Consider the following 115,343-nt stretch of genomic DNA (forward strand, 5'->3'; position numbering starts at 1 on the left):
CCCTCCCCGGCCGTTTGCTCGTCCGACCCTCCCGCAAGCGGGAAGGTGTTATCCAGATGTTTAAACCCAAAGACTCGTGTTTGCCTGCTTAGCAACCAACCGAAGACGCGCTCTCGCGAGCCTGGTTGCTTTGTGCGAGCTGGTGAACGAACTGCATCTTTTCGATCACCGGTGGCGTAAATACCTCGGGCACCAAGTCGAGCAAACCGATGTCACGGTTGAGTTCATTGGCCATCACACCAATCCGTCGATAACGAACGATGAGCGCATCGAAGTCGGTTAAGTCGACATCGCCATCGGATTGAAAGTGATCGAACGTTCGCGCGATGGCAACCATGTCGAGATACGCGTTGAAGGTCTCGGCGAAATCTTCCCACGGATGCATGGTGCTGTATTCACTAACAAAGTTTTGTTGCCAGTCAGCCGGTGCGCCACGTTGGTAGTAAGCATCGCGTGCGTCGACGTAGCTCGGATCACGTTCGTCCCCGAACTGGTCACGAAACGCGTCTATGCAATTTGGTAACACACACTTTTGCCAAAAGTAGTGCCCCAGTTCGTGACGGAAGTGTCCGACAAGTGTTCGATGAGGTTCGCCAAATTGCACTCGTGTTCGCTCGCGGTGCACGCTGTCTGCCTCATTAAGATCCAATGTGATCACGCCATCGGCATGCCCGGTGGAAACGGGTTGCTTTTCCGGCGACTTGAAATCAAAAATCAATGCAGGCTCAAGGTCATCGACCAATGGCAATCCGATGCGATCGATGTCGTACAGGACGCGGTGCTTTGCCCGTTCGACCAAACGCCATTTTTGAAGGTGCCCTTCGATCGATAGGTCGGGGATCACTCGGTTAAGGTCACAGTAACGGCACAATGGTTTTTCATCGGAGGACGAATCTGCCAATACCGAACCATTGCAAACCCCATGTTCGGTCCGGTTATGACAGGGCACCAACGAGGCGTTGCAAGTCATGCATCTGTGTTGATCGTCAACCGCGGTGATCATCGCACACGAACCACATCGACAAACGGAACGACCACATCCGACGCACTGGTCACTATGGAAAAAAAGATCCGCCCCACAAACGCAACGAAACGTCTTCATCGCAATTCCTTTTTAAACTTTGTCTATAACGTGACTGTCCGCCCCGAAAGAATGGGAGCGGAATTCGCCAGCGGTCCGATCGGTCGTTCAAAATCGCGGAAAGCCTATTGGCCGTCTGCGAAGGTGTCGAGTCGAAGGTCTCGGCGACGATCAGAACGGCTTTCTCCGCTTTTCAAAATTGGACGCCGTACCTGAGCGGCGAGGTGGCTCTGTAGCAATTGTTGTGCCAAGTCGTAGCGAGCTGACTCCCTTTTTGACCCGGTCGATTCGTTAAGATGGCCGCTTAGAAAGACGGCCGCTTAGATGCCTCCTATCGAGTTGCTGTGGCCGATTGAGTGATCATTGCACCGTGAGTTTAACGTCAAATTCCCGATGGTTGGGGCAAACGCATCGGAAGATACGATTGTCTGTGACCGGAGTATCTTCGCTGCCGCTATCGCCGTGGCTCGTTCAGTACGATGGCGGCGATCCTGGGGCGGTTCGCAACCGACCACGGGTTCCGATCGTGGGAAGACAATTCGATGAAGGATGGGTTCATACGTCCTGTGGCAAAGAGGTCGCTCTTCTGGCGAAGGCGGGCAATGGGGGAGGGTGTGTTTCGGTTGGCTGTGACAAAAATAACGTTTTGTCTGTCATGTCAATTGGGCCGATCGCGGAGTAACCTGCGTCGCATCCGAACCTCGATGTTCGGTTCAGCATCGACCTTCGCGTTCCGTATGACCGACCGCCATGTTTGAGAACGATTCTCCTCGCAGTTCGAAACTCTGGCCTTGGGTCATTGGTGCCCTCGCCGTGCTTAGCCTAATCGGGTTGATTGTGACCAGCTGGATTTGGGCCGACTTTGGACGCGAGCAAGAAATCGTCAGCAAGATCACTCAACATCTTCCCAACAGCGATCTACCCGATGCAAAAGAACTCGCCGGCGAGCTACGGCTACAGTCTCGGTTGACGGCGCTGCTGATTCTAAATTTGTTCGTATCGGCGATCACACTGGCGCTGTTTGTTCGATCTTACTGGGTCAACATGCGGCAGTTGCGCAGCGTGCAAGTGCTGGCAACGGACATCCTGGCGAGTCTCGATCAGGCGGTGATCACGGTCGATTGCGGCGGAAAGATTCTAAGTGTGAATCCACGGGGAATTACCCTGCTGGGTTCGCAATTGCAGTCGGCGGACAAAACGCTCGCGAAACTTCATCCGCCCTACGATGCCCTCGACGAACTTCGCCGCAAAGTGCTGGCAACCCAGGAACCGATTCGAGAACACGAAGCGATTTTTGAAACTGGCAATCAAACGCTTTTTCTACGAACCGGTTGCAGTTTATTGCACGATCATCAAGACAATCAGATCGGTGTGGTCATCCACATCTTGGATGTTACTGAAAAGGCGTTAATCGAGCGACGGTTACGTCGCATGGAACGGTACATGGGCCTTGGGTCGCTGGCGGCGGGGCTTCAGCACGAGATCAAGAATCCGCTCGCCGCGTTGTCATTGCATGTCCAGTTGCTCGCCGAGTCACTCGAAGAACGCGAAACGGACGACAGCGGTGAGGAGGAATCGATCCAGGAAAGCCTCGATGTATTGCGGACCGAAGTTCGCCGGGTGACCAATGTATTGGAGAGCTTTCGTGAATTCGCATCCGTTGCGGAACTCCATCGTGTCGACGTCGATCTTGTCGAGACGGTTCACACGGTGGTGCGATTGACCGATCCTCAGGCGGCAGAAAGAGGCATCAAGATCCGCGTCCTCTCTTCGCGTGCACCGGTGGTGGTTTCGATCGATCAAGACCGCTTTGGGCAAGTCCTCCTGAACCTACTGTTGAACGCGTTCACGTCAATGAATCAAGGTGGCGAGGTGATCTTGGAAGTGGTCGAGCAACGAGACCGAACGACGATCCGGATCGCTGATCAAGGCTGTGGGATTCCGAAAGAGTTTCAGGACAAAGTCTTTGACCCCTATTTCACGACGCGTAGTGACGGAACCGGGATGGGGCTGGCGATTTCCGAGAAGATTGTCCGCCAACATGGGGGGAGGTTGGAATTCGAATCCGGAAGTGCCGGTACAACCTTCAGTATCGTGATCCCGAAGGACGCTTGATCGGTCGATTCGTCGCAACCGGTCCACGAATCCGGGCCAGTCGGCCCGCTTTTGATTGACAGTTGAGGGGGAACGCCCTAATCTGCTTTGGATCAAAGCGATACCGCTTTTCTACTCTTCTTGATCAAGTCATGGTCCGAGTATTTCACCTCCTGTTCGTCGTTTGCATTGCGACGGCTGTGTTGCAGACACAGTCGGTCCAGGCGAGCTGCGGTGATTGGCTCGACCACTCGGGAATCGTTCATTCGCGTTTGGGGGCTTCAGACGAACGCCCCATTGAATTCCCCAGCCCTGCGGATCTTCCGGCAAAGCCTTGCGATGGGCCGAGCTGTCACGGTGTGCCGTTGTCGCCAATGGCCGTTTCGATGACAGATTCGATCACCGTTCGAGACTACGAAACCGTTGCCGCAGTGCGACGAGATGATCATGGATTCCGCTGGCAGCGGCATGTGTTCTTCTACGACGAATTGCAGCTCGTGATTCCCGCCCATGCCGAGCGAATCGAACGTCCGCCACGTTCCTAGCGGAGTGTCTCGATTTGGTCTTGGGGTAGCAGTGTTCGCGAGAGCGTAAGAAATCATCGCTTCGTTGCGGCGGCCCCCCCCCAATCACAGATTAAGTGAGACCAGCGACTCCCCGCTTCGCACTGCTAGGTCTCTAGCATGGGATGCCAGTGCTTCGTTCCAGTTCATTCCAGGATTAGCCGAATGGCGTTAGCCACGGTTTCCGAGTAATAACCGGGGCGAACGCCCGTCGGGAATCGCCGATTTACTCTGCGTCGTTCGCTTTTTGTCATCGACCGCGAACTTGCAAAGCGTCGCAGAAGGCGTTGGTACTTCGTTTCAGAGAAACCGTAGGTGTGATTCATCAGCCGATGGGCATTCGTCCCGATCGCTGACGCACAACCGAGGTGAATCCTTCATTCAATTTGGAACGCAGTACTGCAAGCTGCCGAGAGTGACCGACTATTGCCGCCGGCTGATCACACAGGTCTGCCATGACTCGCCGACTTGATGGCCGAGTTTGCTTACTGCAATCGATCGCATCGTTAGGAACCACACCTCCATGACTACCGCTGCCGCCGAAGACGGCTCTAAGCCCGCCCCAAGGAAAAAGAAAAAGTACGTTCGCGCCGTCGGGCCGAAGCTGCGCAAGCTGCTGTACTTCATTTTCATTCTGTTCGCTTTGTTATTCGCCAACTCTGGTTACCTAGGGTTGATCACGTTTCTCGAATGGTTCACCGGCAAGACCTATCAGGACTTTTACTATCAATACATGTTCCTGGGGCATTTGTTCCTTGGATTCATCTTGATCTTGCCGGTGATCATTTTTGGCGTCATCCACCTTTGGAACTCGAAAGACCGGCGGAACCGACGCGCGGTACGCATTGGCTACGCGCTGTTCGTGATCAGTCTGCTGTTGCTGATCACCGGGATTTTATTGGTTCGGATTGCGGGGTTTGATCTCCGGCAACCGTTGGCGCGTCAAACGGTGTACTGGTTGCACGTTGCCTCACCGCTGCTATTGGTCTGGCTATATTGGCTTCATCGTTTGGCCGGTCCGCGAATCAAATGGAAGATCGGGATGCGTTTTGCCGGGGTGGCCGGTGCGGCGATCGCCTCGTTGGTGATCATGCAACTACAAGATCCGCGTGAATGGAATTCGATCGGTCCGGAATCGGGCGTGAAGTATTTCGAGCCCTCACTTGCCAGGACTTCGACTGGTGACTTCATCCCGGCAGACTCATTGATGAATGACGAGTACTGTCTGAAGTGCCATGCGGATATTCACAAGGATTGGAGCGACAGCGTTCACCGCTTTAGTTCCTTTAACAATCCGCCGTACTTTGCCAGTGTTAGTGAAACTCGCGAAGTCTCATTGAAACGTGACGGCAATGTCCAGGCATCGCGTTGGTGTGCAGGCTGTCATGACCCGGTGCCGTTCTTTTCCGGTGCGTTCGACGACCCGGAATTTGACATGCTCGATCACAAGACCGCCAAGGCGGGCATCACCTGTACGGTCTGTCATGCGATTACCCACGTCAACAGCGTCCGTGGGAATGCGGACTACACCATCGAAGAACCGTTGCACTATCCGTTTGCCAGTAGTGACAACCCGATCCTTCAGTGGGTCAACAACCAACTCGTCAAAGCAAAACCAACGTTTCATAAAAAGACGTTCATGAAACCGTTTCACAAAACGGCTGAATTTTGTTCGACGTGCCACAAAGTCCATTTGCCCGAAGCGCTCAACAAGTACAAAGAATTTCTACGCGGGCAGAACCATTATGATCCGTATCTATTCAGTGGAGTCTCTGGTCACGGGGCACGTAGTTTCTATTATCCCCCCAAAGCCGTCGACAATTGCAGCAAGTGTCACATGCCACTGGTCAAGTCGGACGACTTCGGGGCACAGATGTTTGACGATGCGACCGAGTTAAGCGTTCACAATCACCTGTTCCCGAGTGCGAACACGGGGATCGCTTGGCTGCGAGAGCGGGAGGACATTATCAAGGCTCACCAAGACTATTTGAAAGACACCATGCGTGTCGATATTTTCGGGATCCGGGAAGGCGGCGAAATCGATGGCAAGCTTGTCGCGCCGCTTCGCCCTCAGGTGCCGGAGTTGGTACCGGGCGAAAAGTACTTGCTGGAAACGGTGATTCGGACGTTGAAACTCGGCCACCTATTCACACAAGGCACCGTTGATTCGAATGAGGTCTGGCTCGATGTCACCGTGACTAGCGGAGACCGGGTGATCGGACGCAGCGGTGCGATGAATCCTGACAAGGCGAACGAGGTCGATCCTTGGTCACACTTTGTCAACGTATTCATGCTGGACAAAGATGGGAATCGGATCGATCGACGGAATCCGCAAAACATCTTCACCCCGCTGTACAACCACCAAATCCCACCGGGGGCCGGCCAGACGGTGCACTATGGGATCACGATTCCCGAAGACATCGACAGTCCGGTCACCGTCGAGTTAAAGCTGCAGTACCGAAAGTTTGATTCGCAGTACATGGATTTTGTCGCCAAGCAAAACGAACGTTTCGGAACCATCATTCGTGGCCACGAACCCGGCAAGGACTATATCAATGAGATGCCAGTCACGACGCTGGCTGTCGATTCGGTGACGTTCCCTGTCAAAGGCATCGAACAAATGGTTACCAATGAGGATCGTGACATCCCCGTTTGGCAACGTTGGAATGACTATGGGATTGGGTTGCTGCTCAAAGGCAAAGCCGAACTTCGACAAGCGGAAGAAGCGTTTAGCGAAGTCGAAGAACTTGGACGTTACGACGGGCCGATGAACTTAGCACGCGTATTCAATACCGAAGGTCGTCTCGATGATGCGGTCGATGCGCTCAAGCGAGCTGACAAATTTGGCGATACCGAAGGTTTTCCACGGTGGACGTACGCTTGGCTTTCCGGTTCGATCCAATCTCAGCAAGGCTACCTCGACAATGCCGAGCAAAGTTTGCGTAGCGTACTCGAAGACAGTAATGAAGAAATGCGAGAACGCGGCTTCGATTTCAGTTTGGATATCGAGGTGATCAATCTACTCGGTCGAACTCTGTTCGATTTAGGCAACGTTCGAGATCGTCAAGGGCGCGAGGACGAGAGTCGAGCTTACTTTGACAAAGCGATTGTTCGCTTCAAGAAGACACTGGAAATCGACCCCGAGAATGTGACCGCACATCACAACTTGCAATTGTTGTATGAAAAGATCGGCGACCGCGAGAATGCTGCCGAACATCGACGTTTGCACTTGCGTTACAAACCTGACGACAACGCAAAAGGGCGCGCGGTCCGATTGGCACGGCAAAAGTACCCCGCCGCCAATCATGCCGCCGAAGACGTCGTCATTTACTCGCTGCAGCGAGAAGAAGCCTTGAAGGAGACCGATGAGTCGAAAGCGATCGAAACGAAAACGGAGGCATCCGATGTCAACTAAAAAACAACCCGAATCGGATCATCTCTCGATCGACGAAGAGTCGCGTGACGACGCCGTGATCGGCAAGGCGTTTCGTGTTTCCTTCGCGGTAATCGCGGCGCTGGTCATTGTCGGTGGAACCGTGTTCGCCCTTTCGCGGCGGCGACCACCCCCGCCGCCGGTCAAAGAGACCGAGCTTGCCGAAGTCAAAACGCGTGAGCGACCGACCGTTCAGATGCCTCGAACTCCATTTTCCGATATCACCGCAAACGTCGGTATCGATTTTGTTCACAACAACGGTGCCACCGGAGCCAAATTATTGCCCGAAACGATGGGGGGTGGGGTAGCCGCATTTGACTACGACAACGACGGCGACCAAGACTTGCTATTTGTAAATTCCAGCGATTGGCCTTGGGACGAAACCAGCGACCGTCAAGCGACGTCGGCACTGTTCCGCAACGACGGCGGTTCGTTCACGAATGTCTCTGCGGACGCAGGACTTGATCTAAGCGATTACGCAATGGGCGTCGCGGTCGGCGATTTTGATAATGACTCTTGGGTCGACGTCTTCATCACCAGCCTCGGCAAGAACCATCTTTATCGCAACCTTGGGAACGGCAGTTTCGAAGAGATCACCGAATCAGCCGGTGTCGCCGGAGATGAGGATCGTTGGAGTAGCAGTGCCGGCTGGTTCGACTACGACAACGATGGTGACTTAGACCTGTTCGTTTGCAACTATTTGGAATGGAGTCGCGAATACGACCAATCGCAGAATTTTCAGTTGATCGGGGGTGGGCGAGCGTATGGTCGCCCACAGAATTTCCAAGGTACCTTTCCCTACTTGTATCGCAATGAAGGTGACGGGAAGTTCACCGACGTTTCGGAGAGTGCAGGTATCCAGATCCGCAACCCGGCGACCGGGGTGCCGCTGTCAAAGTCACTCGGGTTGGCGTTCTGCGATTTCAATCAAGACGGCGCGCTCGATGTGGTCATTGCGAACGACACCGTTCAAAACCTTCTGCTGCAAAACGACGGCAAAGGCAGTTTTACCGACATCGGGGCACTAAGTGGCATCGCGTTCGATTCCAGCGGGAACGCGCGTGGTGCGATGGGAATTGACATCGCTTCGTTCCGTGGCCCCAAGGCTCTCGCGGTTGCGATCGGAAACTTTTCTAATGAGATGACCGCCCTGTATGTTGCCAAAACCGGCACGATGCAGTTTTACGACGAAGCCGTCAGTACGGGATTGGGGCCGACGACTCGGCTGTTGCTTACTTTTGGTCTTTTCTACTTTGATTACGACCTTGACGGCCGGTCGGATTTGTTTTGTGCCAACGGTCACCTGGAAGAGGACATCAATCGGGTGCAACCGAGCCAACACTATGAACAACCGCCGCAATTGTTCTGGAATGCCGGACCACAATCGGACACCGAATTTGTCGCGGTCGGTGCGGAATTGGTCGGCAAAGACCTACTCAAACCGATGGTCGGCCGGGGAACGGCGTATGCAGATTTCGACAACGATGGTGACTTAGACATCGTCGTGACCGCAAGTGGCCGAAAACCGCGTTTGCTTCGCAACGATCAGCAGATCGATCATCATTGGTTGCGAATCAAACTGGTTGGCGATGGTGTCGAATGCAATCGCGATGCGATCGGGTCTTGGGTCGAACTCAACGTCGGCAATCGAACACTTCGCCAGCAAGTGATGCCGACGCGAAGTTACTTATCCCAAGTCGAACTGCCGGTCACCTTTGGCCTCGGGGCGGCGACTTCGGTCGATCAAGTCACCATCGTTTGGGCCGACGGCTATCGCCAAACGATCGACGACCTCGAAGTCGACAAAGCCCATACGATCGAGCGTCAATAGCGATCGTTAGACCTTACCAAGTCGAATGCCCAGCGGCAGCGAATCACCAAACACTGCGGATTGCTCTTCGCGTCCGAGTTGACCTCCTTGACGAAGGAGCGTGACGAAGTGCGGATCGCTTTCGCGCGAGACCAGATAGTCGGCCGCCGCTTCACGCGATTCGGCTGACAGGTCTCGGTAGCGGTCACCGGTGAACCGCCCCACTTGGGCGAGCGTGAGAGGCACTTCGTTTTCCGCGAGGTCCATCTCGATCAGGCGAGTGATCCAGTTTTCGGCCTTCGCGGTCGGAACGGTCGAATTAAGCGGCCCGTAGGCTGGCTGCCGTGAACCGATTCGACCGATCGCCCAAAGCAACCCCGATCGCAATCGTTCGTTCTTTTTCTTGCCCAATTCGACGAGGGCGATATCGCCAAGTTCGACTTTTTCGGCCACTTTAAGCCGTTCCAGTGAAGCGATTAAACGCCAAAATTCGTTGGCTTCGTGTGGTTCGATTCGGCGTGATTTGCTACGCAGGTTCGCTAGCATCGGCGCCGCCAGTTGTTCTTGTTGTCCGGCGGTCAGCCCACCGGCGATCCGCCGCCACAGGATCATCGATTCCGTTCGTGATTGTGAAGCCGGGAAGGCCAGCTTGCCATGCAGTTTTTTCCATGTCGATTGGACTCGCCAATCATCGACGGCGACGCCATAGCCAGGACGTAAGCAAAATCCGCTCATGTTCAACCAACGGGCTTCGTGAGCGGGGGATTGTCGTCGACCGTCGTCATGGTCGAGCAGGAATTGCCAAAGCTCGCGAATCAATGTCGGTGGCCAATGGTCACGTCCGGTGCCGATGATCGATTCGAGCTGTTTGATGATCTCGCGTGGCTTAATGGTCGGGTTGTTTCCGAAGGTATCTTTAATCGCTTGGGTGCAGGCCTCGACGGTTTCGACATCGATGACACCGGCGATTTCGCCCTCGCCGGAATGACTTTGGCGATCGGTCTCTAAGGTACTGCGAATATCAAACTCCAACTTCCATCGTTTGCCGCGTCCGGATTGATCGGCGTCGACACAGTACATACCGACCGTGCCAATTTCGCTTAGTTCCGATTCGATGAAGACCTCCAACAGCGAGTCAACACGACTTCGTCCCCGAACCAGCGCGGTGCAGATCGGTGGCAACGCAGTCATTTCCGATTCATCGATTGGGATCAACTCACCGGCTCGATCGGCCAGGCGAGTGCTACTGACCCACAGGGGAAACTGTACCGGCTGACCGATTTGTAGTTGCAGCGGATGATCGTCGGCACGAAATTGTTGGCCCGCCTCGGCATTACCGGGAATTAAACACAGGGCTTTGGGCGGATGATCACTGACTTGCATGTAGTAGGACCGCCCCAGGTTTGCGGCGATGCGGACACCTTCGCCGCGTCGCACCATCGCATAGTAAGCGGCACCGTGGGCGACAGCCAAATCCAATCGAGGTGATGCCAACACGGTCGGACGCCACTGGTCAAGATCGTCAGCATCGGTCGCAAACCAATGTTGCAGCAAATCGACGATGCGCGTTTGGATCGCACCGGCACTCATCACGCCACCGTTAAAGAGCACTAAATCCGGGCGATCGGCGGATTCTTGATCGTCGTCGTCCAAACCACTGCGGCGGTGCTCGGATAAGAATTCTGCGAGGTGCTTTGTAATCGCCGGGTCGGATGCGTACGGTAACCCAAATTCTTGAAACCCGCTTTGTCCGGCGAGCGGTCGATCGGCTAGCTTGGCATTCGGAAAGAAACCATCCAGCAGGACGGCATCGACTTCTTCGCGAGTCAATTCAACTTGGATGGCTCCGGCAAGCAACTTCGCGCCTTCGGCGGCAACACTCAGTGTCATCGACTTGGGACGTTGTTGAGCCAACATCGTTTCTTTGACCGCCCGGGCCGATTGGACCATTCGGTCCCACTGCGTCGACGAGAGCGTCGTTTCGGGGTTCTGTTTGGTAAACGTTTGCTCGGCTAACTTGGCGACCGCCAAGTCCATGTTGTCTCCACCAAGAATTAGGTGTCGACCGACGGCGACCCGGTGAAACTGAACTTGGTCGGCGGATTCACCCGCTGGCTGGACTCGGATCAACGTCAAGTCTGTCGTCCCGCCACCGATATCGCAAACCAAGATCAACTGACCGGGACGAACCATGTCCGCCCATTCGTTTCGATGCCGATCGATCCAGGCATAGAAGGCTGCTTGCGGTTCTTCGATCAAATAGACGCGTCGCAAACCGGCGAGCTTGGCCGCTTGAATCGTCAGTTCACGCGCGACTTCGTCAAACGATGCCGGTAGCGTGATCACGATATCCTGGTCCTTAAGCGGATCATCGGGATGGTCGTGGTCCCAGGCATGACGCAAGTGTTTTAGGTACTCCGCCGAAGCTTCCAGGGGCGACATGCGTTGTACGTCGGGATCGCCATGCCAGGGAAGAAAGTCGGCACTACGATCGACACCGTCATGCGAAAGCCAACTCTTCGCCGAACTGATGCGGCGTCCCGGATGACGCGCCCCGGCTTCACGAGCGAGGACACCCACACAACCGGGAGTCGATTTTTTTGACTGACGCTGCTCGCTCGACCACGGCAGTCCCGAATCGAGCGCCGACGATTCCGATGCCGTCAGTTGGTAGTGAAACGAAGGCAGCGTTTCGCGTCGTTCGATTTGACCTAAGTCGACCCATTGAGGGATCGTAAACGTTTCGACCTGCCAATCGGACTGGTCGGTATCAACAAAACAGAACGCACAATTTGTAGTGCCTAGATCGATCCCGACGACGTATCGCGATTTTACTGAATCGGGATCTTGGTGGTCCTGTTGCGTGTCGTTAGATCGATCGGGAGACGCTGGCATGAATAAACGATGGTGAAACGGATGAACCGAAATCCGTTCGTGGAAACGTCTTTCGTTGCTATGTTTTCGAGATTAGCCGCATAGGGTTTGCCACGGCTGAGCTGATTCACTGGGGCTAACGGCCGTCGGCTGATGGATCTTTGGGTTCACGCACGTTGAATTCCATCTTCCACTGTTCGTCGGTTCGCGTCGAATGGCACCAGAGTTCGAACATTCCAAGCTCTGTCACCCGACTAACAAAACGCACCGGAACGAAGGGATCTTTGGTGCCTTCGTCACTGGATTGCCGAGGTAGCGTCAGTTCGATCGGTTCGCTCTCGACCAACTCATCGGGCAGCCAGCGATCGAGCTGCGCCCCAACGGCGTCATCGCCACGCTTCGCCGAAGCGAAGAATCGGAATCTGGCGGGGGTTCCGACGATCAAGCCGACTTCGTTGCCGGGGACTTCCGATTCGGTCCCTTCTTCCATTCCCTGGGGAGCGACACAGAGCGCCCGAAGTGGTCGCGGGGCTCCGGGAATCGCCAGTCCTGCCGTTTCGATTCCGATGTAGTACGACTTTGCGGTACCGCCACGGATCCGAATTCCGCCGGTCTGCTTCGTCCAACCATAATACGCGGCGCCCAACGCGACGGCTGAATCCAGTTCCTCGTGACCACCCAACACTTTCGGTTCGCTCGAACACCAGTCACTGATCGATTCTCGCATGCGATCCCGTAGGGCTTCGCCGCGGAACACTCCCCCATTGAACAACAGGTGCGTCGGCCCGATGAAATCTTCGGTGGGGACGTCGCCACCGGCGTTTGGCTGAGCCTGGCGAATTGTTTCCGCTTGATCAGACAAGAACGCGGCGACTTGTTTAGTAATCGCGGGGTCGGCTTCGTAGGGCAGGCCAATGTCCTGAAACCCGGATGCCGCGTTTCGCTCCGGTCGGACATCTGACCTGCACTTCGGAAAGAAGCCTTCGACGATGACTTCACGGGTACGGTCGGCGGTCAGGGGTGTCGAAATCGTTCCGCCAATCAACGAACTTCCTCGGCCGAGAACGGAGATCGTTTTTTCGTTCGGGCCGTCGCTTGCGAGCAAGCTTTCTTTGGCTTCACGACACGCGTGCCAAAGTGAAACGCTTTGCCAAGGATCTAGCGAATGACCTTGTTCTTGAAGATCGGTGGCGACTTGATGCGCGAGAGCCAAGTCCATATTGTCACCGCCGAGCAGCAGGTGATTGCCGACCGCCAGACGTTGAAGGCTGAGTTCGCCGCCCTCTTCCTGAACCGCGACAAGCGTCAAGTCTGTCGTGCCGCCGCCGACATCAACAACCAGTAGCAAGTCGCCGGCGGTCAGTTCACCACGCCAAGTTTCTGATTGTGAAGCGAGCCAGCTATAGACGGCCGCTTGCGGTTCTTCCAGTAGTACGAAGTCGTCAGGTAAGCCGGCTTCGATCGCCGCCTGGCGGGTCAATTCGCGTGCCGCGGGGTCAAATGAAGCGGGGACCGTCAGCACGACTTGTTGATGTTTCAGCGGGGCGTCGGCGTGACTTTCGTTCCAAGCGGCGACCAGATGTGCCAGAAATTTCTGTGTGCAATCGAACGCCGATACCTTGGGGACTTCCGGCGGTGATTGCCATGGCAAAACCGGTTCGGTTCGTCCGATACTTCCATGGCATAGCCAACTCTTGGCGGCGACGACGACACGTTGTGGGTTCTCGGCCGCTTGTTGTCGCGCGTACACTCCCGCGATTCCGCTCGCCGGGTCAGAGGTCAGTGAGTGCTGGAGTGAATCGATTTCGCCGCCTCGCGGGAGATACAAAAACGAAGGCAGCGCCGATCGCGTTTCGACTTGCCCCGGGCCGACCAATTGAGGGATCGGCAGGAGTTGCAACTCGGGCGGCGGTTGTTGCTTTGCCGAAGCATTATCCTGCGGGAGTTCGGAAAAGGCGACGACGGAGTTCGTCGTGCCGAGGTCGATTCCAACACAAAAGCGGGGAGCCATCGATATGTCTTTGTGGATCAAAAAGTTTGGGGCGGATTGGCCTGCCGGCGGCGACGCGATCTAGGAGCGTGGCGCGGTCAATTGCGCTGCACTTGTGCCGGTGCGATGATGTTTGCATCCGCATCGGCGCCGGACCAACTCGGCAATTCAACCTTGCTTGCTTGCCATCCGTGGTGAACCAGTTTGGCAGAGTCAGCCTCGCCTTCGCCGATCCATTGGTAACGCATCGGGGAGGGGGAAGGCCCGACCGTCACCGTTTCTCCTTCGCCCGCTTCGACCAGCGGTTTGATTCCCAGCAGACGGTCGAGGACGCCGGCGCACTGTTTCAAACACGGGCGGGCGGCGGCACCAACCTGGGCATCGGCGTACTGATCTAAATCTTCGTGAATCAGATCGACAAGTCGTGCTTCGCGTTGCAGTGCGGCGAGCAACGTTAGCGCCGAATCCCGTTTCGGGGGCGGTTGGACGACCGGCTGAGGCGACGATTCGGGTTGCTTGGGGGCATCAATCGCCTTGACGTTCGTTCCCTGCATCGCCGCTTGGATCGCATTTGACTTGTCTTTGTTGCCGATTGCGGCAAAAAACGCTTTTAATGCAACTGAAAAGCTCATCAAGTTGTCCAGGGTTTAACGTCACAAAATGTCTTTTGTCAAAGCGTTGGCGATCGGAGTCAGCCCGTCAAGAGGCGAAACCGTAGCGGTCGGCAACGACGAACGGTGGGAGGGCACCGAGATACAATGGTGCTGTGTTTAGCGGATTGTACGATTCACGATTGATTCCCCGGGCCCGGGTTCTATGAAAACTCCCTCTGTCGTCCTCGCGTCTCTGGCGTTGCTGCTGGCCGCGTTTGTCCCCGATGTTACCGCCCAGGTCGTCTCGCCGATCAAGCTTGGTCGAGGCGTCAACTTTGGAAACATGCTCGAAGCCCCACACGAAGGGGCATGGGGACTGAAGGCCGACGTGGGTTGGTTCAAGAAGGTCAAGGAAGCCGGATTCGATCATGTACGACTGCCGATCAGTTGGGGCTATCACACCGAGAAGTCGCCTCCCTTCAAAATCGAAGAACGCTTTTTTAGCCGAGTCGAAACGTTAGCCAATGCGTGTCTGCGGGCTGATCTGAAATTGTTGATCAACTGCCACCACGATCCCAGCTTGAACGAAGAACCGCTCGCCGACCGAGACCGCTTTTTGGCGATGTGGCATCAAATCTCGGATCGGTTCGCAGATCTGCCCAACGAATCGGTTGCCTTCGAGTTGTTGAACGAGCCACACGGAAAACTCGGCCAAACGCCGGCAACTTGGGATGCCATGGTGGTCGATGCGATCCGCGTGGTACGGCGAACCAACCCACACCGAACGATTGTGATCGGTCCGGTCGACTATAATGCGATCGGTTCACTTCACAAGCTGACGTTGCCGAACGATCCCTTGATCGTCGTCACGGTTCACTACTATCTGCCGTTTGATTTTACACATCAGGGGGCGTCTTGGGTGTCGCCGATGAAGCCGACCGGCGTGGCCTGGGTTCCGGAAAGTTTGATGATCGCCGGCGGTTGGAAAAACGAATCCTGGAATACCAAGATCGAAGGCAGCGAATCGGGGTTGTCGGTGGACTATGAAGCTGGTTGGGCAGGCGTCAAGCTGCGCGCGTCCTCAGATGTGAACGTACCACAAGCGTTTGTAATTCACACCGATCGGTCGATCAAACTAAGGCTCGCGCTCGTCCCCGCCAAACGGTCCTCGGACGACGGTGATGATCCGGAACCGATCTTCGCGAAGGTCATCAAAACCGAAGCGGGGAAGCCAATTCGCGTCGCGCTACCGCAGAGCCTGCCCGGCCAATCGTTTACTACGATCTACCTACAAAGCCAATCAGACCAGCCGACCGCGCCGTTTCGCATCGCCGCCTTGGAGTTGGTTTATGATGGTCGCTCGCAAAGTTTGCTGAGCACGGCTGCCGAGGCGATTCACCATGATTTATCGCGAGCCGCGAACTGGGGAAAACAGTACAAGCGGCGAATTTATCTCGGTGAGTTCGGGGCGTACCAAGCGGGCGACTTGCGATCTCGCGTACGCTGGACCGCGAGCGTTCGTGAGGCCGCAGAATCCCTTGATCTTGACTGGTGTTATTGGGAACTCGCGGCCGGTTTTGGCATCTTCGATCCACAGACAGAAACGTTTCACAAGCCACTCGTCGAGGCTTTAATTCCCTAGGGCTTTGTTCCAGTTCGGTTTTAGAAATTGCCGCATAGCGTACGCCATGGTTTCCGTGAAACTACCGGGGCATGGCGTCATGCGGTGATTGTAAAGAACGAGCTTAAACAACGCACTCAATCCTACCTATTTATCCCCCTACCTGATTAACTGCGTGATGAATCTCTATCTCCGTTCGCAATTGGCGTTTGTCGTGATTGCCATGTTTGGCTTTGCGTTTGACGCCACCGCCGAAGTTCGCTTACCTGGGTTCTTCGGTGATCACATGGTGCTCCAACAAGAAAAGCCGATCCGCATTTGGGGATGGGCCGATCCATCGGAAACCGTCAACGTAACACTGCTCGATTCCTCGGGAACCTTGCCCGATCGTTCGTCGACCGCGACGGCTGATCAATCCGGTTCCTGGAGCGTTGAGCTTGATGCGTTGACTGCGAGCACCAAACCATTAACGCTGACGGTCGCCGCAACGAATCGCATCGAAATCAACGACGTGTTGGTGGGCGAGGTCTGGTTGTGCTCGGGGCAATCCAACATGGAATGGGCCGTTCGGTCGAGCAGCAATGCCGAGCAAGAGATTGCCGCCGCAGATTTCCCGTTGATACGGCACATCAAGTTTGCCCGTCGTCCGTCGAACGATCCACTCGACGATGTTGGTGGTGACTGGCAAACATGCTCACCCGACACGGTCGGTGGTTTCACCGCCTGCGGTTACTTCATGGCTCGGCGCCTGCACGACGAGCTCGACGTGCCGATCGGATTGATCAACTCGTCGTGGGGCGGAACGCGAGTCGAACCGTGGACGCCACCGATCGGTTTCCAACAAGTCGAAGCTCTCGAGGACTTGTATCGGAGCGTTCTCGCAAAGACTCCGGGAACAGACCGATACAAGGAATTGTTGAGCCGGCATCTCGAATCGACGAAGACTTGGCTCGCTAAAGCAGAATCGAGTTTACAAGCGGGGGAACGGGTGACGGCCAGCCCTTCGTTTCCAAATGCTTTGAAGCCGTACACGAGCCACCAGGATCCGACGATGCTCTACAACGGTATGATCCATGCCATCGTCGGCTACCCGATTCGTGGTGCGATCTGGTATCAGGGCGAATCGAATCACAACGAGGGAATGCTGTATTTCGAGAAGAAAAAGGCGTTAATCAACGGATGGCGTGAGCTTTGGAATCAAGGTGATTTTCCGTTCTACTTCGTTCAGATCGCCCCGTACCAATACGGCAACGAAGACAGCACGATCTTGCCGCGATTCTGGGAAGCTCAAGCCGCGGTTCAGTCGCTGCCCAATATCGGAATGGTTGTCATCAACGACATCGCAACGCTAAACGATATCCATCCGCCGAACAAACAGGACGTCGGAGAGCGACTGGCGTTGTGGGCGCTCAAGCATGACTATGGGAAATCAGAGGTCGTCGCGGCAAGTCCTTCGATGAAATCGATGACGATCGAAGGTGATCAAGTAATCATCGAGTTTGAAAATACCGGCGGAACGCTGAAGACACGCGATGGTCAGCCACCGTCTCATTTTGAATTGATTGGCAACGATTCCTATGGCTTTCAAGACGCTACAGCCACGATCGATGGCAATCGTGTTTCGCTTCGTTCCGCTAGCGTTTCTAAGCCGACCGCGTTTCGGTTCGCATGGCACAAACTTGCCGAACCAAACTTGACCGGCGCAACCGGCCTACCCGTCGGTGCATTTCGTGGCGGTGAAGTTCCCGAATTTCCGACCACGGCGGCGATCGAACGTGAGTTCACATTGGTCTATGACTTGAACCTTAAAACGCTTGGTCGCTCGATCAGCTATGACGTCGACAAAAGTGACCAAGTCGGAACTTTCGACCGAGTCGGTTATTTGGTCGAACTGACACCGAGTGAAGGCGAAGGGCAAAAGGTCTTTGTCGCAATGGATGCGTTTACCGATCAAGCCAAACTGCTGGGCGTCCCAACGATCGACTCGGGGGCCGTGTTTCAACAGTCGGTCAGTAATCTGGACGTCTTTTCCAACCAATCGTCGATCACCGGCGGACGCTCGATCGCGACGGGAAACATCGAATTTTGGCCAAGCAACTATGGCCAACGAAACCGGAGTGGTGTCACCGGGGCGTCTAATACAGCGTACGACTTTGGTGACGACCCGGGACCTCCGAACGATGGTTATGGATCGATGCAAGTTCATAATCCGGGTGCGAAACAAACGATCTTCGCGGTCAACAATTGGAAGTCCGGAAAGAATGCGGATCTTGGCATTGGCAATCGCGATGCCGAACACTCCGATTGGACATTCAGCTCCAACGCGTCGAGCTACGCCAAGGCACGACTGCGGGTCTATGTTCGTCCCCGATCAGACGCGGCCGAGTGATCGACCGTTTTAGTCCGGCCGGTCGTCATCCGGCCAGATGTCATTAAATTTTCGCGTTATCGACGCTATTCCAAAAAGATTTTTCGGCAATCGGATAAAGTGAACCTGCTATTTGTGGCAGTCTACTTGTCCATCATCTATATCTAGCTTGCCCCGCGCGGCAATTTCGCTGCGTGGTTTCCGCGACACGTATTTGAGACAAGTAATGGTGCAAAAAAGTTTCTCTCTAGCGCTCGTTGCCGCGTTTGCCTCTCTCACCGTCTACATGCCTGTTCTGGCCGCCGAAGAAAGCGACGAGCCTAAGTACACGATCAAGCAGGTGATGAAGGAAGCGTTCAAGGGACCGCTGGTAAAGAAAGTCGTTGCCGGTGACGCTTCTGATGAAGAAGTCAAGAAGCTTCATGAGATGATGGTTGCGATGACCAAGAATACACCCAAAAAGGGTGACGAAGAAAGCTGGAAAAAGCTGACGACGGCGCTTGTCAAAGCGGCCGAGGCAGTCAAAGAAGATAAAGAAGACGGTGTGGCGATGCTTAAGAAAGCAAGTAACTGCAAAGCATGCCACAGCGAGCACAAGTAGTCTTTGCTAAACAGCGATTTCTTCGTCATTTTCATTTCGGCGCTCGCGTATCGATTCGACACGCGAGCGTTTTTTTGTTTGTTCTTTGCTTGGGTAGGCACTGATTTGATTAGCGGTGATAATCGGCGGTTATGACTAAAATCAACTCTCAATCCGTCATCGATTTTCATCGCCGTCTCGGCTCCACGCCGTCGGGCGACTCCACGACGTTTTGCGTGTGGGCCCCGCACGCTTCGCAGGTCACGATCGACATTGTCGGCGGTCCCACCGGTGTCAGGATGCGGCGGCGTGAAAGCGGATACCACGATGCCGAGGTGGCCGGCGTTGTCGCGGGAGCAAGATATTTCTACCGTGTCGACGGTGGCGACCGACGTCCGGATCCGGCGTCACGGTTTCAGCCCGAGGGCGTTCACGGCCCCAGTGAAGTGATCGACAGCGAGTATCGATGGACCGATCAAAACTGGAAGGGCGTACGGCGGGATGACTTGGTGATCTATGAAGCGCACACCGGCGCGTTCACCGAAGGCGGGACATTTCAATCTGCGATCGATCGCCTGCCGGAGTTGGTCGATCTCGGTGTGACAGCGATCGAGTGGATGCCGGTCGCGGCATCTGCGGGCCGGTGGAATTGGGGGTACGACGGAGTCAACTTCTTTGCGCCTACCGAAGCGTACGGAACGCCCGATGACTTTCGGCGGTTTGTCGATGCAGCGCACGGGGCCGGTTTAGCCGTCCTGTTAGATGTGGTCTACAATCATGTCGGCCCGGAAGGCAACTACCTGAACGAATTCGCCCCGTATTTTTCCAAACGCCATCATACGGTTTGGGGGGAAGCCCCGAACTTTGATGATCCCGAATTTGGTGACGAAGTTCGGCGTTACTTTATCGCCAATTCCATCTATTGGCTGGACGAGTTCCATCTCGATGGACTGCGAGTCGATGCGATTCACTGCATGATGGACGATCGCGAACCACACGTCGTATCGGAGATGGCCCGCGCCGTGGGGCAGTGGTCACAAGCGACAGGCCGTCCGGCGTTGTTGATCGCCGAATCCAATGTGTACGATCCGGACATGCTGGTCGAACAAAGCGACGGTGGTTTGGGCTTTGATGCGATGTGGTGTGACGATTTCTTGCACAGCACCTTCTCCGTGTTGCGTCCCGAAGAGCAACTGACCAATCGTGAATATCGCCCGCAGAGCGACTTGGCCCAAACGCTGCAGTTCGGATATGTCTACGAAGGGACGATGCGGGATCAACCCGAGCGTCGAACGCTTGACAAGCGTGTGGAAACACACGGCATGGTGTACTCGATCCAAAACCATGACTTCATAGGGAACCATCCACTGGGCGAACGACTGCATCGTCTGACATCACACGATGCTCATCGAGCCGCGGTGGCGCTGATGACGTTGTCTCCAGCGATCCCGATGTTCTTCATGGGGGAAGAGTTTGCTTGTGAAGCACCGTTCTGTTTCTTTGTCGATTTCGGCGACGATCACCTGCGGCAAGCGGTCGTCGAAGGTCGCCGAAGAGAATACCCTCAGCATGATTGGGATGCGGGCGTTCTTCCGACCGATGAAGCCGCGTTCACAAGGGCCAAGATCGGTCGCCGAGAAGACGGTCATACCGAGACGTTAAACTGGTACAAGCAGGTAATTCGTTTGCGACGACAGTTTCGCGACTCGGGTTTACTGGTCGACGACTGTCTGGAAGTCGACGTCGATCAAGAACGACAATGTTTCGTTCTTCGTTATCGCAACGCGGCCCAGATTCTGACCGTCGCGGTTCGTCTTTGCAGTGGCGCGATTGACAATGCAATTGCATTTGACGTTGATGGAGACGTGATCGCCAATTCCAAAGGCGGCGATTTTGGCGGCACGCTCGCGCCCAACCAAGCGGTGGTGGTTTTGAAAACGCTCGCCGCGGGCGGTATCGCCGACGACGCATGAAATAGCTAGCCTTAGGCCGGCGGTTCTGAATGGACCGTATTGGCGCTATCCACCGTTGCGTTTCAGTCACGGGGGCAAATACTTGTCGGCCGATCGGTCCGACCCACGTTTCTTATTGGGCCATCGCAATCATGGCTACACTTGCACTTTTTGAACAAGCGCTAGCAGTTCCTGATCGACCACCATTGGGGATTCGGTATCGGGGTTGAGGTACAACCCATGCTCCGGCGGCATGTATTCCAGTAGGGTTTCGCCACCAAGGATGTAACCGCCGATCTCCTCGTCTTCTTCGTATTGATCTCGTCGCAGATCAATGAAGTTGCGGGCGGCCTCATCGCTGGTGAACGCCACCAGCAGATCCATGCCGTCGACTTCGGTGCTGAAGACATTCGCCGCGCCGTCTTCTTCGGAATCGTCCTCATCGTCTGCCACAGCCAACAGAACAAACTCGGCCTGGGCCATCATTTGCCGGACGAGCGCCGCGTCGCGTTTTTCGACGGCATCGACAAATTGGGATTCAAACGACTCGGACATCGGAGTCCTCGGAAAGTTCATTGGAGTGATGGAATAAAATGCGGGCCGGTCGGCGCCATATGCCGCACTTCCGACTCATCGGCAGTTTACAGCAAGTTGCAGTATCTGATGCGGCGTCCCCCCCTACAAGTGCTCGGCCGAGCCAATTTACTTGTGACCGGATAGAAATCGTGTAGCCTATCGGTCGGCTAGCTCTGATTCGACGGTCGCCCGATTCGGCCTTCGTTTGGTACTAATGAGTCCCTCCGCCCCGCTATCGCCCGTTCGCTATCCGGCCCACTCGTCTTCCAGGCGATCGCTAGCTAGCGGTGCGTTAGCGATCCCACCGCCCAGCCCTTCTACATCAACGGTTACCTCGGTATGACACTGCGTCGTCAGCGTTCGCCTCGGCGAATTTCACTCGGCCGTTCGTTCTTGGCCCTCTCAGCCCTCGGCATGTTTCTTTCGCCGCCGGTAATCTTCGCGGCGGACTCGAGCGGTTGGTCAACGAAGCGAATTCATCAGAGTTTCCATGCCGAGGGAGCATCGCGGGGGGACATCGATGGTGATGGGATCGCCGATATAGTGGCCGGTCCGCTGTGGTTTCGCGGACCTGATTTCGATCAACACTTCGAACTCGCACCGCCTCGCGAATTCCCGGTCGAAGTTTATAGCGATCAATTTTTTAGTCACGTCGTCGATGTCAACAACGACGGCGCAAACGATGTCCTCGTGGTCGGCTTTCCCGGTCAAGCGGCGCGTCTGTATCTCAACCCCGGACCCGGAAAGTTGGTCGATGGCTCGGGGGACACGCATTGGCAGATGAGCGAGATCACCGGCGGCGTTGATAACGAGTCGCCTGCGTTCTGCGAAGTGGTCCCCGGGGGACTTCCTGAAATCGTTTGTGGCAACCAAGGTCGTTATGGTTTTTTCCAAGCCGGTGACGACGCGACACAGCCTTGGACGTTCCACGCGGTGACGCGTCCCGGTGCTTGCGGAGGTCGCTTCGCACATGGACTCGGCGCCGGTGATGTCGACGGGGACGGCCATGTCGATTTACTTGACAAGGTCTACTGGTGGAAAAATCCCGGTACCCAAAAATCCGGCACGCAAAAATCCACTGACCCTAAAGGCGACCAGCCCTGGCAGCGGCAAATTTGGAATACCGACCGACTCGGCGGAGGCGGTGCGCAGATCTGTGTTGTCGACGTCGACGGAGACAATGATGCCGACTTGGTCACATCACTAAACGCGCACGGTTGGGGGCTTGCTTGGTTCGAGCAAACCGAACCGGGGCAGTTTGAATATCACAACATCATGGGGCAAGCTTCGACCGAAAACGATTATGGCGTCGCGTTCAGTCAGTTGCACGTCGTCGCCATGGCGGATATCGATGGTGACGGACGTCAAGACATTGTGACCGGAAAACGCTGGATGGCCCATCGCGGTAAAGACGCCGGCGGATTGCAAGAACCGGTTCTGTACTGGTTCCAAAATGTCAAAACCGACTCGGGAATCGAATTCGTTCCCCGCATGATCGATCATGATTCCGGCGTCGGTACGGATGTCTTGGTCGCAGACCTGAATGACGATCAGCGTCCGGACATCGTCTCGTGTAGCAAACGCGGGTTAGCGATTCATACGCAAGTCGACTCGGTGACTGCGTTCGTCCCTGAAAAATGGAATCTTCAAGAAGGACGCGATCAGTCCAAGTATGCCGATGGCTACACGCCGAAAGAGGCGGCCGAGAACATGATGGTTCCCGACGGCTTCGAAGTCGATTTGATCGCGGCCGAACCAGAACTTACCCAGCCCATCGCGATGTGTTTCGACGCGAAAGGCCGACTGTGGGTGATCGAAGGGCATACCTATCCGACCAAGGCGCCCAAAGGTCAAGGCCGCGATCGCGTGGTTGTGTTTTCAGATCAAGACGCCGACGGGTCATTTGAAACTAAGGACACGTTTATCGAAGGCATTAACCTTGCCAGTGGAATCGAAGTCGGGTTCGGTGGTGTTTGGATCGGTGCCGCGCCAGAGCTGCTTTTTATCCCAGATGCCGATCACGACTTGGTCCCCGACGGCGAACCACAGGTCCTACTTGATGGCTGGGGCTATCATGATACCCATGAAACGCTGAACAGTTTTACTTGGGGACCGGACGGATGGCTGTATGGGTGCCACGGTGTGTTCACTCACAGCAACGTCGGTAAACCCGGTGCTACGGATGACCAGCGGCAAAGGCTCAATGCCGGCGTTTGGCGCTATCACCCTACGCGACATCAGTTCGAAGTCTTCGCCCATGGGACCAGTAACCCTTGGGGTGTCGACTACAACGACGAAGGCGATTGGTTTGTCACCGCCTGTGTGATCCCGCATTTGTTCCACATGATCCAAGGGGCACGGTATCAACGCCAAGCCGGGAATCATTTCAACAGCTTTACCTACGACGATATCAAGACGATTGCCGATCACGCGCACTACACCGGCAGCATCGCCAGTCATGCGTTTTGGGGCGATAACAAACGTACCAAGCCGTCGGCCCCGATCGGCACATCGCTGCTCGGCGGAGGCCACGCGCATTGTGGGTTGGCGATTTACAACGGCGGGGTATTCCCGTCGCATTACAACGGCAAATTGTTGTTTCACAATCTGCACGGACACCGTCTCGTTCAAGAATCAGTGGATCGTAACGGCAGTGGTTACATCGGCCGCCATCGTCCGGATTTTGCCCTTGCCAAAGATCATTTAGAAATCGGCGTGGGCGTGATGGTCGGCCCCGATGGAGCAATTTACACGTCGGATTGGCATGACGTTCAAACCTGCCACAACCGAACCGACGAAGTGTGGGACCGCACCGATGGTCGGCTGTTTCGAATCCGCTATGGCGCGGTGCGACCAATCGAGATTGACCTGTGGGCGGCGTCGGACGAATTCCTGGTCGATGCACTCGTTAGTGACAATGGATTTATCGCCCGTCAAGCGATGCGGGTCCTGCAAGAGCGCGCCGCCGCAGGAACTCTGAATGCCGACCACGTCGCAAAGAAACTGCGGCGCGCGTTTTCCATCGCCTCATCACGCCGAGACCGATTGCGAGTCCTTTGGGCGACGCACGCCGCCGGTGTCCTAGGCGAAACTGATCTGCGTCAGATGATGACGCATAGCGACGAATATGTTCGCGGTTGGGCGGTCCATTTTGCCGGCGAAACATATCAAACCAAAGGCACCGCATCAGAATCCAGTTTCAAGTTCGATGCCGAAATCATTCAAGATTCCAGTGTGATCGTGCGGCGCTATCTCGCGAGTATCCTCGAACGTCTGCCCAATGATCGGCGTTGGGATATCGTCGAGACATTGGCTAAGTCCGCGATCGATGCTCATGATCACAATTTGCCGTTGATGGTTTGGTACGGTCTGGAACCGTTGATCGAAGATGATCCCGCACGGGCGCTAACGATCGCAAAGTCCAGCCCACTTCCCAATCTGGCGAGATTTGCGATCCGCCGGATGACGACCACACCTCAAGGTCGCGACGCGCTCGTTGATCGCTTGGCAAAAGATAACAAGCAAGGTGACCAACTGGTGGTGTTGGAGGAACTTAACGCTGCCGCCGAAAGCCGCGCGGGATTCAAAATGCCACAAGGTTGGCCCGATGCCTTCAAAAACTTGGTCAAGTCAGACTCGCCACGTGTCGGTGAACTCGCCTTGTCATTTGCGATGCGAGTCGGCGATGCGAGCGTGTTCCCACGCTTCCGTGCGATCCTCTCCGACCGGTCAGTTGCAGCCGAGAAACGTCTCGAAGCCCTCGCGTCACTGCGGACCGCCAAAGATCGTGATTTGCCGGCGACACTGTTGTCGCTGCTGGACGACCCCGCGGTCAACGAAAAGGTCGTCGCCGCGCTCGCAGATTTTGACACCGAATCGATTCCGGCAAAGCTGCTCGAAGCTCTGCCTCAACTGTCCGAGTCGGCGAAGGTATCCGCCTACAGTACCCTCGTCTCGCGACCTCGATCGGCAACGCAATTCGTCGCCGCGATGGAATCAGGCGAGGTCGATCCTGCGACCATCCCGGCGTTTATCATTCGCCAGGCAATCTCGCTTGGCGATCAATCGATCAATCAACGACTTGAGAAAACTTGGGGAAAGATTGCCCAGTCGAGTGAAGAGATGGAAGCGGAGTACAGCAAATATCGTGCAATGCTAAAGCCTGCCGCGATCGCATCGGCGAGTGCGTCACGCGGACGTGTACTTTACGAAGCCAATTGCGGAAAGTGTCACAAGCTGTTTGGGGTCGGTGGTGACATCGGTCCGGACATCACGGGAGCCAACCGCAGCAAACTCGACTACCTGCTCGAAAACATTCTCGAACCGAATGCCTTGATCGGTAAAGCCTATCAAGTGCAAAACTTCTTGCTTGGTGATGGCCGTGTGGTCAGTGGCGTCGTCAAATCAGAGAACGACGATGCCGTCACCGTTCAAACGGCAACCGAGGTCGTTATCATTTCGCAAGACGACATTGAACAGGACAAGCTGTCAAACGTATCGCTAATGCCATCGGGGCAACTGCAGCCGATGACGCCGGGACAAGTCCGCGATTTGTTCAAGTACCTCATGTCACCGACCCAGGTTGGCTTGCCCGGCGCAATGGACGCGTCATCGCGTGTCGTCGGCCCGGCCGGCAGCATTGTGATCGAAGGCGAGATGCTTTCCGATACCGAAGTCACCGCCGGCAGCACTCGGCCGCAGCCGATGAGCGGATTTGGAAAGGACTGGTCCGGAAACGAGCAGCTTTGGTGGACCGGCGGCAAAGTCGGGGCGACGTTGACGACGGAGTTGCCATTGGCAACCGAAGGCAGCTTCGACATCGAATTGCGTCTAACGAAGGCAAAGGATTATGCAATCATCAAGGCAGAATTGACCGACTCGAAAGGCAAGAAGGCCATCAAGGAAATCGACCTGTATTCACCCAACGTCAGTTTGGCGGAATCGGTGCGTTGGAAAAGTGTCGTGATCGACGGAAAAAATCCGGCAAAATTGCGACTGACGATTTCCGGGGCAAACGCCAAGGCGATCCGTTCGTATATGTGCGGCATTGACTACATCATGGCGTCTCCCCAGTAGCGCTGGCAATCGCGGCGTTGGTGACTGTGGCAGTATCGGCTGCTCCAGGTAACGCCGTAGGAATACCAAGCGGGGGGGCGGCCGAAACCGATCGTTGGGATCGTGATCCGAAAAAATCGTGGCCAACGTGCGGATTCGACTCGCCGATGACGCTTGCTAAGATGACGGGCACGTGGAAGCGAAACATTGCTTCCACGGCTCTTCATTTTTTTCCATTCGTCGCGGGTTCCGAGAAGGAGCTTTTGTACGTCATCATTTCACCTCCGCGACGGGACATTTCCTTCGTTTTTGCAGAGGATTGATTCTGTGATCGCAGAAAAAACAGTCCAAATCACTTCCGATCGGCCAACCAGGACGGGCGACACGGACACCGATCGGCCAAGCATGGCGGTCCAGACTCCTGAAACCAGCCCGTCGGAGGCTGAATGGCTGGAGTCCTTGGCCGCCGACATTCGCCGTGATGCGAAAGATCAGGCGCTGTTCTATCTGGTCCGTAGCAATACCGGGTACGACGGCGAATAAAGTCGCTTGCCCGAAAAACCAAACGCAAAACGCAATCGAGTCCACCGGCTCGGTTGCGTTTTTTTGTGCTTCATCGACTCATTGAGTCGGCGGTTGTTTTCTTGTCACTAAACAGATGTCACCCCACGGAGGCAGGCGATCGCTTTAAAAAATTTTCTTAGGACGCCCCAAGAACGGGAATTTCGAGCCGAACAACTGGGTGAATCGAGCCATGACACCCTCGGCTCCTGTCCTACGACACATTTGGGGAACCCAATTCATGTTGAAAAAAGCCATCGTCGCCGGCGGCGCCGTCGCACTGTTGTCCAGTTTGGCAGTCGGTGTACCGCTGGCAAGCTACACGAAGTGTGGCGTGAGTTACTTGAAGGAATCAGCCAGTGAAGCGGTACCACTGGAGTGGAAGATCAAGCAAGCACGGCAGATGATTGCCGACTTGAAACCCGAGATCACCAAAAATGCGAAACGAATCGCGACCGAAAAAATTGAAGTTGTGCGATTGCAAAAAGAGTTTGAAGAAACACAAACGAAGCTTGTCAAAGCTCAGTCGGACATTGAACGCTTGACCGACGATTTGCGAGGCGGCGACCAACACTTTGTCTACGCCGGACGAAGCTATTCGTCTAACCAAGTGAAGGAAGATCTTAAGAATCGATTCAAACGATTTAAAACTCGCCGCGCGACTGCGGACAAACTGCAGCAGATGCTTTCCGCTCGCGAGTCTTCGCTGGCGTCCGCCGAAACTCGGATGGAGGAAATGCTGAACGCGAAGCGGCAATTGGAAGTTGAAATCGAGAACTTGCAGGCTCGCGTCGGGGCATTGCGTGTCGCCCAGACGGCGAGTGACTTGAACTTGGATGACAGTCACCTATCGCAAACGCGTCGGTTGCTGGACGAAATTGCGACCGATATTGACGTCAAAGAAGAAACCATGCGAGTCGATGTCGAGTACTTCGGTGGGATCGACTTGGATGAGCCCAGTGACGAGCACTTGCTCGATGACATCGCGACCTACTTCGGTGACCAAGAACAGTCGTCGGAACTGGTTTCGATCCAAGTCGACTGATCCGCCCTTTGCGTCTCCCTTCCCAATAGTACTTGATGAATTCAATGATCCGTCCGACCGAGTCTTCACCGCGAACCGACGCTTGGCGTCTATGGATTGATCGCTGCGGTGGATACGCCGTGTTCGCGGCGGATCAATTGACGATCGGCGGCGTTCGCCAGCAGGGGAACTCGGCCGAGGTCGCGGTACAAACGGATTGGCGGCGAATCGAAGGGACATTGATCCGCCACGGCGGAGATTACTTCTGGGGGCCGGTACCCGAATCACGGGCACCGGCGGCGGCAAACGCGACGGGCGATGCTTCACGAACGCCATTGGGAGTGGGGCGACAATTGTTGGCCGATGGAAGCCGGTTGCCGATTGATGGCGCCGCATCGCTGCGGATTCGAAAACCGTCGGTATTGTCCGCGTCAGCCGTGCTGGAACTCGACCCGCCGCATCGGTTTGCAGACCACGTGGACCAGATCTTGATTGCCGAAAAGACGTTGCTGATTGGGCCGACGGCTGCCAACCACATCCGCTGTGCCAGCTTGGACGTTTCGGCGGTCTTGGTGATCCGCGACGGGATGTGGAAGGCGAAGCTGAACCGAACAAGCGAACCATCGCGTTTTCTCGCGTCGGAAACGCCGCGCGAATTAGTGGACCTGATTCCTGGCCGGCGTGTCTCGCTCGGGCCTTTGGACATGATGTTGGAAGAAGTATGAACTCGCTCGCACCAGAACCTCGTACAGATTCCTGCGGTCCGCGCCACGCGAAAGGACGCAGCGTTCCGGGATATCCGGCTTCGGAAACTCAGTCGGCGAAACTGTCCGGGGACGGCCCGGGGCGTCGCGAAAAGTGCTGTTTTCGAAAAATGAACCTGTTTGAGGCTGTTTTTGGGTCTCTTAAACCGAACAAAAGTCCGCTCGTTCAGATCGGATCGGCGCAGAGTTCAAAGCAAACGCGTGACGGCGGCGCGATCAACGATAAAATGGAGCTCGCCGAAACTTCGGCAGGGCAAGCGGCGGGAACGTTCCCCCCGAGAGTCACTGCCGGGAAATCGGCCACCAGCTCTTCCAGCGCATCGAAATCTATGTCCTTCACGTTTCCACCGGGTGCACAACCGCTTTCGCCGTATACCATTCGGCGCGGGGTCGGTGTCGGCGGATTCGGTGAAGTCTACTTTGCCGTCAGCGAGGCTGGCAAAGAGGTTGCGCTCAAGCGAATTCAACGTAACCTGGAAGTCGAGTTGCGAGGGGTGTCGCAATGTCTAAATCTAAAGCACCCCAATTTAGTTTCCTTATATGACATCTGCCGCGACGGTGACGGTGGCTCTTGGGTAGTGATGGAATATGTCGCGGGGAACAATCTCCGCGAAGTACTCGATCAAAACCCGGCTGGCTTGCCCGAATCAGACGCACGTCAATGGTTTGCGGGGATCGCCGCCGGGGTTTCGCACTTGCATGGCGCCGGGCTCGTCCACCGCGATCTCAAGCCGGGCAATGTTTTTGACGACCTGGGAATCGTCAAGGTCGGCGACTACGGCCTCAGCAAATACATCAGCGCGTCTCAACGCGGCGGACATACCGAAAGTGTGGGCACGTTCCACTACATGGCACCCGAAATTGGACGTGGGCAATACGGGCGAGAGATCGATATTTATGCGCTCGGAATCATCTTGTATGAGTTATTGACCGGACGAGTCCCCTTTGACGGTGAAAGTTGTCACGAGATCATCGTCAAGCACCTGACGGCGCTGCCAGATCTTTCCGCAGTGGCGTCGCCTTATCGTGAAGTCATCGCCTCGGCTTTGGACAAAGACCCCACCAAACGGCCCGCGACGGTTGCCGATCTGATTCGTCCACTTGAAATCGGTGCGCCCAGCGCTGCCGTTCTACCCGGCCTTCACCCCAATCAAGTCAACGGCGTGGATACCGCGAAGACAACCGCTCAAACGAAGGGGGCAGTCAAAGCCAAGTCTCAGCTTCACGAGCCGGTTGCCACAGTCGCCGCCACATCTGTCACAAGGCCTCCTTACGAGCGGCCCGGTGAAGAACCGTTGCTCCGTGCGATCCGCAAAACAACGTACGACTTAGGGCTGTGGTGGCAGTCACTCGAGCAATCGCCTCGTTCACGGTTTTGGATCGGAGCATTTGTAGCGTTCATCCTGTTTGTCAACACCAGTTGGTTGTTACCGGTGTTGTCCGTCCTTGCGGCGATTTATGTTCCGTACTACATCATCCGCCAGATGGTGCTGCACACCAACGAGCAGCCCAGTTATGCACGTGCCCATCAGCTCGCGTCGCTTTCGGCAAAGCCCAAACGACCAAAAAGCAAGCATGAATGGAAGACCGAGGTTCGCAATACGTTGCGTGCGAAGCACAACCTCGTGCGTTTGGCGGAGTTGAATACGTCTTGGTTGGCATCGTCTTTGACGGTGCTTGCGATGGCTGTCGTCGCTGGGGTCATTGGCCTTCGCAGTGGGGACGTGACAGCGATCGAACTCGCCCCGTTCTTTTGGATGGCTTTGGTCGTCCTCGTCGGGGCCCAAGGCATTTTATTGTTGGGCAAGTTATGGGAACGCGACGAAGGCGAAGGCCTACCACGCCGCTTGGTGCTCGCCGGGATCGGGGCACTGGTCGGTTGGTGGGCGTATTCACTGACCGATTTCTTTTTGTTGTCCACGATGCCGGCGCAAAGCGATTGGCTACAAGGTGACCTTCCTCAAGCGCTTTATCATGAAAACGGAACCGTCCGGGCATCCGGGATGATGGCGCACTTTGCGTTGTTGTTCGGGGGCATCCGATGGTGGAAAACCGTTGATCCTTTGCGCCGCACGCGTCTAAGTTTATGGGCCGTCGCGGTCACCTGCGTTGCCGCCTGGGGCGTCCATCAATTGCTGCCCATCCCGCAGCCGATCGGATTATTGGTCGCAGGAGGTTTGGCGATTGCCACGCAGATGTCCGCCCCATGGATCAACCCGCGTTCCTACGAAACCGAAATCGCACGTTTCTCAGATCGGCAAACCGGCCGCCGGAAACGTGACACTCGGGCCAATGACTCGCTTGCCATGGAGGTGAATTCATGAGGCAGTTATTTCCCGCCATGACCGCAGTCGCCGTTGTCGCCTTGGTCGCGAGTGTCGGCTATGCGGAAGTGGTTCAAGCCGACAAAGCGGAAGGAACGTTGGCGATCACCGAAACACCGAGCACACCGACTGAGGACACCGAAACACCGGGTGCAGGAAACGAGGTGAAAGCGAACCTAGACGAAGAAAAAGAAACCGCGCGAAAGTCTGGCGTAAACGATTCGCAAGATGAATCCGACGGCAAACACAGCAGTTCGTCGCCCTTGTCAGTGGCCCCGATGACCCACGTGACGTATCCCGACGATTGGCCGCAGTGGGCCGACGCCGAACCGAGCCTTTCCGGTAGCGTTCATACTTGGCCGGTCAGCACCGGGGGCTGTAAATCAATCGAACAGTGCGAAGAGAAACTGGTCGCGCTGCTGCGTGCCAATGTCGCACTTTACATCAAAGAATCGACCGGCTGGATCTCCGACGGCTCGTTCCTAAGTGACCAATGGATCGACGACGAACTGATCGTTCGACGTTACGTGGGCAAGATTGTCAAGGGCGACGAAGAGCTTCACGAAATTGCGGTCGAACTGGAGTTTGACAGCGAAGTTCGGGCGAAAATTAAGCGGGCGATGAATAACGATCAACTGGAAGATCGGCTCCGTGCGAGTAGCGGATTGTTTGTCATTGCCCTGATAGGGCTATGTTGCAGCGGTGGTTTGCTGGGCGTGATCAGCCGCCGGTTCGCGTAGCGCGACTCCGCCCGCGTCGACCTGTGGTGACGCTAGGAATTCTATAAATCAACGCGTTCAAACGTGGGGTGGGATGGTGACGATCGATCTGTGACCTACAATGAGGCGTTGACGCCCGCGAGCTGGTCCGGTTGAAGAGACGTACGCGAATCAATCCACTGACCACCACCGAAGTAGAAATGATGACAGACGATTCCGCCCCGGTTTACACGGCCGCCGATGTCGGTGCCGACAGCATCCTTCTTGTCGACGATACCGTGATCTTGCGGGATCGGTTGGCGATGGCCATGCGGCAACGCGGTTTTCTGGTGCAAACCGCGGGAAGTTATGACGAAGCAGTCGAAGTGTTCCATCACTCGCCAACCGACTTGGCCGTGTTGGATCTGCGAATGCCCGGACGGTCCGGATTGGATTTGTTGCGAAAATTGCTGCAGCTGAGTCCAAACACACGCATTATCATGCTTAGCGGATTCGGCAGTATCCCCGCCTCGATTGACGCCGTTCGAGCCGGTGCGGTGAATTTTTTGAGCAAACCTGCTGATGCAGACGACATTCTGGCCGCAATTACGCGGGGCGATGATCCCACCGTCCCGACCGGTGAAGTCAGTTTCCCGGCTCCTTCGTTGGCACGAAACGAATGGGAGCACATTCATCGCGTGCTCTCAGACTGCGGGGGAAACATTAGTGAAGCGGCACGTCGTTTAGGCATTCACCGTCGCTCGCTGCAGCGGAAACTTCGTAAACGGGCTCCAGAAGATCCGGCTAGCCCCGAGGTAATCGAAAACGACCCGACGGCACAGTAGGCTGTAGAATCAGTGGCGTTGATGCAGACCTTCGGTAGCTATCGAGACGCACCCGCCGTCGGTTGCCAATCGATCGGTCATGATGGCTTAATGTGTGGCTAGGGCCAATGTTTGGAAGTGGCTCATAATCCGACCGGTGTTGGCTGCGGTTAATTCACCGAAACCGTGGCCGACGCCATTCGACTGCTCCTAGTTTCATCGCTTGACGAAACATCAAGATCATTCGCTAAGGCTGACCGGAGTGTGATCACGTTGATCGATCAAGGCTCGAAGTTGATCGACTGCGATCCCTTCTTCACCGAGGATCAACAGCTCGGGGCGTTGGATTTCTTTCGAACGCTTGCGTTGTAGCCAGCTTTGTAATAACTGCAGTGCTTTGAGTTGGCGTTCGTCCGAGGTGCTTGACGTTACCACGTCGAAGGTAAAGTCTGCCCCTCCCGGCAACGATTGAATCGAGCGTCGCGCGATCAATCGAATTGCTTCGTAGTCATCGTCGACAAGGGCGGTCAAGAATGGCAATTGCCACTCGTTACCCGAAGCGATCTGGGCATGTTCCCAACCCATATGCCAAGCGGCAATCGCCCGCTGGCCGGCGTCCGAACGCGTCAGCCAAATGATCGAAGCGGCGATCGATGATTCGACCGGGTCAAGCGTTGGTGGTTCGATGTCGTACCACTGATCTAAGTGATCGGCCGACCAGGCTAACGTTTGGTCGAGGTGGCACAAATTGCAGGCGTTGGGACGTTTCGCGGCATGGTCTTTCCCAACATCGGGGCTGCTGATTTGGTGGCTACGAATCGCTTTCAACAATCCGTACGTCGTGTGGGGCATGTGGCAATTATAGCAATTCGAACCAACCGATTCGGGGGCATGGTGAGTGTGCGTTGTTCCGTATTGCTGCGAGTCATGACACTGCGTGCATGCATCGTTGGCCAACGCTTTTTCGCTCAGTTGATCGTTGGCCCATTCCTTGATGGGACGCGTGTCGGACGCGTCTTGATGAAGATCGTGGCACGACAGGCAAGTCATTTCGCCGTTGAGGTAGCAAGGTGAATCGATCAAACCATTGTATTCACGGCCACTGACACGGATCATTCCGTCTGGATAGTACGTTTCGTTGAGTAGGGTATCCAAGTCGGGATAGTTCAGTGTCTTTCGTGTTCGTTCGAATTCGGGTGAATCGCGATGCCACACGCTATGCGTTTCGGTTAGATCTTTGCCGGGCCGGTATTGGTGTCCGTGTTCTTGAAACTGTAAGTCCATTCGTTTGGGATCGATGACCGAGTGGCACTGGCCACAGACTTGACCCGACCGAACTTTCGAAAGGTTGGCCGGGTTGACGATCGGATCCTTAGCGAGACGATTTGCCGATCCTTCATCTTCGAGCGATCGAGACGGTTGAGCGTGAAAGGCAAGGTGGTCGGCGCCGGGGCCGTGGCAAGCCTCGCACGAAATCCCGAATTCGCCGACATGTGTGTCCCATTGTCCGGAAGCAAGACGTCGCCCCTTTCGCTGTGTCGAATGGCACCCGCTACAGACATCGTTCCAGCGGCCCATTTCGAATGACGAATCGATTCCCGGTGGCACCAAGAACGCAGATTGCCGGGGAATCCATTCTCCCGTTTCGTTTAGGTGGATCAATGGGAACATGCCAACCAAGCGTTGTTCGCCGGTCGCGAACCAATAGACTTGCATGTGATGCGAGCCTGTGGTCATTACGACCGGTGCATCGATCAGCTTGCTTGGGTCTTCAGGGTCCGTTGTTACGACCGAACACACCCCGTCTTTCATCTGCATCTTGTACTGATGTCCAAGGTTGGTGATCGACACATCATCGAAGTCACCTAGCACGATCTCGGGATCGGCGACTTGAGTCATCGTGCTGTGATACGACGCTGCCCAAGTCGCATGATTGTTGGGGTGGCAGTCGACGCACGCGTCAGAACCCACGAACCCGTCTGTCGGAACTTCGATCGGTCGGAACACTTCCAGTTTGGCTAGCGTGACGTCCGGTGTATCGTCACTTGGTTGTTCCCCGGCACTGGCAGGCGGCACGGTCGTTCTCGCAGCGTTTGGCCGAGGCGACACGGTTTGATCGGGCGACGAATTCGAGCGTTCGCCTTGCCGTATCGTTTCGCTACTCCTCAATTCGCCGACCTTCGATGGGGCACTCTCTGGCGGATCAGATAAACTTTGCTCGGCGATCGGATTCACCTCACGCGGCATCAAGACGGCAAGGGCGGCAAGGCAGAGCACAGAGGCAGAGAGAAACATGACTCCACTGCGGAATCGAATTCCTAAAAAAACGCATACTGCCACGGCGAGGATCGCGATCGCAATGAACCAAGTTGCCATGGGAATGTTGACCTCGATGCAAATGATTCGAAGAAAAGGAGAGGTTTGACGAGGAGCGGGAGTTGATCTTGGTGGCCGCGATCGATGTGACCTCTTGAGGTTGTCCTCAAGATATCCTGTTCACCGCGGCCACAGTTCCGACTGGTTCTCAATGACCAGCATTCGCTGGGAGGGAGCAATGTTCGTAAACACTTGCCGTTGTCCGCTCGGCCAATCAACGACCAATTTGTCGATGACGTCCGCTTGGTGGATGCCGATGTGAATGACCGCTTCATTTTTACCAAGGTAACCATCGCCGGTCTGAGCCCAAGCAACGTGCCGCTTTCGACCGGCGGTCAATTCTATTCTGGTTCCGATCGCGTCACGTTCCGACTTCGTCCCGATCAACTCAAGCATGATCGCTTGTCCGGTTGACTCGGTTTGGTTTTCGAGCAAGACGAAATCATCCACTAAATCAGTGATGGCAAGATCTAACCGACCGTCTTGATTGTGATCAAGGGTGACGACGCATCGACCGAGATGTTCTGCTTGGAAATAGTCATCGGATCCCTCGACGTCGATCGGATGGAAATGATTGTCCCGCCGCGCCAATATTTGGGTGGGCATTCGGAATGGTTTTCCTTTTTGGCGAAGGTCTTCGATGTGTCCATTGGCAATCACAAGGTCAAGACTACCGTTGTGGTCGTAATCGAATGCTTGGGTGCCAAAGCCCACCATCGGAACGGTTGCTTGGTCGAGCCCGAAGGCGATCGCCTGGTCGACAAACAACTCGTTGTCTTGTTGTAGATATAGATTCGAGCATTCGCCATTGAAATTTGTGATGTGCAAGTCGACGTGTCCGTTGCCATCGAAATCTGCGGCAGCGACTCCCATGCACGCCATCGGTTTGCCCCCGGTGCCAAAAGCGACGCCGCGTTGCACGGCAATCTCCGACCAAGTCGGATTTTGATCACTTGAATTCAGTTTCCACAAATGGTTTGGGTTTTGATCGTTGGCAACAAACACTTCGTTGGTTCGATCACCGTCCAGGTCCGTGATCAAAAGCCCTAAGCCGGTGCTGGCATCGGCCTCTGGGCGGCCCAGGGTCTGACGCTTCACCGTTCCATCGGATTGATGGACGCAGACTTTGGCGTTAGCAGGGCGAAAATGTTTTGGGCCGGGAAGCTTGATGGGCTCGCCAGAGGGATGATATTGAATTTCGTTGAAGACCGATGGGTCGTCGACATACTCGACTTCGCAAAGATCTGGCAACCCGTCGCCTGTTAGATCGGCGATTCCGATAGCCATGGTTACACTCGCTTGGTTCCAGTTTTCGGGTAACCTTGCGTCGTCAATCTCACGAAATGTTCCGTCGCCTTGATTGACCAAGATCCGATTGGTGCCGACGTTGCCAACGACAAGATCGATCATTCCGTCTTGGTTCCAGTCCCCAGCGGTGACGCCATGGGTGTATTGATTGTCCTCGCAATGCGCCGTCTTGCTGACCTCGATGAAGGACTGGTTACCGACGACAGTTTGGTCGTAAAGGTTTCGATACAACGAGTTCGAATGCAGGCTGACTCCGTGCGGCGGATCGCTACCGGCTTGGCCGAGATACAAATCGACTTTTCCGTCAAGGTCATAGTCCAGCGCCGCGACACCACTTCCGAGTGCTTCGAAAAGACGGAACTCCTTTTCGATCCGTTCGGGCCGATTGAAGTGTCGCATCGTGATGCCAGACCGTTTGGCGATATCGACAAACCTTGGCCGAAGCGGTATCGGATGGCTTGTTGGATTCCTTGACACCCTCGTTTCAGCAGGATCAGATTGGCGAGTCAACTCTCGGAGTCGCCGCTCTAACAGCTTCAGATCGACCGTGGCTGCAATCGTTTCCAGGGGAGGTAAGCTCCAATGGTTCGGATGACGCAACAACTGTTGTTTGTGTTTGGCCAAGACCGCGAGTTGGCGTGCTGTCGGCGCCGTCGCCTGAATCACGGTTTCTTGCCAAGCGATTGCTTCGACCGGTCGTCCAAGCGTCTTCATGACTCGTCCCATCTCGCGAGCGAGGTAGGGATTGGGGGGGCCACCGGATCCCATTTTGTAGGCCAATGCCTGGGACTCGTTAATCGACTTTTGATAGTCGCGAAGTTGATCTGCTTTGGTTTGTTTCTGCTGGGTGGTCAGGGCTTGGGTGAGCGCGGTTGCCGCTTCCATGGAGCCGGGCTCGCGACGCAACGCCTCGTAAAAGCAGCCGACAGAAGAAGGATCGTTTTGCTGTTCAAGCAAGCTTCCGATCGCGAGCCAGTAAGCGGGGTATCGCCGGAGTGACTGCGATGGTTCGGATGCCCATTGCCGAAGTGCATCGAAATCTTGGTTGAGCACCAGCAAGTAACCTTGCATCGCGACGGCAGCGGGGTGGCGTCGCTTCGTGAGTAGTTCGCTACGTTCAAGAACTAGTCTAGCTTCTCTGACATCGCCATTGGCTCGGAGGGCCGCGACAACATTGAGCACGCCGTTTTGTTTGACCGTTTGCGGGTCATCGATGTTGGGCTTTTCGCTGAATTGAACCCAAGTCAGCATCGGGTTGACCAGCGCGATCAGTTCGCGAAGCGTAAGTATCGATCGAGCAGCTAAGTAGCGCAACTGTTCGTTGGCGTCGAAACGAAATCCTTGTTCGTTAAGCATCCCGGCATACAATCGCCGTGCGACCAGATGGTCCGGGGCGCGTTTGACCGCGTCGGCTAACGTCTCGATCGCTTCCAGCGGCTCGGTGGAAAACAAAAGTTCTGCTGCCTGCATTCGAAATGCGATTTCATTGGAATCGTTGTCAGAAAGCTCATTTTTTGTGGCTTCGTCGGCAGCCATTGTGAGAAGGATCTCGGCGGCTTCCTTGAATTTGGATTGCCGTACGTTGATCCGAACAAGCAATTGGCGTGCTTGTTGGTGATCCGGCTGACGCAGCATCAATTGCCGAACCACTTGCTCTGCGGCCTCCAAGTCTCCACGCTCAAACGCTTGTTCGGCGGATTTGATTGGGGCAGCATCAGTTTGGGTGGCAACGTTTGCTTGGGTGGCAGCATTCGGGGCGGGCGAAGACGCAAAATTGTCTTGGGAATCGCGTCCACATCCACCAAGTGCAATAGGTAGCAGGACAGCGAAATAGCTGATGCAACGTAAGGCGAGTCGCATGTTGTTCTCTTAAAACAAAAAACCCTGCGTGCCGGTATCGACACGCAGGGCATCCTAATCGATATCTGGGCGTACCCGAGATTACTGGTTCAACGCTTCTTCAACAACTTCGTTGCTGGCACGAGTTCCCAAAGCACCCCACAAACCATAGGGGCTCTTCGAACCTGGCGACGAACCTGGGTAAGCCGCATTGGTTCCGCCGTGGTTTTGAACCACGGGGTGACGTGGGTCACCGGCTTCGACCGAATCGGTCATGAAGATCACCGCACCATCGCCCATCAGGACGTGTGCCCCACCTTGGTGACGGCTACTTGGCGGTTCAACACCGGTGTCGAAGTCGCCGCCGCCGCCCATACAAACCTCGCGGTTTGGAGGCAGGATGGTGGTGATACTGGTGTAAACGGGAACCGAGTCACACCAGCGGTAACCACGTTTCCAGTTGTTATTGCGTAGACCCGGATTGGTGTTTCCGACCGATTCGTCCCAGAAGCGTGGTCGTTCGGGATCGATCAAGCCAGCGTCCGCACAAGCACTTGGGCCGGCAGCACCATCGCGCCCGTGAATCGTGTTCCAACCGATTCCATAGTACGGATCGGTACGGATGTCGCGGTCACCAAGGCTGTTGGCGATCTCGCCGGCAGCGATCGTGTTGGACAAGCCGTCAAGGACGTCACGGAACTTCATGTAACGGCGGTTGTAAAAGAACCCGCGGTTACTGGCATTCGCACTGTTGATGTGACCCTGGTTCCAGGTGCCGCCTTGCCAGCGCCAGAACCCGTGGTTCACCCAGTCAGTCGAATCACCAATGTTTGCGGCGTAATTCGTACGCGCCATTCCCGGAGGCGGGATGCTTGGATCAGAAGGGCAACGAAGCGTTGGAATTTGAGTCATCCAAGGTTCGTAGTTGGTTGCCCAGGGACGCGGCCCGTTGGCGGAGAAGTCCAACGTACCGTCGCCGTCGCGGTCGTATGCCGAACGGATCTTGTCCCACAAGCCTTGTTGCTCCATGAACGACGTCAGCGGCACCAACCAGCTCAATCGGCGGCGGTTGTTGTCGGTGAAGTCAGTTCCGCCCGGATTACCGTTGCTGGTTTCGTGGAATGTACCGCCAGCTTGGGCCGGTAGGTTCTTAAATGCGGAATGATAATTGTGCAATGCCAAGCCAATTTGCTTGAAATTATTGCTGCAGCTCATGCGACGAGCCGCTTCGCGAGCAGCCTGAACGGCGGGTAGCAACAACCCCACCAGGATGCCAATGATCGCGATCACGACCAGCAGCTCCACAAGCGTGAAACCGGCGGTCTGTTTGCGTGTTCCCTTCATACACAGAACTCCAAAAGACGAGATGAAAAAGTGCGAGGGCAAATAACCCTCCCTACACATCATCCTATCGAAATTTCGTGGCACGTTAACGACAACTGAGCATTAGAAACTTGAAAAATGTGCAAAAACATGAGAACCCGCTCTTAGGGGTGGTGTTCGGCGGTTCAGCGAAGCAGCTTGCGTCCGTGCGAAAGCGACACCGTTTGTGTTTGATCTGACATTTCACGAAAAAACCCACCAGCATGGGGGTGCTGGTGGGTTGGTGATTGGATCGACGGAATTATCGCTCGATCGGTCTGCTTCGCCGGATGGTTGACCCACAGGACGGCGAATGCAACTGCGCTCTTTTTTGGAGAGCTTAGTTTTGCGAAGCGTCGTCAGCGTTTTCGCCGTACGATTCTTGCTCGTACGCTTCTTCAGCGGCCGCGTCCATTTCTGGGTCCTGCGGGACAACGTTGGTTTCGTTACCGCCGCATCCTGCGATAGCGAGGGGTGCGAGCATGACGGCCAAGGCAAAAACGAACTTCAGTTTGGACATTTAAGTCTCCAAGAAATCAAAAACAGTGATACCGAAGGATTTAGCAGAACACATCAAACATGACGATGCAATGTGGCATCCGGTTTTCGCAATCCTGCAAACCCGTGAAGTTTTAGGAACAATTACAATGAACTCAAGGCGCGCCGCTGACACCGATCCGTCGTGTTAGCTCCCTTCCTTCCAGCGTTGTCTTGATGTGACGCGTTCCGCATTTCCATCGTGTGTACCGCTTCGGCATCTTCGCTATCCCGCCAGACTCTCTCGATGAACTTCGCACTCATGTCTTCTGCTAAGCGAGCGTTGCAATCGTCCATTCGATCGACGCGGCCAATCTTGTTTGTGCTTGCGTTTGTATGGTTCGCCCCGTCGGCGACCGCGGATGAGATGCTTCGCTTCAACCGAGACGTTCGTCCGATCTTGACCGACAAGTGCTTTGCCTGTCATGGGCCCGATGCGCAAACCGTCGAAGGCGGGTTGCGATTGGACCTTCGTGAACAAGCGGTCGAAGACTCAGGAGCGATCGTCCCCGGCGATGCCGAAGCCAGTGAAGTCATCGCGCGCGTGTTCGCCGAAGATGCCGACTTGATCATGCCGCCGCCGAACTCGCACAAAAAACTGACCAACGCGGAAAAGAAAGTTCTCGCCCGCTGGATCAATGAAGGTGCGATCTATGAGCAGCATTGGGCGTTCGAACCGATGCGCCCCGATGCGCTTGATCGCGCGGAGTCAGTGACGATGGCGATCGATACGACGATTGATTCGAAGCTAGCTGAACTGAAGCTTTCCCCCGCCGAAACTGCCGATCCGGTGACATTGATTCGGAGGTTGTCGTTCGACCTTAACGGACTTCCTCCCAATCAAACCGATGTCGAATCGTTTGTCCGTGACCCCAGCAAAGCCAACTATGTTCGCTTGGTTGACCAGTACCTTAATTCGCCACGGTTCGGCGAACGAATGGCCGTCTACTGGCTTGATTTGGTCAGGTACGCGGACACGGTCGGCTATCACGGGGATCAAAATGTCTCGCAGTCTCCGTATCGCGATTATGTGATCCGGTCGTTCAATTCCAACAAGCCCTACGATCAATTCGTTCGCGAACAACTCGCCGGCGATCTGATTCCCGACCAGGATCTTCAGACCCTTGTCGCGTCAGGCTACAACCGACTGAACCAGACGACCGAAGAAGGCGGATCGCAGGCAAAAGAGTACTTGGCGATTTACTTTGCCGACCGTGTTCGTAATGTGTCGCAAGTGTTTTTGGGGGCAACGATGGGCTGCGCCCAGTGTCATGATCACAAGTACGATCCGTACACGACGCGTGACTTTTATTCGCTCGGCGCGTTCTTTGCCGACCTTGATGAACGCGGCGTTTACTCAGCCCGCAGCCGACCGCCAATGATTCCGGTTCCGACCGCCGAACAACAATCACAGATCGAAGCGATCGATCTGAAAATCGAGTCGCTACGGAAACAAACGGAACCACTGCGTCAGGAATTGTTACGGCGTTTTGCGGAATGGGAGGAAAACGAACTCGCGAACCTCGATCAGCCACGTTTGCAAACGACGTCGTTGGTCGACGAAGCCGAGCCAACCGGGGCGCGTTTGAGCGGCGAATGGAAGTTCATCGAACCGGACTTTCCGCCGCATTCGGGAAAGTTCGTTCGTCGCCAAGCGTCCGACGGGCTAACGCAACACTTTTTCGAGAAATTGCCCCAGCCCGTCGACGTTGAAACCGGAACACGATTTTTTTCTTGGGTGTACTTGGATCCCAAGTCTCCGCCCGATGCGATCATGTTGCAGATCAATGACGGCGACTGGAATCAACGCAAAGTTTGGGGCAGTGACGCGATCAGCTACGGTCGTCAGACCCAAAGCAATAATGCGTATCGCCGTGCCGGCGGATTACCCGAAATCGGAACCTGGGTACGGTTGGAGGTTGACGCCGACGAAGTCGGTTTGAAAGCGGGGGACAAGGTGAACGGTATCGCTTTCAGTCAGTTTGGCGGCAACGTTTATTGGGATGAAGCCGGCGTCGAGATAGACATGCGTCGTTCGGAGGCCTTTCGAGAAGCCATCGAGACCCCGGCCTCTGAGCGTCACCCAGATCAAACGAAGCAATTGCACGACACGTTTGTCGCCCAGACCGAACCGATGCAGGCTCATCTTCGTTCGATCGATCAACTTCAATCCTCGCTCGAAGCGATTCGCAAGCAGGCTCCGCAAACCGTGATCTCCAAAGCGGTCGATCCGCGTCCGATTCGCGTGCTTCCCCGAGGAAATTGGATGGACGATTCGGGGGAACTGGTGACGCCGGCGATCCCCGAATTCTTGGGACGTCTTGAGATCGGTGATCGACGTGCGACTCGATTGGACTTAGCCGACTGGATTTGTGATCCCAACAATCCACTGACGGCGCGGACGATGGCCAACCGGGTTTGGAAACTGTTGTTCGGTCGAGGGATCTGCCAAAGCGTCGATGACCTCGGCGGGCAAGGGACTTATCCGTCTTACCCGGACCTACTGGATGCGTTGGCGATCGACTTTGTGAGATCGGGATGGGACGTGAAACAGTTGATACGATCGGTTGTCTTGTCCGATGCTTATCAGCGTCGTTCGACCCCGACACCCCAACAACTCGCGGACGATCCGTATAACGAATGGTTTGCCCGTCAGGGGCGGTTCGGTTTGGATGCCGAGATGGTTCGCGACACCGCGTTGTGGATTAGTGGATTGTTGGTCGAGCAAGTCGGCGGTGAAAGCGTGCGGCCTTATCAACCGGCCGGCTATTACGCCCAGCTTAATTTTCCACGCCGTCAGTACGTCGCCGATCAAGGCGACGCTCAATACCGCCGTGGGCTTTACACCCATTGGCAACGCACGTTTTTGCACCCGATGATGAAGGCGTTCGATGCGCCCAGTCGTGAAGAATGCACGGCATCGCGTGCCAGATCAAACACGCCGCTGCAAGCGCTCGTTTTGCTGAACGATCCGACCTTCGTCGAAGCCGCGCGAGTGTTCGCCGAACGAATCATGCGCGAGGGTGGCGAAAACACCGAGGCGAAGATCGAGTGGGCGTATCAAATTGCGCTCTCCCGACCGATAGACGAGGCGATCGCCATGACGCTTCGGCAGCTTTTTCAATCACATCTCGCTCATTACCAACGCGATCATGGCGCAGCGATCGCGCTCCTATCCCAAGGTAACGCGGCGGCGGATCCTAATTTAAATGCAGCCGAAGTTGCCGCTTGGGCCAGCGTCGCACGCGTCTTGTTGAATCTCAACGAATCGATCACACGTTATTAATTCCATGCAAAATTCCGATCCATTTACATTGGCGCGGCGAACGTTCTTACGGCGGACCGGGATCGGTTCGGTAGCGTTTGCGAACCTGCTCTCACGTAGCGGGCTTGCCGATTTCGATCCTCGTCGTTCGTCTCATCATTCCCCCAAGGTTAAACGCGTCATCCACCTTTGTATGGCTGGTGGCCCAAGCCATTTGGAGACATTCGACTACAAGCCGGAGCTAGCGCGACTTGACGGGAAACCGATGCCGGAATCGGTCACCGCCGGACAACCGATCGCTCAGCTACAAGGGCGAGAGTTGAAAATCATGGGGCCACAGCATGGCTTTTCCCCGCGTGGCGAAAGCGGATTGATGATCTCCGACGTGTTGCCACACATCGGTGGTTTGGCCGATCAAATGTGTGTGATCAAATCCATGCACACCGAACAGATCAATCATGACCCGGCACACACGTTTTTTAACACCGGGACCGCGATCAGCGGGCGCCCGTCGATGGGCGCGTGGGTGCTATATGGACTCGGCGCCGAGACAGAAGACCTGCCCGGATTCATCGTGTTGACCAGCGAAGGCGGCGGCCAGAGTCAACCGATTAGTTCCCGGCAATGGCATTCGGGGTTCCTCCCCAGTCGGTTTCAAGGCGTACAGATGCATGCCAGCGGTAGTCCCGTGCACTATGTCCAAAACCCAGCCGGCGTCGATCGGTCGCGACAACGCGAGATCATCGACGCGGTTGCCTCCATCAACGCTCGTCGCAACGCGGATCTTCGTGATCCCGAAATCACGACGCGTCTGGCGGCTTACGAAATGGCTTTCCGAATGCAGGCGTCGGTCCCCGAATTGACCGACATGTCCGACGAAACCCAAGCCACGATCGATCGTTACGGGTGTGTACCCGGAGATGGTTCGTTCGCGAGTAACTGTTTGTTGGCTCGCCGCTTGGCCGAACGTGGCGTTCGGTTTATTCAGCTTTATCACCGCGGATGGGATCATCACGGCGGCGTCAAGAAAGGCGTTGAAACCACTTCGCGGCTGGTCGACCAAGCGACCGCGGCATTGGTTCTCGATTTAAAACAACGCGGTATGTTGGATGACACGCTCATCATCTGGGGCGGTGAATTTGGTCGAACCCCGATGGCTCAAGGGACCGGCCGCGATCATCACATCAAAGGCTTTTCCATGTGGATGGCCGGTGGTGGCGTGCGACCTGGATTTACCCATGGGGCGACCGACGAATTCGGATACAACGCTGTCGAAGACAAGGTGCATGTGCGTGACTTTCATGCCACCATGCTCCATTTATTGGGCATCGATCACAACCGATTGACTTATAAATTCCAAGGTTTGGATTTTCGTCTGACCGGTGTGGAAGAAGCGCACGTCGTCAAAGATGTACTTGCGTAGGAAGCGAGACCGCGATGTCCGGTGAAGCGAAAGACGGGAACCGTTCGGGCATCTCGCGATTAACGACGGTAATTCAACGTGTAATACGCTTCGGTGTGCAACAGCGATTGACCTTGCTGGTTTCGAACTCCTTTGCTGACCAATTCATGAACGTGTCCACGTTGCAGGCCATCGATGACCAGTTTCACGCGTCGGCGGTCATCTGAAACCGTGGCTGATTGGATCGTTGGTTTGGTGTGGTCGATTTCAGGGCTACCGTACTGGGAACGGTACTCGTACGTGTATGTTTCCAATGAATAGCTGGCGGGATCGCTTGCCGTTTTCTCGTCGACCGGCTCGGTAAATTCAAGTTCAAACCCATCGGCTTGCAATCGCATCGCAAGGATCTCGAACGGCGTTTTCCCCGTCCAATCCAGCCGTTCGATCGCAAAGTTGCGACTGCCGACGCTGCCCCAACCGCGGTTAGTTCCGCCGACGAACAATGCGCCCGTTTCGGTCATCTCAACGCCGACATTTCCGGATGCAAAGCCTGACCGAAATGGGAAGCAAACGCCCTGAACCTTTCCGTCGAACTCATCCAAATAGACACGCATGATCGTGCTGGCGGATTGATCGGCGACAAACAGTTGATTTTCGAATGGACCGAATTTGCCTGCGGTCGTATCACATGCGATTCCCGACGCACTCTTGCCCATCTTGCCGTAGGGAAACATGACGGTCGGAGGTTCCAGTTCTTTGATCCGTTCCATCTCCGTCACGATGCGCGAACCGCTTTGGGGTTCGGTCGGTTTCGGCCCCATCACGGACTGCGCTTGTTCATACCAACGGAATCCGCCCGGGTGACCGACGAAGCGATTTTCGATCAGCGGCTTCATCGAACAGGTCCCATTCCAGGGGCCTTGATTATCGGTGTAGTACAGGCGTCCCTTCGCATCGGCACCGATTCCGCCCGGCGATCGAACTCCGCTCGCAAAGGGAATGGTTTCGCCGTCGGAGGTGACTTTGACGGCCCAGCCACGGTACAGCACGTCGCTGTTGAACGATCCGGTCAAACACAATGTCACGATCAGGTTGCCATCGGCGTCAGGTTTGGACCCAAAAGCGTATTCGTGATAGTCAGCTGAGACACCCCATCCATCGGCGACCGTTTCAAATGTCTCGGCGGCACCGTCGCCATCGAAGTCTTGCATCCGAGTCACTTCGCAGCGCTGAGTCGCATAGAGCCATCCGTCGCGATACCCCAGGCTAAGCGGTTCGTGCAGGCCGCGCGTGTAGATCGAAAACTGTTCGGCGGAAACACGATCGGCCAACGGGCGATCGATTAAGAAAATGTCACCGCGTCGGCTACACACGGCTAGCTTGCCGTCCGGCATCATTTGGAATCCGCAAGCTTCGATGACTTCACCAAGCGGGGGCTCGAAAGTCGTGATCTTGTAGTAGTCGGATTCTTGAGGTGCGTTGGGGGGCGCCTGCGCCATCACCAGGCTCGCGATAAGGCAGAGGGCGAGCGATAGTCCGCTTCGAAAATCATTCGATGTGGAAGCAATCATGGTTGCGATCAGATGCAAAGGTAAAGTGGAAAAAAGTCGGGCGGGCAGAGTCGATGCGAACGCTTATTGTTTCAACATCTACCAACGAATCACCTCGGTGACTTCGACATCACGCTTGGCTGGTAGCAGAACACGCAGTTCGTTCTTTCCGTCAACAGAAACCAATTCGGCTTTGGTGTCGAGTTTGAGATGCACCGCTCCGAATTGGAAGCCAGAGTCTGACAGTTTGACATCACCGCGATCGGCGACCCGCCAGACGAGAGATTCTGGGGTGGCGTCATCGTTCCAGCGTACCTTGATCGTGCGGATCAGCGATGATTCACTGAGCGGCTGAACATGATCTTCAATCATTGCTCCGCCGATCAGGTACCGGAACGTAGGTTGGCCTGCGGCGTTCAATCGATAGCCTTTGAAGCGATACCCCTGGGCGCGACCGTCTTCGGACGGCCATCGGAGATTGACCGAATCGCCGATTACGATTGGCGTCCGCGTTTCCAGTGGCGTGACACCGTTTCCGATCGGTGTGGTGCGTCCTTGACCGCGGCCGTTCCAGTGACGCGATGCGTCGATAAAATCGCCTCGCCAGAGCGTATTGAGTCCGAACCGTTCGGCATCCCAGATCAGGTTGATTCCTTCGGGGTAACCGACGGCGATACCACGACCGGAGACGCCTTCGAAGAAGTTCCGATAGATGCGAGGTTTTTCCGTGGCGGTCAATAGGATCGAGCCGGCCCGAAGGCCCAGTGGTTCTTGTGCCGAGTCGCCGGCATTGAGATACGACCAAATTGCACCGATCTGCTGATCTGCGTCACCGTCGTAAAGCTTTGTAAACGTACTGCGTCCATCGGGGAAACTGTTCGGCATCCGTGTTCCGGGACGGTATTTGATCGGATCGAGCAGGTAGCGATGGAACCAATCCGACCGCAGTCGTTTCGCCATGGAGCGGAGATCGATCACGCCGATCCCGCCGCCTTTCTCGCCGCCGTAAGCATGGCATTTGATGCAGGATAGCCCCGTCGCGCCGACCAAGCTTTGCCCATCATGGATCACCTCTTCCGATAGGTCCGTCGCCAGATCGCCGGCATTGATCCGATCGAGTTTGACGAACGAGTCGGCCAGATGACCGAGCACGTCTTTGCCGAAGCCGGGCATTCGTGTCAGCATGTAAGGTCGCTCGTTCGCACCCTCGGCGATCGTACGATGAAGGTAGTCGTCGCGCAACTTATCCCCGACACCATCGAGTGGCGGTGGCATCCGGCTTTCCCATCCCATTTCGATGGTCGTCGTTTGGAAGGCCGTGTCTCGGGTGGCATCCGGGCCGCCAAGTCCGTTTCGTGTGTGGCAGGCGTAGCAGTTCATTCCTGCCATAGCGAGATGCACTTCGTCGGCCTGAGATACTTTGGGAAGTGTTCCACCGTTGGCCTGACGTCGTTCGATCGCCGCGGCGATCGCAACACGTTGTCGGTCGCCCAACGAGTAATCGACAGCGGGGGCACGAACTTGATCGGCAAGGCATCCTCGGTCGGTGTTGACGTCCGCCAACTCGGGAGCCTTGGTGTTGGATGTCACCTCCGCACCCAACGCGTGTGCGTCGAACGAGTGGCAGGCGGCACAGCCGGCCGTCTGAAACAACACGCGTCCTTTGGTGACCAATGATCGTTCGGGTTGGAAGTCGCTTTCGAGCAAAGTATCGGGAAGCTGTTCTCCCGAGTCGAGCATTTCTTCGAGACGCACTCTGCCGGCCAACGGGTCACGGATATGAACTGAAAGTTCGCCCCCACCGCCCCCGTTGAAGAACTCGATCCGAATGGGGTGAACGCCAGCTCTGAGTGAAAACTTGGCTTGCTTCGTCGTCGCAGGATGGATCCCATCGTTAAGGATTTCTTGACCACCGATGACAAGTCGCGAGCCGTCATCGCTGGTCAGAGAAAACTCGTACTCGCCGTCAGCGGGAACACGGAGATTGGCTTCGTAAACAATCCCGATGTTATTCTCACTCAGTGCTTTTTGGTCATCCCAGCGAGTCACGGTGGTGACCGATTCTGGTTGGAGTGATTTGAAATCAGGAAGCTTGTTCCACTTTCCGCGATAGAAACTGCGCCGCAGCTTCACCGTGAATTTTCGTTCGGTTACCTTTCGGGTCAGGTAGGCGGCGATACTGTAAGCGTCCGCTTTAGATCCCACCAAGGCAGGCATTCGGGCGCCTTTGCGGATCTCGTGTGGATTGCCAAGGAATCGGGCCAGGGCGTCGACGGTGTACTTAGCGGCGAGGTCGCCGAGTGGCACGGTGATGTTTGCCGCCGTCTTGCGGCCGTCGAACGCTTCGTGACAAGCGACACAACCGACCGCATGATAAAGTTCCTTACCGATCGCGACTTGCGATTTCCGAGAGGGGCGGTCGTTCCATTCGGTGCGATCGGACTCGAGCAACAAAAAGCTGGCGATCGCGGATGCGTTGTCGTTGCGTTGCGATGGCGAGGCTCCTGGCCAAGGATCCGGCATCGTTGTTCCACGTTTGGTTTGATGCGGATCGATCACCATGGACAGCAAGGCGTCCGGTCGCATTCGACTGGCCACGTTTGAAAGGTCAGGACCGCGTTTGGTTGGCAGGGGACCTTCATCGGCGCTGTGGCATGCGGTGCAGCCAAGACTGCTGATCAGCATCTCGCCGCCGAGGGCATTGGGATCGGGATTACCGGCGGTAAAGAACCGTTCGAAGCCGGGAACGATCGGTCGTTTTGCCTCACGAACGGGATCACGTGGCACGATCCAAATGTTCCGAAAGCGGACCTCGTCGCCGTGATCTTGCAGATAGATCGGACCCGGCGTTGGACCTTCGGGAAGTTTCGACGCACGGGTGGCCGAGCTGACGGCAACATCATTTTGCACCACCACGCCGTTTAGACGAACGGTCATCCGCGCATCGGCGACCTTTCGTTTTCCATCGTAGCGGGCAGCGGTGAAGTCGACGTCGTAGGTTTGCCAACTCATCGGCGGCAGGCAGGCGTTGACCTCGGGGGCTTTGATTCCATAGATCCCGCCGGTTTCGTTGTCCTTGCCTGCGAGTCCAAAGGAATCAAGGATTTGTGTCTCGTAGCGGCCTTGGTGATAGACGCCGCTATTACCACGAGCCTGGCCCGACTTCGTCGGCATCCACGGCGTACGGAATTCGAGGTGCAAACGGTAGTCGGAGAAGGTCGCGACCGTTTGGGTGCCTTGTTGAAGATGCCCACCGTCATCGCGTTGGCCGTTCTTCCAATTGGACAGGGATTGTTCTGATCCGTCGAATAACACCTGGGCACCGCGGGGCGGCTGTGCACCGAGTGTCGGTGATTTTCGTTCGACGCGGCGTAGTCCGAGTGAATCGGCTAGGTCGGCAACCGTGTCTTCGTCGCCATCGAGTTCTCGTGGTGGTTCCAATGCCGCGAATCGTTTTTCGATCGGCGCCTCGAACACCGTGATTTCGAACTCACCATCGCCGATTGCGACGACCTGCATACTGCGTTGCTCACCGCTGTATTCGCCTTGTACCGCAAAGTCAGGGTCGTCAATCGTTGCGGCCTGCAGAACTTCAGAAGCCACTCCACCAAAAACCAGCGAGAGCACCGCCATCATGGCAGTTCGCCGAAACCAGAACGCCGAATACATAAAAGTCTAATCCCGTCGCGAAAAATCTCAGTTCTGTTGAACGGGGCACAGCATACACAACGGCAACGGCGATCGTGTGCATGCCCCCCGCAGATTTAGGCGTCTTAGTGTTGGTACGGAACGATTTCTCGACCGTCAATCGATGCTTGCGCACGATGGACCCCAAGGTCAAGGCTGTAATCGATCAGCGTGACCCGACCGTCAGAAAACGCGACGTTCCAACCGGACGCGTGCGTGGACCCAAAGTCGTGGCATTCGAGACAGTTTCCATGGGAGTCCATCGCCGGGGAACGCGCCGCATAACGCACGTAAGAGTGCGAAGAGATCGGGACGTCATGGTAGCCGGCGATCGGCGAGCGGTCACCGAAGCCATCGCCCGTGATTAGTTTCCCCAGGTCCATCGCCTTTTCGCCGACAAGATAGGTTTGTGAAAGTCCGTCAAGAATGGCATTCATTCGTGTCCGACGTCCGAGGACCCAAACCCCATCGCGTGTGATCTTGATCGCCGGTGCTTCGTTTGAATTGGGTGAGGCGTCTTCGTCGATCACCGCCGCGCCGCCATTCATCGCGTAGTCTGTTCGCGCACCAAATTCACCGTATCGTTCGCGGTAGGGAGGAAGCAGCGGGTACGCTTCGGCGTCGCGCCGGGTCGGGCAATGCAAGGTCGAAACGCTCGCTTGCACCAAACGTTGGACCCGATCATTGGGTGCGATAGAAAACGAACGGGCGAATCCTTGGATCGATCGCGCGAGTGGTTGCTGTTCGAGAAACAGCATCGACTGGGTGATCCAGGTTCCACCTCCGATCGGACGCTGAGTTCGATTGGTCAGCTGTCGAATCAGGAATCCGTTATGCTCGCCGCCGTAGCCGGGCAACTGTTTGAACGCTGATTCGTAGTTGTGGCAAGCAAGAGCGATCTGCTTTAGGCGGTTTTGGCACTGCAGTAGGCGCGCGGCTTCGCGTGCCGCTTGCACCGCCGGAAGCAGCAAGCTGACCAGGATGCCGATAATCGCAATGACCACCAACAGTTCGACGAGTGTGAACGCCGATCGACGCGGGCAATTCTTCATGATCCGATCCAAAACCATTTTGTCTGAAAAGACCGGTGCCGCTGTGCACTGCGGCTGCGACGCAGTCGCATCACAAGCGTGAATCGTCGCGATGGTTTGGATCGTGTTTTAAGATCGCCTTCCTTCCGAGAAGGCAGCCCAGAAGACTTGGGGAGACCGTCCTTAACCGGGCTAAACCGAATTCAATTCTGAATCCGGCCGCTCTCGTCGGCCGAGGGCAACGACGCGAATCGTTGGATTGAGTCGGACCCCTTCGCCAGCAGGGAGGTGAACTTCCGATGTTAAAACACTTTCTTACCAGCTCGATCGCACCGGTAAACGGATCCAGTTGTCGTCTCTTGAAGAAACTTGGTTATAGGGGATCTTCAGCGTGAAGTCCAAAATTTCAACGTGTCTGCCAACTGTTCGGCGTCCAGTGATTCATGGGCGAGAAGTTCGTCGGCGATCGCGGCGATGGCGGCCCAGCACTGGTCTCGCCAGATCTGATCGTGAAGGACCGTGAGGGCCCCGGTTAAGAACGCGGCGCGTTGGGCCGGATTTGGAAAGAGGCGGCGACCAAGCCTTTCGGCCAGAACCCAGTCGTATTGCCACGTCGGGTTTTCAGCCGGATGCATGATTTCCTGCGTGTAAATCATCTCGGCGACCGGTCCGGCAAGGACGGTCAGGATTTCACGTTCGGTTTGCTCGTTGGCTTTCGGATCCACACGCCCCCAGTTGACATGACAGTCACCAAATCGTTCGGGGAGCCAATCGTCGGCTTCCGCGTAGAGTCCGACCGATTCGATTGTCCCGCCGAGCAGGAATCCGATGACCGCATGGCCGGCTTCGTGGTAGGCGGTGATGGTTTCTTCGTCGTCGACCATGAAGCGATGTCTTAAGCCCCGATCTGTGCCAGCCAAACAAGAATTCCAACAATCACGAAGCAGATCGCAACCGAGCCGATAAAGCCAATCCAGTCAGATGGGCGAGGCTTTTGAATCTCGAGTTCAGAGTTCGGAAAAAGCTTGCGATGATCCAGTTGGGATGGGTCTCGGTACGCAGCCTCAAGATTGGCGCGATCGATCGCAGGATCGGGGTGTACTTCGGTCTTCATTTTGGCAAAGTACCGGTCGAGTTGTGATGAATTACCGCGTGGGGTCAAGTAGCTGGCAATGATCAAGACGAGGAACGGCAGTAGTACTCGGGTCGGCAGTTTCAATGATTCTAAAGTCGCCTTGGTCACATCCGAAAAATCGAATCCGAAGAATCGGTAGATCACAATGTCCAGATTGAATTGGCCAACGCCCTTCTGGGGACCCGTGCGCCGTTCGGTGAGGATCGTCATGTCACCATCGGTCACAAGCGACACTTGCTCATAGGTCGGTTCGCCGTCGACGGCTTTCACGCCATCGCTCCAGAAGATCGCTTTATCGCCGGAGCGCAAGACAATCTCGATCTCTTCGCCGAGTGCACCGCTTGGTGGTTCGGCGCCAATCTGGTTGATGGTGTCTTGGTCACCGTCCGCATTCTCGATCGCTTGCACCCAGGCTTCGTGCTTGGCAACATCGGCGGCGGTCGCCGGTCGAGTCAGCGTTTTGGTGATTCGATCGGTCGTCGTGGTCCACTTGGAATCGGTGGTCAACGACGGTGAAATCAGAGGGATCACGATTGGCAAGACAAAAAAGAACAATGCCGAAAACGTGATCGTAATTTTGACCGACGTCGCATTGGCACGCCGCCAGTACATGCCGACCCAAAATGGTGCCGCAAAGATAATCGGAAGCTGAATCGCCAATAAAAACTGGGCAAAGACATCGGCCATTGTTAGGGCAACGATCGACGCACCCACGATGATCGCCAGACCGGTCCAACGGGCGACACGAACGTTCTCTCGCTCGGTGCCATCGGGATTGATGTAGGCAACGTAAATATTGCGAGTGATCAAAGCAGAACTGACGATCATGTAAGTATCCGCCGAACTCATCATCGCGGCCATCAGGCATGCGAGCATCAATCCGACCAAGCCAAGATTTAATGGTCCTAGGATTTCTTTCGCCGCGATACCCCAAACATAATCGGGATCTTTGGCAAGTTCGGGACTGCCGGCGAGTAGCGCCAGCGCGATCAACGCGGTGATCGCCCAACCGACCGTGCAAAGTCGCTTGAGGAAGTTACCGACGACTAAGCCAATTCGAGCTTCGTTCTCACTTTTGGCCGAGCCTCCACCGGTGGCAATGAAGTGAGGTTGGACGACGATGCCGACCAGCGCCAGGACCGTCAACGCGACGATGTATTGCAACGGAAACTCGCCCGCACTGGGGCCCGTGAATAGGTTGAAGTAGTCGGCCGAAACCCGCTCATGCATGATCCGGAACCCGTCGAGAAAACCCTGCGTTTCTGGATCGCCGTACTCCTTGACCAATTCCCATAGTCCATAGGGAATCAGCAACACACTGAGCAGGATGATAAAGATCCCTTGAATCAAGTCGGTCCAGTAAGCCGCCGTCAGGCCACCGAGGACGCCGTAGACGATGACGACCGCGGCAAGCCCCGGGACCAGGACAAATTTCAGTTCGACGCCGAAAATCTCTTCCGCCCCGACCAACGGAGCGGCGAACTTGGCGATCGCCGATAACATGGTCGAAAGGTAAAACATATAGAACACGATCGCGAAGACCGCGTAGGCGGCGCCCAGCGATTTCGATTGGTAGCGTTCGACGAACCAGTCCCCCAGGGTCAGGTGTCGCATGCGGCGATACCACACCGCCGTGATCCAGTAGACTGGGGTGACGAATAACCACATCAGCGCCGACCAAACACCGCTCAGTCCGCTCGTCCACCCGGTGCGGCCGACTTGGATCGGTTCGTGGGCTCCGGTCCCGGCGCCAAATGCCGCGAACGTCTGGAGTAACTTTCCGAATCCGCGGCCTCCCATGAAGTAGTCTTCTTGATCGTTGACGCGTCGCATCGCCCAGATGCCGATGGCGATCATGACAACGAAATAGGCGGCGACAACGACGTAGTCGATCAAAGACATAGCGAATCGGAGGAGTGCAGAGAGGCGGGAGGGGGCAGGCCGAAACGCTGATGCTAACGAAGTTTATCCGTCGACGTTGGCGTCTCCGGTAATTTTATCCCGAAACATCGCCAATCGTCCCAGGGCATCATCGACGTCACGTGGGGCGACATCGCGTTCCTCCAAGACGTCCGCAAAGTGACCGCAGAATTTTGCAAAATGAGTCGCCTTGATCCCGCGGCCGGCATGGATCTTCGTCAATTCCGCACCGCTGTATTCGATCGGGCCATCGAACGCCGATGCCAGGAAGTGGTACTGCATCGACCGTACACGATCCATTTCCGCCCCTTCGAAAAACGGTGCCAAATCAGGATCACCCAGCACTCGGGCATACATTTGGTCAACAATCTCAACCATGGCGGACGTTCCGCCAAGTCGTGTAAATAACGCTTGCGTCGAATCAGTCATGGTGAGACTTCGCTACCGAACAAGGAAACGGACAGACGAGGGGGAACACAGGGTCGGACGAGACGCGCACGAGAACGGGGCTCGACGTAGCGCTGTCTTGACACATTAGTTTTACCTTGCCGATGCTGATTTGTCATGAAGCGTCTTGTCGCATGATCGGACCACTTTGCTGCGACGGTTTGTCATCAAAATCGACGCCGAATCAGCCGTCTGTCCGTTTCGAAATTGTGCGATTCATGAGATACTACGAGAGACGAAACGACGCATTGTCGGCGCGTTGTCATTTCCCATTCGAAGACGTCTCCCTGTCATGCATTGCTTTAACAACATCCTTGTTTACGTCGGATCAACGGATTCAAAAAACGCTCTCGGCCGTGCCTTTGAGATCGCAAAAGAGAACGGTGCAAAGGTCACGCTGATGGATGTTATCAAGCCCGTGCCTTCGGCCATTGCGCTCCTGTCATCGGAGATCGATCCGAATGAAATGGAGCGTCTGCTGCAAGAAGATCGCGCCAAAAAGTTGCAAGAGTTGGCCGGCGAGTTTGAATCTGGCAATGCCGAAGTGACTGTGCTTGTCCGTAGCGGTGATCCGGCCCACGAAATCACACGACGCGTGATGCGTCACGGCCATGACTTGGTCATTAAGACCGCCGACGGCGAATCCGTCGCCGGACAGTTGTTCGGAAGTATCTCCCGTTCGTTGTTGCGATTGTGCCCCTGCCCGGTTTGGCTGCTAAAGCCGCAAGTTCACGGCGATTTTGACCAGATACTGGCGGCGGTCGACTTGGATGCGACCGATGATACCCACCGAAATCTAAATGATCAGTTGCTGCAACTTGCCAGTGCGATCGCGCGTCTTGATAACGCAACGTTGCACGTCGGTAGTGCCTGGAGTTTGTGGATGGAGCAATCGCTGCGCCGTCGCGCCGGTGATGATGAAATTGATCAAGCGATCCGGGCTCAGGAGACACGCATCGCGCAAGGCCTGAATGACCTGATTGGCAAAGTCGACACCGATGGGATCGAAGTTCAGACCCACTTGGTTCGTGGCAATGCGGCGAACGAAATCTTCGCGGTCGCGGAAAAAGTAGAAGCCGATTTGATCGTGATGGGGACGGTTTGCCGTACCGGAGTCGCCGGGTTCCTGATCGGCAACACCGCCGAAAACCTGCTGTCTAACGTGACCTGCTCGATCTTGGCGGTGAAGCCTGATGGATTTCAGTCTCCGGTCAATGTGGATGACAACGGCGATTCTCAGGAAGTAATCCTGCCTCTGGTTTAGCGGCGTGACGGGGCGGCACGCGACGTTGTCTCGATCGATTTTGGCGAACCGCTGTCTGTTCGGAACCTTCCGGTTCGTTCGGTCAGCCGTATCAGTCGTGCCGCGTCAGAGGGTGATCCGTCGAGAACGGTTCGGTTTGCCCCCGCGTGGCACACCGTGTTTGTTGTCAGGTGTGCGAGTCGTCACAGCAAAAGGACTCGGGGAAGATTCTCCTGCGTTTTTTTGGTTAACGACCGGGTTTCTCGTTTGCGTTGAAACGAAAGATAACGCAAAAAGGGGAATAAGTGTTGCATCCCCAGCTTCACGGGATCTGTGTTCACCTCTCACCCACCATTATGCACAGTAGCGCGGCACAACCGAGTCAGATTCAAACGTCGATGTGCCTATCGATTGATCAAGCTTGCGATCCGGCATGCTTTGTCGGAATCGACGCGCAGGAAGTGAAGTTGATCGAGACTCACATCTCTTGGATCTTCTTGGTCGGTGAGTTTGCGTACAAGGTCAAGAAACCGATCCGAAATGCGTTTCTTGATTACAGCACGATCGACAAGCGACGGCATTATTGTGAACAGGAACTGCGGTTGGATCGTCGCTTCGCCGCTCCGCTTTATGACTCGGTCGTTGCCGTGCGAAGGTGCGACGACAAAATCTTGTTCGGCGAGTCCGTAGATCCCCCAGGGACGATTATTGACTATGCGGTCAAGATGCGGCGTTTCGACCAAGCCAATCTCATCGGCGAAAAACTGCGTTCCGGACAGCTATCGCGCGACCGCGTGATCGAATTAGCGAACGTCATTGCGGCGTGCCACAGTACCGCCGCACGACAGCCATTGTCCGCCGACCGTCGATCGGCATCACTGGCCGGAAAAATCAGAGAGACGGGAGGAATTAACGAACAAACGCCTTTCGAAGACGCGATCGAAAATCTAACCGAGCTGAAAGAACTACTGCCCAGCGAGAGTGAGACGCTGGGAGAGTTGGAAGATTGGACGCGGCATTTTTTTGAACATCACGTGATCTTGTTCGAGGGCCGGGTGCGGGCGGGGTTCATTCGCGAGTGTCATGGCGATCTGCATCTCGATAACGTGGTTGACTACCAGGGTAAGCTGATGCCGTTTGACGGTATCGAATTCAACGATCGATTCCGTTGGATAGACGTTTTGTCCGATGTGGCATTCACCGCGATGGATTTTGCCGCCAACGGGCGGCCCGATTTCTGTTTCGCTTTGGTAAATGAGTATCTGGATCGGACCGGAGATCATGCGGCGCTACCGTTGCTTCGGTGGTACCTGGTTTATCGGTCATTGGTCCGTGCCAAGGTTGCCGGCATACGGGCGCAGCAGCAAGATGTGATCGGAGAGTCGACGAGCGAGGTTTGGCAAGACTGTCTGCGCCATCTTCGATTGGCCAAACACTTCACTCGCCGTTCTGAGCCTCGGTTGATCATCACGCATGGCGTCAGTGGCAGCGGTAAGTCGTACGCGAGTAGCCAGATGACTGAACGGATCGGTGGTATCCGACTGCGTAGCGATGTTGAGCGAAAGCGATTGTTCGGCCTTGCTCCGACGCAGCGACCGACCCAAGGTGACACGGGGACTATTTATTCTGACTTGATCAACGAGGCCAACTACGAACGATTGGGGCGTCTGGCAAAGCGTATCCTGTTCGCCGGCTACCCGGTAATCATTGACGCGACGTTTCTGACGCGAATCCAACGCAAGATGTTTCGGCGTCTTGCGGAAGGTGAGCGAGCAAAATTCGAGATCCTTGAGTGTGACGCCCCACCGGCCGTGCTGCGTGAGCGAGTCCGCAAACGTCAGGCGTTAAAAAACGATCCTTCCGACGCGACTTTAGATGTACTTGAACATCAGATTTATACGCGCGAGCCGCTCGACGAAGATGAGCAACGGTATGTGATTCGTCTCGACTCGGTGCTGCGAGACTATCCGATCAATCCTTCGATCACTTTGCCGTGAACGTCGGTTAGGCGGTAATCGCGGCCGGAGTATCGATAGGTCAACCGCGTGTGGTCGATCCCCATTTGATGCATGACGGTCGCATGGAGGTCGTGCACGTGGATTCGGTCTTCGACGGCATGCATCCCCAGGTCATCGGTGGCGCCATAGGTCGTCCCGGCTCGAACGCCACCACCGGCTAGCCACATCGAAAATCCAGTGTGATGATGGTCGCGGCCCGCCTTTTTGAGGTCTTTTGATTTGTCGACCTGCGAATAAGGGGTGCGTCCGAATTCCCCGCCCCAAATGACCAGCGTGTCTTCCAGTAAGCCGCGCTGTTTCAAATCAGTCAGCAACGCGGCGCTCGCACGATCACTATCGGCACAGAGTTTTTGATGCCCGGCGTTGTTATTGCTGTGCGTGTCCCATGGTTGTTTGCTGTTTTTGTGAACGTAGAACACTTGGACCACACGAACGCCCCGTTCGAGTAGGCGTCGACCGAGTAAGCAGCTGCGTCCGTAGACCGAGTCACCGTAAGCGGCTTGTGTCGCGGCGGATTCACGGTTGAGGTCAAAGGCTTCCGACGCCACGGACTGCATTTGAAAGGCAAGTTCCATCGCGCGGATGTGGGTTTCCAGTGCGCGGTCCCCAGAGCGTTGTTGTTGGTGCAGACGATTGATTTGATCAAGCAGGTCGAGCGATCGACGCTGGCGTTGCGGATCGAGATTAGGGTTTTCAATGTTGGCGATCAGTTCGCTGACCGCCTTCTTGTTGGTGTCAACTTCCATGCCTTGATGTTGACCGGGCAAAAACGCGTTCGACCAAAGCTGTGGTCCGACGACTGGTAAGCCCGGGCTGATAGCGACAAAGGCTGGTAAATTTTCATTCTCACTTCCCAGGCCATACGACAGCCACGAACCCAAGCTCGGGCGTGTCGGCTGCTGGTGACCGGACTGCATCAGCAATAATCCCGGTTCGTGATTCGGGACGTCGGTGTGCATCGAACGGATCATGCACAGGTCATCGGCGTGCGCGGCGAGATTGGGGAACAACTCGCTCATCTCCATGCCACACTCACCGTGCTTGGCAAATTTAAACGGCGACGGCATCATCCCACCGGCACGCTTCTTTCCTGAGATATCGTCAGGTGGGGATTCGCCTTCGCGTCGTTGCAGTTCAGGTTTGGGGTCAAAGGTGTCAACGTGAGAGGGAGCGCCGTTCATGAACAAAAAGATCACACGTTTTGCCTTGGCCGCGTGGTGCAGGCCGGCGTCCGACGGTTCTCCCTGGCCGGCCTGAAGTATGCCCGACGATTGCATCGCGCCGAGCATACCCAGCGTGCCAAAACCGGCACCGGAACGCCGCAGCCAATGGCGCCGTGACAACGTTGAATGGTTCATGGTTGGCATTCCTTCTTAGTCGATAAATTGCATTTCGTTGCTGATCAGCAACATGTGGGCGTACTGTGTCCACGTCGCCATGTGCTCGTCCGCGCTGCCACCGGTGCTGACAAATTGCTCAGCCAATTCGAATTCTTCCGGAGTAGGGTCGCGACCGAACAGTTTCTGATAAAGCAGTGCGACTTGATCGGAGATCGATCCGTCGGTTGCGACCAAAGAAGCGGCGAGTGATTTCGCCTGCTTTTGCATCAACGGGCTGTTAAGCAAAAACAGTTTTTGCAGCGGCGTTGTTACATCCGACCGCTTCGCCGAGTGGGCGTTCGGATCGGGATATCCAAAGCGAGCCAACATGGAATTAAGATCCATGCGACTGATTTCACTATACAGAGTTTTGCGGTTTTCGTCCGGTGCGTCAGGCTTGATCGAAGGCCCGCCAACGGTTTCGTCCAAATTGCCTGCCACCTTCAAAACCGAATCGCGATAGGCTTCGATCGACAGCCGCTTTGGTGACATTCTCCAGTACAAGCGATTGTCTGCGTCGACGCGCATGGCGGTTTCGTTGGGAAGGCTGCTTTGGCGATAGGTTTCGGTCCGTACGATTTCACGAATGAAGCGTTTGATCGACCAGTTCTGTTCAATCAGTCGGATCGCCAGGTTGTCGAGCAAGGCTCGATGGCTGGGAGGCTCCCCTAGCTTTCCGAAGTTGCTGGGCGTCTCGATAATTCCTTGTCTCATCAGTTGTCGCCAGATCCGATTCGCCATCACGCGTGCGGTCAGCGGGTTGGTTGGGTCGACGATCGCTTCGGCCAGATCCGCGCGGCCGCTGCCTCGGTTCAGAGGGATCGGCTGATTCGGAGAAAGGATCGTCAGGAACTGTCGTTTGGCGAGATCGCCTTTGCGTTTGACATCTCCTCGCACCATCACATGCAAGTCGCGGGGATTGCCATCGCGAACGATGTGGACGCCATCGTGCGGTTTTTCACTTTGCCCCTTCTTGGTCTTCACCGTCTCATCGATCGGACGATTAAACATCTGCGTGCTGGCAAACACGCCAGCCAGGGCATAGTAATCCGAGGTGGGGATCGGATCGTATTTGTGGTCGTGACAACGGGCGCAGGCGACGGTCAGTCCCAGTAGGCCGCGCGACACCGTGTCGACGCGGTCTTCCCATTCATCGGCCATTACTTCAGGGCTGTTCCGGGCATAGTACTTCGGACCCAGGCCGAGGAATCCGAGCGCAAGATGGGCGTCTTGATCATCAGGACGGACATGGTCGGCGGCCAATTGCAGCCGAATGAACTCGTCATAGGGCATATCACTTGCGATCGCATCGATGACCCAGTCGCGATAGCGATACGCGTTTGGATAGGTCAGCGAATCGTTGTTGCCGACCTTGTGTGCTTGATCTTCCGCGTATCGGGCAACGTCAAGCCAACGTCGCGCCCAGTGCTCTCCGAATGCGGGGTCGGAAAGGAATCGGTCGATCAGACGATCGGTCGCGGCAGGGTGTCGGTCATGCACGTAGCTAGCGACCTCAGACGGCGTCGGAGGCAGGCCACGAAGGTCAAACGAAAGGCGTCGAATCAGTGTTCGGCGGTCCGCCGGTGGATTCCGACGCAGGTTGACTTCGACAAGTTTTCGCTCGACCAAGTCATCGATCGATGTCGGTGTCGCGACCGGCTTTTGGAAGGCCCAGAACTCACGTTCGCGTTCCCAGTCGAATCCGTCGGCCGGCTGCATGGGCTGACCGCTTGCGGCGTTCTGTCGGTCGCGAGGATCGATCGCCCCTTTTTCGATCCAGGTTTCGAAGTCGCGAATGATTCGCTCGTCAAGCTTGCCCGCCGGCGGCATCTCGGATTCTTCGTAGCGCAAGGCGCTGATCAGTAGGCTGGCTTTGGGGTCACCGGGCACGATCGATTCGCCCGAATCGCCTCCATGCCGCGTCGTGTCGGAGTAGTCGAGTTGTAGCCCTGCTTGGACGATTTCAGCATCGTCCGAATGGCACTCGTAACAATGCTTGATTAGCACCGGGCGAATGCGGCTTTCAAAAAAGGCAACGTCGGCGTCGCTGGCGTTAGCATCACCGACACTCGCGTTTGCTTCGGAGGCGTTGGATCGTATCGGCGCAGGGATAGCGATCAGCAGCCAGCAGAGACCGGTAGAGAATTTCAACAATCTCACGATCAGCAGTTGGGTGGGTAGGCAGGCAGGAATCACAGGCTGAAAACGCCGTGAGACCGCTTGGGTAGGTAGGCGGGATCCTTGAGTGTAACGAGGTCAGCGGGCGCCATGCCACCTTTTTCCCATTCGATTCGTCTGGAGCATCCTTGACAGTCCGGTGGAGATGGACGAATCTACGCCTCGTCCTGGTCGGACCACTCCATTTTACCATGCTTCGTAGTCTAGAGACTTTATGGTCGCTTGGGTCCGTCCGTTCTGCATCATGCTCTTGAGTGTCGCCCAGCTAGTGGGGCATGCTCCCGTTCTGTTGCATGTTGCTCAGCATCGCCATGATGGGAGTCATGGGTGCGGTGACGGTTCGTGCTTTGAACAAGGTTCAGCACGTCGCTCTTCGACGCGTCAGCTTGAAACGCTGGCTACTCGCGCCAAAAAAGCAAAGACGGCGAATCACGACGTTAGAAGTCGTGCCTTCCAACATCTTGATTGCCGTTGCGGTCACGATGTTAAGTCGTCCGCTAACGAGCTTCGGTCGGAACGCTCGTGTCGCGATGGTGTGTTACTGACGACGAACGATGGCACCGGCCATGATGCGTGTCATTGCTTCGTGTGCAACTCCAGGACGAGTCCTCTGGGCGAGATCGTCCAGGTTGCCGTTCCGGCTTGTGGTACGTTGCAAAGACATGAACCGGTTGCCGTTTCGCGTCAGGCGTTTGAGTCATGCCAGCGCGCGACCGCGATTCCGCGTGCTCCGCCTGCTTCTGGCCGAGTGTCTTTCGTCTAACCTTTTTGCAGTTGCATTGCGGATGCGTCAGCATGCTGAGCCGTCGTGGGCTCGGCTTGTTTGATCGTCGTCGTCGAGTGCTAGATGGCGTCGTCGAGCGCTAAGGGTTGTCGAAGGCATTTTCTTCTCCGCCGCTTCTCGGCGGAATCACCTGATCGTTTCAAGTGGCTGAGTCGTCTGCCTGGATCGCGTTGCGAATCTGGTCGGGTGTCGATGCGGCTTGAGTGTTCCGCGTTTTTCGTCTTGCTGGCGATGCGATGCCTCTTCGCGACGTCCGCGCCGCCCTCGTTGCCCTCTGGCAATGGGATCGCCGTGCGGGGTCAGCGGGCCGTGTCCGTCGCACCTTCATTGCTGGGAACTGATCCACAAATCCATTCATGTCCACTTTGGTGTCAACGGCGTTGGTCGCGGTCCCCGCATTGCGTGGGGGGCAACGCGGGTCCGGCGCTTCCGCACCGCGTTGGACTCACGGATTACGGAAAGGTTCCGATTCACAATTCAAAACAACATGAAACTTACCGAACAACTCCGTCGAATTTCACAGCGAGTCAACCGTCAGCGAAAGCAAGTTCGCGATCACAAGCGTCGATCGCGTCGAAACCAAATCGTGGTTGAGACATTGGAAAAACGGTTGCCGATGGTCGCAAGTTTGCAAGCGATGCTGGCCAGCGAGCATGTCGACTTGAACATCAATACCGACGGCTCGCAGTGGTCAATCGGGCCACGTGATTCATCGGTTTCGCCCGTCATTGAGTATGCCAACGATGCGGCGGCGATGTACGTCGGAAGTCCTGCCGAGATGACTCGTCCGGCAGGTTCCGCGTACGACTTTATCGGCGTTGCGGGGGGCGAGAGCTTTTACCTGCTGCCACAAAGTCAAGACCCGGATTTGTTGTTCCTGGGGTTTGCGGCCGCCGGGGTGACCGAGACGCTCGATAAGTACAACGCCTTTACGGAGTCGAAAGGGCGCGTCGGAAACGGAAACGGCGATTGGCTAAAGCTAACGCTCAATAGCGTGACGCATACCCATCCTGATGGCACCGCGGGCGACGGTGACATTTCGATCTGGCAGGCGGGGATCTTTGGCGGTGCGAATGTCTTCGTCTCGTCATACGATGATGGCGTTGCGAACCCCAATTCAAACGGGCTTGATATCAGCGACGGGATTTCCGACGACGATGCGTTATGGATCTTGGATGACAGCCATTCGCATTACAACTTTGCCTTCAGTGATCCCGGTCGTTACGAAATCGGCGTCACACTTTCGGGATTCTTTGGTGACGATGGTCTTTCGACCCCGAACGTATCCGGCTACAGCGAGAGCGAAGAAATCTCATTGTATTTTTCGGTCATGAGCGTCGGTCAGCTCCAGTTTGCGGCGGACAGCTACAGCGTCGACGAAGACAGCGGGATGGCATCGATCGATGTCATCCGAACCGGCGGAAGCGACGGGCGTTTGACAGCTGGCTACGCGACAGTCGACGGAACGGCTAGTTCGGGAAGCGATTACTCCAGTACGTCCGGCACACTGGAGTTCCTTGACGGTGAAGTCGTAAAGTCGATCACGATCCCCGTGGTCGATGACGGGGCAAACGAAAGTGACGAGACGTTCCGTGTCACATTATCGAATCCGACTCCAGAAAAGTTAGACCAGTATGTGACTGATATCGAAGGAGATATGAATGGATTGTTGGGAGAGGCTTCATCAACCCTAATCACCATCGAAGACAGCACCGTTAATCTCGCACCTGCGATCTCAACGTTTGATGATCTGTCGGTATCGGAAAACGAGTCGTCTGATCCGATTTTGTTTACGATCAGTGACACGGAAACTGCTGCGGAAGACTTGGTCTTGACGGCGGTGTCTTCGAACACTGCCTTGATTCCCAGTTCAGGACTCGTGTTTTCCGGTAATGGATCCAACCGATCGGTGACGATTATGCCAAATCCCGATCAGATCGGAGTGGCGACGATCACCATCACAGTCATTGATGCTGGTGGGATGCAAACAAATGAGTCGTTCGATGTGTATGTAAATGCCAATCGAGTCGTCCCGTTCGCATTGCCAGATTATTTCGGTGGCGAGGTTAATACGAGTTCTTGGGGGAGCCTGAGCGAAGACTTCAATGGCGACGGGAATCTGGACCTAATCTTGGGCGGGTCCTCCTTCAATTCGATGACCTATTTGCAAGGCAACGGGGATGGGACGTTCCAGCCCGAAATTCTGTTGAATGCCGGGACCGACGTTTCTTCGGGTGGTATCGTCGCAATCGACTACGAAGGGGACGGTGATCTCGACATCCTTTCCATCGAACGGAACCAAGCGACGATCGATGGAACGGCCGACGAAGGAACCATCGCCGTTTACCGAAATGATGGTGACGCAAACTTCACGCGAGAAGTCGTCAAGACAGGGCTGCTGCAAGGACTGAATATTGCTGCCGGCGATCTCAACGGTGATGGACGTGCCGATGTCGCCTGGGGCGAGTACCGCTATGACAGTTCGGTCCCGGAGATTCTCGCGTCACAGTCTTTCGCGCTTCAAGAAGCGGGCGGCCAACTTGGGGCGACGACCAAGTTGACCGATGCCGGGTACGGAGACATGCAAATCGAGGACGTTGACGGGGATGGAAACCAAGACATTGTCACCTCGGGATACATGGTCACGCTAAGTCCCTACAGTAGCGTCTCCGAGTTGAAGGTCTTCCTCGGTCGCGGCGACGGAACGTTGGCGGCACCGATGCCGGTCAACACCGCGGCAAATCCAGCTGTTCAACAGGTCGTTGATCTCAATGGCGACGATCGCAAGGATCTACTCGTCTATGATCGAGCGTCGGAAAGCCATGTCGGCTATTACCCGCAGTTGCTCGACGGCAGCTTCGGCGAGCGTGTGACGCTCACGCCGGGATACCTGTATTCGCAGCTCTCCGTCGCCGCGGACATGAACGGCGACGACGTTCCGGACATTGTCACTTACGGTTATTTCAACGGTGGTTACCGTTTAGCGTGGTCTCCGAATTTAGGGGGCGGGGTCTTCGGCGAGACGATTTTGATTTCGACCGAAAGCAGCAACGGAGGTCTGAACGTCGGTGATGTCGACAACGACACCTATCCTGACATCATAAATGTCGGCAGTGCCGTGAGCGGTCGACTCGGTCCCGTCGGCGTCTTTCTCAACAAGACGGGTGAAAATCCGATGGTCCTCGTGCCACCGGCGACGCGGACTCGCATCGACGGTGATCCGATCGATTTGCAAGTCTACTTTGGCTTTCCGATCGAAGTGACTGGAACGCCACGCATCGCGTTGCAGGTCGGCGAGAATACTGTTTACGCGGAATACCTGTCCGGTTCGGGGACCCCGACGCTGAGTTTCCGCTACACCGTCGGTGAATCGGATCTCGACTTGGATGGTGTCCAACTCGCCAGCAATCTGATCGATCTCAACGGTGGCACACTGACCGATCCGATCGGCGGCGAAGCGGTCCTTGAGTTTCCGAACCTTTCGTTCGATGGCGTGATTGTCAACGCGGTCGGACCACTCGTGGAAATGATTTCACGAGTCGATGCGACGCCGACAGAGTCAGGCTCGGTGCGTTTTAATGTGCAGTTCTCTGCCGAAGTCAACGACGTTGACGTGAGTGACTTTTCCGTTCGAATGCGCGAAGGCGATTTGTCGAACGCGGTCGTCGAATCCGTCCATGCTCTCTCTGGCAGCCTGTACGAAGTCACCGTTTCGACAGGGGAGGGAACCGGTGCGTTGGGGCTTAGTGTGAACGACTCGGCGGGCATCACGGACTCCGACGGCGACATCCTTGCCCGTGGTTACGAAGGCGGCGAAGTCTACACCGTTCGGAAGCAACCAACGGACAACATCGATACCTACTACACCCATGGGCATGCCGACTACCGTCCCGTGTACGAGAACGGTGAATTCACTTACATCATCAATCCCGATGACAGTTTGTTGCCCGAACCGACCTATCCCAGCCACGAAGTCATCACTTACCTCGACAACACCGCACTGGTGACTCGCGGTGGCGGAGAAACGTATGACTTTTTGGGCGTTCCGGATGGTGAGTTGATTTATGTGAGTGACAGTTCGGGAAGTGTCGCCACCGTGCCTTATCTGGGATGGGAAGGCGGCAGTTTGCCAAGAGACGTCTTTTCCGATTACCTGCCGACGGCGGATTCACGAATCACTTCCTCGCGATTGCGTGAGTATGTGAAAGTGCAGATGGTCGGCTTCCGCAGCAGCAGCGATGGTGATTTCTCGATGTACTCGGGGTCGTCTCCGACGGTTTGGATGGCGACGAGTGACGGAATCACGATCAGTGATGATGACACCAGCGATGCGTTTTGGCTGTATCCCGGGACGCACTTGCATCGCAATGTCACGTTCACCAAACCCGGTACCTATGAGATTGACGTGGTCGTCAGTGGCTACCTCGACAGCAACGCCAATGATTCGCTGGACGCGAGCGACGTCTATGTCGAAAGCGGAATCAAGACACTGGTGTTCCATGTCGATACGTTGGGGGCACGTCATGACGCGTTCTACGTGGGTTCTTCAGACACGATCGAAGGCTCGCTCGCGGCCAACGACGATTGGCACGAGAACGTTGGGGCACCCACCTACACTGTCGAGACGGCACCGGCACAAGGTGAACTGCATCTGAACAGCGATGGAACGTTTACGTACACACCTGCGGATGACTTCACAGGGATCGATTCATTCGAGTATCGGTTGAGCAACCCGCGTGGTGGCTACACCACCGCAAGCGTCACTTTGACAGACTCGCATTCGCCAGTCGCCAACGACGACGTCTTTTCCGTCGCCGAAGACCAGACGCTGAATGTCGGTGGAGCCGGTGTACTTGAAAATGATGTCGATCCTGACGGTGACATGCTAACAACCGCAGTCGTGTCGGGACCGCAAAACGGCGTGTTGTCACTAAATCCCGATGGCTCGTTTTCCTACGTTCCAAACGATAACTTTTACGGCACCGACTCGTTTACCTACACAACGACCGATGTCCGCTATGAAGTGACGCCGCTAGGAACACTCGCCGGAAATACCAGCTACGCTCTCGACGTCAATAACTTGAATCAAGTCACTGGTAATTCGGGAATCGTCGTCGGATCTAGCAATCCGCTGCATGCGTTTTTGTGGACCGACGGTTCGATGGAGGATTTGGGCGTCGTCCCAGGTACCGGCAGCAATAACTTCAGCCGCGGCTACGCGCTCAACGATGCTGGGGTCGTTGTCGGGGAAAGCGACAACAGTGCCTCAAAAGCATTTCGCTGGGAAAACGGTGTGATCGCCAACTTGGGGACCCTCGGCGGATCCTCCGCCGTCGCAAGCGATATTAATAACGCCGGGGAAATCGTCGGAAGCAGCAGCAACGGGACGACCAGTAAACCGTTTGTTTACGTCGATGGCGTGATGTTGGAGCTACCGACGATCGCGGGGAACGCGGCAACCACCGGTCGGGCTTGGGGCATCAGCCCCGACGGACGATTCATCGTCGGTGTCACCCGCGCCGACGATGCGGCGTTCTTGTCGCACGCCACGATGTGGGAACGTCAGGCAGACGGAAGCTATTCGGTTGTCGACATGGGCGCGCTGTTTGATCAAGACCACTACAGCTATGCCTATGCCGTCAACGATGCGGGTAACGCGGTCGGTGCTTCAGTCGTCGGTACCGTTTCGCCGACCAGTTCGACCAGTCTGTATCACGGTTTCGTCTATCACGACGGGCAAATGATCGACGTCGGAACGCTCTCTCACCTCGGTCACAAGCACAGTGAGGTGATGGACATCAACGCCACCGACCAGTTTGTCGGCTATGTCGCTGGGTTCTACAAGTATCCATCCTTCGGTGGCGCCGCGTTCTTGGGCGAATTGCTCGACGGAGAGACCGCGATCGTCGACCTGAACGACTTAGTCGATGCGGGCTCTGATTGGACGTTCTTATCTGCCGAAGGAATCAACAACGGACGTAGCGTCGTCGGGTATGGAAAATACAACGGTTCGACACGAGCCTTCTTGCTGACCCCGACCGCGGTTGATGAAGATGACCAACTTTTCGGCAATGTCGCGACGGTCACGATTAACGTTCAACCACAGTCGGATGCCCCGACCGCCGTTGACGATACATATGTCGTCGGTCGAGGAAGTTCGGTGCATGGAAACGTGCTCATGAATGACTTTGATGCCGATGGCGACGCGCTTGTCACGACGCTCGGTGCGACGGTGATGAAAGGCAGTCTCGACTTTAACGCCGATGGATCATTCGTTTACACGCCGCAATCGGGGTTCGACGGTTCGGATCACTTTGTGTACTCGGTCACTGACAGCGATGGCTTGGTGTCGACCGCCAACGTAGTCATCAATGCCGCCGAAGAACGAACCTTTGAGGCGATGTTGACCGATGGCCACGTTGATATCGGTTTGGCTCTCGGGGCCCACGACCACGACGATGATCACGACGACGGGCATGATCATGGACACGACCATGGAAGCCCCGAAGGCGATCCGGAGTGGAATCTGCATGTGCACGACGAGGAAAACGACGTTGAGTACCACGCCGATGAAGCATTGTTGTACGTCGGTATGGCCGGGTACACGCAGCGAACCGGTGCGATCGAGTCTTCCGAGTACGACTTCTTGGGGGCCGCCCCGGGAAGTTCGTTCTACGTCCTGCCGGCGATCGAGTCACCGGGGTTGCTGTACTTGGGCTTAGGGACCGAAGAAATCTCCGTCGGAACTTTGCTCGATGGTACGGCAACGCTGCAACTGAAAAGTGTCAACGGACCGGGCGATTTCTCGATCTGGGAATCTGGCATCGAAGGCGTCGAGGTCCGCATGGCAACCGCTGACGGTGTCGACGGGTCGGACCACGTGATTGTTCAGGAAAGCGTTCATCGTCACGTGAATTTTGGTTTCTCAAAAGCTGGGTTCTATGAAATCACCGTTCAAGCGACGGGGACGTTGGCCGACGGAGACGTCGTCGTCAGCGAAGACGTGACGTACTTCTTCCAGGTCGGGAACACGGTTTCGGCGATCGATGTCGCCAACGGCCAGACGCAACGCTCGTTCGTCCGCCATTTGGACTTGGTGTTCGCCGGTGACGAAGCGATTGATGAGATCGCCGATCACAGCCGCATTCGCCTCACCCAGTATGACGTCAACGGTGAAAACGGGTTTGACGTTTTGGACCCGGCGCGCCGGCCGGCGATTTCAGTCTCGGAGAATGTGATTCACCTCGATTGGGGCACGCATGGGATTGGTGGCAATCGCTCGTCCGTGCTTGGCAACGGAATGTACCGACTTTCGGTGGATGTCGATGGCGACGGCGAGTATGACGTCGACAAGTACTTCCATCGCTTGTTTGGGGACGTCGATGGAGACGGCGTCGTTGCCCAAGCCGATCTGGATCAGATTGTTTCTGCCATCGGTACGAACGATCCCGAGTCAGACGTTGATGGGAACCATCGTGTGAATGCTATCGACCGGATTCTCGCATCACGGTCACTCGGCCAACAGCTCGGTGACGGTGGCTTACTCGACGATTGAATTCTGTGAACCCGATCTCCCCGATCATTCATCTAGACCCTCCCGATAGGAGGGTGGCTTTAACACACCTTCTTGCTAACGAACTCAATAAGAAATAATGATGCTTAAACGAAACTATCTGATTCTGTTCGCCGCCTTGGTCGGCATCGGTTTGACGACGACCCACTGTTCTGCAGAACTCGTCATCACCTTTGGTCCCCAAGAATCGATTACCGCAGGAGGTAACGGCAAACTGGATGTGTTCATCCGCAGCGATGCCGCACAGTCAGATTATCTGAGTCTGTTCTCGGCGAAATTCCAAATCGACACGGTCACCGGTGGTGGGCTCGAATTTTCGACATCGCCCACGGACCCACACTTCCAGTCACCGAACTATATCTTTGCCGGAACGACGTTCGACGGATTGTCGTCCACGGTTGTGAATCCACAAACGATTGTTGCCGGCGATGGGACCATTGCGCCGACCGGGTATGTCATCGTCCCGACAGAGAATCGACTGCTGACCACGTTGGAATTTGATGCTTCGCAAGTGGCCGTTGGGGCACAATTTCAAATCTCGCTGATCAACGATGCCGACACGATGTTTCTCGACGACGGCATGCTTTCTACACTACCGGTAGCGGCCACATCATTTTCAAGTTCGCGTTTGCTTTCGGTCACTGCCGTTCCAGAACCTAGTAGTGCAGCTGTCCTAGGGGCCGTTGTCGCGGGAATGTCGCTATTGCGATATCGACGACGCAACACGTGTCGCATTCGCCAAGGCGTCGTCCGACACGGCTGATTCGAAAGTGCAATCACCGAACCGTTTCACGACGCGATCGTGAAACGGTGATGTTAGGAACATCATGATCAAGTCTAAAACCAATGCGTTTTGTTTGATGGTCCGATGGCGTGTTTCGTTGATCCAAAAACAATCAACGTCACCGCTTGGCGAACTGTTGTTGATCAACATTCATCAATGCTTGGCAGGATGTTTGTCGACGCGACGTGCTTCGGTTCGTCACGTCGTCGCAGGTTCGGTGATGGTTTGTCTTTTCTTAGCATCGGCAACAATCGCTTTGTCATGTCCGTTTTGTTCGGCGCTAGCGCCGACGATGAGTGACGATTTGCGAGCGGCGACTGCTGCCGTTATCACACGATGTGAATCGGTTGATGCCGATGAGCTTGGGTTTCGTGTGGGGCAACTACGCGTCACCGTGGTTATGAAAGGCGACCCGAAGCTAAAGAAGACGTTGATCGAAAAAGTCTTGTTGGCCGATGCTGCTCGCGACGAACAGTTCTGGCTCGTCGGCTACGGAGAGTCACCGGTGGAATGGACGGCGCCGATGCGACTATCTGCCGAAGCAGTTGCTTATTTAAGTGACTTAAAGACGGTTCCCGAAAGTGGCGTGAAACGCTTGGAGTATTTCCTGCCTTTTCTTGCACATCAGGACGAAACAATCGCCGCCGATGCGTACAACGAATTCGCCCTGGCGTCCTTGGAGGACATTGCGGAACTGAAAGACAAGTTAGATCGTCAGTGGTCCATCGAACAACTCACTGACGCGACGGTGCCGGTCTATCGACGACGTCTTTGTTGGACTTTTCTGAGTTTCTGTGGAACGCAAGACGATCGGCGGCTGTTTGATCAAGCGATCGAAATCAAACAAAAAGATGCATCGTTCGATCCTGGAATGGACGCCGCGATCTCCTGTTTGCTCTCGCTCGGCGGTGAAGCAGCACTCAAACGTATCGAGCGTGATTATTTCGACAACAACGACGCTGACTATTTGGATACCTTTGCCGCGATCAGCGCGATTCGGGTTCATGGGACAGAGCTGAATCTGATTTCGCAAGATCGTTTGGCGGAATCACTGCGACATCTATTAAGGCGGCCAAAACTCGCTGACCTTGTCATTCCAGATTTAGCGCGATGGAAGGATTGGACGGTGATCGATCGCGTAGCGGAACTGTTCGTGGAGGCGGACGACGAATCAAGGTTCGTGAAGCCGACCGTGGTTCTTTACTTGAAGGCGTGTCCGTTGCCCGCGGCCGCCAAAACACTGCAACGCCTAAGACGAATCGATCCAGAGGCGGTACGTCAGGCGGAAGCCTCGATGCTGTTTAATCAAGGTGTCGCGACCGCTCCGGTCCCACCACCAAAGGACATGGGCACGTCAGGCCAAGGTCAATCACAAAGAGGGAGCGAGAAAAAGGGGCAGGAACAATAGTGATCCGAGCCTCAAGGAACTTCGTTATCGCTGACCGCTGTCATGTCCTGAATCAAAAATGATCTCTGTGCGTTCTTTCGGGTCAACGACTATCGGATCAACAAAATTTGAGAGTGGCCGACATGCTGTCATACGATGTTGTTCGCGACGTCGATCACTGGGTTGATCGCGGGGTTAATCGCTGAAATGAACACCGATTCTAGGCCTTTTTCACGCAACACTCTTCATCTGTTTGTCGCAACACTGGTGCTGTTCAGCGGGATGGCCGCACTGACGCATCAGTTGCTTTGGACAAGACGTTTAGTTGATCTGTTGGGGGCTAGCACAGAGTCTTCGGCACGCGTCTTTGCGACGTTCTTTCTTGGTTTGTCCTGTGGGTCCGCCCTTGCCGCGTTTTTGGTCGGTCGGGTCCGCAACCCAATCAGGATCGCCGGCTGGGTGCAGGTTTCCGTGCCCGTTCTTGTCACTCCAATTTTGTTCTTGCCAACGTTAACCGATTGGATTTGGCCATGGATTGGCGTTTGGTCGACGGACGGTTTTCTGGGACGTGTCGCGAAGACAGCGTTGACGTTAGCGTTTGTTTTTCCGCCGTCGATGCTGATGGGGATTTCGTTTCCGCTGATCGTTGCGGGAGTGCTTCGCCGTCGTCAACGTTCCGTTGGGCGTTTCGGCATTGTTCTATACGCAGTGAACACTCTCGGTGGGGCGCTGGGTATCCTTCTGACTGTGGTCTTGACATTGCCCGCTTTGGGTTACTTTTGGACCATGGTTGCGGCCGCAATCGTCGATGGATTGGTCGGCGTGATGCTTTTGTGTTTTGGCAGTGCGTTTACTGTTGCGTCACCGACGCCGGTGCAGGATTCGGAATCTCGGTCGGTTTCTGCCCGCGATCGACGTCTATTCGCGCGGATGATCTGCTTGGCATTTGTTTCTGGAATGGGAGTGTTAGCTCTCGAAGTTGTTGCCTTCCAAATGTTTCAGTTGGTGGCGACGATTTCGCTGTTTTCACCGGCGGCCGTTTTGTTCTGTGCGATTACATCCCTCGCTGTCTCCGCCGCGATTTTTGCGAGGTTTGAGAAATTCTTTATTGGGCAAGCGAGACGAAGGAATATCGCTGTTGTGCTAGCGGTCAGCGGTGTCTTGGTGATCCTTGCGCCCCAGGTATTCATGATGATTTCCCGGCAGTCCAATTGGTTCGCTGCCACCAACGGTGTGTTCGATTTCGCGCTCAAGCTAGGCGCGTTGTCTCTGCTGTCGGTAGGGCCGGCTTGGTTGGTTTCGGGGCTGGTTTTTCCGTTTGCCGTTGCTTGCGCCGGGAAGGACTGTTCGCCCGTCCGCTCTGGTCAGCGATTGGGGGGACTGCTTGCGATCAACGGTTTGGGGGGATTGGTTGGGGCGGAGGTCGCTTATCAGGTGTTGCTACCGATCTTCGGTGTCTACGGTACGATGACCGTGATCGGGTTAGGATTTGCGACATCGGCACTGATGACCAGCCTGCATGGGCAAGAAACCGACCGGATCATTGCGGGGACTTTCGCTTCGATTGCTATCGTTGTCGGTGTGGTGGTCGGTAGAGAAAACGCCAGCCTACCGGTATTCAACCCGACACCCGGGGTTCATCTCGTGGATTTTCAATCGGGCCGTCAAGGCACGGTTGCCGTGATCGAAAATGAAAATGGTGACCGTTCGATTCTGGTCTCGAATCAATATTTACTGGGAGGCACAGCGGTTCGCTACGACCAAGAGCGGCAAGTGCTGCTTCCCTTGGTGCTTCACAAAAAGCCAACGCGTGTCGGATGTATCGGATTGGCGACAGGGATCACACCCGGTGCGGCGTTAACGCTTGAGTCCGTCGACGAAGTCACAGCGATCGAGCTTTCTCCCTTGGTTGCCAAGGCCGCAGAAGCACACTTTAGTGACTTCAATCATCGCGTCTGTTTCGACGCGAGAGCATCCGTCGTGATTGGCGACGGGCGGACCGTGATCGCTTCCAAAGCAGACTACTTTGATGTCGTGACCGGGGATTTGTTTTTACCGTGGGCTCCCGGGACCGCACGACTGTATAGCAAAGAGCACTTTGCCGCGGTCCGCCGTTCGCTGCGGCCCGGCGGTATCTTTTGTCAATGGCTGCCAATGTATCAACTGACACACGATCAATTCCAAATGATCGTCGATACTTTTGTCAGCGAATTTGGTGACGCCGAACTGTTTGTCAATCATTTTCGCGTTGTCTCGCCTATGCTCGCTCTTGTCGGTGGCAAAGAACCGGGAGGACTGAATTGGAAACAAGTCAGTCAACGTTGTGATGCATTACGGGTACAAAATGCGATCGCCGACCCGGTCCTTAGGCATCTTCCAGGTATTCAAATGCTCTACCTGGGGAGTTACCCGGCAACACAATCACGGGGACCGCGTGTGACACTCGCTGATCCGTACCTCGAATATGCGGCCGCGACGGTTCGCCTTTCTGCGAATCCCGCGAGCGAATACATTCACTCGGCGAGTTGGGTTCGGTTTTGCCGCGAACGTCTTCGAATCGTGACCGACCAGGTCTCTCCCAACGACGCACAATTGATGGCGTTGGCTAGCGGCCTGATGGAGCTGGACCATGCACGACGGACCCACAATCGACTCGCCATCCCTATCGAGTTACAGCTTTCGCGGCTGATTCCAAACTGTTTTATGAACGATCCGTCAGCCGAGATGAAGCGCTGGCCTGGGCCCGTGATAACGACCGACGCGATGGAGAAGGATTTGGTTGCACCCGATATGCGGTTGCAGTAGAATTGCATAAAGGGTGTTTGGGCGATCTGGGACCATCGCTGGTCATCCGGCAGCGGATATCTCCGTTTCGCTTTCTCTCGATTCTGCCTTGCTTGCCAATGTGACCGTGAATGATGTCTTGTCAAACCGCCTCCAAAGTTGACGGGGACGAACATTGTGGCGACGGCGTTTCGGTCGGTCGGGATCCCTTCGATGTGACATTGTTGGGGGAATATGCCAGAAGTTTGCTACTCGGAACGGCAGGGATCACGGCGGTCTTGTGGGCCGCACAGTGGTCGCTGGATTCAGGGGCACTCGGATCCACCGCTTTCACCATGGTGATTGCGAATCTATTGATCATCGGGGCCGCGGTCGGACAGTGGTTTGCCGGTTTTCCGCGGTTGATCTTATTGGCGGGATTGGCGTCCTGGGTGACCCTCGAAATGGTAGCCGGGAAAGATTCGGTTTCTTGGTGGCAGCCCGCGTTGATGTTCTCTCCCGCGGTGACGGTGGTATCGCTGATCGTCCTGATGTATCGCGACTTGATGTTTGCGATCGGGGGGCGTTTAAAGGTGACTTGGCGTGGCAAAACGATCGTCGTGTTTGTTTTGGCGGCAATGATTTATATGATCGTCATCCCCGGGGTCGATGCGGTCGTAGGGGGCCAGCAAGGGAAACCACAATCCTATCGAATCGAGGATTTATCGCTGGCGGAGACGCTCCGGGTTCGTAGTTCTAAACTGGCTGTCTTTGCGATTTTCGCTTACACCGGTGCTTGCGTAGGAAGCTTTTTGAATGTCGTAGCCGCAAGTGCGCCGAGGGGCGAATCGATTGCGTTTCGGTCGTCGGCGTGTCCCCAGTGTGGCACACCGATTCGTCGGATCGACAATCTCCCGATCGTGAGCTACTTGTCGCTCGGCGGTCGCTGCCGAGACTGTAGTGCCGAGATTCCGATCCGCTACTTCATCACCGAAGCGGTGGGGCTTGTCATCTTCGCGTCCCTCTTTCTGTACGAACTCGTCACCGGGGCGGCGAACGTTCCTGGATTTCAGCTCTATCATCATGCTGGAATTCTCTGGATCATCCTGTACACCAAATGGCCCGTCGTCGGCATCTATTTTTTTCACTGTCTGTTGTTCAGTTGCATCTTGATGCTTGCTTTGACCGAACGGGATCGGCTGAATGCTCCACCATGGTTGGTCGCAACCCTAATCGTTTTATGTCTGGCAACCGTCGTTGCTTCGCCGACGATGTTGACCGTTTCCATCGCAGATCAGACGCCGTTCCAGGTTTCAGAAACGTTTCCCTCGTGGCTTGATCGTGCCGCGAACAGTCTGGGCGGCGGTCTATTCGGTTGGGCCTTCGCCCGATTCATCGTCACCATCCGACGACTGCGACTGAAAAGGTCTTCTTCGTTGACACTCGCATTCGTACTGCTTGGGATGGCGTTAGGTTGGCAGGCTATCCTTACCATCGCAGTCGTTTGGTTGATCGCGGTGAAACTGCTGGCCTCACAACACGGACGAAAGGTTCGGCCAAGCTGGTTGACCGCGACCGCACTCTTGTTCGCGATTGCGATGTTGCACCATCCGGTTTGGAGATGGACGGCGAGCACATTGTCGTTCTAAAAACGAACCAAGACAGAACGTGCGTGGCGCAGAAACATTGGTTCGTGTATCAAAGCCGAAATGTTGTTTGGGTAGGGCAGTTTCACCGCGATACTCTTTTCTGCCCCGTCGATCGTGCAATTCCTTGGCATCGTCTTCGTCACGAGTCAGGATCGTTTTGCTCCCCTCCATCGGCTTGATCTTTTTGCATTCGGCTTTGCGAGCCGTGAGCGTGATTGTCTATTGTCGCTCGACTCTCCGAGTCGTTTGCGTTTTCGACTAGGGGAGTCGAACGACATTTCCTCCCCTTGCCAAGCGAGATAGGTTCTCGCGATCTCGGCGATGTCTTCTTCGGTCAGCATCCTTGTGGATGCGCCCTACTATTTTTCCATGTTCTGGCTGCACGAGAAACGTCAACACGGGGCAAAGGCATCAACCTGGCGGGAGGAGAGGGAGATCAAAAAGAAGACCAGTAGTTGCAGTGGGTATGCAAGTGCAGTATTGTGGTGATTACATGGTGGGCGTTTCTCTTGCCCGCTTGTTGCCTGTTTCTTTTGGCGCAATTTGACTCTTGGTCATATAGGCAAACGACTTCCCATCCAATGATCGCTATGAATTTATCTCACCAATTCGATCGTCTTCCGGTCACCGTCTTGTCTGGCTTTCTTGGTGCGGGGAAGACGACGATGTTAAACCATGTTCTGGCCAATCGGAAAGGATTGCGGGTTGCCGTGATCGTCAATGACATGAGTGAGATCAATATCGACGCGGCATTGGTTCGAGATGGGGGCGCAAACCTTTCAAGGACCGAGGAACAATTGGTCGAGATGAGTAATGGCTGCATTTGTTGTACGCTTCGCGAAGACTTGTTGATCGAGGTTGCGAAGTTGGCCCAGGAAGGCCGGTTCGATTACTTGTTGATCGAATCAACCGGCATTAGTGAACCGATGCCGGTTGCCGAGACATTTACGTTTGAGGACGAAAACGGGAACAGTCTCTCTCACCTCGCCGAACTGGATACGATGGTCACGGTCGTTGACGCGGGGAGCTTCCTGAAGGACTTTGGATCCTGGGATGATCTCACCGACCGACGGATCGGCCTCAGCGACGAAGATGACCGAAATATCGTCGATCTGTTGGTCGATCAAGTCGAATTTGCCAACGTCGTGGTGATCAACAAAGTTGACTTGGTCTCTCCATACGATTTGGAACAACTTGAACAGATCATTCGGCGATTGAACCCGAACGCCAAACTATTGGTGTCCAAGGAAAGTCGTGTTCCCTTGGAGGAGATTATGGGAACGGGGCGCTACAAGCTGAGCGAAGCGGAGGCGATGCCAGGTTGGTTGGCAATTCCACGTGGCGAGGAGCAGACCGAAACTGAAGAGTACGGGATCAGTCATTTTGTTTACCGTGCCGAGCGACCGTTTCACCCGAAGCGGTTGACTGAGATGTTGGACGACGAATTTGATGAGGGCTTGTTCGCCGGAGTACTCCGCAGCAAGGGGTTGATGTGGATCGCTTCGAGGAATGATTGGGCGTACGACTGGTCACAAGCCGGTTGCTCAATCCGAATGAATCCGGCCGGCTTTTGGTGGGCAGCGGCACCGAAAGACGAATGGCCGGAGGATGACGAATCGATCGCAGAGATCAACGCCAAACTAAATGGACCTCACGGAGATCGTCATCAGGAACTGGTGTTTATTGGTAACGCGATGGAGCAAGCACGAGTGATCTCAATCCTTGATCGTTGTTTGCTGACCGATGCAGAGTTTGCCGCTGGTCCCAACGTCTGGCAAGGCTACGAAGACCCGTTGCCACAAATTGAGATCGAGTCCGAGGGCCAAGGGGCTACCGAGCAGAGTTCGTGAGAATTGACGGCGGATTTCCGATTGACCGCGAAGCACTCTTGGACAAAAAAACAAAATCAATCGAACCAGCATTAGTTGCATTCGTATTGCAAGTGTGCGGTTGTCTGATTTGCAGTGTTCACTCAAACATGGAAGAGATCTGATGCGGTTCTTCGTCATGATACAGGCGGTATTTGCCGCGATCGCTTTGGTCGATTTTTCGCCGGTGGATGCCCAAGAGAAAACGGGCCCGGTCATTGTTGCTTTGGATCAGGCGACCGCGGATCTTTGGTGTTCGTATTTTCCAGAGGCGGATTTGCGCGTGGTGGTGCCGAACGATGATCTGGACTATGCGGTTGTCAATGTCCGTGCACTTTCGGTGTGTGATGCAAGCTACTTGCTCTATCGGCGCGACCAGAATTCTTTGGTGACGCAACTGTTTCGCGAACGAATTGCGAACCAGGGTGTGTTCTCGGTAGATCTTGTTGAATTCTTTCGGCGTCACGATTTGTCTCCGCGCGATCGTTCACGTTCCGGCGAATGCAATTTCGCTGCCGTGATCGACGCGATGAAATTCTTGCCATCGCGGCCGAGCGTCGTTGAGTTCTCGGCGACGTCCGATAGCGAGCACGCAAGAAATGTCTCTCTAACGGTCGGCAAGCAAATGCGCTGAATCGAGAATGTCGTTTGATGCTCGCAGAGGATGGGCCGTGTACCGATTGACACACGGTTGAAGTGCCTGAGTTTGACTCCGGCGAGGTGGTCGAAGACACTGTGGCTTTCCCCAATTTGCAGTGCCCTCCGTTAAACGAGTGAAATCAGTATGCATCAATTGTTAGTCTCGGCACCGGCTTGTCGAGAACGAATCTGGCATCGGCTTACGTACGGTTTGTTGACGACGAAAGCTGTGGCGATGAGTGGTGCGATGGCGGTGGTGATCGCCATGCTACTTCAGGTGTTCTGGGTGTCCGCGGCCCACGCCCAGTCATCCGGTCATCCGAACATGATTTTTATTCTCGCCGACGACCAGGGTTTCGGCGACGTGGGGGCATTGAATCCGGAATCAAAAATTCCCACTCCGAACATTGATCGAATCGCCGCCGAGGGAATGATCTTTGGCGACGCACACACTTCGTCATCGGTGTGCACGCCGACACGCTACAGCATCCTGACCGGCCGGTATCACTGGCGAACGCGATTGCAGAAAGGTGTTTTGGGTGGATTCAGTCCGCCGCTGATCGATCGGGAGCAATTGACGATCGCCGGAATGTTAAAGCAGCAGGGGTATCGAACCGGGGCGGTCGGTAAGTGGCACCTCGGCTGGAACTGGCCACTGAAAGGTGGCGGACTCGCCGACGATGCGGGTAACTTCACCGATGCTTATGAAAAAGGATGGGCGGTCGACTACGAGGCAGAGATCCAAGGCGGGCCGGTTGATCTCGGGTTCGACGAGTTTTTTGGGATCAGTGCCTCGTTAGATATGCCGCCGTACGTCTATGTCCGCGACCGAGTGCCAACGGAGAAGGCGACGGTCGAGAAAGCATTCCACCGGAAGGGGCCAGCCGGCGAAAGCTTCGAAGCGGTCGACGTTTTGCCGACGTTCACTCGCGAAGCGGTTCGGTTCATCGACTCCCACGCCAACGGTGACAAGCCCTTCTTCTTGTACTTTCCCTTGAACGCACCGCACACGCCGATCGTTCCGACGAAACAATGGCGTGGCAAAAGTGGAATCAATGACTACGGTGATTTCACCATGCAGGTTGATGCGACGGTCGGCGAAGTGTTGGAAGCACTCGATCGAAACAAGATTACCGAAGAAACATTGATCATCTTCACGACCGACAATGGCTGTTCACCGGCTGCGAAAATCGGTCAGTTAGAAGCCGCCGGCCACGACCAAAACTACATTTACCGCGGTCATAAAGCGGACATCTATGACGGCGGCCATCGCGTGCCTTTCATCGTTCGTTGGCCCGGAAAAGTCAAACCCGGTTCACGAACCGAGCATCTGGTCGGGCAGTTAGATTTTTTCGCGACCGCCGCCGAGATCAGTGGGGCGGACGTGCCAGGCGATGCCGCGGGCGACAGTGTCTCGTTCCTAAAAACGCTTCTTGGCAAAGCGGGTTCGCCGCCTCGCCGGTCAATCGTTTCGCAATCGATCGGTGGTCAATTCGCGATCCGTGACGGTGACTGGAAGCTTTGTCTCTGTCCGGGATCGGGCGGTTGGAGCCAACCGCGGCCGGGGCGGGATGATATGAGCAGCCTTCCGCCGATGCAGTTGTACGATTTGGGCAGTGACCCGGGAGAATCAAGAAACCTAATCGAACAGCATCCCGAACGCGTGGCAAAAATGACTGCGATGATGCGGGAAGCGATCGACCAAGGACGGACCACGCCGGGGGAAACGCTCGACAATGACGTCGACATCGTTATGGTCAAGCCGGTTCGAAACGGCAAGCGTCCGCTGAAGAAATAGGGCTATCTGCCAAGATAGGCGTCGATCTGCTCCGCCTTGCGGAGCAGGTAGGGAATGTGCTGCTCGGTTGTCTTGACCATCCGTCCGAGTTGCCGCATTTGTTCGCTGAATTCGCCAGCGAACTTACGTTGTTGTTCGTCACGCCAGGTTTGTTCGAGTTGATTCATCTGGGTCCCCAGGGCGGTCGAACGCTCTTTCAACTCTTCGACAAATCGGTGCAGGTGGGACGCAAATTGACGCAACTGTTCGGGGTCGACGACGGCTTGGCTCATCGGAGTTCCTGTGGTTATTTGGCGGCGGATTGTTGTTCGGCGGCGATGGCTTGTTCGACGTGATTCAATTGTTCGCGGTACAGTTTGCCGGTCGATGGCAAAGAGAGCTTTTCGGAAAGCTCGACCAGATGCCGCAACGCCGTTCGCCTCAATGCGGGTGGCGCGACTACTGCGCGTCGAAGTGCGACGGCGCGGAGTTCTTTCATCGCTTCGAGATCTTTTCCGTTCGATAGAAGACACCGGGCGCGGAGGAAGTGTGCCGCCGCCGAGTATTCATCCAATTCGACCAACCGACCGGCGTCATCAAAGGCGTCGTCAAACAATTCGGCGTCGAACTTTGCTTCGGCAAGCAACAAACGATAATTCACCTGTGACGGATCACGCTCCAAGCGAGCGCGGCAGACTTCCATTCGGCGGTGTGCCCAGTCGCTTCGGCTACGCTCGAGTTCTCGATCGGCGTCGGCCGAATTGACTCGCTTGGCGAGGTCGGAGACTTCACGGAGTTGTTGAAGTGATCGTGCGAGGACGGCTTCTTCTAATTCCCATGTGATCTGTTCATCATCTGGGAAGATCTGCTTGGCCTGCTGCAGCAAGCGTTTCGCTTCGATCGGCCGATGCTCATCCCGATAAATGGCGGCGAGTTCCAAATAGCCTTCCAGGTCGGTCGGATTGGCTTTGAGTTTATGTTCGAGTTCTTGCCGTCGTTGAAGCCGGACGCGCTGTTGATTCTGTTGTGATGCTTCGTCGTTCTCTGGATCGGACGATGCGGTGTTGCGGCGAAGTAATTCATCGGGTGAGACCGGCCGCCAGCGTCCGCCTTCGAGCGGGCTAAGATTGGGGTTGCCTGCTTCTCCGGTCGATTGCGAAGCGTGGCTAGCAGCTGCATCGTCGCCCGAGAGCGTGTCACCACGGTCGCGATCGACCGAGCGGATGGGAGATTGTGACTCGTTCATAACCGCCGACATTAAAAAAAGAAAAGGTTGCAGCGGGTGAACCGCTACAACCTAGTTTGAACGCTATGGGGATCAGATGCAAATTTTTAGCATCCGATCACCAGGGTGCTCGGATGTAGTAATACCCGAATTGGTCGGTATGGCTGGGCCACGCCGGCGTGGGGCGGAACGTCCCCGGTGCGGCGGCGCCTGTCCCGGGTGCACTGCGACCGAATTGGTGGTGGATCGGGTACATCGTGTTTTGGCCGACGCCCCACGAATAGTTTGTTCGCATGTGGGCGGTTGGTGGAACCACGACCGCCATGGGTTGGCCATAGGTTTGGTTGTAGTAGCCACCGTGCCACGGACGATCCATGGCAAAGTTATGGGCCCACCGCTGAGTCAACGACTTTCGACCTTCGGCAGACGCCGATTCGCCGGTCGTGACCGAAACCGCTGCCACGGCTGCCAAGAGGAGCAATAGTTTTCGCATCAGTCTGTTCATTTGGGGTGAAAGTGAATGTCGATCGATTGCGACCCGAACTAGCGTGGCAACCGCAACTTGTTCCAGTAAAGGTTTTCAACAGCCGTACGAACTGGCGGGTAGCTGTATTTGACTTTGGTGCGATTGAGTCCGCGGCCGTTATCGTAGTGGTTGTGGTAACGATCTTTGTGCTTGTACATCATCTCGTGCGGATAGAACGGCTGGTACGTGAAGTACGTGTTCCCAACGAACTGGGGCACCGGCAGGGGCGAGACGTACATCTGCGCGTTGGCGCTGTTGCAGTTGCCTTGCGAGTAGTAGTTGTAAAACAGGTCGGAGCGATCGTACTTGCGTGGCTGGCAGCCGGCGACGTTGTTGCGACGACCGAGGCCGAGGCCACCGAGGCATGATCCGTCGGCGCAGCTTCCTGATCCGCAGTTGCCGGAAGCACATTCTCCGCTGCCACAGGTTCCCGAAGCACATCCGCCGACAACGTCGCCTTCGTAGGAAATGTCACCGACATAGTTGGCCGGAGCGACCGCGGGGGCGGCCACACTGCTGGCGGCCACACTGCTGGTGGCCACACTGTCGCTGACAATTTCGGCGCTGACGATGTAGCCCTCGTCAGCCTCGGCGGGGGCCGAGAGGGTCGCCACGGTAAGGCCGGCGGCCAGGGCGACGGAGGCGACTAGGTAGTTTTTAATTTGCAGTTTCATCCGTTGGTTCCTCCGAACCGTTGTTTCAGCCAAAGATTCCGTTCTTGGCAATGAGGATACTTGGGGACCTCAAGCCTGACTCCTGCGTCACCTCGTTGACGCTGGCCATCGGTGTGCAGGCGATTCAATGCGAAGATTCACTGCGGGCGATTCATTGCCTGACACCCGTGATGGGGCCCGCAAGCGACACAAACGCTGGCAATCGAGACTGACACGTACGTCCTAGTTCGGTCCGTCGTGGGGGGACACCGCAGACGTTCGCGATTCGCTGTTCCGACCGATTCATCGAGCACCACCCTAGCGACCGCCAGACGCGTTGCTTTCGCACAAATCGACGCTTTCTTTCAAAACGACACAATCGGTACGGTTTACCACGCTCGCCTATCTAGAAAAACTAATGCCGCTGGCCTACCTTGGTCGATCCCCGAAGGCTGACGACTGTCTTCTGGCATTGGTTTTTGGCAATTTGTTCGCGAGCGACGACCAGACCTGTGTCCGATGATCAATCGCAAGGCCCCACTAATCGATGACTCTTCGAGCGAGAAAAGGACCCGAACCTCGTGGCAAAACGACGTCCCCGTAAATCGGCGAACAAGAACGGAAAGTCACTCTTTGATTCCGTCGATGAGTCGCTGTTGCAAGCGATCCCGCTTCGCCAAGCCGCCCAGGAACGCTATCTCAATTATTCGCTTTCGGTCATCACCAGCCGCGCGCTTCCCGATGTTCGCGATGGGCTGAAACCGGTCCAGCGACGAACCCTGTACACGATGCACCAGCAGGGACTCAGCGCGACGGCCAAGCACCGCAAATGTGCCAAGGTCGTCGGCGACGTGATGGGTAATTATCACCCCCACGGCGACAGCTCGATTTACGAAGCGTTGGTCCGGATGGCCCAACCGTTCTCGATGCGGATGCCCTTGATCGACGGCAGCGGAAACTTCGGTAGCGTCGACGGTGACAACGCCGCGGCGATGCGGTACACCGAGTGTCGAATGACGCCGATCGCCAGCGAGGTCCTCGCCGATCTGGCCACCCGAACGGTGCCCTTCAAAGCCAACTATGACGGGACGCGAGAGGAGCCGGTTGTTCTGCCGAGCCGTTTGCCGAACTTGTTGCTCAACGGCACCACCGGGATCGCCGTCGGGATGGCAACGAACATCCCCCCGCATAACTTGAAAGAGATCTGTGCGGCGCTTTTGAAACTGTTGCGTGACCCTGAGATCAAGGACTATCAGTTGGTCGCCAACGATGCGATCCAAGGTCCTGATTTTCCCACCGGCGGGCAGATCATCAACACCAAGGAGGAGTTGCGGGAGATTTACCAAAACGGTCAGGGCACGATCAAACTGCGAGGCACGGCAAAGGAAGGCGAGCAGTCGACCCGCTCGAACCGTATTCTGCAAATCGATTCGATCCCCTATGGCGTCAACAAAGCCCTGCTGGTCGAGCGGATGGCGGAGCTTGTCTTTGACGGCAAGCTCCCGCTGGTGACCGAAGTTCGTGACCTCTCGACCGACGAAATTCGCATCGATCTGTTCTTAAAGAAGGACGCGGATGAATCCAAGGTGTTGGCGTTCTTGTACAAGCACACCGACTTGCAGAAGAACTTCAGCGTCAACATGACCTGTTTGGTGCCGACCGAGAATCCCGAACTCGGAACGCCAGAGCGGCTGTCGCTCAAGGAGATGCTTTGGCACTTCCTGCACTTCCGACTTGAGGTTGTGACGCGTCGGCTCGAGAACGAACTCGCCGCACTCGAACGCCGCTTGCACATCCTGGAAGGTTTCGCACTGATCTTCGATGCCCTCGATGAGATCATCAAGATTATCCGCAATTCCGATGGTAAGGCGGACGCCGCGACAAAGATCATGAAGCGGTTTCCGGCCGAAGAAGGCGGACTCGACGAAGACCAAACCGATGCGATTTTGGAACTCAAACTGTACCGGTTGGCGCGATTGGAAATCAACTTGATCCGGGACGAGTTAAAAGACAAGAACAAGCGCGCCCGGCAGATCCGCAAATTGCTGCGTGAAGACACCCAGGATACGAACGCTTCTGGACGCTGGAAAATCGTTCGCGAAGAGATCGAATCGTTGGTCACGACGTATGGCAAGGACCAGACGTCGAGACGTCTGTCGGCGATCGATTCCAACGAAACGGAAATCGAATACAGCGAGGAAGACTTTATCGTCGCCGAAGACTGCCACGTGCTGGTGACACGCGATGGTTGGGTCAAACGGCAAAAGCAAATCGCCGATCCGTCCAAAAGTCGTCTCCGTCAGGGGGACGAAGTTTTAGCGGTCCTGGCCGGTGACACTCGGGCGACGATTGGGTTCTTTTCTTCCCTGGGGGTTTGTTACACCACGCGGTTTATCGATCTGCCGGCATCGACCGGATTTGGCGAACCGATTCAAAAGCTGTTCAAAATGAAAGACGGCGAACGAATCGTGTCCGTGATGTCATTTGATCCCCGCGTCGTCGGCGGCAACATTCACGAGGACCCGAAGCATCCCGATTACTGTCCCGAGATCCATGCGCTCGCCGCATCGACCAACGGGTTTGCGTTGCGATTTGGTCTCGCACCGTATGCCGAGCCGTCAACCCGCAGCGGTCGCCGCTATGCCCGCGTGGCAACGGACGCATCGATCGTTGATGTGATCGCGATCAGCGGTAGCGAGGTCATCTTGGCGGTATCCAATCAATGCCGGGCGATCGTCTGCGACAGCGAAGAGGTCAATTACCTCTCCGGACCGGGAAAAGGTGTGACATTGATTCGGTTGGCAAAGGATGACGAATTATTGGGCTTTAAAGCCAGTTCGGGAGACCGTGATTTACTGACGGTTGAAACCAACCGCGGCGCGAAGAAGACGATCAGCACCGCCAAGTATCGCAAGACCAGTCGTGGCGGTCGCGGCGTTGAGATTCAAAAGAACGGAAAAATCGCAAAGATTCTCTCTCCGCCCCCGGCCGCACCCGAGCCGTTCGAAGACTCCTGAGCCGACGCTTTTCTATCACGAAACAACCTTATCGTATCTCATACATCCATGGCAAAGAAATACAACGCCGAAGCGATCGTCGCTCTGGAAGGGCTCGAACCGGTCCGAAAGCGTCCCGGCATGTACATCGGTGGTGTCAGTAGCGCCGGGCTGCATCACTTGATTTGGGAAATCGTCGACAATTCGGTCGACGAGGCGATGAATGGTCATGCGAGCGAGATCACCGTCACGCTGCACAAGGATGGTCAGTCGGTGACCGTTTCTGACAACGGTCGAGGCATCCCTGTCGATAAGCACCCCAAAACGAAAAAGCCGGCGTTGGAAATGGTACTCACGGTACTGCACGCGGGCGGGAAATTCGAAGGCCAGAACTACAAGACCGCCGGTGGTCTGCACGGCGTCGGCGCTTCGGTCGTCAACGCGCTCAGTAAATCGTTAACTGCCATCGTCCGTCGCGACGGTGCTCAGTACAAAATGGAATTTGAACGCGGGGTGCCTCAAGGCAAGCTGCAGAAACTTAAAGGGGCGGTCCGTGGTACCGGAACGTCGATCAGCTTCGCACCCGACCCGCAGATCTTTCCCAAGACGACGTTCGACGCGGCCACGATCCGGGCTCGTTTGGAGACGGCTAGTTTTCTGCATCGTGGTGTCAAAGTTGTCTTTCATAACGAAGTTGACAACGTCAAAGAGACGTTTCTGCACGAGCAGGGCATCGTCGATTATCTGGCCGCGGTTCTGAAAGAACGCAAAGCCAAACCGATTCACGAGTCGCCTTTCACCCACTCGGTCGATGATGACATCCGTTTGGAGGTCGCGATGCAGTGGACCGAATCAACCGATGAGCATGTCCGCAGCTACGTCAACGGAATTCCAACCGGCAGCGGAGGGACACACGAAAACGGTTATCGCGGCGGACTAAACAAGGCGGTTCGAAACTATATCGATACCCATAACTTGACGCCCCGCGGCGTGAAAATTACGCACGAAGACATTCGTGAAGGGATGGTCGCGATCGTTTCAATCTTTATCAGCGAACCACAGTTTCAAGGGCAGACCAAAGATCGCTTGAACAATCCGGAAGCACACAGTCTGGTTGAATCCGCGGTACGCAGCGAGATCGAGCAATGGATGAATAGCAATCGATCGATTGCCGATGCCATCATCGCACGGATTATCGCCGCGGCTCGTGCCCGTGCCGCATCACGGGCGGCGTCCGAAGCGGTGTCACGAAAAGGCGGATCGAAACGCACGATGCTTCCTGGGAAACTCAGCGACTGTGTTTCCGGTGGAAAGATGGAATCGGAACTGATCATCGTGGAAGGCGACTCGGCGGGTGGAACTGCCAAGCAATGCCGCGACCGAAACTATCAAGCGATCTTGCCGCTTCGCGGAAAAGTGCTCAATACCGAAAGCGCCACCTTGAAAAAGATTCTCGACAACCGAGAAATCCAAGACGTCGTCGCTTCGCTCGGTTGTGGCATAGGACCCAAATTAGATGTCGCGCAGCTTCGCTATGGTCGGATCATTCTGCTCGCCGATGCGGATTCCGATGGGCACCATATCACCACGCTGTTGTTGACATTCTTTTATCGTCACATGCCGCAACTGATATCAGACGGGCGACTGTTTATCGCCGTCCCGCCGTTGTATCGAATCGACATCGGAAAAGAGACCCATTGGGCCAAAGATGATGCCCACCGTGAAGAGATCCTGTCCGAACATAACGGCCGAGCCAAACCCGAAATCACGCGGTTCAAAGGGCTTGGTGAAATGATGCCGAAGGTGCTTTGGGAAACAACCCTTGATCCTGCGAATCGCCAGTTGCTGCGTGTCGAAGTCGACGATCAGTTAGAAACCGATCGCGTGATCAGTGACCTGATGGGACGAGATGCTTCCGCACGGTTTCGTTTCATCATGGATCGGGCGGGAGACGCCGAAGTCGACGTTTAGAGCCTGCTTTGAATCACAAAACCCCGTGTGATCAAGTAGCCAGATGTCCCAAGTTTTCTGTAGCACGCTGGTGCTGTATCAGTTTGGTCTGAATCCCTCTGGTGGTGCTTGGGGCTCTCCAAAAACCATGATCGCAAGAGAACACCGCGTCAAGCGATTCGAGAGGGTTCGGATGACGTGTCCTATGGGGGACCGTCATGCGTAACGAAACAACACAACCGCCGAGCGATTCGCACGGCGGTTGGATCGTTGCGTCGATGATTTCCGGCAATGCCGTTGCTTAAAGAAGATCTCCAAAGGCCGCATCGAGAGCATTCAGTCGATCATCTTCGTCGTCATCGTCGGTGACAAATTGGTCGATGAAGTCCATCGCGAATGGTGCTTCAATCGCTTCGTCCAACAACTCCTCGGTGGTCGCTTCGCCTTCACCGAATCCGCCGCTGCTCTGACGACGTGCCAGTTCGTTGATAACCGCCAAGGCATCGACTGGTGAGATCAACTGGTCACCGTTGACGTCGTAGTATGGCGGGCCTACATCCTGATTGGTTACCGGCACACTTCCTTGACCCGAACGAGCCAAGTGGTTGATGACAAGCAACGCGTCGATCGGCGAGATATTACCGTCGTCGTTGACGTCGGCGTTGAGGTCCGGATTCTGCAGTCGGCTTCCGGATACTTGAACGCGAACGGTCGCAGGACTACTGGTTCGACCTTCCAAATCGGTGATGGTGTACTGGAACGTGTCGATGCCCAGGAACCCATCGGCCGGGATGTAGCGAATCGTTCCGTCACCACGCGGTACGGCTTCGCCGTTAAGCGGTTCGGTGACGATTTGAATCGACTGAAGGTCCAAGCCATTGTTGGGAGCCCCGGGGGCCGCATCGGGATCTTCGTCATTGACGACGACGTTGATGTCGACCGACTCATCCAAGAACGCCGCCGCTTGGTCATCGCGGACCGTCGGTGCCGCGTTGGCTTGGATGGTGACGGTTGCTTCTTGACTAAAGACGCCATCGTTGTCTCGGATGCGATATCGGAAGACATCTTCTTGGGCGAAGCTGCTAAAGGCATTGAAGGTCACGACACCTTCGTCGTCGATTGAGATCGAGCCAAAGGCTGGCTGCAAGGTGATTTCGATCGTCGACGGATCGAGTGTGCCATCGATGTCGGAGTCGTTGTCAAGGATCTCGATGATCGTCGGACCGTCGGGATTCAATGTCGGTGCATCATCGAGTGCGACGGGGGCATCGTTGATTCCCGAAACGGTCAGTGAAACCGTAACGACGTTACTCGTCTCACCCGCCGAGTCGACGACTTGATACGTGAACGAATCGACGACCTGTTCGGATCCCGACAGGGCCTGCAACGTGAACGACGTCGACGGATCGTAGGTCAGTTCGCGAGTGGTGCTGTTGAAGGTCACGCGGGCACCGCTGAGCGACAGACGTGGGCCGCCGGGCCACACGATCGACAAGGTATCGTCGGGGTTGTTGATATCGGGATCGATATCGTTGGCCAATAGGTCAGCTTCGGGGATCGTCAACAACGCGTCCTCGTCGGTCGCGATGTTATCACCGACGGCGACAGGGATGTCATTTTCCGGAGTGATTTCGATTCGTAGCATTACCGGTGCGGCAGAAGCCCCGGCCGAGTCGATTGCGGTGACAGTCAGGTCAACGATTCCGTTGGCGTTGGCCGCTGGCAAGAATCGCAGTACGCCATCGTCGCCGACGGTCGGGAGTTGCTGGAACAGTCCCTGTGCGTCGGTCGGAGTGACGACCTCGAAGCGAACCGTTTGACTGGATTCATCGGCGGGTCCGGGACTAATATTTGTCGCCCAGGTTTCCGAGTACGGCGCGCTGTCTTCGTTGACCGTGATCACTCCGGGGACTCGATCAAACGTGGGGATATCGTTAACCGCGTTGATGGTGACGGTGAAGGTCCGGACCGCCGTGCTCATCGACGGGGTTCCGTCGTCTGGAACGTCGGTCAATTGGACTTCGAAGATCGCCGATCCGTTGGCATCGGGGGCCGTTTCGAAATCCAACGTCGCCGAACGTGTCACGGGGTCAATGACGGCTACCGGTCCGTTCGCAAACATGCCTTGCGTTCCACCGACCTGCGTGATGGTGAAGAACACGTCTTGCGTTTCCAATTCGTCCAGGGCCGATGGTGGTCCGGCGAGGACGTTGTTTGCCCAGCTGGAAATGCTGACCGTGCCGGCATCTTCGTCGACGACCACATTTGCGGGGCCGCTGTACTGAGGCATGTCATTAAGCGGATCGACGACGATCTTGACTGTGTTGGTCGCAATACGCGGGTCAGCTTTAGCGACACCGTCGGTGCCGAAGTCGACCGTCACCCCGTCATCGGTCACCGTGTACGTGAACGTGTCGGTGCCAACGAAGTCTTCTTTGGGCATGTAACGCAGTCCGACCAAGATGCCGTTCTCACGGATTTCTTCGATCGTGCCTTCAAAGGTCGAACTGGTCGGAATGGGGGCACGCATCGACAGCGTCTGGTTGCCACCGGGGACAATGTTTTCGCTTTCGTTGTCCGGTCCGGGGGAGAAGACATCCAGCAAGCCTGGGTTGCCAGCGGTTCCGTTGACCATGATTTCGACCGATCCGTCCTCATCGATTCGGAATTCCAACGGATCGGCGTCGGGGCGAACGACCGGCGGGTCGTTGATCGGCAGCACATCAATGGTGATCGTTCGAGCGATCGATGTCGTCAGGTCACCACGGCTGGCGTCGCTGGGCCCATCGTCGGTCAATACGATTTCAAAGTCAAAGCTGCCGAAGACGTTCGGGGCCGCTTGGAACTCGAAAATGCCTTCCGGGCTGATCGTCGGGTACAAGCTGAAGAACTCGCTTCCCTGTCCGGCCGCAAAGCTTAGCGGGTTGATGCTGAACGTCGTCGATTGGCCCGAAACCGGATTGGTTTCGTCGAGTGCGCTGGTGGTCGAACCGGCCGCAACGTTGAAGACAAAGTTATTGATCAGCGTCGGCGCGGCGTCTTCGAGTGTTTCGATCGTTTCACGCGGACCGAACGGATCGCTTGGATTCGCCGGTGGCAGGTTGATCTCGAACTCAGGGCGATCGTTGACCGGGTTCAGGTTAAACCGAACGACGTTGATTGCCGTTTTCGGATCGTCCACCAAGCCGCCGTTGATCCAGCTTTGACCGTCATCGATCACGGTGTAGGTGAATTCGTCGAACGCACCGATTTGGTTGTTGTAGTCCTTTAGCGGCGTATAGAACAAACCGACGATGCCATCGCCGTTGGTGCCCATTCTTAACGTTCCGCCGAGGCTGGTTTGCGTCGGCACGCTGTCAAGCGACAGGGTTTGGTTGCCACCGACGGTGGTCGGATCCGCTTCGTTCGGAGGGCCAACGGTAAAGACATCCAAGATGCCAATGGGGTTGTATCCGACGACGGAAGGATCACGACTGAGCGGAATAAAGTACTCCTCTTGCGGTTGGCCGATCGCCGGCGTGTTGTCTTCACGCAAGGTGTAGGTGATGAACCCATTCGCGTCGACCGACCACGCGTCATCGGCGTCGTTGACTTCGCCGGTGTTGACAAGGTTCGGATCGATCCGCGGCGGATCGTTGATCGGGCGAATCGAAACGGTCAGCAACTTCGTCGTCGATTCAATCGGGCTACCGTCATCGGTGGCCGTGATTTCGTAAACCACGGTGCCGTGTTGATCGGCGGCAGGGAAGAATTGGATCGCCGAGTTATCGGTCACGACGGGCAACTGAGTCATCAGGCCAGCCGGATCGGAGGTCAGTTCGACAATGCTGAACGTGACATTCTCCATGCCTTCGTCATTGCCGAACATCGGGTCTCCGCCGGCCACGTTCATGAAGAACGGGTCGATCGTCCAGCTGTCCGGATCATCTTCATTCAGCTCCAACGTTGCCGGAATGTCAAAGACCGGAGGTGCGTTGTAGTGCAGGACTTCGATGGATACGGTGGCGAAGTCGGCGGTCGCCAGGAACTCGGGACCTTCGTTTCGCTGCGTGCTGACGGCATATTCGAATGTATCGATGCCTTCGAAGTCCGTGTCAGGCGTGTAGGTGAACAGGCCTGCCGCGGCATCATCGATTCGGACTTGACCGTTCGCGGTGCGGTAGGTGTCGGTCGTCCCGGCAACCAGGGTGCCGTTGACAACGACACGGGGCTGAATGAATTCCACGTTCGGCAGCACATCGTTGTCGATCAAGCCACTGAAGTTGCTGCCGTCGACCGTCAGAACATGGTCTTCCAAGACGGTGTAGAAGTCGTCGTCCCGAGCGTCAGTCGCGTCGACATCCAAGACACGGACTTGGTAGTCCTCGACCTCACCGCCGATGCCGATCCCGTCAGGGTCGGAGACACCGTTGTCAGAGATTCGAAAGCGAGCGTACGTCAATCCGCGGGCCGCGGTGTTCGGCGTGACAATTCGCGTTTGGTTGCTGCCGTCGGTCACGGCCAAACCATCGATCACTTTTTCACCGAAGTCGTTGAAGTCACCATCGGCATTGAAGTCGATCCAGGCATCAAGCACGCCATCGCCGACGACATCAAACGAGAGGACGGTGCCGGCCGGGTCGTTCGGATTCAAAAAACCGACGACATCGGCTGGGTTACTTGTCGGGTTAGATGCCGATGATGCGAGGAACAACCCATCGGTCGCAGCCATTCCAAAGAACGTTCCGACGTTGAAACCGTCTTCGTCATCAAAGTCACCACTGAAGTCATCCGCCATCGCGTCGAATGAAGGCACACCGTTCGGTTCGCCATCAATTTCAACTCCCAGACGCGGGGTGCGACTGTCGCTGATCGTGTGCCGAGCACCATTGCTGGCGAGCAACGTTCCGTAGCTGTCAGGCGCGTCACCAAAGTCGATTTCGACCGGAGGAATGATGATGGTGAATCGGGTTTCGCCGTTAACCTGATTCGATCGGAGCTTGTTCCCCGCACGGTCGGAGATCAACGAGTTGTCGAGCCGAATGGTGTAGATGCTCGCCGGTTCCCAAAGCGTCGACAGTGGGGTCAGACGCAAGACACCGCTGGTTTGGTTGTAAGCGAGCAGGTAGTCCACATCTTGAACCAGCAGTTGGCCATCCTGTTCGACACGAACCGCTTGAGCCGAGATCGTCGCATCGTTCGGGTCGTCGACCGTCAAGCCATTGATGCCGGTCCCTTCGAATGGCGAGTTCGGCCCGCGACCGTCGCCGAGCAGAATCGTGAAGTTGTCCAGCAGCGGGTCATTGACCATGACCACCGTCGGGCTTGGGTCCAAGTCATTGGCGTCGTTGTCGATCGGATTGAGCAACGTCGCGTAAGGAGCATCAACGTCTTGATTTTCGATCGCACCGCGGTCGGCGACCGGTGACGAATCGGGCTCGATACGCAGTTGACCAAATTGATCACGGTCGGGAGCCAAGATCGGCGACGCCGGGATGCCAAGTTCGGTCTTGAAGTTCAAGAAGTCGAATCGATCTTGCTCGGTAATTTGAGCATTGTCGATCGCTTGATTGCCGTTGACGAGATAGAAGTTTCGATTAGCAGCATCGACGAAGAGCGGATCACCGTTGGTGCCGACGATCGGTGAAATACCCGTTGCGCCGTTGCCCGCATTTTCTTGGTAGTAGTTCGACCGGATGATCGATCCAATTCCGCCATCGATGACGCCGGTACCAAAGTCGGCGATCAAATTATTCATCACGGTCGGGCTAGCCTGACCGACGATCTCGATGCCGGTGCCACTTTGGTTTTCCCCGACCAACGTGTTGTTGAGGATTCGACCGAACGAAACCGTTCGGTTTGCACTGCTGTTCGCTTCGCCGGCGAAGCGAATAGCAGAGGATCCTGCGATGACGTTGTTCTGGACGACGACACCGGGGATATAACGATCCGCATTGAGTTGCGGGAAGTTAATCAGTGAACCGGCGTGTGGAACGCCAGGGGCTTCCGCCGCACCGGCTTGAATGTTAATGCCGACGTTCGCCGCATCGGTGATTCGGTTGGCATCCAAAACTAGGACACCTTGCGGACGTTCACGGTTGCGATCGGCAAGCAAACCAGTCGCCCCTTGGATCAGCCGAATGTTATCGATAAAGGCCTTGTGCTGACCTTCGATCGGCGCGGTACCGCTTCCTTCACCGTCGTAAACCCAGGTGAAGGTATGATCGCCAAGTCCGAACGCGAACTGGACTGTTCGGTAGCCGGTTTCGCCTGACGCAAGCGTGCTATCACCGACCGGGGTTTCCCCGGTGATGAGCGACAGCGACTGAGGGACGCCGTCGATTAGGAAACGAAGACCATACTCATCCAGCGTGCTGCTGACGTTATACGAGAACTCGATAACGCCGGCTTCTGTTTGCGACGAACCGAGGTCCGCCAATGTGGCTTCGAAGGTCGCGGTATCAAAAGTCATCGTGGGCGATTCGAGACTTTGCGTACCGGTACTGGGGTTGGTCGAGGTGACCGCCCACGGTTGTGTTCCCGGAACCGAATTCAATGGTGGCACAAACGTCGAGGGTTCGAATGTGACTGTTGCCGTCTCATCGCCTTCGAGGATGTGGCGGTCATTGGTGTCAAACAATTGTGCGACGACCGGAGTTTCCGGCGCTAGCACCGCGAATTCACCGGTGCGACGGATCTCGAGCTGATAAGCCCCCGTGACAATGTCGGGGAAGGCCATGCCGTCTAGGTCTTGCGTTCTCGCGGTCGACTGCAGGTCGGTCAAGTTCGCATCGGCGTTGGTTCCCGTGATCATCTCACCGCGTTCCGCGTATCCGATGATGATGTCGTCAAGGTAGAAACCTTCGAACAAGTTGTCGGTACTGCGGATCGAACGACGATTGTTCGCGTTCGCAGCGAACTCACCATAGGGGGCCGCATCGGCAACGTTGTTCGGATTGACTTGGCCGTCAATTCGTACGATCGAAGAATCGTTCATCGAGCCGGCGGTACTGAAGTCGACTCGCATCATCAAACCGGTCATCCCGGCGTATTTCGACAAGTCGACGCGTGCCTGACGCCAGGTGCCTGTGTTATCGAACAGCTCTTGAACGATCTGACGATCTTCCGATTGCGGACGAGCACTATTAAGGCCGGCGTCGGACAAGTGTGAAAGGAAGCCCGGCAATTCGGCGGTTCCCGGACCATTGTTCGGGTTCGGATTGCTAAGTTGCGAACTGTTCGTCGCCACCAATTCCCACGTCACACCGCCGTCGGGAGAGATAAACACGCGAGCGCTGTCGCGGAACGGATCGTTGCGATCGCTGTCGAGGTTCGATCCGCCGTGGTTTTCGGTCTCCAGGAAGTAATTGAAGTACAGGGTTGGGCGATCGGTCGCGGCCGTGTCAACCAAGTCAAACGAATTGGTCGTCAGCGTTCCCAAGGCTCCGCCCGGGAAGTTGTAGGTGCCTTTGCCGTTGTCGACGATCGCAGGATTACTGCTCAAGTCGGAATGGAACTCGGTCGTCAGAATCCCGAACTGAGCGTTCACGCCGGGCAGGTACTGAAGGTATTGCTCGGAGTTATTGTTTTGGTTCTGTTGCCACTGTTCGAAACCAAACTGCCAGCTGACCGCACCGTCGCCTTCGTCGAACACACGTTGGCTTTCGCCGGTGTCGTAGACTCGGTCAAGGTCGGTATAAAGTCGGGTGTCATCGGGAGCGGCGTTCACACCGTGCCCGGCGTCGGTCCCGCGACGGGTCGTCGGGTGCCAAAGGTTAAAGTCCAATGGCGAGAATGCGATTCCGATCGGTGCCGAGCCGCTTTCCAGCATCCCGCTGGATTGAATCAAGAAACTGTTCGCGTCACCGGATCCTGCCGCCGCTTGTAGAAAGACGTTGGCCGTCGAGGTGGGATCATTGAGCGAGTTGTTGGGCTGCAGCAGCGGGACATCAACACCCGTATAAGCACCACCGAAGATCAACGAAACCCCATTTGCCGGCGATGGCAAGACGCCCGCCGCGGTGATATCACCGGGATTGAAGTCGGGAAGTTCGAGCAAGGCGTCGAGGACACTGATGACACCGTCAGCTTCGGTGAGCGTCGACACATCGACCGTGGATCCTTGGCGAACCTCATTGATCGAAATGGTGTTTGAGACCAACCGGAAGTCCCTGATCGTTTCTCCCATCACGGACAGGGCGGTGCTGTCGGTTAGGTTGTTCGTCACCGTCAGGTCGTCGACATCGACCCCAGCCAATTGGTCGATAAACTCGATTCGAACACGATTGAGAGAGCCGTTGGCCTTGTAGTTCGTGGTGACATCGAAACTACCCGCAAGTGCTGGGAATTGCGCCTCGATGGCGGTGAGAATTTGGGCGGCGGTGAAGTCGAAATCGACCACCACCGCTCCGGTAAGATTGTTCGCGGCAGGGCCGTTAAACTCAATGTCAAAGGTCCCACCATCGGGGTTGCCTTGGATCAAGATCTCTTGGATCTCGGTGTTCAACATCGTGTCGTTCTCGACCGTTATCAAGGCGACATTGCGGTCCGCCAAGTTACCGGTGAATTGAACGAAGATCGGGCCTTCTGTCAGATCCGCGCCAGCTCCAAAGACGACCACATCACCGGTACCGATCGAACTAAGGCTTAGCAATGCCGCTTCGATGTCGGCAGGGGTCGCGTCGAAAGGTATGGTCGCCGCAGTTGTCTCGCCACCGAATCGCAGTTGGAAATCGCCGGTGTAGACGCCATCGGCGGTCGAAATGGATTGGATCTCGTCACCGATCAAGTCGGTGGAACTTCCCCACAGTGGTTGCAGGTTTTTCGCAGCGAGATCGTTGACAAATTCCACGGTGATCGAAGCCGAGGTGGGCAAACCGGTCAGGGGCCCGCCGGTGACGATTACGTTTCCGGCACCGATCGAAGCTAGGTCTTCAAGCGCGGTATCGATCTCGACCGTCGTCGCGTTGTAGTCCAGTGGGTCGGTTGTTTCGACTTTATTAACCGTCGTGAAGATGTTGTGAGAATCCTCGACGGTTCCGTTGATCGCTCGTCGGACAGTGAAATCGTTGCCGGAGACCGAAACGACTTCCATTTCTTCCGCACCGACGCGGATGTTAAACCCGCCGGTTGTCGGGAATGGCAATGGGTCAACGACTTGGATGACATCGTCGACGACAAACAGCGAAGCACCGTTGCTGTGTGCTTCGACATCGGTGCCATTGACGCCACGTTCCACGGTCAGTTGGGTACCGACGATGTTCGTCACCCGCATTTCTTCGTCGTCAACACGAATCAAGAATGGGGTTGAGGGCAGCCCGAGATTGCTGTCGATGTCGAACGTCCCCGTCCCAGGCGTGCTATCGATATCGGTCGTTGTCGTCTTCGTCACCGGAGTCGAGACGGCGCTGAGCAACGGTGAATCGACGACTTCGAAGATCGTCGCCGTATCGGGATGAGTGGTCGCGGTGGTTCCGTTGTGGCCTCGGACCACATTGAATCCGAGTGTCGTGACCGAAGTGACTCGCATCTGCTCGTCATTGATCTGAATCACGAATTCACCGCTCGCCGGGAACTCCGACACGTCTTCGACGAAGATGAAGGAGTCGGCACCCGAAGTAATCGGCTGGGAAGGACTCGAGATCGCTTGGATATCGTCAACGAACGAGAGCGTAAACGTACCGCCGAACCCAGCGCCGACGACGTCGATCGTTTGCATCTCGTTGATGCTCACCCGACCGGGGGCATCGACCGCGATCGGTCGTGTCGTATGACGTCCCGTACCGGCCGCATCGGTCGTCAGGGTAAAGACCCCATCGGTATCGCCGGCGTCGGTGCGAACGATCTGTGCCGAGTCTCCGGTGCTGAACGCGAAGAAACCATTGCCGTCGGTATCGAAGGCAACGATTTCCCCTTGGTCGGTAACGGCGAACAGCGTGTTCTTGTAAATTCCGCCTTCGACGTTTTGGGGGCCGAGTGAAAGACCTTCAAAACTTAATCCATCGACGCCGATGGTGTCTGCCGCGTTGACGACGTTAACCAAGGTCGCATCGGATGGATCAATCTCGAGGAACTCACCTGCGTCGGTCACGCCGAATAGGTTGCCCGTACCATACCAGTCGGCAAACGCCACACCTGTAACACGACCTTCCAGGGGACCGCCGGAACTTCCGTCACTACCAACGATGTCGATCGTTTCGGAGATGATATCGCCGGCGGTTCCGCCGTTCCCGTCGCCACGATTATTCGCATTGCCGCGCATAATCACGGCGGTGACGAGTTGGTTGGAGTCTACGTCATTGTTCAACTCGTCAACGACGGTTTGTGCCGTTGCACCGGTACCATTATTGATACCGATGTTGATGTTGATCGTGTTGGTGTTGAAATTCACGCCGGTGACATCGGCGTTGGTGTTGCCACCGGTCCGGTTAATATTGAGCGTGAATTGACCCGCTTCACCGGCGATTTTGGATCGCACACGAACTTCGGTGCGGTTGGTCGGATTGCCCGGATCGGCGAAGTACAACGTGTGGGTTTCATAGGTGACATCCGAACGCTGGATGTCGCCGATGATTCCATAGTTGTTGATGATTGCCCCGCCGGGATCTGGCGTCGTCGATCGGCGTAGCGTTGCGTCACCATCTGAAGTCGCACGGTAGAGTTTCGAAGCGGCATCCGATTCGCGGACGACATACCAGAGGTCGTATTCGGGAGTAGGATTCGCGCCACCGGTGTCACGCAATCGGCGGAAGGTCAACGCGTCGACGTCATCGGAAGTGGTGAATTGATCCGCCCCACGCGTCCGCCCGAAATCGTTGAGAACTTGGTTTGAGTAAACCGAAGTGTTGGGCGTCGGATTTTGTCCGGCAATCCCGTCGGCGCGAACGAGTGTGGTCGCACCGGTCGTCGGATCGATTTCGACCAACGCACCGACGTTGGCACCATCGCCGTTGAGCCGCTGATAGCCGTACATCCGCCCGTCGCTTCTTACGACCACGTCTTGGATGTCGTCGACCCCGTTGACCAAATTATCGTTGGTTGTTCCCTGGGCGGTTACCCGGGTCAACCAGCGGCTGTTTTGGTACGCGTCGACGGTGTAAAGGTAATCGTCATCCCCAAAGTTGTTGTTGTCTTCGGGTTGGTCCGTTGCGACATACAAACCGACGTCTTGCAACGTGAACGGTTTGACATATTGTTCGACCGCATTTTGCGAAGAGACGTCAAACAATCCGTCCGTTTGACGTGGGTTGATTTGAGCCGCACCGGCCGGAGAACCAGAGACATAGCCTTGGAATCCGAGGTGGTCTTCGATGATCCGTTCGACCGAGTTATTCGGTTCCAATCGAACCAACTGGTTACCGGCATTACTGGGCGAGGCTTGGAAGATACCGTTGAGCGCTGACGGTTGTTGGTCGTTGCTCATGACGGCAACATAGAAACGCTTCGGCGAAGACTCCGTGCCCGGCGTGAGATGGATCGGGCCGATATAAGGATCTTTGTCACCGAGCGAACCGCGGCTGAGATCCTGGCTTTGCAGGCTGCTTTGTTGGTCGTCTTCGATGTCGCCTTCGCGACCGACAAAGATTAGGTTTTGATCTTCGTCGTAGACGGCAACCGTTGTGTCGGCACGTACGGCGCCATCGGCGTAGTCGATGTCAAAGACGACTGCGATCGTACCGGCACCATCGTTGACACCCGGGATCACTTGAATTCCGGTTTGCGTCAGTTCGAACTGATACCAGTCGGCATCGGTCGGGGCCGAGATTGAGCCCGACAATCCGATCGCTGCCATATCGGTTTCGAGCAGGTTGACCAATTGCTGTGCGCCACCGAAGCTCTCGCCGGAAGTCTCGCCGGCTTCCGCAATGATCGGACTATGGGCGGGCAAACCGCGAACGTCAATCGCAGTGTTCGCGAACCGGATGTCCGAGTAGCGGACGGTCGATCCGGGGAATTCCTGAACCTGACGCAAACGAATTTGCAACTGATACTGGCCGCGGCTATCGCCGGCCAACGATCGAATGTCCGACGAACTGGTCGGATTACTTCGTACTCGGACAAAGTAGGTTCCGGTCGTGCCCGGTGTGCCCGGTAACGTGTACCTGAAGCCGGGGTCGCGGAAGTTCTGGGTATAGTGGTCGCCACCGAGCAATGGGTTTTTGGTCAGCGTGGCGTCAAACAATTCGTCGGCCAAATTTTCACCCGATCGAATCGAACGGGCCAAGACCGTTCCGGATGCGTTGACGACTTCTACGATCGCATCCAATGCAGTACTCGTACGATCGATGTCGATCCAGATTTCGGTTCCTGCGGTTCCTTCGAATTGGTAGACATCGACATCATCGGCGTCGGACGGACTGATGAATCCACTGACTTCGAAGCCCAATCGGCGATTTTCGTCGCCGCTCTTTTCGTTCGGTGCGAGTGTCCCTAGATCTTGCGCCGTCAGGGGACGATTGTTGACATCGGTGCCATTGGTGACCGGGTTTTCGGCTTCGCGTACGACCGACACATTGCGGTCGTTGCTGAATTCTTCGAAGAGCAATCCGCGCCAATCACCGGCCGTTCCCGAGGTGATTCCCGCGGAATTGTTCGTGTTGAAGTTAATCTCGCCAGACGGCGTGAAACCGACGCCGATGGAATCGTCTGAGAGCGACGTCATCACGACCGGCTTGCCGGGCAAACCGAGGACTTGGATGGTGCCTCCGATACGATCATCGATCTCGGCGCCGGATCCCGACGCGGTGAAGCCACTGTTGGCGTCGGCGAACTTGATCACCAAGCTTTCTGAGTTACTGCTGAGCAACTTCAGTCCGCCGTAGGTGTGGAAGTTTTCAACGATGACTTCGCCGCTGACCACATGGACCATGTCGGTGTCGTCCCAAACCGACTCGGTCGTGAGGACTTCACCACGGACGAGCAAACCGTTGATGTCGTTATTTTCCAGACGGTTCAATCGAACCAACGGACCTTGGTTGCCCGAGATCTGTGTGAACGCATCCGCCGCACCCGTCGATCGTCCGCGGTCGACAAGGTTATCGAAGTTCAGCGAGTTGGCGTTCGCGAAGATCGCCGCGCCCGCATTGTCGTAAATTTCATTGTTGACCAGGATCGGTTGAGCGCCCCGAACATAGATCACCGAGGCGGCATTGGCACCGCGACCGGTGGTGTTGTTGCGGCTCGCGTTCCCGCTGGCATTGTTTTGTAACGTTGTGTTGGCAACACGAACGTCAGACTGGTGGATTTCGATCGCGTTGAAGGTCGCCGAACCACCCTCGACCGGTGAGGCACCTCCGGCGTAAGCAATGTAGGAGTTGTCGATGCTGCCCAAGGTCGCTTGGCCGAAGTACAAACCACCCCAGTCACCGGGGGTTGGCGATGTGAACCCGGCAGGCTCGGTGTTGAATGAACCGCTACCACCGAATCGATCATCGGCGATCGAGGTGAAGATGACCGGTCGGTTGATCGTACCTTCGGCGATCAACGTTCCCGCACCACGCTCGACTTCGATCCGCGCCCCGTCCATTTTGACGACGACACCGGGATCGATCATCAGTCGTCCGGCCGTACGCGCCGTGAGCACGCCGCCGTCGAGGGTCGGACCACCGGCGGCACCGTTGATGATCAGGTTTTCGGTCAACAGGTGAGGAATGTCGGTGTCATCAAAACGTCCACTGACATCCAACTTGTCAATCGTCCCGCCGAGCGGCGTTACGACGCGTACGAACAACGCGTCGATGACGTTTCCGTCCAGGTAGTTCCCCGCGATATCAGGACCGATTCGGTCGAGTGAATCGTCAAACGAGTCAGGACTGGCCGAAAGTGCGGCACCGTTGCTTGACGAAATGTAGTTAAAGGAAACGGTCGGACGCGCGTCTTGGATGTAGATCGGTGTGAACAGTAACTCGTTCGCGTCGACGAAGACTTTGCCACCGCCGTTGTTGATGTCGGCATGATTGACATAGTTCAAGAACACGCCGATGTCTTCCAGATCGGAATCGTCGCGGAAGACAATCCCGCCGAAGTCGCCCGACTGTGCCGCCGGGCCAACGCCGTCGGAGTCGCCGCCGACGGTGTCGTTGTGAAGCGATCGCATGAATACCGACCGCGTCGGGGTACCCAAGACTTGGATCGCGCCATGGCTGCGATTGATACTGCGGGTTCCGAAGGAACCTGCGTCAAGGTTCGCCTTGCGCATTTTGAACAGGGCACCGGCTTGGACCATCGCCGTGACACCTTGCGGGACGAGGAATTCGCCGCCGTCAGCCAAGGCGTTACTTTCGGTGTCGAATCCGACCAAATAAGGACGGTTGTCACCGAGCGTGTCGACATTGCCATCGACTCCCGAATCGGCAAGCACTTGAACGATATTCGGCGTCCGCAATAGCGTGTCCGAACCGCCGATGTCGAGATTATTGATCCCGGTAAATTCAATCGTCCGGCCGACGACGGTTGCGCTCACCGCACCGGTCAATCGGCCGCCTGCGATCGCGTTGTTGATTGACGCTTCGATCGCTGCGGCAACATCAGCAGGAGACGTCGCGGCGGTGATGTCGATCGGATCGCTACCGCCTAACCCAAAGGTAAATGTGGTGGTGTTGATACCGTCATCAATCGTGAAGTTTTCACCGTCGGAGATTGAGGACGCGGCGTCGAGCGGAACGACGATCCGATTACCTGCTTTCTCGAATGCCCAATCGATCTCGTCGTACGGGTTGGCAAGCGTGCCGGCGCCTTCGGGACCGTTGGTCGTATCGGAACGTTTGCTGACGTAGATCGTCGTGTCGAGATCGGATGCTTGGAACCAGAACGAATAGACTCCGCCAGGCGTGCCATCGGCGTCACCGTCGATCGCGGTGCCATCGGCATCGGTTAAGGCCCCATCACGCTCGGCATCAAAGCTTAGCTGAAGATCGTAGATTCCATCGGTCGAGCCGTTGTATCCTGAATCCGCAATCCGTGGATCGTATTGGGTGTTCCCCGTGCTCGTTACACCGACGAAATAGTGACCCGGTTCGAGATGCAGATCGATAAACGAGTCGGCACCGAAATACTGGTCGTTCTGTGCTACCAATTCATACTCGCCGTCGACTTCACGGTACAGCGTCAGTGCGGTGTCAAGCAAGCTTGGGGTGGCCCGACGTTCGGCGATGGTTTCGGCGCGGAATCGTCCCGGCTCTTCAAGTGTGAACTCGTACATGTCGATGTCGGTCGAGTTCGGCGGAGCAATCCGCTGCAAGTGAACGACGTCGTGGTCCCCCGGCAGCACATCGTTCGGTACGCCGACACCTTGGTTGGACGGGATGTCGTACGAGTGTCCCAGCCCCAGGGAGTGGCCGATCTCGTGGAACATTGTCTCGGTAAAGCCATCGCCGAAGAAGCGATTCGAATCATCGAAGACCGATCCATCGAGAACCGAAAACGCACCGCTAGCCAAACCCGCGACCGAGCCAGGGGAGAGCGTCGGATCGACCGAACGCATGTCGCCTTTACCGATCATCAGTTGGTCACCACCTGGGGCGGTCGCCGATGATTCGACAAACTCGTAGCCTGAAATCTCCGCATAGATCTCGAAGATCTCGCGGACGATCTGCTTTTCCTTTTCCGTGATTAAGTTCTGATAGGGACTTCCCGATGTGTTGGTTCCCAGGGTATCGGGGAAGTAATAGTTGACGACTTGGACCGGGGCAGGAAGGGTCGGCGTCGTACCGGTGAGACCGGTGTGCGTTTCACGTTGAATCTCGCGGTGCCCGGGCTCGTCCTCACTACCGGCACGTGGTGGCAACGGGATCGATTGGGGACGGATATCCGAGGTGATCCTGACCGTCGAACCGGCAAGGTTTCCGATTGTCGTCGCCGTGTTGAACGATGAATTATCGTCATCGGTCGAAAGTGGACTTCCCGTCACGCTGACGTTCAATCCGTACATCCCGGTCGAGCCGTCGCCCGAAGAAAGCTCCAGGAAGTACTCGCCGGTCATGCTGATCGGAACACCGGAGAGAATTGACGCACCGGCCGCAACCGTCACATCGGCGAGTTCGGCTCCGGAACCATCAAGTAGTCGCGCACGGACAGACGAGACGGTCGAGTTGGATGTCGTCGATGCGAACAGCATCGAACCCGCATTGATCTGCATCGAATACAGATCGATGTCGGTGGCGTCGTCCGAAACCCCGTTGGCGTCGCCCAAGAACCCGCTTCCGTCAAACGGTGTATTGTCCAGGATCGTGCCGATCTTCAACGCCGATTCGAGCGTGGCGTCATCCCCACCGCTCTGGCCGATGTCCAGCCGATAGGTCCCTTCGGGGATATCATTGGCGAACTTCAACAACACGCTGTTTTCGGCGGCGTTGTAGGTCACCGTTTGCGGCAACGTCGTCAAATCGTCCGACGCATCAAGTGATTCGGCGGTATTGACCAGTCGATAGTATGCGGGGTCTTCGACTTGGGAAGGCTCGAGGACTTGGTTGTCAAAGTACACAACCACTTCATCAAGTGCTTGCGTGTAGGGACTCTGAGTGATCGGCTGGGGAATGACCGAGATGACTTGCGATCCCAAGTCCAAACGGAAAGTCCGCGTAAAATCGGTTCCGTCGGTAAACGCTTCACCGGTCCGATTGGTTAGTGGACCGGTTCCGGTGCCAAGGATTTGGATCTGATAGGTGTCGTCGGGAAACGAATACGCGGGGTCTTGAGCATTGTGTGTCGCTTGGCTGGCCGTCCGGAAGACGATCTGCTGCAAGTCCGATGCGTCGGTACTGCCGGGGTTGACCAATCCCAGGTACCCGAGCGCGACGTCAACTTCGTTGCCTTCGGTAAACGAACCATCGCCACCGCTACGAACCAGTTTGATGCTGTCGCTGGTGATCGAGGCTTCGTCGATGTCCGCCCCGCCCTTGAACAGCAGATTGAACTCTCGCGGTGCGACATTCAGCGTGTCGCCGTCAAACAGCAACGCACCCGAATCGGGACGAATCGCGATCAATTCGGGGCCGGCCAACATGCGACGATCTTCCAGCTTCTGCAGCAGGTTATGTCGTGACTGCTGACGCTTGTTGACGCGTTGCCGACTGGATGATTTCTTGACACGAGAACCAAGACGTCGAAAGCTCATCGGGGAATCCCAAAAACAAAATGATAAAATAGGCGGCTCGTCGCGATCGGGACGAGCGTTGCCAGCTCGGTCTTGCTGGCGAAGAGGAAAAACAAACGAGATGAGTTGAACTCGGCCTAACCCGGCTTCTGTTCCGTGCACCGCGGTCGGTCGAAGGCGAACCTACCTAACTGGGCGTCATTGCAGTGGACGACCGCACGGAGACAGTTGAGATCAATCATCGATAAAAATCCTCGCCCCCGTCCTGTGGGGAGTTGGCCCCGTGATTCGACGCCGCGAATCACGGGAAGGTGACAAAGTCTTAATATAATAAGGCCGCTATCTGTCACAACACGCCAGTGCTGTGCAATCAGGAATGCCCTAAAGCAGCTCCGTTGCAGCTTCAAGACGTGCGGTCCGTCGCACATCGCGATTGGCTTTCGTGCCGATTGTTACCTCGAAAGGTGTCTTTTAGAGGTCCAAAAGGTCATCCAAGTCCTCCGACAGGTCGCCCCATAACTCGTCAACGGAGTCACGGTGAGCGTCTGAGTTGCTTTCGCCGGCCAGCGAATTGACGTCAACACCGGCGGTCGTTTCGATTTCCATGCCGGCAGTCAGCAGGCTGTCGGCGACATCTGTCGCACTCAAGTCCTCCAGTTCGCTGTTTTGCGATGCGGCGGGCACAAAAGTGGTAGCGGTCGGAGGCAGGAAGTCGCTCGACGCGGCGGCAAAGTGCGTGGTCCCTGCCGCAGACACCAATTCGCCTTCGCCGCCGTTTGATTGACGAAGGGCCAGCGCGTTGATCACCGCCAGTGCGTCACCGGGGCTGACGATTCCGTCGCCGTTGACGTCATAGAAATCTGGCGGAGGCGTACCGATGTCGGAGACCGAGACGGCGCCGGCTCCGCCACCACGACGAGCGATCAAATTTATCACTCGCAGGGCGTCGATCGGTGAAATGAATCCGTCAGCGTTCACGTCCGCTTCCATACCCCCAATCGGGTTCTGGTACTGCGAACGATTCAGAGTCAACGTGACCGTGCGGTTCGCACTGACGTTGCCGTTGGAATCGATCACCCGGTAGACGAACGAATCGGTGTCGCCCACGTTGCCGGTTTCGTTGTTGTAAACGAACGTGCCGTCGGCGTTGATTTGCAACGTGCCCCGTGTCGGACCGCTTACGATTGGCAATTGAACCGAGATCGTGTCTCCGTCCGGATCGGAATCGTTGGCCAGGACACCTTGGGCGGGGTTGAGACGACGGAGCGTCGAACCGATCGGCAAGTTGTACTCGTCGTCTTGGCCGCGTGGGCTGTCTTCGACCGGGGTGACGACAAAGTCGAATCGGTCATTAACCCGAGCCTCGCCGTCGGTCGCTTCGATCTCGATTTCGACCGAGCCGAACTGATCCGGCTTCGGAGTGATCTTCAGCTCGCCGTTGCTGGTCGTGATCGATTCGATCAAAGGATGGTTGGCAATGTCATCGGCGGTCGGACGGATGATCGAGCCCAGCTTGGTGATCGTGTAGATCAACGGGTCGTTGTCGGGATCGGTAAAGACGTCACTGAGCTGGCGAATGATCTGATTGTCTTCTTCAACCGTCAGCGTTCCGAAGGTTCCGGTGACGATCGGAGAATCATTCTCATTGACAATCGTGATCGTGATGTCTGCCGTGGTGCTGACATCGCTGGTGTCTGTCGCGGTCACCGTCAACGTCACGACGCCATAGGCGAATGCCGGGCGAGTCAACGTCAGCGAGCTGCCGTCCAAGTTAACACTCACGATTGAGGGATCACTGCTGACGACCGAGTACTCGAGTGGATCGTTTTCCGGATCCGAGAACCATGTATTGAGCACAAACGGTGTCGACAACGCGTTCGGTTTCGCTTCGGGGAACGTGATCTCCATCACCGGGTTGTCGTTGTCATCCTTTTGCCCATCGACGCCTTCAAACTGAGGCGCGTCGTTTTCGCCACCGACGTCAATCGAGACCGTCCCGATTGACTCGGCACCTTCACTATCGGCGACGCGATAAGTAAACGAATCGGGCCCGCTGTACAGTCCAGGCGGTGTGTACAACAACGCTCCGTTGACGAAGCGAACTGTACCGCCACGTTCGGTGCTGATCGGCGTATCGAACTGGTCGGTCGGCAAGACCAACGTTTGGCTCGATGGCGGATCGATCTCGTTCTGTGGTCCCGGACGGTCATTGTCCAGGATGCCGACGATCGTTTGTCCGTCGCCACGCACTGCGATCGCAAGACTGGTGTCTTCGGTCGCGTTGTAGAAATCGGTGCGAGCGATCGGCGGATCGTTCACCGGAATCACGGTGATCGAAACGGTGCCTTGCTTGTCGGCCGTTCTAGCGGTTTGCAAGGTTCCCGGGACGTCGGCCACGGTGAAGTTAAACGTGTCCGGTGCGGCACCGTTGTAATCGACCGGTGGCGTATAGCGAACCGAGCGACCTCCCGGCAGGATCTCGAGGATTCCTCCCAGACTTGATACCGATTCTCCGCCGATGATGCTGGAAACCGATTGGAAGATCAGTGGTTGATCGAACTCGTTCATCGGACCGGCAACGTAGTACGGATCGATCAATTCTTCGGCAGTGAAGACGATCGGTTCATCTTCGTTGATCTGCACCGAAGTTTCGACGTCGGATACCGTCGCGAACGGTTGGTCGTTGACCGGGTTCACGTTGATCGTCACCGTCAACGGCGTTTGGCTGACCAGGTTCGCTTCCGGATTGGTCGGTTTCACGTCGGTCAAGCGAACGGTGAAGACTGCTTGGCCGTTGAATTCTGCCGCGGGGACGAATGTGAACGTTCCGTCGGCAGAGACATTCAATTGGCCGGCGACCTCCCCGTCGACCGTCAAAGTTCTCACCCCGGTGTCTTCGGAGTAGATCTCGACCAGATCACCGTCGGGATCGACGATGTTCTTAAGCAATCCGTCGTCGGCAACGCTTGACGTTGAACCACCATCGCGGTCCAAAGCCAGCAACGCTCCGTCTTCTTGGACATTGAACGTTCGTGTGGATTGATCACCGGTCAAGCTTGGCGCGGAGTCAGAAACCAACAGCAGGCGGTAATCTTCGACTTCGCCGCTGAGTGCCAAACCGTTCGGTCCCAAGCCGCCCTCACGCGAGATTCGGAACCGGGCATACGTTGCCGTCGCATTGTTTGGCGGCGTGGCAAACGCAGGAACCGTCACGTTGAAGGTTCGTTCGACCGGTTCACCGGTGTCGACGAACAATGCTTCGGATTCCGTTCCAACAATGATCTGCTCGCCCGGATCGTCCCAATCGCCATCGGCGTTGAAGTCAATCCAGCCTTGCAGGACACCGGTTCCTGAAACGGTCACGGTGATCGGTGTGATCAACGATTTGCTCAGGTTGCCGTTGGGGTTCAATTCACTTGTGAAGGAAACTCCGTCTTCGTCGTCAGAGAACACTCTCACGCGGTCTCCGCTGATTTGGACATCGGCGGGGGCCAATCCCGATTCGTTGATCGCATTGACGATCGCAGTCGTGATCGACGACAGTGAGGTCGGATCGAGCGGGGCGATCGCGAAATTCTCTTCGGAGAAGATTCCATCGGTGTCGAATTCGAGCGTGACTTCGCGATCGGCGATCGACAACGTGATCGTGTCGCCATCCCGGGTGGTCGCGTCGACCGTTTGCAGGACTTCGATGGCCGCAAAACCATCCTCGACCGACGTCGCGAACAACGCCCCTTGAGACGAGATGGTCACGATCAGGTCGTCACCGTCGGCCAAGCTGGTGACTTGGGCGTCTGGTTCGGCATCGACACGGGTTCCTAACACCAAGTCGGTGGTGATGACGTGTCGGGCACCGTCGCTGCTGAGCAAGCTGGAGTACAAGCCGGCGACAGAATCGCGTGGGTCGGGTGCGTCACCGTAATCCAGTCCGATGGTCGGCAGCAACAAGGTGAACTGCGTGGTGTTGTCTTCCCGATTGGCCGACAACAGGTTACCGCTAAGGTCTTTGATCGCCGGCAAGAAGAACGAATCGACAATGCCATCGATACGGCGTGCGTTCTCGATGAACAACGTTGCCCCGCCGCGATTGACCGCTTGGAGTGGCGAAGTGCCCGACAGTCGACTGATCGCCGCAAGGATTTCGCGGTTGATCTCTTCGGGACTGTCATTCGGTGCCAGCAAGATCGGATTGGCCCCTCCGGGAACTCCGGTCAGGATCAGCGAGGCAGCACTGGTGATGTCGACGGTCGTTCCGGCGACGTCGTTAAGTTCGACCAAGCCTTCCGGACTAACTTGCGGATCGACATCCAGTCCACCTGGGTTACTGCTGATCGCGGCGGCCAAGCTGTTGGCGACATCCAGCGGCGTGCTGTCGGGCAGGAATGGCACAGGGATGTGGCCTTGGCCGACACCGCCGCCGTTGACGACGGATTCGAATTCGTAGGTGACCGAGATTCCACCTTGGCTGATCGTCAACGATTCACCATCGCTGACAATGCCGCGACGGGTGCTCAGCGAGGTTCCCGAAGTATCGACCCGATCCGATTCGATTCGGCCCAGCGAGATCCGTCCCGTACCGGTGACCGATGCGGTGACCCCGGTCGTCGAACCATTGATCGCGGCGACCACAGCGGTCGTCAATGCCGCTTGATCGTCGAATTGCATGAAGGTGATTCGAGTGGCAAATGGATCGACCAAAATTCCATCGCTGTCGAATTCGAAGTTCACCGGAAGACCGTTGTCGTCGTAGATGATGAAGCTTTCGCCATCGGCCGGGGCGGTCAAAGGAACGCTCATCAGCAACGGCCCGAAGACTTCCAGGGTCGAGACCCCCGTGACGCCCGGCGAACCTTCCACGCGGAATTGGGTTCCGGCGACGTCGATTTCCAAGTTTTCGGTGCCACCGATTTGAACGATGCCCATTCCGACGGGGGCAACCAATTCGGAATCCAGGCCGACAATCGTTTGGGATTGGAGTGCGGTCGCGAAGATTTCCGCCATTTGATCGGCGGTCGTTTCGCGATTGATATTCAAAGCGATGTTACCGGCGGTCACACCGTCATCCATCGTTCCGCCAGTACCGTCGGGTTCGTCGGTCCGATTGATTTCGAATACAACGGGTGTTCCGGCGTCACTTGGGGTGATCGTGATCAGGTCTCCGTCGGCCGGGGTACGGCTGACGCCGACCGCCAGCAGACGACCGCTCGGTACCGAGGCGGATCCATCTTCGGGCAGTCCCAAGAAGATGATTCGTCCGTTCAATTCAGGTGTGACCCGCAGGGCGGTGCCTTCGATCGCCGCGATGATTGCTTCGGCCGTTTCTTGTGGGCCGAGAGCGGTTCCGCCGACTGCCGAGATATCGACACCGACGTTTCCGGCGGCGGCAGGCGTGGTCGCATCTTCGAACTGGAACGTCACCGTGTCGTCGCCGTCACTGATCGTGAATGTCTCGCCGACAATCACGCCGCCAATGTCCGAACCGGCCGGTGGGACTTCCAGACCGATCGTTCGCGGTTCGATCACCAAACCGCTGGTGCCGGCATCGACGACCGTGCCGGCTTCCGAACCGATCAGGATACGGCTGCCGACGGTGCGGACTTCGACGTCAAGGACGGTGTTCGGGTTATCGACCGCACCTTGAATCGCATCGCGAATGTTGTCCGCGATTTGGCTCAGGTAAGCCTCACGAGCGTTCGGGTTAATCGGTGTCGAGGCGGTTGGCAACGCAACTGGGATACTGCCCGGCACGGTGGTGCCGTTGGAATCGAGTTCGAAGACCAACCCGGCCAAGGTGAACACACCGCCGTCGATCAAGCCGCCCTGGTTGGTTCCCTGGGAGGGAACTTCCAAGGTCAACACTTCGGGCATGTTCAACAAGAATCCGGTTTCGAACTCAAAGATCACCGTTCCGCCGTTGGAATCGATGACCGAAATTTGATCGCCGTCGCCAACTTGATTGGCTTTCGGAGCGACCAAGACGGTCCGATCACGGTTATTGAGCTCGATACGATACGCGCGGTCGTCTCGCCAAACCCCGGCGAGGGCCTTCAAGGTGATGACGCCACGGGTTTCGTCAAAGCTGAACGTATAGTCGACGCCTTCTTGCAGCAGGCGATCGTTTTCAAACAGCGTGATGTTCGCCCCTGCGTTTCGCAGTCCTGGGATCGGCGGAACGATGACCGTCGTCGGATCAATGCCGCTACCGACGAACGGATTCGAATCATCGCCAAGGTCCTGGACCAAGACACGGAATTCGGTGAATGTGCCGTCCTCGCGATTGACGAACGTCAGAGCCGGGTCGGTGTCCGAACCGGCAAAATCGTTGTCCAGTGGCGTTTCCAAATTGGCGACCGGTCCGACGAAGTCCGCTCGGTCCAGGGCACCACGATCCTTGAAGACGTCGGCACCGATACCGGCCGGCGGAGCCATCGTCGGTTCGTCCGCACGAAGTTGGCCGGAGTGGTCACGAGCCGGGGCGGCGATTACCCGTGTCGGAATCCCGAGCTGGGAGTTCAAGGTGACCAAGTCAACCAGCGGATCGATCGAATTGACCGCACTGTCAATGATTCCGGAGTTTGCCGCCGGGGTGAAGCGTCCGGCTGCGCCGTCGGTCAACAGGTCGTCACCGATGAAGGTGATGAAGTTACCCGGTGATTGCCCCGGGGTGTTCGGCTGTCGAACGACGAAGTTAAAGTCAGAGTTACCACCGGCGACATTGCTAGGCCCGGTGCGGAAGTCTGTCGACAGGCTGGTGTCCTGGGCAAGGTTCGTGTTGACGAATCCGCCAAAGCCAACCCACCACGAGATGTCCGATCGAATCTGCGTGTTGCGATGATCGTCGTACTGGAACGTGTTTCCTGTCGCGACCACGCTGCCTTGCTTGACCGAAATGTCCGGGCTCAATTCGGTCACTCGACCGCCAAACCCGAAGACACTCGATTCCTCTTTGACCAAGCTTTGGTGAGCGTTGACGATGACGTTGTTCAACACCGTCGCACTCGATCCGCTTCCGACAAAGATGCCCTGCTCGGCAAGCAGTTGGTCCGATTCGCTGGCGAACGAAGTGTTGCCCAATCGGTCAATCGTCAAACCGGTGTTGTCGGGGCCAAGCTTCAGACCCTGGGCACGAGCTTCGGGGCTGATTTCAATCTTCGCGGCGTTTTCGATCAACACGTACAGTTCGGTCGTGCCTCGCGAATCGGTCAGTGTCCCGTTGGGAATGATGTTCGCCGTGCCGCCGCTTTCGCGACGGTCATGACCGAATCCAACCGGATAATCGACCGACCCAAAGATACCGTACGGTAGCTCTGTCGGATCAACGAAGGCACCGTTCTCACGGGTCATGTTGTTGATGCCGACGTTGTCGCCGTCGCTTCCGCCAAGGGCATGGGCGACCACGCGGGTGATCGGCCCGTCTTGTCCGTTTGGCCCGTTACCTACTTCGTGGTTCGGTAGTGCCGGGTTGTTCAAGAAACCGTTGATCGCGTTTGAGATCGCCCGCATGATATCGGGAACTCGGAATCCGTCGCCGCCGAGTTGTGCGTCCAGGATCGGCACGTTGATGTTACCGTTGCCCAAGACGACGACGTTTTGCCCCGACGTGAATTCGAACGTCACACGGTTGCCGTCGGCGTTCACGCCGGCATAGGCATCACCGGCCCGGGTCGGAATCAAGTAATCGGGGATCTGCGAAATCGTGAACGTGGTACCGACCAGCGTTTGCGCCGGTGGCGGACCCGCAGTTTGGCCGTTGATGTTACCGCTCAATTGTTCGGCACCGTACGGATCGATCGGGTGTTGGTCGAGCGAGAACACGAACGAACGTGGGGCAAGCACTTCGATGTTGATCTCGTAGTCGCCTTCGCCACCGGTTCCCGCCGTTCGCTCGGCCAAGCTCTTCGCTTCGTAGGCTTCGTTGCCGACGCTGCTGACACCGACGTAGTAGGTGTCCTTTTTGAGTGCGGTGAAATCGACGAACTGATCTCGACCGTTGTCAACGTCGGTCAGCGGCGTAGCGGCGTAGCTGGAATAACCAGGGTTCAAGTGATCGGCGAGCTGCCCGGTCGTTCCGACAAAGACTTCGACGCCCGATGAATCAAAGACTCGCAAGTGAGTCGATGGATCGGTATCGGCGGCGGTGTCGATGTCAACGATCAGGCGATCACCGACACCGAGTTCGACCTTGAAGAAGTCGACATCTTGATCGGCGGTTAGGAAGTTTTGGTTGTCGCCAATCGTGCCCGTCGAGGTGTACGCGCCACGGTGGCTGACTTCCAACTTCGTATCGACCGCATTGAAGATCGTGTCGTTCGGTTCGTCCGCGGCCGACTCGATCGCCGGCGAAAGCGAACCGTCTTCCAGGATCGCACCTTCGGTGCCGTCGCTGCCGCGGATCGTATTGTTGACCAGCTTCGCGAGCGGTTGTGGCGCTTCGGCGATCGGCATCATCGGTGCCGGTGCGTTCGTCGCCAGCCCCGTCGTATCATCGTAGACCGTTTCAATTTCGGCTTCGTCGGGGAAGTAGGCCAAACGATTCAAGTTCAGCATCGAGGTCCGTCCGGAGCCGACCTGTTTTTGGAATGCTTGGGACGCGTACAAGCCGGTAACACCTTCCAGATAAATCGCCGGCGTCGCGTAATCAAGGAAATTCGGATCGATGAACTGCGGACGTGGCTGGATCAGCGTGTCGTCTTCGGATTGCTGCTGTGGAATACCGGTGTAGGTCAATGATGGGCCGAGTGTCGGACGCACCAATTCGACCAAACCGTTGGTCACCAGAATGCTACCTTGGATCGATTCGTAGATCGAAAGCATGATCTCATGGTAGGTCGATCCGATGTTTCGAACCGGGTCGGGAAGACTTGGGTTATAGGTCGTTGAACCCGCACCAAGTCGATAGTAAACCGGGACGTGACCGTCGACAAAACCATCGCCACCGACGACGCCGCTACCGCCCAAATTGGTTGGGACACCGCCAACTTCTTCGAACTCGAAGACGACCCGTGTGCCACCCGCATCAAGTGCGAACGTGAATCCGTCGGGAATCATGATGTCACCCGGCGAATTAACGACCGTGTTTCCGCTGGCGTAAATCAGCATCAGGTCGTTCCATTCCAGAACGAACGCACGCGTCTCACCATCTGACTTGATCGCCGTGTAACCGGCGCGATCGATGATGTTGTTCTGGGCGACGATGCCCGGCATGATTCCGCCTGCGACACTGTCGTTAAGTTCTGGGAAGTTGATTACACCGCCCAGGGCCGAATTGCCGACCGGTGGCATCCGAATGTAATTCGTTCCGGCCGGATCGGTGACTTCGTTGCGAACATCTTCAGGGTCCGTACCACGTTGTCCCGGATCACTCCAGATACCAATCGCGCGAACTTCGGTGATGGTGTTGTTTTCGATGATCACCTGACCTTGGGTTCGGACGGTGTTGAAATCACCGGTACCGGTTTGGTAGATCGCCGAAAGAACCAAGTGCCCGTTGGCCGACGTTGGCAACGGTCCCGACGGTGCATCGGAAACGCGTTCAATGCTGTTGAAGTTGCCGACCGCGTTGCCGTGCAACGCGATTCGAGCATCGGTCGGCAGCATGTCACTGCTGGTTGTACCGACGAAGTCCCAATCGCCTGGCACGGTCGACGCACGCAAGTTCAGCGAGCCTTGAACGACATCCGAATTGATCACATCGATCAGAATGCGTGCCATCTCGACTTCGCTCGCGCCAATGCTAAACGGCACGGGGATGTTGCCAAAGGAAACCGTCGAATCGGTGGTGAATTCAAACGTCAGCGACTGACGTCCGTCGCTTAGACGGAACGTGCTACCTTCGCTCACTTGATCAGCCGCCGGGGCGATCAAGGTCAACGCGTTGGCGTGTCGTTCGTTGGTGTCAAACGAATCGGTCAGCTTGATTTCGGTGCGTCCGGAATCAAAGAAGGCATAGTCGCTCAGTCCCCCGATCGTCAGATCCAGGCGGTTGCCAATGTCCGCGGCGCTGTCCAAGCGATCGTACGAAACAGAAACTGCCGTTGGATCGAGCTTCGCCGGATCTTGCATCGATGCCATGCTCGGAACGAATTGGAATCGCAATGCTTCGTCCAATCCCGTTACCGTGTTCAAGATGTCGATCTCGAACGTCTCGTAGGGCTTGATGCTGCTACCCGGTCGCAATTGAAGATACAGCGTTTCCACGGTTCGCGGTGCGGCGGCGAGTGCGCGATCGATGTAGAA

Annotated in this window: 52 protein-coding genes (1 of these 52 running past the window's edge); 29 read left to right on the forward strand and 23 right to left on the reverse strand. The window is 56.1% G+C overall.

The genetic code is table 11. The features are described from left to right. Nucleotides 1-88: 88 nt before the first annotated feature. The gene (locus FYC48_RS18550; RefSeq protein ID WP_149498275.1) at nucleotides 89-1,102 is read right to left on the reverse strand and encodes a zinc-binding metallopeptidase family protein; all 1,014 of its coding nucleotides are present in this window, start codon (nucleotides 1,100-1,102) and stop codon (nucleotides 89-91) included. Between the two features lie 729 nt (nucleotides 1,103-1,831). Here FYC48_RS18550 and FYC48_RS18555 point away from each other — a divergent pair. The 4 genes from FYC48_RS18555 to FYC48_RS18570 all read left to right on the forward strand — a co-directional run bounded on the left by FYC48_RS18555 (nucleotide 1,832) and on the right by FYC48_RS18570 (nucleotide 9,002). Next, a complete protein-coding gene (locus FYC48_RS18555) occupies nucleotides 1,832-3,196 on the forward strand; it encodes a two-component system sensor histidine kinase NtrB (RefSeq protein ID WP_149498276.1) in 1,365 nt (454 codons plus the stop codon). Between the two features lie 131 nt (nucleotides 3,197-3,327). After that, on the forward strand, nucleotides 3,328-3,720 hold the full coding sequence (locus tag FYC48_RS18560) for a hypothetical protein (protein ID WP_149498278.1): 393 nt from the start codon (nucleotides 3,328-3,330) through the stop codon (nucleotides 3,718-3,720). Nucleotides 3,721-4,261: 541 nt separating this feature from the next. Then, on the forward strand, nucleotides 4,262-7,153 hold the full coding sequence (locus FYC48_RS18565) for a tetratricopeptide repeat protein (RefSeq protein WP_149498280.1): 2,892 nt from the start codon (nucleotides 4,262-4,264) through the stop codon (nucleotides 7,151-7,153). After that, the gene (locus tag FYC48_RS18570; protein ID WP_149498282.1) at nucleotides 7,143-9,002 is read left to right on the forward strand and encodes a CRTAC1 family protein; all 1,860 of its coding nucleotides are present in this window, start codon (nucleotides 7,143-7,145) and stop codon (nucleotides 9,000-9,002) included. Before FYC48_RS18565 ends, FYC48_RS18570 begins: the two co-directional genes overlap by 11 nt. Nucleotides 9,003-9,008: 6 nt before the next feature. Here the strand turns inward: FYC48_RS18570 and FYC48_RS18575 are convergent, their stop codons facing one another. The 3 genes from FYC48_RS18575 to FYC48_RS18585 all read right to left on the reverse strand — a co-directional run bounded on the left by FYC48_RS18575 (nucleotide 9,009) and on the right by FYC48_RS18585 (nucleotide 14,477). Continuing rightward, on the reverse strand, nucleotides 9,009-11,876 hold the full coding sequence (locus FYC48_RS18575; RefSeq protein WP_149498284.1) for a hsp70 family protein: 2,868 nt from the start codon (nucleotides 11,874-11,876) through the stop codon (nucleotides 9,009-9,011). A 115-nt stretch (nucleotides 11,877-11,991) separates the two neighbouring features. Continuing rightward, on the reverse strand, nucleotides 11,992-13,866 hold the full coding sequence (locus tag FYC48_RS18580; RefSeq protein ID WP_149498285.1) for an Hsp70 family protein: 1,875 nt from the start codon (nucleotides 13,864-13,866) through the stop codon (nucleotides 11,992-11,994). A 77-nt stretch (nucleotides 13,867-13,943) separates the two neighbouring features. Next, nucleotides 13,944-14,477, reverse strand: a complete 534-nt coding sequence (locus FYC48_RS18585) for a DUF2760 domain-containing protein (RefSeq protein WP_149498287.1) — start codon at nucleotides 14,475-14,477, stop codon at nucleotides 13,944-13,946. Nucleotides 14,478-14,661: 184 nt separating this feature from the next. Between FYC48_RS18585 and FYC48_RS18590 the strand changes: the two genes are divergently transcribed. The 4 genes from FYC48_RS18590 to treZ all read left to right on the forward strand — a co-directional run bounded on the left by FYC48_RS18590 (nucleotide 14,662) and on the right by treZ (nucleotide 20,980). Then, nucleotides 14,662-16,080 (forward strand): glycoside hydrolase family 5 protein, encoded by a 1,419-nt coding sequence (locus FYC48_RS18590; RefSeq protein ID WP_149498289.1) that lies wholly within the window; start codon nucleotides 14,662-14,664, stop codon nucleotides 16,078-16,080. A gap of 157 nt (nucleotides 16,081-16,237) precedes the next feature. Next, nucleotides 16,238-18,448, forward strand: a complete 2,211-nt coding sequence (locus FYC48_RS18595; protein ID WP_149498290.1) for a sialate O-acetylesterase — start codon at nucleotides 16,238-16,240, stop codon at nucleotides 18,446-18,448. Nucleotides 18,449-18,653: 205 nt separating this feature from the next. Beyond that, nucleotides 18,654-19,028: a hypothetical protein gene (locus FYC48_RS18600; protein WP_149498292.1), complete on the forward strand. Its 375-nt coding sequence runs from the start codon at nucleotides 18,654-18,656 to the stop codon at nucleotides 19,026-19,028. Nucleotides 19,029-19,159: 131 nt separating this feature from the next. Then, entirely contained in the window at nucleotides 19,160-20,980 is a 1,821-nt protein-coding gene (gene treZ, locus FYC48_RS18605) for a malto-oligosyltrehalose trehalohydrolase (RefSeq protein ID WP_149498293.1), read from the forward strand. A gap of 135 nt (nucleotides 20,981-21,115) precedes the next feature. Here treZ and FYC48_RS18610 read toward each other — a convergent pair whose 3' ends face one another. Further along, nucleotides 21,116-21,514: an SseB family protein gene (locus tag FYC48_RS18610; RefSeq protein ID WP_160149609.1), complete on the reverse strand. Its 399-nt coding sequence runs from the start codon at nucleotides 21,512-21,514 to the stop codon at nucleotides 21,116-21,118. 360 nt (nucleotides 21,515-21,874) lie between these two features. On the opposite strand from FYC48_RS18610, the gene FYC48_RS18615 reads away from it, so the two are divergent. The 7 genes from FYC48_RS18615 to FYC48_RS18640 all read left to right on the forward strand — a co-directional run bounded on the left by FYC48_RS18615 (nucleotide 21,875) and on the right by FYC48_RS18640 (nucleotide 32,806). Next, a complete protein-coding gene (locus FYC48_RS18615; protein WP_149498295.1) occupies nucleotides 21,875-26,611 on the forward strand; it encodes a PVC-type heme-binding CxxCH protein in 4,737 nt (1,578 codons plus the stop codon). Between the two features lie 384 nt (nucleotides 26,612-26,995). Continuing rightward, entirely contained in the window at nucleotides 26,996-27,133 is a 138-nt protein-coding gene (locus FYC48_RS27860) for a hypothetical protein (protein ID WP_160149610.1), read from the forward strand. 259 nt (nucleotides 27,134-27,392) lie between these two features. After that, nucleotides 27,393-28,196 (forward strand): hypothetical protein, encoded by an 804-nt coding sequence (locus tag FYC48_RS18620; protein WP_149498296.1) that lies wholly within the window; start codon nucleotides 27,393-27,395, stop codon nucleotides 28,194-28,196. Between the two features lie 35 nt (nucleotides 28,197-28,231). Then, a complete protein-coding gene (locus FYC48_RS18625) occupies nucleotides 28,232-28,900 on the forward strand; it encodes a hypothetical protein (RefSeq protein ID WP_149498297.1) in 669 nt (222 codons plus the stop codon). Between the two features lie 149 nt (nucleotides 28,901-29,049). Beyond that, on the forward strand, nucleotides 29,050-31,263 hold the full coding sequence (locus FYC48_RS18630) for a serine/threonine-protein kinase (RefSeq protein WP_160149611.1): 2,214 nt from the start codon (nucleotides 29,050-29,052) through the stop codon (nucleotides 31,261-31,263). Continuing rightward, nucleotides 31,260-32,003 (forward strand): hypothetical protein, encoded by a 744-nt coding sequence (locus FYC48_RS18635; RefSeq protein WP_149498301.1) that lies wholly within the window; start codon nucleotides 31,260-31,262, stop codon nucleotides 32,001-32,003. Before FYC48_RS18630 ends, FYC48_RS18635 begins: the two co-directional genes overlap by 4 nt. Nucleotides 32,004-32,182: 179 nt before the next feature. Beyond that, nucleotides 32,183-32,806: a response regulator transcription factor gene (locus tag FYC48_RS18640; protein WP_149498303.1), complete on the forward strand. Its 624-nt coding sequence runs from the start codon at nucleotides 32,183-32,185 to the stop codon at nucleotides 32,804-32,806. 219 nt (nucleotides 32,807-33,025) lie between these two features. Here the strand turns inward: FYC48_RS18640 and FYC48_RS18645 are convergent, their stop codons facing one another. The 4 genes from FYC48_RS18645 to FYC48_RS18660 all read right to left on the reverse strand — a co-directional run bounded on the left by FYC48_RS18645 (nucleotide 33,026) and on the right by FYC48_RS18660 (nucleotide 40,190). Then, nucleotides 33,026-35,161, reverse strand: a complete 2,136-nt coding sequence (locus tag FYC48_RS18645; protein WP_235034325.1) for a cytochrome c3 family protein — start codon at nucleotides 35,159-35,161, stop codon at nucleotides 33,026-33,028. Between the two features lie 120 nt (nucleotides 35,162-35,281). Next, nucleotides 35,282-38,329 carry an FG-GAP-like repeat-containing protein gene (locus FYC48_RS18650; protein WP_149498305.1) on the reverse strand — a complete coding sequence of 1,016 codons (3,048 nt, stop codon included), beginning with the start codon at nucleotides 38,327-38,329 and terminating at the stop codon, nucleotides 35,282-35,284. A gap of 81 nt (nucleotides 38,330-38,410) precedes the next feature. After that, on the reverse strand, nucleotides 38,411-39,652 hold the full coding sequence (locus FYC48_RS18655; protein ID WP_149498307.1) for a DUF1559 domain-containing protein: 1,242 nt from the start codon (nucleotides 39,650-39,652) through the stop codon (nucleotides 38,411-38,413). A gap of 358 nt (nucleotides 39,653-40,010) precedes the next feature. Further along, nucleotides 40,011-40,190: a hypothetical protein gene (locus FYC48_RS18660; protein WP_149498309.1), complete on the reverse strand. Its 180-nt coding sequence runs from the start codon at nucleotides 40,188-40,190 to the stop codon at nucleotides 40,011-40,013. A 279-nt stretch (nucleotides 40,191-40,469) separates the two neighbouring features. Between FYC48_RS18660 and FYC48_RS18665 the strand changes: the two genes are divergently transcribed. Both FYC48_RS18665 and FYC48_RS18670 read left to right on the forward strand, forming a co-directional pair. Next, on the forward strand, nucleotides 40,470-43,493 hold the full coding sequence (locus FYC48_RS18665) for a PSD1 and planctomycete cytochrome C domain-containing protein (RefSeq protein WP_149498310.1): 3,024 nt from the start codon (nucleotides 40,470-40,472) through the stop codon (nucleotides 43,491-43,493). A 4-nt stretch (nucleotides 43,494-43,497) separates the two neighbouring features. Further along, nucleotides 43,498-44,895: a DUF1501 domain-containing protein gene (locus FYC48_RS18670; RefSeq protein WP_149498311.1), complete on the forward strand. Its 1,398-nt coding sequence runs from the start codon at nucleotides 43,498-43,500 to the stop codon at nucleotides 44,893-44,895. Nucleotides 44,896-44,954: 59 nt separating this feature from the next. Here the strand turns inward: FYC48_RS18670 and FYC48_RS18675 are convergent, their stop codons facing one another. The 6 genes from FYC48_RS18675 to FYC48_RS18700 all read right to left on the reverse strand — a co-directional run bounded on the left by FYC48_RS18675 (nucleotide 44,955) and on the right by FYC48_RS18700 (nucleotide 54,626). After that, complete coding sequence (locus FYC48_RS18675) at nucleotides 44,955-46,445, reverse strand: hypothetical protein (RefSeq protein ID WP_235034326.1); 1,491 nt, start codon at nucleotides 46,443-46,445, stop codon at nucleotides 44,955-44,957. Nucleotides 46,446-46,523: 78 nt separating this feature from the next. Further along, a complete protein-coding gene (locus FYC48_RS18680) occupies nucleotides 46,524-50,027 on the reverse strand; it encodes a family 16 glycoside hydrolase (protein WP_160149612.1) in 3,504 nt (1,167 codons plus the stop codon). Between the two features lie 170 nt (nucleotides 50,028-50,197). Then, nucleotides 50,198-51,163, reverse strand: a complete 966-nt coding sequence (locus FYC48_RS18685; protein WP_149498313.1) for a DUF1559 domain-containing protein — start codon at nucleotides 51,161-51,163, stop codon at nucleotides 50,198-50,200. 365 nt (nucleotides 51,164-51,528) lie between these two features. Further along, nucleotides 51,529-52,026 carry a cell division protein FtsH gene (locus tag FYC48_RS18690; RefSeq protein WP_160149613.1) on the reverse strand — a complete coding sequence of 166 codons (498 nt, stop codon included), beginning with the start codon at nucleotides 52,024-52,026 and terminating at the stop codon, nucleotides 51,529-51,531. An 11-nt stretch (nucleotides 52,027-52,037) separates the two neighbouring features. Then, nucleotides 52,038-54,179: a sodium:solute symporter family protein gene (locus tag FYC48_RS18695; protein WP_149498315.1), complete on the reverse strand. Its 2,142-nt coding sequence runs from the start codon at nucleotides 54,177-54,179 to the stop codon at nucleotides 52,038-52,040. Between the two features lie 63 nt (nucleotides 54,180-54,242). Further along, nucleotides 54,243-54,626: a group I truncated hemoglobin gene (locus FYC48_RS18700; protein WP_149498316.1), complete on the reverse strand. Its 384-nt coding sequence runs from the start codon at nucleotides 54,624-54,626 to the stop codon at nucleotides 54,243-54,245. 310 nt (nucleotides 54,627-54,936) lie between these two features. Here FYC48_RS18700 and FYC48_RS18705 point away from each other — a divergent pair, with 310 nt between their 5' ends. Then, a complete protein-coding gene (locus tag FYC48_RS18705) occupies nucleotides 54,937-55,908 on the forward strand; it encodes a universal stress protein (protein ID WP_149498317.1) in 972 nt (323 codons plus the stop codon). 335 nt (nucleotides 55,909-56,243) lie between these two features. Further along, nucleotides 56,244-57,884, forward strand: coding sequence for a bifunctional aminoglycoside phosphotransferase/ATP-binding protein (locus tag FYC48_RS18710; protein ID WP_160149614.1), 1,641 nt, complete (start codon nucleotides 56,244-56,246; stop codon nucleotides 57,882-57,884). On the opposite strand, the gene FYC48_RS18715 is transcribed toward FYC48_RS18710, so the two are convergent. Both FYC48_RS18715 and FYC48_RS18720 read right to left on the reverse strand, forming a co-directional pair. Beyond that, entirely contained in the window at nucleotides 57,851-59,263 is a 1,413-nt protein-coding gene (locus tag FYC48_RS18715; protein WP_149498319.1) for a DUF1501 domain-containing protein, read from the reverse strand. The genes FYC48_RS18710 and FYC48_RS18715 overlap by 34 nt on opposite strands. Before the next feature lie 15 nt (nucleotides 59,264-59,278). After that, complete coding sequence (locus tag FYC48_RS18720; RefSeq protein WP_160149615.1) at nucleotides 59,279-61,444, reverse strand: PSD1 and planctomycete cytochrome C domain-containing protein; 2,166 nt, start codon at nucleotides 61,442-61,444, stop codon at nucleotides 59,279-59,281. Between the two features lie 1,289 nt (nucleotides 61,445-62,733). Between FYC48_RS18720 and FYC48_RS18725 the strand changes: the two genes are divergently transcribed. The 8 genes from FYC48_RS18725 (at nucleotide 62,734) to FYC48_RS18760 (ending at nucleotide 80,707) form a co-directional block, all read left to right on the forward strand. Beyond that, nucleotides 62,734-69,801, forward strand: a complete 7,068-nt coding sequence (locus tag FYC48_RS18725) for a choice-of-anchor M domain-containing protein (RefSeq protein WP_160149616.1) — start codon at nucleotides 62,734-62,736, stop codon at nucleotides 69,799-69,801. A gap of 100 nt (nucleotides 69,802-69,901) precedes the next feature. After that, nucleotides 69,902-70,582 (forward strand): PEP-CTERM sorting domain-containing protein, encoded by a 681-nt coding sequence (locus FYC48_RS18730; RefSeq protein ID WP_160149617.1) that lies wholly within the window; start codon nucleotides 69,902-69,904, stop codon nucleotides 70,580-70,582. 64 nt (nucleotides 70,583-70,646) lie between these two features. Further along, nucleotides 70,647-72,011 carry a hypothetical protein gene (locus FYC48_RS18735; RefSeq protein ID WP_149498323.1) on the forward strand — a complete coding sequence of 455 codons (1,365 nt, stop codon included), beginning with the start codon at nucleotides 70,647-70,649 and terminating at the stop codon, nucleotides 72,009-72,011. 186 nt (nucleotides 72,012-72,197) lie between these two features. Further along, on the forward strand, nucleotides 72,198-74,795 hold the full coding sequence (locus tag FYC48_RS18740; RefSeq protein WP_160149618.1) for a spermine/spermidine synthase domain-containing protein: 2,598 nt from the start codon (nucleotides 72,198-72,200) through the stop codon (nucleotides 74,793-74,795). A gap of 113 nt (nucleotides 74,796-74,908) precedes the next feature. Beyond that, complete coding sequence (locus FYC48_RS18745) at nucleotides 74,909-76,402, forward strand: A24 family peptidase (RefSeq protein ID WP_160149619.1); 1,494 nt, start codon at nucleotides 74,909-74,911, stop codon at nucleotides 76,400-76,402. A gap of 590 nt (nucleotides 76,403-76,992) precedes the next feature. Further along, a complete protein-coding gene (zigA, locus tag FYC48_RS18750; protein ID WP_200836642.1) occupies nucleotides 76,993-78,252 on the forward strand; it encodes a zinc metallochaperone GTPase ZigA in 1,260 nt (419 codons plus the stop codon). A 142-nt stretch (nucleotides 78,253-78,394) separates the two neighbouring features. Continuing rightward, nucleotides 78,395-78,904, forward strand: coding sequence for a hypothetical protein (locus FYC48_RS18755; RefSeq protein WP_149498327.1), 510 nt, complete (start codon nucleotides 78,395-78,397; stop codon nucleotides 78,902-78,904). Between the two features lie 150 nt (nucleotides 78,905-79,054). Further along, a complete protein-coding gene (locus tag FYC48_RS18760) occupies nucleotides 79,055-80,707 on the forward strand; it encodes a sulfatase family protein (RefSeq protein WP_235034327.1) in 1,653 nt (550 codons plus the stop codon). 2 nt (nucleotides 80,708-80,709) lie between these two features. Here FYC48_RS18760 and FYC48_RS18765 read toward each other — a convergent pair whose 3' ends face one another. The 4 genes from FYC48_RS18765 to FYC48_RS28175 all read right to left on the reverse strand — a co-directional run bounded on the left by FYC48_RS18765 (nucleotide 80,710) and on the right by FYC48_RS28175 (nucleotide 83,111). Continuing rightward, nucleotides 80,710-80,979 carry a WXG100 family type VII secretion target gene (locus FYC48_RS18765; RefSeq protein ID WP_149498328.1) on the reverse strand — a complete coding sequence of 90 codons (270 nt, stop codon included), beginning with the start codon at nucleotides 80,977-80,979 and terminating at the stop codon, nucleotides 80,710-80,712. A 14-nt stretch (nucleotides 80,980-80,993) separates the two neighbouring features. Continuing rightward, entirely contained in the window at nucleotides 80,994-81,932 is a 939-nt protein-coding gene (locus tag FYC48_RS18770) for a tetratricopeptide repeat protein (protein ID WP_149498329.1), read from the reverse strand. Nucleotides 81,933-82,029: 97 nt separating this feature from the next. After that, nucleotides 82,030-82,404, reverse strand: a complete 375-nt coding sequence (locus FYC48_RS18775; RefSeq protein WP_149498330.1) for a hypothetical protein — start codon at nucleotides 82,402-82,404, stop codon at nucleotides 82,030-82,032. Nucleotides 82,405-82,454: 50 nt separating this feature from the next. Continuing rightward, the gene (locus FYC48_RS28175) at nucleotides 82,455-83,111 is read right to left on the reverse strand and encodes a hypothetical protein (RefSeq protein ID WP_200836643.1); all 657 of its coding nucleotides are present in this window, start codon (nucleotides 83,109-83,111) and stop codon (nucleotides 82,455-82,457) included. A gap of 560 nt (nucleotides 83,112-83,671) precedes the next feature. Here FYC48_RS28175 and FYC48_RS18785 point away from each other — a divergent pair. Both FYC48_RS18785 and FYC48_RS18790 read left to right on the forward strand, forming a co-directional pair. Continuing rightward, nucleotides 83,672-86,107, forward strand: coding sequence for a DNA gyrase/topoisomerase IV subunit A (locus tag FYC48_RS18785; protein ID WP_149498331.1), 2,436 nt, complete (start codon nucleotides 83,672-83,674; stop codon nucleotides 86,105-86,107). A 48-nt stretch (nucleotides 86,108-86,155) separates the two neighbouring features. Next, on the forward strand, nucleotides 86,156-88,057 hold the full coding sequence (locus FYC48_RS18790) for a DNA gyrase/topoisomerase IV subunit B (RefSeq protein ID WP_149498332.1): 1,902 nt from the start codon (nucleotides 86,156-86,158) through the stop codon (nucleotides 88,055-88,057). A gap of 280 nt (nucleotides 88,058-88,337) precedes the next feature. Here FYC48_RS18790 and FYC48_RS18795 read toward each other — a convergent pair whose 3' ends face one another. Continuing rightward, the gene (locus tag FYC48_RS18795; protein ID WP_149498333.1) at nucleotides 88,338-105,128 is read right to left on the reverse strand and encodes a tandem-95 repeat protein; all 16,791 of its coding nucleotides are present in this window, start codon (nucleotides 105,126-105,128) and stop codon (nucleotides 88,338-88,340) included. Between the two features lie 450 nt (nucleotides 105,129-105,578). Further along, nucleotides 105,579-115,343, reverse strand: the 3' portion of a protein-coding gene (locus tag FYC48_RS18800; protein WP_149498334.1) for a S8 family serine peptidase. The gene runs 9,129 nt beyond the window's last position; the window shows 9,765 of its 18,894 coding nt (coding positions 9,130-18,894); the start codon falls outside the window, past its right edge — the gene reads right to left on this strand; its stop codon occupies nucleotides 105,579-105,581.

Source organism: Roseiconus lacunae (assembly GCF_008312935.1).
In the GTDB taxonomy this organism is placed as follows: Bacteria; Planctomycetota; Planctomycetia; order Pirellulales; family Pirellulaceae; genus Stieleria; species Stieleria lacunae.

What these genes read in the sequence shown, in the direction of transcription:
- FYC48_RS18550 (WP_149498275.1), bottom strand. Translation starts at nt 1,102, where the DNA reads ATGAAGACGTTTCGTTGCGTTTGTGGGGCGGATCTTTTTTTCCATAGT.
- FYC48_RS18555 (WP_149498276.1), top strand. Translation starts at nt 1,832, where the DNA reads ATGTTTGAGAACGATTCTCCTCGCAGTTCGAAACTCTGGCCTTGGGTC.
- FYC48_RS18560 (WP_149498278.1), top strand. Translation starts at nt 3,328, where the DNA reads ATGGTCCGAGTATTTCACCTCCTGTTCGTCGTTTGCATTGCGACGGCT.
- FYC48_RS18565 (WP_149498280.1), top strand. Translation starts at nt 4,262, where the DNA reads ATGACTACCGCTGCCGCCGAAGACGGCTCTAAGCCCGCCCCAAGGAAA.
- FYC48_RS18570 (WP_149498282.1), top strand. Translation starts at nt 7,143, where the DNA reads ATGTCAACTAAAAAACAACCCGAATCGGATCATCTCTCGATCGACGAA.
- FYC48_RS18575 (WP_149498284.1), bottom strand. Translation starts at nt 11,876, where the DNA reads ATGCCAGCGTCTCCCGATCGATCTAACGACACGCAACAGGACCACCAA.
- FYC48_RS18580 (WP_149498285.1), bottom strand. Translation starts at nt 13,866, where the DNA reads ATGGCTCCCCGCTTTTGTGTTGGAATCGACCTCGGCACGACGAACTCC.
- FYC48_RS18585 (WP_149498287.1), bottom strand. Translation starts at nt 14,477, where the DNA reads ATGAGCTTTTCAGTTGCATTAAAAGCGTTTTTTGCCGCAATCGGCAAC.
- FYC48_RS18590 (WP_149498289.1), top strand. Translation starts at nt 14,662, where the DNA reads ATGAAAACTCCCTCTGTCGTCCTCGCGTCTCTGGCGTTGCTGCTGGCC.
- FYC48_RS18595 (WP_149498290.1), top strand. Translation starts at nt 16,238, where the DNA reads ATGAATCTCTATCTCCGTTCGCAATTGGCGTTTGTCGTGATTGCCATG.
- FYC48_RS18600 (WP_149498292.1), top strand. Translation starts at nt 18,654, where the DNA reads ATGGTGCAAAAAAGTTTCTCTCTAGCGCTCGTTGCCGCGTTTGCCTCT.
- treZ (WP_149498293.1), top strand. Translation starts at nt 19,160, where the DNA reads ATGACTAAAATCAACTCTCAATCCGTCATCGATTTTCATCGCCGTCTC.
- FYC48_RS18610 (WP_160149609.1), bottom strand. Translation starts at nt 21,514, where the DNA reads ATGTCCGAGTCGTTTGAATCCCAATTTGTCGATGCCGTCGAAAAACGC.
- FYC48_RS18615 (WP_149498295.1), top strand. Translation starts at nt 21,875, where the DNA reads ATGACACTGCGTCGTCAGCGTTCGCCTCGGCGAATTTCACTCGGCCGT.
- FYC48_RS27860 (WP_160149610.1), top strand. Translation starts at nt 26,996, where the DNA reads ATGGCGGTCCAGACTCCTGAAACCAGCCCGTCGGAGGCTGAATGGCTG.
- FYC48_RS18620 (WP_149498296.1), top strand. Translation starts at nt 27,393, where the DNA reads ATGTTGAAAAAAGCCATCGTCGCCGGCGGCGCCGTCGCACTGTTGTCC.
- FYC48_RS18625 (WP_149498297.1), top strand. Translation starts at nt 28,232, where the DNA reads ATGAATTCAATGATCCGTCCGACCGAGTCTTCACCGCGAACCGACGCT.
- FYC48_RS18630 (WP_160149611.1), top strand. Translation starts at nt 29,050, where the DNA reads ATGAACCTGTTTGAGGCTGTTTTTGGGTCTCTTAAACCGAACAAAAGT.
- FYC48_RS18635 (WP_149498301.1), top strand. Translation starts at nt 31,260, where the DNA reads ATGAGGCAGTTATTTCCCGCCATGACCGCAGTCGCCGTTGTCGCCTTG.
- FYC48_RS18640 (WP_149498303.1), top strand. Translation starts at nt 32,183, where the DNA reads ATGATGACAGACGATTCCGCCCCGGTTTACACGGCCGCCGATGTCGGT.
- FYC48_RS18645 (WP_235034325.1), bottom strand. Translation starts at nt 35,161, where the DNA reads ATGGCAACTTGGTTCATTGCGATCGCGATCCTCGCCGTGGCAGTATGC.
- FYC48_RS18650 (WP_149498305.1), bottom strand. Translation starts at nt 38,329, where the DNA reads ATGCGACTCGCCTTACGTTGCATCAGCTATTTCGCTGTCCTGCTACCT.
- FYC48_RS18655 (WP_149498307.1), bottom strand. Translation starts at nt 39,652, where the DNA reads ATGAAGGGAACACGCAAACAGACCGCCGGTTTCACGCTTGTGGAGCTG.
- FYC48_RS18660 (WP_149498309.1), bottom strand. Translation starts at nt 40,190, where the DNA reads ATGTCCAAACTGAAGTTCGTTTTTGCCTTGGCCGTCATGCTCGCACCC.
- FYC48_RS18665 (WP_149498310.1), top strand. Translation starts at nt 40,470, where the DNA reads ATGTCTTCTGCTAAGCGAGCGTTGCAATCGTCCATTCGATCGACGCGG.
- FYC48_RS18670 (WP_149498311.1), top strand. Translation starts at nt 43,498, where the DNA reads ATGCAAAATTCCGATCCATTTACATTGGCGCGGCGAACGTTCTTACGG.
- FYC48_RS18675 (WP_235034326.1), bottom strand. Translation starts at nt 46,445, where the DNA reads ATGATTGCTTCCACATCGAATGATTTTCGAAGCGGACTATCGCTCGCC.
- FYC48_RS18685 (WP_149498313.1), bottom strand. Translation starts at nt 51,163, where the DNA reads ATGAAGAATTGCCCGCGTCGATCGGCGTTCACACTCGTCGAACTGTTG.
- FYC48_RS18690 (WP_160149613.1), bottom strand. Translation starts at nt 52,026, where the DNA reads ATGGTCGACGACGAAGAAACCATCACCGCCTACCACGAAGCCGGCCAT.
- FYC48_RS18695 (WP_149498315.1), bottom strand. Translation starts at nt 54,179, where the DNA reads ATGTCTTTGATCGACTACGTCGTTGTCGCCGCCTATTTCGTTGTCATG.
- FYC48_RS18700 (WP_149498316.1), bottom strand. Translation starts at nt 54,626, where the DNA reads ATGACTGATTCGACGCAAGCGTTATTTACACGACTTGGCGGAACGTCC.
- FYC48_RS18705 (WP_149498317.1), top strand. Translation starts at nt 54,937, where the DNA reads ATGCATTGCTTTAACAACATCCTTGTTTACGTCGGATCAACGGATTCA.
- FYC48_RS18710 (WP_160149614.1), top strand. Translation starts at nt 56,244, where the DNA reads ATGCACAGTAGCGCGGCACAACCGAGTCAGATTCAAACGTCGATGTGC.
- FYC48_RS18715 (WP_149498319.1), bottom strand. Translation starts at nt 59,263, where the DNA reads ATGAACCATTCAACGTTGTCACGGCGCCATTGGCTGCGGCGTTCCGGT.
- FYC48_RS18725 (WP_160149616.1), top strand. Translation starts at nt 62,734, where the DNA reads ATGAAACTTACCGAACAACTCCGTCGAATTTCACAGCGAGTCAACCGT.
- FYC48_RS18730 (WP_160149617.1), top strand. Translation starts at nt 69,902, where the DNA reads ATGCTTAAACGAAACTATCTGATTCTGTTCGCCGCCTTGGTCGGCATC.
- FYC48_RS18735 (WP_149498323.1), top strand. Translation starts at nt 70,647, where the DNA reads ATGATCAAGTCTAAAACCAATGCGTTTTGTTTGATGGTCCGATGGCGT.
- FYC48_RS18740 (WP_160149618.1), top strand. Translation starts at nt 72,198, where the DNA reads ATGAACACCGATTCTAGGCCTTTTTCACGCAACACTCTTCATCTGTTT.
- FYC48_RS18745 (WP_160149619.1), top strand. Translation starts at nt 74,909, where the DNA reads ATGTCTTGTCAAACCGCCTCCAAAGTTGACGGGGACGAACATTGTGGC.
- zigA (WP_200836642.1), top strand. Translation starts at nt 76,993, where the DNA reads ATGAATTTATCTCACCAATTCGATCGTCTTCCGGTCACCGTCTTGTCT.
- FYC48_RS18755 (WP_149498327.1), top strand. Translation starts at nt 78,395, where the DNA reads ATGCGGTTCTTCGTCATGATACAGGCGGTATTTGCCGCGATCGCTTTG.
- FYC48_RS18760 (WP_235034327.1), top strand. Translation starts at nt 79,055, where the DNA reads ATGCATCAATTGTTAGTCTCGGCACCGGCTTGTCGAGAACGAATCTGG.
- FYC48_RS18765 (WP_149498328.1), bottom strand. Translation starts at nt 80,979, where the DNA reads ATGAGCCAAGCCGTCGTCGACCCCGAACAGTTGCGTCAATTTGCGTCC.
- FYC48_RS18770 (WP_149498329.1), bottom strand. Translation starts at nt 81,932, where the DNA reads ATGAACGAGTCACAATCTCCCATCCGCTCGGTCGATCGCGACCGTGGT.
- FYC48_RS18775 (WP_149498330.1), bottom strand. Translation starts at nt 82,404, where the DNA reads ATGCGAAAACTATTGCTCCTCTTGGCAGCCGTGGCAGCGGTTTCGGTC.
- FYC48_RS28175 (WP_200836643.1), bottom strand. Translation starts at nt 83,111, where the DNA reads ATGAAACTGCAAATTAAAAACTACCTAGTCGCCTCCGTCGCCCTGGCC.
- FYC48_RS18790 (WP_149498332.1), top strand. Translation starts at nt 86,156, where the DNA reads ATGGCAAAGAAATACAACGCCGAAGCGATCGTCGCTCTGGAAGGGCTC.
- FYC48_RS18795 (WP_149498333.1), bottom strand. Translation starts at nt 105,128, where the DNA reads ATGAGCTTTCGACGTCTTGGTTCTCGTGTCAAGAAATCATCCAGTCGG.